Origin of the sequence: Methylocaldum szegediense, from assembly GCF_949769195.1 — a bacterium.
Taxonomy (GTDB): Bacteria; Pseudomonadota; Gammaproteobacteria; order Methylococcales; family Methylococcaceae; genus Methylocaldum; species Methylocaldum szegediense.
Genome location: NZ_OX458333.1, coordinates 1,326,443 through 1,440,890 on the forward strand (window position 1 = coordinate 1,326,443; position 114,448 = coordinate 1,440,890).

Genomic DNA, 114,448 nt, shown 5'->3' on the forward strand with positions numbered 1-114,448 from the left:
CTGTCTGTTATTTTTTGCCGCCGCATTTGCGGTCAGCTACAACTTCGCTGACAAAATCTACTCGTTTCTCTTGCAACCGCTGGAACAGGCGTTCGGAATCGTTGAAAACCGCCGAATGATTTATACCGGTCTGCACGAGGCATTCTTTACTTATTTGAAATTGTCTTGCTTTACGGCGTTTTTTTTCACGATTCCGTTGATCTTGATTCAGGTCTGGCGCTTCTTGGCGCCTGGTCTCTATTCCCATGAGCGGAGGTCGCTCTTTCCGCTGTTCTTGATGACGCCGATTCAATTCGTGGCCGGTGCGACATTGGCTTTTTATGTCGTAATGCCACTGGCCTGGTCGTTTTTTATCAGTTTCGAATCGATCGGCGGCGAATCCTCGCTTGCCGTCGCGCTGGAAGCGCGCTTAAGCGAGTATCTGAACATCGTCATTCAGCTGATCATTGGTTTCGGGCTTTGTTTTGAGTTGCCTATCCTGTTGATGATCTTGGCCAAAGTCGGCCTGATTTCGGCAAGTTCGCTGATTGAACACCGCCGCCACGCAGTAGTCTGCATATTTCTAGTCGCCGCGTTCATTACCCCGCCCGATTTGATATCGCAAATCGCACTCGGCACACCTATCGTGTTGCTCTACGAATTGTCGATAGTACTGATCAAACTGACCCAAGCCGATGCGACCCGCCAGATGCGGAAGCGAGCGATGCAGTAACGACAACGCAAGCGGCCATTTAAGCGGCACCTTTCCTGGCTTGAATGTCGCTCTAGTGCTCTGTCACCCGTCATAAGTGGGGTAGAGTTTGCGAAGTTTGATTCGGGCCTCTTTGGTGGTGAACTGCCATTGGGCTTTCACTTGGGTCTGGTTGCGGCGCTCGGTCCAGGCCTTGAGGTGTTGCTCCAGATCGGCCCGCTCACCCACCCGCTCGGGCAGATCGCGCGCCAGGGCACTTAAACCGATTTCGGCCCTGTCCAGCCAACTGCCGTGCTTGGGCGTGTGATGGATCTCCAGCCGTTCGGCGATCCGGCGGGCTTCCTCGGGCGCAAAGGCCTCGTACAGGCTGGCGGTCGAGTGGGTATTGAGCTGATCCATCACCAGTACGACTTTGTCGGCCTCCCGATACCGGCCATCGACCAGGTCGCGGACGACCTGGGCAAAGTCCTTCCGGGTCCGGCCCTCGGTGATCTGGACTTCGCGCCACCCCGCCAAAGGCTCGAAGGCCAGGAACAGGCTCGCCACGCCATTGCGGACATAGACGCTGTCGTAGCGTTCCACCTGACCCGGTGCGGGCGGAAGCGGCTCCCGGACTTCACCCATCAATTGAGTGAAGGTCTCGTCCAAACAGACCACCGGCCGCTCGGGTTGATAGGGCCGTTGATAGACCTCCAGCACCTCTTCCATGTGGGCGACGAATTCGGCCGAGGCTTCGGGCGGAATCACCCACATCTTGCGCCGATGCGGTTGGAGTTCGTTTTTTTGAGTACGCGCCGGACCGTTTCATGCGAACAGGTTTCCGCGATTTCCAATTCGACCACTCGCTCCGCCAGCAGGCGCAGGGTCCAATGGGTCTTGCCTAAAGGCGGCGCGGAACAGGCCAGCGCGATTAACCGGGCTTCCTGGGCGCCATCCACAAGACGGGGGTACACCCGTTCGCTGGGCTTGGGCGCCAAGGCCGCTTCAAACCCCTGTTCGACGAAGCGTTCCCGGACCCGTTCGACTGTCCGGACGCTCACATTCAGCACCGATGCGACTTCGGCATCCGTGCGCTTGGGGCCGCCTTCGGCTTCGTCCGCCTGCAGTAGAATCCGGGCATGGGCCAGCTTCCGGGCCTCACCCTTGCCTTTGCCAATCAGTCCTTCCAACTCTTGCCGTTCCTCTGGGGTTAGCGTCACACGGTACTTCTTGGCCATCGTCGTCTCCCTGCCGTGGCTCAGCCACCCTGGCTGGCCTCCTTTCCATTTGACTCGTCAATCGAGAAGTGATGCAGCACTAGCCCGAATATTTCATCAACTCCCTCTAGCGGGCTGCAGTAGCAGGGTGGTGGGCTCAAAGGCGTGCGATTAGGAAGACAATAGGGCAAAAAGGAGCGGGTTTCTGAACAATAGACACAATTCCCCCTTACCCCCTGGTTTGTCATCGTGCCGAGGACCGCACTCGGGCCAGGTCAGGTCGCGAGGATACGGGCGGCGGTGAGGAAGGTCTCGCGCAGAGGATGGTGCGAGGCGAAGAGGATAGGAATGCGGCGCGTATTGCGCACCACCGAGGCGCCGATTTTGAGCAGGTTCACCCGAATCGTCGCGGCAGTTGCCCGCGCCAGCTCGGTGCCGGCGAGGGCGATCTCGCGCAGGCGCTGCATCAGCGTATATGCGAGGGCGGCCCACAGCAGGCGCAGCGCGTTCGCGAGAAAGGTGTGGCAACTAGCGCGGTGCCGAAGAGGTCCAGTTGTGTTTCCTTGATCCGATTTTGTTCGCCGCCTCCCTGCGGCTCACCCCTTCGGGGCTTTCGCTCTCGTTCGATCCGATCGAATGGGTCCGCTTCGCCGCGGAGGCAGTAGTGGTGGTCACAGAGGGCATCTGCCGGAAGGTCAAGGTGGGTCACCACGAAGCGGGGATTGGGGGCTTGGCTGCCAAACTCCAGGCGGGTGACGAGGCGCCGTTCGCGGTTCCACGAGTCGGCGGCGTAGCGGAATTCATGAATACGGCGCGGCTTGAGGCCGGTTTCGGTAAAAGCGGCTTTAGTGCCAGTGGCACCTTATTTAGCTCTTCGCATACCACCACTCCAATCCCTGCCGCCGCAACCGTTCTCGCTCGGCTTCGTCGAGTTTGGTCCAGGGTTCCGGTGAGCGGACAGCGCGGTGGAAGAGATCGAACAGGAGGAGATGGCGTCTTAGCGTCCGCCGCACTCGGTGGGGGAGGTGGGGGTTGAAGAAACCATGGGCGGAGAAAGCTTGTGACCAGTTCTTCTTCACCCAAAGCCACGAACCCAGTTCCAGCGTGAACGGAATGTAGTGCCCCTCCGGTTGGACGGCTCGGTATTCCTCGTAGAGATAGTCCCACAAGTCCCCGTGGGCGAGATAATGGCGGGATTGCGGCTCGATGCAGTAGACGTGGTTGGGATGGGTCGTGTCGATCAGACGTTCGCTGCGAGACATGGAGCGAGTGAGCGAGCGAGTCGAGTAGCCCCCGGAAGCCCGAGCGCCGGGTGTGAGACCGAAGGTCGACGCGATAGCGGCGGTCGTAGGTCTTACACAAGGCATCGCGACCGGGCGTCGAGTCATCTGCGAGCGGTGTCCGGACCCCTCGTTGGGTCCGGACCAGACGAGCGGGGACGGCCGGGGCGCCGAAGGCAATCACTCGTCGCCAATTTTTTGCTCCTTTTGGTGACTCGGAAGTCCCAAAAGGTTTTGCAAAAAATGGCGACGCAATCGTCAAAGCGACGGTTTGCGCCAAGGCCGGAAATGGTTCACGGCTTTTCGCGAAGGGAAACCACAGGCGGTCGACCTTGCCGTAGCCGGAGTGTACATCGATGCTGAGGGCGGTGCGTGAGGGAAAGATTTCGCGGCGCACCCAATCGCATAGGGTTTGCGCCTCGACCTCCATGGGCGCGTTTTCCTCACCCTGATACCAAGGCAGACGCGGCGAAATGCGGTGGCCGGCGAATAGATGCCACCGGGAAACGCCTTCAGCGCGCACCGGTGCGTTTCGCATGAGATCGACTCGGTTGCCGTTTGACCGCCGTTTGAGATACATGCCTACCGGGTTGACCAAGGGCATGATGAGGAGCCGGGTGGTGGAGAGCATGTCGCGTGTCACGCGGTCCCAGCGCGCCATTTCCACCAGGGTGTGGAGGTACGAGGTCACGACCTGCGTGCCGATGCGCTCGAGTCCGTGCACCCCGCCGAACAGCGCCAGTGTCGGCAAGACGGGGTGAGGCGGGCCGAAGCGAAAGGCCAGCAGCGGAAACGATTCGCCGTCACGATGGAGTTCTGCCAAGACCTCCACCCGAGCCCAGTCCCAGCCGGCGTTCTCAACGTGCTCCGCCAGGATCGAGAGCTCCCGGAGTTCGGGGAGGGCGCGCATGACGGGCGGGTTTGAAGGGCGTCGGTTTGCTTTCGGAAGAGTCGGGCATGGATATGCTCGGCAAAGTGGCTCGGCCGGCGCCGGTCGAATTCGAATAAGGTTTGGCCGCACTCTCCCGGATCCCGCGGACCGACCTTCAGGTGCCCGCCTGCAACTGCACGGCAACATCCACCGTCGTGTCCCCGCGCCGTACCGAAAGGCGCACCGTCTGGCCGATCCGATAGTCGTCCAGAAGGGCGGAAAGCCTGCCCACACTGTCAACCGGCTTGCCTTCCACGGCGGTGATGATGTCTCCCGGTATCATGCGGCCGTCGGGTAGTATGGTGGCGCCCTTGAGTCCGGCCGCTTGGGCGGCGGAACCCGGGTTCACCTTCAACACGAAAACGCCCTTGATTCCCAAACGGCGACTCGCCATTTGGTTGAGGCTTTCGTCCACGGCGATACCCAGCACCGGCCGTGTGTAATGGCCGCTCGTGATGAGTTGGGGCACGACGCGGTTGACGGTATCGACCGGGACCGCGAAGCCGACCCCGGAAAACGCCCCTGAAGGACTGTAAATCGTGGTATTGATGCCGATCAGCCGGCCGGCGGAATCCAATAGCGGGCCGCCGGAATTGCCGGGATTGATGGCGGCATCGGTCTGGATCAGATGCTCGATGGTAACGCCAGACTCCCCGCTCAGGGAGCGATCCAGCGCCGAGACGATGCCGGTGGTGAGCGTCCAGTCCAAACCGAAAGGATTGCCGATGGCGAACACCTTCTGGCCCACGCGCAGATCGTGATTGGTGCCCACCGGCAACGGCGCCGGCGCATCGGTGCCGGTCGGGATCTTCAATACGGCCAGATCATGGGCTTTACTGGTGCCGACCAGGGCAGCGCTGTATTCGCGCCCGTCGGCCAGTTTCACGGTAGCCCCGCTGGCGCCCTCCACCACGTGAAAATTGGTGACGACATGGCCTCTATGGTCCCAAATGAAGCCGGAACCGGTTCCCCGCGGGATGTTGAACACGTTTCGTGTCCACGGGTCCATGACCCTTTGCTGGGTGGAGATATAGACCACCGAGTTCTTGGTGCGCTCGAACAGGTCGATAGTGGCCTGTTCGTCGAGCGAAAGCGGGCCGCGCGGGGTCACCGGCCTGACGCCGCTTCCTTTGTCCCACGTGCCGGGGCCTTCGGCACGAACGCAGGACAAGAACAGCAAGATGACGAGTAAGCCGGCGCCCTGGGCCGAAATCCGGATCAAGTCGCTGGAGCGGATAATACCCATATACGTCACTCCTTAAAGTGTTGCTCTGATCGCAGCCCTTGAAGCGCCTTTCCAGGGCTGCAGGTCCTTAGTCAGCTCGCGAATCGTGCCTTCGTCCAGGGTTTCTTGTTGCAATAGTTGCTGGGCGCAGCGTTCCAGCACATCGCGGTTGCTTTGAAGTAGACCGTAGGCGCGTTCGAAGCATTCGGCGATGATGTTGCGCACGGTCTGGTCGATCTGTTGAGCGGTGACTTCGCTGATCCGAAAGCCGCCTTGCGGTGCGGCGCCCGGTACGTTCAGGAAGGGCGACTGCGGCGGTTCGTAGGCCACGTTACCCAGGTTTTCGTCCATACCGTAGCGGGTGATCATGTCACGGGCAATATCGGTCGCCTTGGCCAAGTCATCGGCCGCTCCGGTGGAAATTTGCTGAAAGACCAGTTTTTCCGCGGCGCGTCCGCCGAGCAGTACGGCGATTTTGTTCTCCAGCTCGAGGCGGGTCATGAGATAGCGGTCTTCCGTCGGACGCTGGATGGTGTAACCGAGTGCGCCGATGCCGCGAGGAATGATGGACACCTTATGAACCGGGTCGGCGCCCGGCAGAGCCAGGGCGACGAGTGCGTGACCCATCTCGTGGTACGCGACTACCCGGCGTTCCTCGGGATTGAGAATGCGATTCTTCTTTTCGAGGCCGGCGACGATGCGTTCGATCGCACGGGTGAAGTCCTCCTGGTTGATGGCGGTGGCGCGGCGCCGGGTAGCCAGAAGGGCGGCTTCGTTGACCAAATTCGCGAGATCGGCGCCCGAAAAACCGGTGGTGAGCGAAGCGATCTGCTCGAGGTCGACATCCTGCGCCAGCTTCACCTTTTTCACGTGTACCTTGAGTATGGCGGCGCGCCCTGTTTTGTCAGGACGGTCCACCAGGACCTGCCGGTCGAAACGTCCGGCCCTGAGCAAGGCGGGATCGAGGATTTCAGGCCGGTTGGTGGCCGCAAGCAGCACTAGGCCGGTGGAAGGATCGAAGCCGTCCAATTCGGCCAGGAGCTGATTGAGCGTTTGTTCGCGTTCGTCATGTCCGCCCACGCCCGGAAACGCGCCGCGGGCACGACCCAAGGCGTCGATCTCGTCGATGAAGATGATCGCGGGCGCCTTGGCGCGTGCCTGTTCGAACAAGTCTCGAACCCGCGCCGCGCCGACGCCGACGAACATCTCCACGAACTCAGCGCCCGAAATCGAGAAGAAGGCGACGCCCGCTTGTCCGGCAACCGCCTTGGCCAGCAGCGTCTTGCCGGTGCCCGGCGGTCCCACTAAGAGCACGCCTTTCGGCACGCGCGCGCCGAGCCGGCTGTATTCCGCAGGATTCTTCAGGAACTCGACGATTTCCTTCAGTTCTTCCTTGGCCTCGTCGACGCCCGCCACATCGTCGAAGGTAACGCCGGTTTTGGCTTCCACGTAAACCTTGGCGCGGCTCTTGCCGATGGTCATGAAACCACCCATACCCTGCCTCTCGGCCAACTTGCGGAATAACAAGAACCAAACGCCAAAGAAGATCAGCGCAGGAATGACCCAGGACAGGATGTCCTTGAACCAGGTGCTTTCCACGACTCGGGTGTAAGGCACGCCGAAGCGCCCAAGACGTTCGGCCAGATCGGGCTCGACCCGCGATGCAGCGATCGTGTTCTTACCGCTGGAATCACCTTCCTTCAGCTTGCCGGTGATGACTTTGTCGCCGATCATGACCTCCGTGATACGCCCTTGTTCCAACGCTTGTTCGAACTCGCTGTAGGGCACCACCTCCACCTGCGCGGCGACCCACCAGTCGTGAATCATCAGCACGAGCAGGAAGGCGATGATCCAATAGCCGATGTTCCAGTTTGGTTTGCTCAAATCGGGTTTCGTCACGTTTTTGAGATCGATCTTTTTATTTTTCATGGTGTTCTCTCATGGGTTGAATTCATGGAGAAAAGCGCTCGATTGACCCCGACCCTGTTTATCGCAACCGGGGTAAAAAGCCCGGCTACGGCGCTCGGTTCCGGGCCTTGCCCCATTCTATCAGCGGATGCTTGGGTGGAAAGGCGATCGAACTCTTCGGCGAGACCTCTGTCCGCGTGGCAGGCAGCGAGGCGATGGCCTCGCCAGAGGGGAAGCCGCGAGCGATGGTCCCGATGCTCGGGCGGTCGCCTGAATTACCTGCCGACCTGGCTCAGGGTCCAGTGCACGATGTCGCGCGTGCCCATGGCTCCGGTCTGGCGGGCCACTTCCCGGCCGTGGTCGAGCAAGATCAACGTGGGAATGCTGCGAATGCCGAAGCGCGAAGCGAGAACCGGTTCTTCCTCGGTGTTGGCTTTGGCGAGGCGGAAGCGCGGTTCCAATTGGCCCGCCGCTTCTTCGAACGCCGGCGCCATCATGCGGCAGGGACCGCACCAGGGTGCCCAGAAATCAACCAGCAGCGGAATATCGCTGCGTGCGGCAAAGAGGTCGAAATCGGTTGTCGTGAGAGCGACGGGGTGGCCTTCGAACAAGCGCTTTCGACAGCGTCCGCAATTGGGCGCATCGGCGAGGCGCGCCGTCGGCAGGCGGTTGACGGTCCGGCAATGGGGGCAAACAACATGCGTGGTTTCGCTCATGATCTTCTAACGGGTCTCAAAAGCAGAACCCGCTCCAGCGATAGCGGGGGTCTGTAGCAGATGGACCGAATGCGAATACTGTCTCCTAATCCGCCAGAAGCCCGGCCCGCCGAAGTTGTGCGCGTAGCCGCTCGGTTTCTTCCAGCAGATCAAGGATGACGGCCGCTGTTTCCAGGTTGGTCTCGAAATCTCGCATCAGGCGGACGAGCGTGCGGACGCGCCTGACATCGCCTGCGCCGAAACGCCAGGTGGCTTTTTCGGACCCTTTCGGTGAAAGTACGGCCATGTCCACGAGTTCCTGGATCCAATTAGCCTCCACGCCGCAGGCGGCGGCCAGTTCCTCCACGGATAGGATTCCCTCATCCCCGATCCAGACAGTGACACTCGACGTGAGCATGCCTCCGCTCATGACTCAGACTCCCATGGCTCGGCGCGGGTTGAAGGCCAACTCCCGCGCCATGTTCCGATAAAATTCCCGCGCGCGTTCGGTCTCCGCCGGGGGCAGCACGATGTCTAGCACTAGATAAAGGTCTCCAGGTGGATCGGCAGGGATGCCCTTTCCTCTAAGACGCAGTTTGCGTCCGCTCTGGGAGCCCGCGGGAATCCGGACTTCGACCGCGCCGGCCGGGGTCGGTGCTTTGACCGTCGCGCCCAATGCCGCTTCCCACGGCGCCACCGGAAAGGTCAGATAAAGATCGCGACCATCGACACGATAGAGCGGATGTGGTTTGAAGTGTACCTCTAGGTAAAGGTCACCCGCGGGACCGCCGCCCAAACCGGCTGTCCCTTGGCCCGCAAGCCGGATGAGTTGGCCTTCGCGGATGCCCTTGGGAATTTGTACCTGGAGAGTACGTCCGCGTGTCATCAATCGGCCCCGCTCGTCGATCTGGGGCACTTGTAGACTGACGGTGCGGGTGGCGCCGCGAAAGGCGTCCTCCAGGTCGATGAAGATCTTGGCATGATGATCTTCGCCGCGAGTGCGAAAACCGGACGCACGTCGGCCGAAGCCGCCGAAAAGGGTATTGAAGAAATCGCTGAACGCCGATTCGCGGCCGAACGGTCCGTAAGAGAACTCGAAGCCGGCGTCCCAATCGGGCGGAGGCCGAAATTCCTGGCCGCTGCGATATCCGGAACCCAATCGGTCGTAGGCCGCCCGTTTTTGGGGATCGCGCAGGACTTCGTAAGCCTCGTTGATTTCCTGCATTCTGGCTTCCGCGTCTTTGGCCTTGCTGACGTCGGGATGATACTTACGGGCCAGCTTGCGGTACGCCTTCTTGATCTCTTCGTCCGTCGCCGAACGATCGACGCCGAGTATCTGATAATAATCTTTGAATTCCATGGTGTTAGCCTATTTCTTGACGGAAATTGCGGCTGCCAAAAGCTCATTCCAAACTCACGCTTAGCGCCATCATCAGCAGGAATCCCAGCATGATGCCCATGGTAGCGGCGACGGGATGTCCACTGGCCTGAGTTTCCGGAATCACTTCCCGTACTACGACGTACAGCATGGCGCTGGCGGCGAATCCCATGGCGTAGGGCAGTACTGCCCGGGTCGTCAGCGCCGCTGCGGCGCCTATGACAGCGGCCACCGGCTCAACCGCCGCAGAGAGCTGTCCAAACACAAAGCTGCGCAACGACGACCAACCCTCGCGGCGTAGCGGCAGGGCGACGGCCATGCCTTCCGGTAGATTATGGAAGGCGATCCCCCCCATCAAGCCGATGGCTGCGGCAAGGCTGACGGGACTGTGGTCGTTGCCACCGGCGCCGAACACGATGCCCAAGGCGAGCCCCTCCGGAATATTGTGAATCGTGATGGCCAGAATCAGCAGGGTGGTTCGCCGCAAATGGCTGGGCGGTCCTAAGGCCTCTTTCCCCGGCGCCGGAAGCTGCAGGCGGGGCAATACCTCGTCGACGATGTGGAGAAATAGGGTTCCGATCAGAATGCCGGCACTGGCGGGAAACCAGCGCCAAGAACCGTAGTCCGTCGATAGCTCGATAGCCGGGTGTAACAGCGACCAGAAGCTGGCCGCCAGCATGACGCCGCCGGCGAACCCCAGAACCACATCGAGGAATCTTTGGTAGACCCTGGCGGTGAAGAACACGACCGAAGCGCCCAGCGCCGAGCCGCTCCAGGATACCAGCCCCGCGGCGAACGCCCGCTCGATTGGCGTCCAATCGACGAAATAGGAGAGGACCGGGGCCATGTCTGTCATCGGGCTTACGCCTGCCGGGTCCGGTATCGCGCCGGACGCTCACATGCCAGCCGAAGAGCGAGCAGTAGCAGGGGAACATCTTCCGGGTAGCCTATCACGGGAACGAATTTAGGGATCGGTGCGATGGGATCGATAGAATACGACAAGGCGATTCTCTCTTGTTTGATCGGTTGTAATCCGACAGTTCCACGGAGGACCTTGTACGGAGGCGATTCTGAAAGGGTTGAGCCTCCGGCCGCAACGTGTCGAGAAAAAATAGACCATGCCAAGCCGAGTCGGAATAGTCGCGATGAAAAAGCGGTTGTTTACGGTTGGGAGCGGGCTTCGAACCACTTCGTGATCCTCTTGTGCGATCGAATCATCCTAATGAAGTAATCCCCGGTTGGACCGTTCACTCGACGTTTCTCTTTGTCTCTGGTCATCTCTTAGCCTCCTGTCTCCCGATTATAAAGACCAGTCACACGGTTCTTTTTACGGTCTCGATGCGCGAATGGCATCCGTGTGACCAAGGCAGCGGTCCGGTATCGCCCGTTTCACCGGTCCGCGTTCGAGCTCAGGCGAAAGCCGGCGTCGATCCGGCGGAGTATCCATCGTCGTCACGCCCGTGATGAAACCCGCGTCGTGATTCATCCGCGCGTCCGTCTTATTCCAAATCGCTTTCAAGAAGGCATTAATTTTTGTAGGGTGGATTAGGCCGCAAGGCCGTAACCCACCGACCAACCTCGAATTGGTGGGTTACGCGGAGCCTGTCCCGAGCGGAGTCGAGGGGCTAACCCACCCTACGATTAATGTTCACTCGAATGCCGAATGGAATTACGTCTGCGCGGACACCCGATGCGTCCGGTCACGCCGGTGCCTCGCGAGTTTCTAATCCTCGGAAACGGTATCCACCGTACGCATACACTTCAGGCGTGGCGACCTATCTTGGCGTTTTCGTAGACCGATATTCGATCAATGGGATTTCGACCACCACCCCCTCCGAATGCGGCGAACATACGAGGCGCGGGTTAGCGACTGTCGGCTGTCAGGAGGAAGCCTGTTCCTCCGTTTGGGCCGGAATCATCGTCCACTGTTCGCATCACTGTGCTGGGCCGCGAGCTGGACGATCTTGGGGTAGGAAAGGTGATTCCTTCGTTGAGTGTCGGTAACCGGATGCTGAAGGTGGAACCTAGGCCAGTACCCGGGCTCGATGCCGTAATTTCTCCGCCGTGCATTTCCACCAACCGTTTGACCACGGTAAGCCCAATGCCTAGTCCGCCCTGAGACCGATCCAGGGTGCGCGTGCCTTGTTGGAATAGGTCGAAAATTGTCGGCAAGAGCTCCGCTGATATGCCCGTGCCGTTGTCGCGCACCTGGATCTCGCTCTCGGCGCCGACCTGCTGGGCAACGATCTCGATACGACCGCCTTCTGGAGAGTATTTGCTGGCATTGTCGAGCAGGTTGAGCACCACTTGGGCGAGACGTACGGCATCACCTTCCATCCAAATCGGCTGTTCAGGCAGACGGACATCAAGCTGTTGTTGTTTAGCCAGGATGAAGCCGTGCGCCATTTCCGAGACGGATTTAATCACGTCTACGAGGTCGAGCCGTTCTTTCTTCAGGGAGATCTTGCCACGCGCAATCCGAGAAACATCCAGCAAGTCGTCGACCAGGCGGGCGAGATGCTTCACTTGTCGTTTGATGATGTCCTTGGCCCAGTTGAGCCGCGTATCTTCCAGCTTCAACATGTCGAGAATATGGGTTGCATTGCTGATGGGAGCCAAGGGGTTTCGGAGTTCGTGAGCCAGCATGGCTAGGAATTCGTCCTTGTGTTGATCGGCTTTGCGAAGGGCCGCCTCTGCCTCTTTGTGCGAGGAGATGTCACGGCTCACGATGGCGATGCCCACCGGTTCGCCGGTGCTGTCCTTAATGAAGAAGACGTTGTACATCATCCAGATAGCAGCGCCGGTCCTGAAATGACGGAACCGAATCTCCACATCGGCGTGTCCCTCGCGCATGACGCGCGGGAAAAATTCTTCTAGGATGAAGCGCTGGTCTTCTGGGAAGAAGAACTCTTGAATCGGAGTGCGCGCGCACTGATCCAGGTTGTCTAGGCCGATCAGCCGCATGCCGGCTTCGTTGATGTAAAACGGCCTGAGATTCATATCGCATATGCCGATAAAGTCCAGGCTGTTTTCGGCGAGAGAAACGAATTTTTGCCGTTCCAGCTCCATGTGCTTGCGTTCGGTAATATCGCGCAGCGCGATGACATAACCGGGTTGTCCATCCCATTCGATCGGTGCGGAACGCATCTCCGCCCAGGCAAGTCCGTTCGGGCGGATCAGATTGATGTCCTGGTGGCTGCTCTTGTCGGGATTGACCGGGATCGCCAGCGACTGCCCGATCAGCGGGTTACGAGCTAGCAGGGTTTCGGCCGCTTGGTTGGCGTAGAGTACAACGCCCTGGCTATCAACAACCAAAACGCCGTCCGTGATCGTGTCGAGGATCAAGTCGAGTTTGCGAAGCCGGGTGGTCATGGTTGATTAAACTCGCTTAAACGATGATGGTTTGTACGCCGACTCCTTTCGCATGGGTGGTAATGGCTGCCATGATGGAAGGGACCCGCGACAAATCGCCGAGCAGTTTCAGCACCGGCTCCGGCACATCGCGAACCAGCATCGGTGTTGCAAACACGTCTTTTTCCAAGGCTTTTTCCGGCATGCCCAAGACTTCGACCACGTCCAAAACCCATTGTCCCGGATCGTAGAGGCGGGAAAGCGCAGCGGTCATTTCTTCGACCAAACGGCGGGTTTCGCTGTTCAAGGACACCACGTATAGCGTCAGCACCAGTTTGTGCTCTTTTCCGCGCCGTTCATTCTGAGGGGTGATGACCCGAGCGACCTGGGCGAGATCGCGGATCTGCTGAGCGGACAGCGGCTTGGTCGCCAGTTCGAACTGAATACCCTCCTCACTTACATCTCTCAGTTCCTCCATGTATTCAGTGGCAAAAGCGGTGACGATATAGATGTTCAGCGTTTCATCGATGGCTTTCAGGCGGCGCAAGGTTTCAACGCCATCGATGCCGGGCATCCGTAGGTCGAGAAAAATCAGATCGGGACGTTCGGCACGGACCAGCTCGATGCCTTGAAAACCGTTTTCCGCCTCGCGTACCGAGAAATTGTCGGCCTCCAAAATCAGCTTGAAGGCGCTGCGCACGGCGGGATCGTCGTCGATTACGAGGATATTGTTGGACATGTCTTATATCGTGTCTCTCATGTATTCGATCGCTCAAACATGGGGAAATCGCAGCCGCATGCAACAGCCGTTTCCCACTGAACTCTCCACTTGGATATGGCCTCCTACATCCTGGACTAGACGGCGGATGACCGATAAGCCGAGGCCGGTGCCTTTCCCGGGCGGCTTGGTCGTGAAAAACGGATCGAAAATCTTAGTTTGCACTTCTGGCGGGATACCGTGACCGTTGTCCGCCACGCTCATTTCCAGCATGCCGTCGATGGGCTTGACTACGATTTCGATTCGTGGCTGTTGGCTATCGGCTAGCGCGTCACGGGCATTGATGATCAGATTGATCAGGATCTGCTGCAGACTGTCGGCGGCACAGCGAATGGCCGGCAGATCGTCGGCGGCCAGGGCATCGACCTTGATGCCGCTTTTGCTCAACTCTCCTTCCAGCAGCAACAGGCTTTGTCGGATCACCTCCGACATCTGACAGGTGTCGCTTGGAGTCGACCGGGTATGGACGAACACCAGCATGTTGCTGACGATTTTTTTGATGCGATGGATTTGCTGTAGTGCCTGATTGAGGATTTCTTTCGATTTTTCATCCTTGCTTCGTTCCGCGGCGAATTCGACGAAATTCATCACGCCCATCAATGGGTTGTTGATCTCATGCGCCACACCCCCGACCAGCGTTCCCAGGGCGGAGAGTTTTTCCATTTGCAGCATATGTTCCTGGCTTTCTTGTAGCTTGGTGTAGGCTTTGCGGGTTTGTTCGAGGAGGCGAGCGTTTTCCAGCGAGATCGCCGCTTGGGCGGTCAACAACTCGGTCATATCGGTCTTTTCGGCGGTAAAAACCCCGGCCGACAGTCGATTTTCCAAATAGAGCAGGCCGATGAGTTCGGTCTGTTTGATGATCGGTAGGCACAGCACCGAACGCAGTTTCAGCGCCTGCACTTCCGGAGTGTTCTGGAATTCGCCTTCGGCCATGGCATCGTGCAGCAACACTTTCTTGCGTGTGCGCAGCACGTAGTTGACGATGGCTCGGCTGACGCTACCGCGGATCTGATCAAGGCGGAGGTATTGGGGATTAACGATATGTTTTTCGCCGATATGACTTTCCGCGGCAACCAACAGCTCATCCGCCTCCTTGATCAGCAGATAGCCGTGCTGTGCCCCCGAGCTTTCCAGCACGACGCTCATGATCTTTTGCATGAGCCGATTCAGATCGACTTCCGCCGACAAAGCCAGCGCAGATTTGATCAGATAATTGAAGTCGAGATTCGGCAGCGTAGCCGTCGTGTCGAGGGCGACCGTCTTTTCGGCGCGAACGGGGTAGTCCGGTTCGGTATAAGGGACACGTTGCTGCAATAGTGCGTGTTTACGATCCGCCCCGCATGCCCGGTAGATGCGCCGTGCTGCATCGTAATAAAGCTCGGCATCGCCGAGATCGCCGGCGACGACCACATCGGCCAATGCTTCATATAAATGGCCGGTGAGCAGCCCGTAGTTCTGTGCCTGTGCGATCGCGATGGCATCCAAATACAGGTTGCGGGCTTCGCGCAGCTGGTTTTTGGCGCGGGCGATTTCAGCGTGAACAAAGGCCAAGAAAGGCTTTAGCAGCGGGCCGAGGCGGGCCCAGGTTTCGAGCTTGCTCAGCAACGGGGCGATTTCCGCTTCGAGCGTGGGCCAGTCGGTACCTTCGGGCCAGCGCAAGCGATTGACGATGCGGAAGGCATACCAGAGACGCTTCAGCACGTTATCGGTCAAGCCGTGCAGATAACGTTCCACCGTTTGCAAGGAAACGGCGGCAGCGGCGTAATCGCCCAAATAGTGCTGGGCAAATCCCAAGAGCGCGAAATAACTGCCGGAAGCCGCGACATAATTGTTGGTTTCCCAGCGCGCCAGCGTTTCGGTCATGTCGACCGGCTGGTAGTCGGATTTCATCGGTGCTACCCAGCCGGCTAGCACAGCTTCGGCGAGACCGACCGAGAACGACAGCTGGTTCTTGCGGGAAAATTGCAGGCATTCTTCGGCGGCTTCTTCGACCAGATGAAGGTTCTTGCCCTGCACCTGCAAATTCCACATCAAAGGGCCGTAGGACAGACCGGCGTTATACAAGTCCCCGCAATTCTTGCCGCACTGAATGGCTTTGTGACAGTAATTGACGATCTCGGCCGGATGACTGCGCGAATGCATGTTGCACCAGACGATGCCGTTCATGCCGCGGGTCGCGCCGAAGGTATTGGGGTGTCTCTCGCATAGATCGTGGGCCAGATCCTGATAACGGAAGGCCAGTTCGAATTTGCCCTGTTCGCCGAGATTGAGGCCCATGATCGAAAACGAATAAATCACCGATTCGTCCATGCCGCCTTGCAGGCAATGGAGAGTCGATTGCGCCGCCGAAAGATACAGCTGAGGTACCAGGCCGGACATATAGAGATCGGGGATCAGCTCGCTGTAGAACGCCAGCTCGATCTTGCTTTTGCGGTCCTGGGTAAAAGGCATGTGCAAGATAGTCGTCCAGACGTCGCCTTGCCGTTCGATTTCCGCCATCAGGGCTTCCATCCGCTGGTGGGCGATCTCGGCCTCCTCCGGAATCGATTTGTCGAAATAAGCTAGGCCCCGGTTGGCGGTCGCGATCGCCTCGTTGAAATTGCCGAACGAGGACAATGACGTGGTCTGTTCCGCCAGGGCCTCGGCTTTGTCCAAGTCGGAGGCGGCGTATTCGATCAAGTGATTGAGTAGCGCTTCCGATCGTTCATAACGGCCGCACATCAGCTCGGTCTTGGCCAAACGCTGGTAGATGCGAAACGTCAGATCATAAGCCTCGCGCCAGCAATCCTCCGGCAGATAGTCGTGGGCTTTCTGGAAAAAATCGTTGGCGGCATCCCCGGCCAGCGCGTCCAGCGCCTTGTTGCCGGCATGGAAGTTGATATCGACCAGCCGGTATGCCAGAGCGCGGTCTATCTCCGCAGGGCGGCCCAGGTTGAGGTGAGCGGCGATGGTAAACAGGTTATCGATGGTTTCGAGGTCGGTTCCCGCCGGTACTGCTTGCAACAGACGGTTACCGATACGCCAGTGGATCGCGGGCCTGGTCTCGGGGTCGACCTGGCGCAGCACCGCTTCCTGTACCCGGTCGTGGACGAACTGCAAATCGGATTTGTTCTCCAGCAGCATGCCCAGATTCAAGACCGGCTTCAAATCTTCAAACAGCCTTTCGATGGGCATGTCCAATACCAGCGACACGTCTTCGATACTGAAACGGTTGCCCATACAGGCGCAGTGATCGAGGATGTGCAGGGTTTCAGCGGGTAGTTTGCGCACCTTGGAGCTGAACAACTCCACGACCGAAGTCGGCATCTGTGTGTCGCGAATGCGATTGATGTCCCAATGCCAGTGCTGTTCGGCATCGGTTATCAGCAAATTTTCGTTGTAGAGCCAAGCCAAGCTTTCGCTGACGAAGAGAGGGTTGCCTTCGGTGAGGTGGGCGATGAATTCCGCTAGGTTGGCCGTGGCTTCCAGCGAAGAGTCCAGGATATAGGCCACCATCTCATGGCAGTCGGCATCGGTGAGCGGTTCCAGGCGAATTTCGGCGAACGGCTGTTGGTATTCCTGGATATTGCGGATCAGCTTGCTGAGCGGGTGGCTGCCGTCGACTTCGTTGTGCCGATAGGCGCCCATGAAAAACAAATAGGGATGTTCATCATGGTTGTTGAACAGATTCTGCAGAAAATCGAAGGTTGCGCTGTCGCACCATTGCAGATCGTCGATGAACAGCACCAAAGGGTTCTCCTCGCTGGCTAGACAAGCGAGAAATTGGCCGAACAAATTGTTGAAACGGTTGCGGGCTTCGACCGGAGGCAGATGGGGCACTTCCGGCTGCGGGCCGATGATGAATTCCAGTTCGGGCAACACGTCGATGATGACGCTGCCGCTGTTTCCCACGGCGTCGAGTATCTTCTTCCGCCACTCCCGGACTTGTGCGTCGCTTTCCGTCAAGAAGATACGCATTAGGTTGCGTAGGGCTTGAATCAGCGAGCTGTAGGGGATGTTTTTCTGATACTGGTCGAACTTACCGGAAGTAAAGTAACCGCGATTTTGAACCAACGGTTTTTGCAACTCCTGAATCAACCGGGTCTTGCCGATGCCGGACAGACCGGAGATGAAAACCGAGCGAAAATTGCCGCGTACGACTTCGTCGTATTGCCGCCTGATCAGCTCGCTTTCGGCCTGACGGCCGACCATCTTGGAAATAAAGATGACCCGGCGGGTACGATCGTACTGGCCGATGACAAACGCCGATACGCGGCCAGTGGCGGCATATTCCGTCTTGCATCGCATCAGGTCGGCCAATAGCCCCGCTGTGCTCTGATAGCGCTTCTCCGGCTGCTTGACGGTGAGCTTGGCGATGATATCGGCCAAAGCCTCGGGAAGCTCCGGTTTGACTTCATTGACCCTAGGCGTTTCCTCGGCCAGATGCGAATGGATCAGCTCCAAAGGGTCACTGGAAAAAAATGGCAGTCGACCGGTCAGCAACTCAAAGAACACTATTCCCAACGAGTACAAATCGGTCGAGAAATCGACGCGATAGTTGATACGGCCGGTCTGTTCCGGCGAGGTGTAGGCTAAGGTATGGCGCACGAATTCCGGGTCGTAGATGAAATGGCTGACGTCCCGAATGTCGAGCGGTGTGATGAAATCGGTCAGCCGCAGAGTCAATGTTCCCGGTTGAATCAGAATGTTGTGGGGCTTGATGCCGCCGTGGGTGATACCAGCATCATGTACCGCGTGCAGCGTATCGGCCAGGGTACAAGCCAGTGTAAAAAAGTCGTTGAGATCGAGCTTATTTTGGTGTGCCGCCCAACGATTCAGCGTTTGCCCCGCAAACCAGGGCTGAACGATAAACTGAAGGTCACCATACGATTCCAAGGAGAGCGGCGTAAAAACACGGGGATCGTGCAGCACTTTCAAGCGTTCGATTTTCTGGCGCAGATGACGTGACTGGTCGTCCCAGCTCGACAGCTGTTTCAGCAGCTTGATGACCAGCGGCTGATCCGGGACGTGTATGTGGTAGCCCTTGAATACCGAGGCCTGCAAGCTTTCGCCAAGTCTCTCGGTCGCAACGTAATTGCCCAGCTTCGGGAGACTTTGCGGCTGTTGTTTCCTTGCTACATTGTTCGCTTGAGGCGAGTTTTCTGGGATGTGGGATATACCAGGCATGACAGATAGTCTCGGGCTAACGCCAACGGCTTCGTGACCACAAGGCCGTAAGGCTTGACAAGAACGAGGCTGTTATGAGTCTTGATATCACTATGTGGTTATAGACGTGCTCGTTGCCTCGTGGTCCATGTATCACAACATCGATAAACCTTTGCGCATGGAGCTCAGTGAAGCTCAACATCAGGAAATAGCCCGTTATTTGCCGCGCCAGAGCGGCGTTGTACGTCTCCTGAACCTCCAGGCGCTCAGCACGATTCTGTATGTCGTCGAACACGGCTGCGCTTGACGCCGCCACTTGCCGAAACGCTTTGGTCCTTGGCAAGCGGTGTATACCCGGATGATGCGGTAGCCGAAAAACAGGGCGCTCGATGCCCTGTTCAAGCAACTGCAACACCAGCAGATCATTCAGACCAAAGTCCAAGTTTTCAGGCGGAACAACATGGTCGTTGATGTCCAAGTGAAAGGCACCGGTGCAATGAGAAAAACGATCGCCAAAGCGTCGACAAACCGCGTAACGGATGGACCACGAAAATTCATTTGCTTGCCGCGCATGAGTGGCATGTCGTAAATCGCTGCCTCGCTTACCAAGCTCGTTATGCTTGTGGGTTTACTAATTGCTGCAGAGTTTTTGGAGCTTTCGTTGCCTGTATCGCGCATTTGATGTTGATGAGGTCGGTAAGTTCCGATTGGTCCCGGGCGAAAGGGATTGTTTAATCGGATCGGGCGTGATTTCCAGGAACCACAACTTTCACTGTGCCGCCATGACACTGAGACGGAAAGCTGCACGTCGCCTCTAAAGTGTCGCGTCAAACATCCCATATTCTTGCTTTGGTCACGGGAATGTGTGTTGGTAGCATTGGTCGGCTTTGCCGTGAAATTTGGTTCACTCAGATTGTGTAAACAATGAGAGTGTGTTCACGCTGTCGACATGCCGGCATCCAATCAGGGGGAGGAGGACGTAAATCGGTGGGTACCAGCAATTTCGTGAGACCAGCCCAGGCTTTTTGTTGCTTTTTTAGGTAGGCCAGATCCGTCAGCGAGGCGGTGGCGCAGGATATCGGAATGGACCAGGCCACAGGATAACGTCAATAACCGGACCCGGTTTCCGGCGCTGACCAGTATTCCTTCGCGGAGACTAGCGGCGATCCGGAGGCGTTCATAGGGCACAAAGTCATCCTGGGAGGGGAGGTGGCTTGCGCCGAGTTTCGGCCGGCGGTTGCGGAAATCGAAATCTGGCAAAAGCGGTTGGATTCCGGCGATCGTCCCGAAGCGAGTTTCGAGACTTCCCGGACCGCTTTCTGATCCGGTGCACGGGTGCAACCGATACCGCGGAAGACTTCCACGCCCGTCCGATCACCGTTGCCGGGGAGATTCAGGAAGAGGTGGTCCGTGAAGGGGAAGTCCGGCCTCTAGGTCGCTTCCTCTACCTCTGTCCCGCTACCCAATGGTCGACTGCGCCAAATCCACGTGTAGCTCATGCGCTGGAAGATTCCCAACGCCTACGCCCCGACTTGTGATGCCGGTCTTCGCGGGGGGCGAGTGCACGGCTACGGCTATCCCTATCACCATCAACCTTATTAGCTTGGTCTGCCGCCGCAGTAATCGACAACTGGCGGGGATCGGGAGCATGGTTTGGTCGAAGCTATCGCCCTTGCCACTCACACTTGGATCGCGTTCCTATAACGCAACTCGCCGCCCTTTGGTACCCGATTTCAATGTCGCTGAGCTGAGACAGGTTCCACTCTTTTGTCAGCTTTTGATGACATCAAAATCCGCTTTTTCCGACTTGAAGCGGGCGTGCGCTTCGGTGTCCACTACCAGCCCAACAGCGAGGCTCCGTTCGCCTCGACGTCGTCGTTCTCTCAAAAGCCGAAGTCACCATGCGTTTGCCTCGGATTCGACCCTCCACGCTGCGAACCACGCTCGTCCTGAGGCTGTTTGGCCTGGTCCTAAGTGCGCTACTCCTGCCCCGTCTGGGCGAAGCGGCGGAACCGATTGCGTCCGCTCAGTCTCTCTTTCAACGGGCCTTGCCCGAAGCCCTCGTTCCCGTGGGCCGTGCACCGACGGCGGATGAGACGCAGGCGCTCGAATCGGCACTCCGACATTACCAGCACCGCAGCCATCGGGAGGATGTCACTGTCCTCACCGACTATCTCGAGCGCCATCCCGACAGTCCCTGGACCATCGCCTTGCTCACCAACCTGGGCCTTATTTATTACGACACGGCCCAGTTTTCCAAGGCCCTGGCCGCGTTCGACCACGCCTGGCAAGCGGGCAAACGGGTCGACGCCGAAGGCCCGGCGAAGGCATTGATCGATCGGGCTTTGGGCGAACTGGTGCGCATGCATGCCCGGCTCGGTCATAAAGCGGCACTCCGCCGGCTATTGGACGACATCAAGGATCGTCCATTGACCGGGTCCGCGACCGAACGTATTGCCGGTGCCAAAGAAGGGTTGTGGATGATGGAGCACAATCCGGGCGTAGCGTATCTCTGCGGTCCTAAGGCGCTGGAGAGCATCATCGAATCTATACAGCCCTCGGGCATCGACCGCACGGCGGTGGCGCGGGCGCGTTCCGGGCCGAACGGCTATTCGCTCGCGGAGGTCGAGGCACTCGCCCAAAAGGCGCGGTTGCCTTATCGCATGGCCAAACGGCAGCCCGGCGCGGACTGGATCCTGCCGGCGGTGGTGCACTGGAAATCCAACCACTATGCCGCTCTCCTCGAGGAACGGGATGGTCTCCTGCATATCAAGGATCCCACGTTCGGCGGCGACCTCTGGGTCAGCCGGCAAGCTCTGGAGGAGGAAGCGTCTGGTTACGTGCTGGTCCCGGAAGGCCGATTAGCCAAGGGCTATCAGCCGGTGACGCTGGCTGAAGCAGGGCGGGTCTACGGTCGCGGGTACACCAGCAGTTCCGACGAAAACGCCACCCGGCCGGATGATGATCAGGCCAAACCTTGTCCCGACGACAAGGGCCTGTGCCGATACAATTTCCACACGATGCTGGTCAGCCTCCATCTCACCGACACCCCGGTCGGCTATACCCCGCCCAAAGGTCCGGCGGTTAAATTCACCGTCACCTACAACCAACGTGAAGCCAACCAGCCGGCCAATTTTTCACCGGCTGAGTCCGTCAAGGTGGTGTAAATCCGGAGTCGAACTCTGGTTAGGTTGTCGGTTGTTTTAAGCGGGAATGAATGCCACATCGGTGACTCCCGTGTTGCTGTCAGCGAGGGTGTGCTGGGGCAAATAGCGGTGCTGTAGCAGCCAGTCCTCGTTCTGCTCCATCAGCACCGCTCCGATGAGGCGGCGAATACTAGCCTCGTTCGGGAAGATGCCTACCACGTTGGCTGGGGGTGTCAACTTAACTGTGTAACTGGGATTAGTTCATAGGGTGACGCGATCGCCCAGCAGGATCACGAAGTGGTTCAGAGCCCGCTTCCAGTCCTGGATCGGCATGGTCCATTTCTTCTCGATCCGCTGCAGACCAAGGTACAAGACTTTCAGGATCGCCTCATCGTTTGGAAGGGCGGCTTCGGCGCTCCCGGAGACGCCGTTTGCGATTGGAAACGCACCGCGGGTTTTAAGCAACTTACGCAGGCTGAAGTTAAGCGATTCGATCGCGTTGGTGGTGTACAGCACTTTGCGGATCTCCGGTGGATCATCGAAGAACACGGTCAAGCGCGTCCAATCCGCCCGCCAGCTTTGGCTAATAGCCGGGTATTTGGCGTCCCAGGTTTCTCCAAACCGCGCCAGGGCGGCTTCGGCCTCGGTCAAAGTCGCCGCCCCATAGATGGCCCTAAGGTCTTTGGCCACCGCCTTGCGCTCTTTCCAGGTCACATACTGCAGGCTGTGGCGCACTTTATGGACGATACACCGTTGAACCTGGGTTTTTGGAAACACGACTTCCACCGCTTCCGGCAGCCCTTTGAGCCCGTCCACGCAGGCGATGAAACAATCCTGAACGCCCCGGTTCTTCAGCTCGGTAAAGACGGCTAGCCAGAACTTGGCGCCTTCCGTGTCCGCGATCCAAAGGCCCAGCAGTTCCTTCTCGCCCTGCAGGCGTGACCCCCAAAGCGAGATACACCGCCTTGTTCTTGACCGGCCCCGTCTCGCGCGATTTGACGATCAGGGCATCGAAATAGAGGATCGGATAGACCGATGCCAAGGGCCGGCTCTGCCACGCCTTGACCTCCTCTAACACGGATTCGGTCACATTGGAGATCAGCGTGGGCGAGACCTCCACCCCATACAGCTCTTCCAGGTGGCCTTGAATGTCACGCGTGGATAAGCCCCGCGCATAGAGGGCCAGAACCTTGTCATCGAATCCCTCCAGCCGACGCTGGCGCTTGGGCACGAGTTGGGGCTCGAAGGCGCCGTTGCGGTCGCGCGGGACTTCAATCTCGAAGGCCCCCGTTTCGGTTTGAATCGTCTTGGTGTGCTTGCCGTTGCGGGAATTGCCGCTGCCGCGCCCTTCCGGGGCATGCGGCGCATAGCCCACATGGGCCGTCATCTCGGCTTCCAACGCCCGTTCCACCAGGCGTTTGGTCAGCTGCTTGAGCAAGCCGTGCTCACCCAAAATGTCTTTGGGATCCGAATAGCCTTTGAGCAACTCGTCTAACAGGGCGTCTTGTTTGGCTGTGTCACTGGTCATGTTTGAGTCTCTTCTTCTCGCAGATTTTACCGACCAGTTACACAGTTCTTTTTACACCCTCAGCTTTGCGCCATATTAGGATTGAACTGTCTTGAACTATTTGAATTGCCCTGCATTTACTGTAAGGAAGGACAAATTGGGATTGATGATCAATTACCTCGCAACGAGTTGATCAGAAAGAGAAGGGAAGAACTCGGATTCACAGCCAATGAGCTTGCGGACCAAGTGGGATATTACGGGATGTCCATTGAAGCTATCGATGTCAACGCCGACTGAAAAGTGACCCCTTTTGAGGGTTTATCGCCGAAGTAAAATTGACCCCTTGAGGCCCAAAAGTTATTCGACGGCCGCTGTCTGCGGCGGGGTTGTGCCTGCCTTGCGCTTGTCCTTCAATCGGTAACTGTCGCCGGTGATTTGCACGATGTGGGCGTGATGCAGGAGCCGATCCAGCATCGCGGCCGTCAGGGTCTGATCATCGGCAAAGGTGCCCGCCCACTGGGTGAACGGCAGGTTGCTGGTGAGAATCAGGCTGCCGCGCTCGTAGCGCTTGGCGACGACGTTGAAGAAGAGATTCGCTTCGTCACGTCCGAGCGGCAGATAGCCGATCTCATCGATGACCAACAGCCTGGGCGCCATCACGACCCGGTTGAAGTACTCCTTGAGACGCTCCTGGCGGTGTGCGGCGGTGAGTTGCAACATCAGATTGGCGGCGGTGACGAAGCGTGTCTTGAGGCCGGCCATCACCGCGCGGTAGGCCAAGGCGATCGCCAGATGGGTTTTACCAACCCCGCTGGGGCCGAGCAGGACGATGTTCTCGGTGCGCTCGATAAAGCTCAAACCCGCCAGTTCCTGGAGCTGGGCCCGGGGCGCTCCCAAGGAGAAAGCAAAGTCGTACTGCTCCAAAGTCTTCACGACCGGCAAGGTGGCCATCTTGAGCAAGGTCTGCCGGGTGCGTTCGGCGCGGGCCTTGGCCTCGGCGATGAGCAGTTTCTCGAGGAAGTCGGCAAAGCTCTCCTCGCGATCGGCGGCCTGCTGGGCCAGGTGGGGCCAGTCCGACCCGATCCGCTCGAGCTTCAGGCTTTGGCTGAGTTCGGTAATCCGGGCGTGCTGCAGATTCATGCCGTCACCTCCAGCAACTGGTCGTACACCGACAGGGGATGTTGCAGGCTGTCATGGGGCAAGACGCGGCCAACGTGCCGCTGGGGTGCCGGCAAGCCTTGGGGTGCCTGAACCGGCAACGGCCGCAGGGCGAGGCGCTCTTCGGCCAATCGCACCGCGGGCTGTACGCCGGTGGTGCCGTGCACCCGTTGATGCGCCACCTGATCGAGCCAGGGGCCGATCTGGGCATTGGCGGTCTCGACATCGAGTGTCAAGCCGGCGCTCTTGAGCGTGGCCGCCAGTGGCGTGATGAAGCTGGCTTTCAGGTATCCGTTGAAGCGCTCCACCTTGCCCTTGGTTTGGGCCCGGTACGGCCGGCAGACCTTGGGCCGGAAGCCATACGCCCCGGCCAGCGCGTACAGGGCCGGGTGCCAGCGGTGCCGGCCTTCACCGTAGGCGTCCCGTTCGGTGATGATGGCGCCGGCATTGTCGAACAGCACCTCTTCGGGCACCCCGCCGAAGTAGTGGAGGGCCTCGCGCAGCCCCGTCAACCAGGCCGCGCTGTCCTCGCGGTCGGAAAAGCGCACGAACGTGGCGCGACTGAACCCCAGCGTGGCCACGAAGGCTTTGAGCGGATCGCGCCCCCGCCGGATCGTCGTGAAATCGGCCTGCATCTGGCGGCCCGGTGGGGTTTCAAAGCGGACCACCGGTTCTTCCGGTCGCCGTTTGAAGGGGGCGAGATACGCCTTGAGCTGGCTGATGCCGCCTGCATAGCCCCGTTCACGAAGCTCTCGCAGCAGCACCGTGGCCGGAATCCAATGCGGACGTGCCGCCTCGATGCGTTGCTGCAGATAGGCTTTGAAGGGATCCAACTTGCAGGGGCGGGGCGCCCGCAGCCGGTACCGGGGCAACGCGCTTTCGCTGCGCAGGTACTTGCGTACCGTGTTGCGCGAGACGCCCAGCTCCCGCGCGATGGCTTTGATGCCATGGCCCTGTCGGGCCAATACTTTGATCTCCACTGACTGCTCCTGAGTCAACATTTCCGCGGCTCAAAAAAGCCGCCATTTTCCCCCAAGGGGTCAAATTTACTTCGGTGTCAGGGGTCATTTTTACATCGGCGGTGACACGCAGATAAGATCGCGCGAGAAGCCAAAGTCGGCAGGGTATCGCTCACATCCCGCATTTAACAGCAGGTCTTAAAAGATGCAGAATTGCTGAAATTGAGGGTAATCGATGGAATTGAATGGCATTTCTTTCCCGGCAAGAGCGGCGTGGGGCCAACAAAGCCGCTGGAACAATTGCTCAACGAATGCGGGATCACATGCGTGTTTCACAAGCAATGAGTCAAATCGGAATACGCGAATATCCTTTGTTTAAAGTGGCGGATCATTTGGGTGGACGCTCTCGGAAGGAATGGAAACCGAAGGAAGCTGAGCAGTTCTGCGAATGGATTAAGACTGTGGGGATGCAGGAACGGGTTGCTGGCTTTTTAGAGTTTTTCGGTGAGTCTATGGAAGGTACCCCTGAAGAGGTTCTTGAGCGGCTTGGTCGCAAGGCCGCAGAAACGTTAAAGGAGCCTTTATATTGGGAAGAAGGCAGCGATACGTGGAAGGTGTCGCGTCTCGTGTGATTATTTACCGAGAAGGAGTTATGCTCTGTTCGAAGCCCGGAGCCTTCTCCAGGAGATATTCGGTTCGTCCAAGTGAGGTTTCTCTCCATGCAGATTCGTCTTCATAAGAACGCCCGTACCACCCCGGCCGTTCGGCAGGCCATTCAAGCGTCCACGTTGAGCGAGCGCGCCTTGGCCCAAAAGCATGGCATTAGCCGAACGACCGTCCGCAAGTGGAAACACCGATCCTCGGTCGAAGATGCCTCACACCGGCCCCACACCCTCAGAACCACGCTCACGCCCGCCCAGGAAGCCATCGTGGTCTACCTCCGCCAAGCTCTGCTCCTCCCCTTGGATGATCTCCTGGCCGTGACCCGGGAATTTCTCAATCCCGCCGTGTCCCGTTCCGGGCTAGACCGCTGCCTGCGCCGCCACGGGGTGGCGTCCCTCAAGACCCTGCTTCCGCCTACAGAGAAGGCGAAGGTCAAACCCTTCAAGGCCTATGAGCCCGGCTTCCTTCACCTGGATGTTAAGTACTTGCCCGCCATCGACGGCGAACCCCGCCGATACCTGTTCGTCGCCATCGACCGCGCCACCCGCTGGGTCTATGTCGCCCTCAAGCCCAACCGCTCCGCCTTAAGCGCCAAGGACTTCCTCAAAGCGGTGATTCAGGCCGCTCCTTTCCGCATCCAGAAATGCCTGACCGACAACGGCTCGGAGTTTACCGACCGTTTCCTGACCCGAACTCGGCAGCCCTCGGGGACGCATGAGTTTGACCGCCTCTGTACTGAACAAGGCATCGAACATCGCCTGATTCCGCCGGGCCGGCCCCAAACGAATGGCCTGGTGGAACGCTTCAATGGCCGCATCGAGGAGGTGTTGCAAACCCATCACTTCGATTCAACCGCCGATCTGGACACCACCTTGCACCGCTATGTCGAGCTGTACAATCATCACATTCCCCAAAAGGCCTTAGGCCATCTCACCCCGATCCAGGCTCTCAAAAACTGGCAACTGTCCCATCCTCATCTTTTTCGAAAGAAGGTTTACGATCTTGCGGGACTTGACACTTAGGACGTGACATGGGGTTGTTGATTGCCAAATTTTTGCTTGATTTATATCCGCACGTGCATTGGGCCTGGGTGCGTAAGCCCAAAAGTGATGTGGACTATCACCAACCTAAACTGGCGGGCTACGACCCGATACATGGATTTGCCTCAATGCAGATGGGAATGGGATGTGCGGGTGCGATTGTGAACTGCAAGGATGATTTTCTATGTTGCCGTCGCATCTTTGAAAAAATGAACCAGCTTATGGCCAGACATGTATAAACGCGGGTAACCCTCTGTTTGGGTTGCTTGGTATACGGCGGATTACGGCGTGCGTCGATTCCTCGCGTGCCTGGCAAGATGAATGGGGCAGGCTTTTTGTTGTTTTGATTCAGATCTTCTCTGGGAAGTAATAATAGCTACTGAAACCGAAGACGGCGAAGGCCGACAATAATTGTAGCGTGACCTCGTCACTGGTTTTTATATGGCTTCGCTATACCTAAAAGGGGGCACCGGCAATGAAAGCGATTAACAAATTTCAGTAAATCAATATTAGTTTCGCTTTTGTTCCCGTCTCAGCCATAGAGGGTGGGGGAAATGGATATGTCGAGATTGAACAGTCGGCGGCTACGGAAACGGAAGGCTCGTATATTTTTATACGGCCAACCATCTAAATCCGCCGGCATGTTTCACGTTACCCCCGGAACTTCTCGAAATCTCCGCTAAGTGATTGATTCTATGGTGGGCGGTGTAGGGTTCGAACCTACGACCCCTGCCGTGTGAAGGCAGTGCTCTCCCGCTGAGCTAACCGCCCATCGGTGTCTGAAAAAGATCACAGTTTTTGCGGCGTCTGTCAATGCCCGGTTGGATGTGTCTAGAGCGTTTTCATTTTGCTTATACGGCATAACCAGCGTTGCGGAAATCATTGACGCACTCTCCTGGCGTGAACTGGCTCAAGAGCGTTCCCATCGTGGTCTCAACCGCGTCGAGGGTGCGTTGACTCGCCTGGCGAAGCCGTGCTTTGAACTTCGCGAAGACTTGTTCGATGGGATTGAAGTCGGGGCTATGAGACGGCAAAGGCATCACTTTGGCTCCACAGGCTTCAATCGCTTCGCGAACCCCCTTCACCTGATGGGAGGACAGATTGTCCCAGATGACCACATTCCCCGGAACCAACGTCGGACAGATAAATTCCGGCACATACGCCAAGAATAACTCGCCGTTCATAGGCCCTTCGGTGATCATGGGGGCCGTCACCCCCTCCTGGCGTAAAGCCGCCACGAAGGTGATCGTCTGCCGCTGTCCCTGCGGAACCGTTCCAATGACCCGTTCGCCTCGAGGCCCCCAGCCATACCGCCGAGTCATCGCCGTGGTGACAAAGGTTTCATCGATGAACACGAGCTGAGCCGCGTTCAGAGTCCCTTGTTCGGCTTGCCAGTGAGCACGGGCGAGGCGGACATCCTCTCGGTCTTGTTCGCCCGCCCGGAGCGTTTTTTTGAAGGTCAGGCCCAAGCGGTCAAGGTGGTACCAAAGGGTTGAGAGTTGAACCTTCACCTCCAAGACCTCACGCAGTTCCGCTAAGGTGGTGTCGGGTTTAGCGTTCAGGTAGGCGCGTATCGCCTCGTCGTATTCGGCCAAAAGCGGCCGACCGCCGCCCGCATGAGGCTTGGGTGCCAGCGTCCCGCGTTCGCGCCGCTGGCGTTTGAGTTTCTCGATGAACGACACACTCACCGAAAACCGTGCAGCGACGGCTGACGCACTCTGTCCCTCATTACAAGCGCTGATCACGCGCTGGCGAAGGTCGATGGAATAGGCCTGGCTCATCACGGATCTTTCTACCGGGAAAATTTGTAATCAGACGATTTCCCGTTTCCTCAGTTCCTTTCGGTAGAGATGAAAACGCTCTAGATGTGTCTAAATGGACGATGCCTTCTTGAAAGGGTTCAACCGACCCGTTCGGTTTTGATAGACTTCGCGCCTTTTCGTTTCTCTCTATGCGACGTCTTGGCTTACTACCTCTAATCTTTTCCGCGGCGCTTACCGCCTGCACCAGTGTTCCACGTAGCGATATCCCGGCATACTCGGCGCCGCCTACTGCTCGAACGGTTCTCCCGCCGACCGAAACTCAGCCCGAAGGAAACCTTCTCCGTCTGGGATATGAAGGCTTCACGGTGTGGATCGACTGCGAGAAGCGGGGAGCGGTGAAATGGCGTTATAACGCCCAACACGATAACGGCAACGAGCCTCGTTCCAACACCTTCAGACTCGATCCTTACGTCCCCGAAGAGTGCCAGCAAACCAGCACAAAAGGCTACGGCCACGGGTATGATCGAGGTCACCAAGTGCCGGCGAATCACCTCGATCATTCGCCGGCGGCGATTCAGCAAAGCAATTACATGACGAATATCCTGCCGCAGGTTTCGCAGATGAATCGTGGGGCGTGGAAGTTGACCGAGGAGATCATTGAGTGCTATCGAGACATCGATGAGCTGCTCGTGATCGGGGGCGTGATCTGGGGCGACAATCCCGAGGACGATTATTTCGTGGAGAGTCATGGCGTGAGAACCCCGGATGCGTTCTGGAAAGTGATCATGCGCGGGGATGGGCGGGCGATTGCCTGGATCGTGCCGAACTCGAAGGAAGCGACGGCAAGGATGCTCGACCATTATCTCGTGACCGTCACCGATATTGAGCGCCTAACCCAAGAGACATTGCCGGTTACCGGCGATGCCCGGACTACCAAGCCGACGTCTTCCTGGGGCGTGCCGATAGGGTGCGACAAAGGATAGGCTCTCGCTGACAGTTCGGATGCATGCGACCGATTGACGCTCGCCGCTCCATCGATTAAGCTGCGCGCCGCTTCAGGTGTCCTGGTGAGCCATGCGACCGGGATTAAACGGGAAGCCGGTGCGTTCCCCTCTCCGCACGCTTGAGATGAGGAGAGTAGGAACAATGCCGGCGCTGCCCCCGCAACGGTAAGCGAGTCAAGGAGCAGCACGATGCCACTGCGTTTTGTAACGTGGGAAGGCGCTGTTCCAGGGTCAACCCCGCTCGCGAGCCCGGAGACCGGCCTGAAGCCAAGTCGGCATCGCGGAGGGCGAGGTCCGGACAGACGTCAGGCATTAACCATTCTCGGTTTTCACCCCTGCAGACTCTTCCGGCCGTTCGAACAGCGTTTGGACCATAGATCCTGCGGTTCTCCTCCGCGTGCTTTGCGTAACCCTATCCCGCGCGGGTGTGCACGGGGGAGTCATGAACATGAGAACCGAAACACGCTGTCTTCAAACGGCTTTACTGTACCTTTATCTACCGTTGGCTCATGGCGATGAAGCCAACGTGTCCCGACTCGATACCATTACGGTCACCGCTACTCGAACCGAGCGTAGCGTCGAAGAGTCCCTGGCTTCGGTTACGGTTATCGACCGCGACGAGATCGAGCGTCGACAGGCGCAGTCCGTCCAGGATGTCCTACGCGGCGTGCCGGGGCTGTCCGTCACCAATAACGGCGGCCTAGGAAAGAACACATCGGTACACCTGCGCGGAACCGAATCCGGGCATGTGCTGGTCTTGATTGACGGTGTACGCGCCGGTTCGGCTACCAGCGGAGCGATGGCCTTCCAGGACATTCCGATCGATCAGATCGAGCGCATCGAGATCGTTCGAGGACCGCGTTCGAGCTTGTACGGTTCGGAAACAATTGGCGGCGTGATCCAGATCTTTACTCGCAAGGGTGGTAAAGGCCTAAGGCCCTATGTGAGCTTCGGCGCCGGCAGTCATTCGATGTACAAAGCGACCGGCGGCATATCCGGCGGCGATGACCGGGTGTGGTACAGCCTGAACGGTTCCCGTTTGGAAACGCGGGGCTTCAATGCCTGCGCCGGGCGGCCTTTCAACTTGGGCGGCGGGGGTTGCTTCACCCGTCAGCCCGACGACGACGGCTATCGCAACACCTCCGGCAGCGCTCGCGCCGGCTACCGCTTCGACAATGGCCTGGAAATCGAGGGCAATCTGTTGCACGCGGAAGGCGACAACGAGTTCGACGGCACCACGCAGAACCGTTCGACCTTCGTGCAGCAAATGGTGGGAGGCAGCCTGAGATACTCGCCGCTCGAATTCTGGACCACGAGCCTACGGGCCGGCCGAACCTTGGACGAATCGGACAATTTTTTTGATCGGCAATTCAGCAGTTCCTTCAACACGCAGCGGGTCAACGTCACCTGGCAGAACGATTTCGCTCTCGCGGAGGGGCATCTTTTTACCTTGGGGCTGGATTACTACAACGATCAGGTCAGCGGCACGACCGATTATGCCGTGGACTCGCGCGACGACAAGGCGGGTTTCGCCCAGTACCAGCTGACCATGGGCGGATTCGATGCAGTTGCGGGGGTGCGTGTGGACGATAATGAACAGTTCGGTGTTCAGCCGACCGGGAACGTCGCCTTGGGCTATGGCTTCGAAAACGGCATCCGGCTGACCGGGTCCTGGGGCAGCGCCTTCAAAGCGCCGTCTTTCAACGAACTCTACTTCCCGGGATTCGGCAATCCCGAGCTCGCCCCGGAAAATTCGGAGAGCTGGGAAATCGGAGCGAGCGGTGAGATCTGGAACGTCGCCTGGGCGCTCAACGGCTACCATACCGAGATCGAAGACTTGATTGCCACCATATGCGGGCCGGCAAGGTGTTTCCCCGAAAACCTGAACCGGGCGCGCATACTCGGTCTCGAAGCACAGGCCTCTACCCGTATCTGGGGATTCGACATCGCGGCCAACGTCAGCCTGATCGATCCGGAAAATCTATCGGAAGGTCCGGACAAAGGGAACCGGCTGCCGCGCAGGGCACAGACTATGTTTCGGTTCGATCTCGACCGCGCGATCGGTCCGGTTCGGGTTGGAACCACCGTGTACGGCGAGGGCCGGCGTTTCGACGATGCCGCCAACACTCAGCGGCTGGCCGGCTACGTGACGGTCGATCTCCGCGCCAGCGTCGATCTTTATCGGGGCTTGTCTGTGGAGGGGCGGGTAGCTAATCTGTTGAACAAGCATTATCAGACCGCCCGTTTTTACAATCAGGACGACTTGAATTTCTTTGTAACTGTGCGCTATGCGCCGGAGTTTCTGTGAGTCCGGCCAGACCGCGGACGAATCTGCGTTTCGCTTGCCGATCGGCACGGCTAGCCGAAATCGATTCCTCGATTCCACTCTGAACCAACCATAGGAAGACTTAACATGAATGACACGACATCGAAGAACTTTTGGCCTATCGCTCTGGGCTTGGCTGTGCTCATGGCGGCCACCCGCAGCCACCATTTCGCGAGCGTCACTCATTTGCCCGACGCGTCGTGGACGGTCTTCTTCCTGGCCGGCTTTTATCTCCGCCCGATCTGGGCTTTTCCGGCACTGCTCGGGTTGGCCGCGGTCAGCGATTACGTGGGCATCGCCTGGTTCGGCGTGAGCGATTTCTGCGTCAGCCCGGCCTATGTCTTTCTCTTGCCGGCATATGGTGCATTGTGGCTGGCCGGGCGCTGGTACGCGCGGCATTATCAGTTCCGTGCGTCCACCCTGCCGATACTCGCCCTGGCTCTGCTTGCCGGCGCCACGGTGTGCGAACTCCTGACGAGCGGCGGCTTTTATTTCTTTTCCGGGCGTTTCGAGGAAACCAGCTTCGCCGAGTTCGGCGCGCGGCTCGTGAAATATTTCCCGCATGCACTCGAAGGGATCGCGTTGTACATTGTGGCCGCTATCCTAGTTCATGTGGTCTTCGGCCTGGCAAAATCCGGTCGGTCCGTCGAAGATCACGGGCGTCAGGCGCACTGACCTAGGCTCGTGTCGGATTTATCGCGAGCAGAACGTCACCGCCGGCGCATGGTGCGCAAGAAGGCGGTAGTGGACAGCGCCATTGCCCACGCCACGCAGGACAAGGGTCTGCTACTGGTCCTCACCGGCAACGGCAAGGGCAAGTCCTCTTCCGCCTTCGGCATGGTCGCTCGCGCGCTGGGGCACGGCATGAAAGTGGGCGTGTGTCAGTTCATCAAGGGCCGTTCGGATACCGGGGAAGAGGCTTTTTTCCGCCGGCATTCGGGCGTCGATTGGCGAGTGCTGGGCGAGGGCTTCACCTGGGAGACGCAGGACCTCGAACGGGACACCGCCGTCGCCCGCGAGGGCTGGGAAACGGCCCGTGCGATGCTGACCGATCCGGCTTATGGACTCGTGATCCTGGACGAACTCACCTATCCCCTGAAATTCGGTTATCTCGACGCCGGAACGGTGCTCGCGGACATTGCCGCGCGCCCGTCCATGCAGCACGTGGTGGTCACCGGACGCGGCGCGCCGCAAAGCCTGATCGATGCGGCCGATACCGTGACCGAGATGCGTGACGTGAAGCATGCTTACGCCGCCGGCGTGCGGGCGCAGCCGGGCATCGATCTCTAATGACCCAACACCGCTATCCTGACGGCGACCGTGCCGCGGTCTACCGGGTGATCCGGGAACGCCGCGACATGCGCCATTTTCGGCGCGGAGCGATCGATCCCGCGGTCTTGCGGCGCTTGCTCGACGCCGCGCATTGGGCTCCCTCTGTAGGTTATATGCAGCCCTGGCGTTTCATACGCATCACCGACCCGGCGCTTCGCCGCGCCATCCATGCGCAGGTCAGGGCGGAATGCGAAGCGACCGCCGAGGCCTGCGGTTCGCGAGCGGACGAAGTCCGGCGCTTGAAGCTCGAAGGCATTCTCGAATGCGGCGAGCTGCTCGTTGCGGCGCTGGCCGACGGCCGCGAAAACTATGTCCTGGGCCGGCGCACGCTGCCGGAGATGGACCTGTGTTCGGTCGCCTGCGCTATCCAGAACCTGTGGCTCGCGGCCCGTGCCGAAGGATTGGGCATGGGCTGGGTATCGCTGTTCGAGCCCGACGAGTTGTCCCGATTGCTGAATCTGCCGGAAGGCGCCCGCCCGGTCGCGGTTCTTTGCCTCGGACATGTCGACACGTTCTATCCCGAGCCTATGCTCGAAACCGTAGGCTGGGACACGCGCCGCGCAATGGATGAGACCGTGTTCGAGAACGTCTGGGGTCAGCCGCTCGATCTGCCGACCCCATGAACCACTGTCCGGCTCTGCTGATCGCCGCGCCCGCTTCGGGCCAGGGCAAGACCACCGTCACCGCCGGCCTCGCTCGCCTGCACGCGCGGCGAGGACGAAGGGTGCGGGTATTCAAGACCGGACCCGATTTTCTCGACCCTATGGTGTTGGAGAAGGCGAGCGGCGCCCCGGTTTATAACCTGGATCTCTGGATGGGCGGTGAGTCGCATTGCCGCCGCTTGCTGCACGCTGCCGCCGGCGAAGCCGATCTGATCCTAGTCGAAGGCGTGATGGGGCTCTACGACGGCGAGCCGTCCAGCGCCGATCTCGCGGTTCTGTATGGCATTCCTGTCCTAGCGGTTGTCGACGCTTCCGCCATGGCCCAGACCTTCGCTGCTGTCGCGCACGGCCTTGCCACGTTTCGTGACGAGCTGCGCTTCTTTGGCGTGCTGGCCAACCGGGTCGGCAGCGCTGGACATGCCGAGATGCTTCGTACCGCTTTGCCGGATCGGGGTATCTGGCGCGGGGCCTTGCCGCGCGAAGCGGATTTCGAGCTCCCGGAACGCCATCTGGGCCTCTACCCCGCGGAAGAGATCGCCGATCTCGACGCCCGAATCGAAGCCGTGGCGGACGCCTTGGAACGAACGCCCTTAGCCGAGTCGCCGCCACCGGTGGATTTTCCATCAATCGGACTGGAGGAAACCGCGACTTTGCCGCTGTCAGGCGTGACCATTGCCGTGGCACGCGATTCGGCTTTCTGCTTTCTCTATCGGGCCAACCTCGATACTCTGCGGGCCTTGGGTGCGGAGCTGGTGTTCTTTTCTCCTCTAGCGGACAAAGGGTTGCCTCAGGCAGATGCCGTGTGGCTGCCGGGTGGCTATCCGGAACTGCACCTTGACCAGCTAGCCGCCAATCACGCCTTGAAAGACGCGCTGCGCCGCCATCAGGCCGCCGGCAAGCCGATACTCGCCGAATGCGGAGGATTCTTGTATCTCCTGGAAACGCTCGCGGATACCCGAGGCCACCATGCGGAAATGGTTGGTCTGCTGCCCGGCCGCGCCGTCGTGCAGGCGCGGCTCGCCAATTTGGGGCTGCAGAGCGTGGAGCTGCCCGAAGGCAGGTTGCGAGGGCATACTTTCCACCATGCCCGAGCCGAGACGCACCTCGCACCGGTAACCCATACCTGCACGGAGAAGAGCAGCGGCCGGCCGGAGGCGGTTTACCGCGACAGGCGTTTGCTGGCTTCGTTCTTGCATCTTTATTTTTCGTCGAACCCCGCCGCCACGGCGGCTCTCTTTGCTCCATGAACCGAAGACTCTTGCCGGACCGTATCGTTTGTCTCACCGAAGAGACCACGGAAACGCTTTATTTACTGGGCGAGGAAGAGCGCATCGTCGGCATTTCCGGGTTCACCGTACGGCCACCGCGGGCGCGCAAGGAAAAACCGAAGGTCTCCGCGTTCACCAGCGCCAAAATCGACAAAATCCTGGACTTACGGCCCGATTTGGTGCTGGGTTTTTCGAATCTCCAGGCGGACATCGCGCGCGATCTGATCAAGGCAGGCATAGCGGTGTACGTGTTCAACCAGCGCTCGGTGGACGGTATTCTCGCGATGATCCGTACCTTGGGCGCTCTTGTCGGAGCGGAAGACAAGGCTCGAAGCCTGATCGACCGTCTCCGTGAACACATGGAGACGGTACGCCGTAGCGCCGAAGCGCTGCCTCGCCGTCCGCGCGTCTATTTCGAGGAATGGGACCAACCCCTGATCTCGGGAATTTTTTGGGTGTCCGAACTCATCGAACTGGCCGGCGGAGAAAACGTGTTCGCCGATGTTGCCGGTGAGCCGCTTGCCGGCAATCGCATCATTCACGATTCACACGAGGTCGTCCGGCGCGCGCCCGACATCATTATCGGTTCCTGGTGCGGAAAGAAATTCCGGCCCGAACAGCTCGCGGCCCGGCCGGGTTGGGAGACGATTCCAGCGGTACGTGACGGCGAGCTTCACGAAATCAAATCCTGCGACATCCTTCAGCCCGGTCCCGCGGCATTGACCGACGGGCTGGATCAGCTGGCCGCTATTATCCACCGCTGGTCGGAGCGCCGGGCATGAGCGCGATCCTAGCCATGACCGCCGTGGTGCTGGACAACCTTTTCGGTGAGCCCCGCCGTTTTCATCCACTGGTCGGGTTCGGTCGATTGGCTAACGCGCTGGAAACCCGCTGGAATTCCTCACAAACGCGGCAAGGCACGGGGGCGCGATTCCAGGGCGCCTTGGCGGTTTTGCTGTTGACGGTCCCGCCAACGGCGTTGGCCGCTTGCTTGGCGTCCATTCCAACACTCGGTCCCGCGTTCGCGGTTTTGGCGCTGTACGCCGCCTTGGGACTCAGGAGCCTAGGTGAACACGCACAAGCGGTGCAGGATGCGCTCGCGGCCGGCGATCTCGTAGAGGCGCGGCGTAGGGTAGGGTACATGGTGAGCCGCGATACTGGTGACATGAATGCGGGGGATGTCGCGCGCGCAGCCGTCGAGTCGGTGCTGGAGAACGGTAACGACGCCGTGTTTGGCACGCTGTTCTGGTTCATGGTGGCGGGCGCCCCCGGCGCGGTCCTGTACCGGCTGGCAAATACCTTGGACGCGATGTGGGGTTATAAGAGCGAACGATTTTTTCATTTCGGCTGGGCGGCAGCCCGGCTGGACGACGTGCTGAATTACGTTCCCGCGCGACTCACCGCGCTCACTTACGTGGTCCTGGGCAATGCCAGGACCGCTTGGTCGTGCTGGTGCAGCCAGGCGGGAGGCTGGGAAAGCCCGAACGCCGGGCCGGTCATGGCCGCAGGTGCCGGTGCCTTGCGGCTTTCGCTCGGCGGCCCGGCGCGCTACCGAGGCGAGTGGCACGCGCGTCCGGCCTTGGGATTGGGGCCACGGCCTGGTGACGAAGATATTGCGCGCGCGGTAGCCCTGGTGCGGCGGGGGGGCTGGCTATGGCTGGCGTTATGGTTTGCGGGAGGGGTGCTCGATGCTTGAACACGGTGGCCGTTTGCGGATCGCGGCGAAACGCTACGAAATTCCTCTGACCGACTGGTTGGATCTATCAACCGGCATCAATCCTGGCGGATGGCCCGTGCCCGCCCTACCAGCGGAAGTCTGGGCGCGCCTTCCGGAAGACGGAGACGGTCTCGAAAACGCCGCTGCCTCGTATTACGGTTGCGACAGGCTTCTGCCGGTTGCGGGCTCTCAGGCGGCGATACAAGCGTTGCCGACGCTGCTGCCTGCGCGACAGGTAGGCATCATCCGGCCGGGTTACGCCGAGCATGCCCACGCCTGGCGGCGTGCCGGCCACAAAGTGATCGGGGTCGCGCCTGAAGTTCTGGCTCGCGGTCCCGGTCCCGTGCCATGGGACGTTCTAGTGGCGATCAACCCCAATAATCCCACCGGACATCGTTTCGCTCCAGAGGTGTTGCTCGCATGGCATGAACGCTTGGCCGAGCGCGGCGGCTGGCTGGTGGTGGACGAAGCCTACATGGACCCCACGCCGGAATTCAGTCTCGCCCCCTACTGTCCGCGTCCCGGGCTGATCGTGCTGCGTTCGCTCGGGAAATTTTTCGGACTGGCCGGCGCGCGGGTCGGCTTCCTTCTGGCGGAACCGGATCTGCTCGAACGCTTGGCGGCACTGCTCGGGCCTTGGACCGTACCTGGACCATCGCGTTGGGTGGCGCGGGAAGCGCTGAGCGATCTCCGCTGGCAAGAAGCTGCCCGGGAGTCACTGCCCGAGGCGAGCCGCCGCTTGGCGGAACTGCTGGCGGACGCTGGCCTCCAGCCGGCCGGCGGCTGCGCCTTGTTTCAGTGGTGTTCCGGCGCGAAGGCGGCGCAAAGACACGAAGCACTGGCTCGACAAGGCATTCTAACCCGGCGTTTCGCCGATCCTCCCGGCCTGCGTTTGGGGCTGCCGGGGAGCGACGCGGCCTGGGAGCGATTGGCAACCGCCTTGCGAGCGTGATGGGCGAAATGCACGGGGAAACAAGCCGACGGGGAGCTTTCGTCGACAGGGCCGTACCTCCCACGCTGGGGCGACATGGTTACGATGGTCGCTCTTGGCCGTGTTTGATTTGGCGCATGGACGGCGGACGCTTGGCGATTTCCTCGGCGGTGTCCGGAGGGGGGCTCGGGATCGTGGAGTGGATACTGAATGCGCAGGTGCCGTCGGATTACCGCCGTACCGATCCCGCCGCCCATGTCGCCGAGATCGCCGCTGCCTGTGGGCTAGCCCGAACCGGTGCGGGACTCCTCACCGCCTGCGATGTGCGCGGCTATCGGCGAGCGAGCGATGGCGGGGTCGTCGCCGATGCTACGGTGGGCATCGGCCAGCCGATCTGGGCCGCAGACGATGCGCCATCGCGTGACTACCGGCCGGGCACCATCAATCTAGTGGTTCAAATACCGGTTCGCTTGAGCGAAGCGGCCTTGGTCAATGCGGTCGCCACGGCGACGGAAGCGAAGACCCAGGCACTGTGGCGGGCCGGCGTGTCCGGGACCGGAACGGCCACCGACGCGGTCTGCGTGCTCTGTCCACAGGACGGCCGAGCCGAACCTTTCGCAGGACCACGCTCGGTGTGGGGTGCCAGGCTGGCGCGCGCGGTATACGCGGCCGTGTCGGAGGGGCTCGGAGCGGGCGAATGACCGCACGCACGCTGATGGTGCAAGGCACGACATCCGACGCCGGCAAGAGCACGCTGGTGACGGCACTATGCCGTTTATTGGCGAGGAGAGGCGTAAAAGTGGCGCCGTTCAAGCCTCAGAACATGGCGTTGAACAGTGCGGTGACCGAAGACGGCGGGGAGATCGGCCGGGCTCAGGCGGTACAAGCCCGCGCGGCGGGACTGCCACCCCACACCGATATGAACCCGGTACTGCTGAAACCGAATACCGACACGGGCGCCCAAGTCATCGTCCAAGGCAAGGCCATCGGTAATCTGAACGCCCGTGAGTACCATGACTACAAGCGCATCGTGCGCCGCGCCGTGCTGGAGTCCTATGAGCGCCTCGCCGCCCGTTTCGATGCCATCGTCGTAGAAGGCGCGGGGTCGCCGGCGGAAATCAATTTGCGCGAAGGCGACATCGCTAACATGGGCTTCGCCGAAGCGGTGGACTGCCCGGTCGTCCTGATCGCCGACATCGACCGAGGCGGTGTGTTCGCCCATTTGGTCGGCACCCTCGCCCTGTTGTCCGAAAGCGAGCGGGCGCGGGTGATAGGCTTCGTCATCAACCGTTTCCGCGGCGACATCGCCCTGCTGCAGTCAGGGTTAGATTGGCTGGAAAGGGAAACCGGTAAGCCGGTTTTGGGCGTGTTGCCTTATCTTCACGGCTTGCACCTGGAGGCGGAGGACGCCTTGCCCTCATCCGGAGGGAGAGGGTTTACTTCCGGTGAAATAAGGAACGAGAACGAAAAGTTGCGGGTCGTGGTGCCGGTCACGCCGCGTATCAGCAATCACACCGATTTCGATCCCTTGCGTCTCCATCCGCAGGTCGAGTTCCACTTCGTGTATCCCGGCGAGACGCCGCCTCCCGCGGACCTCGTCATTCTCCCCGGTTCCAAAAGCGTGCGTGCCGATCTTGCTTTTTTGCGGGCGAACGGCTGGGAAGCTTATCTTCTGCGTCATCTCCGCTATGGCGGTAAACTGATCGGCATTTGCGGAGGTTTTCAGATGTTGGGACGAGAGATTCACGATTCTGCTGGTCTAGAAGGCAAAGCAGGCACGTCTTCGGGTTTCGGTTGGCTGGACATGGTCACGGTGTTGGAACCTGAAAAACAGCTCCGTAATGTTCGTGGGCGGCTGGTATTGGACGACGCGCCGGTCACGGGTTACGAAATTCACTCGGGTTTGACGGAAGGACCTGCGCTGGTCCGTCCTTTTGTTCGGCTCGAGGACCGCAACGACGGTGCGTGCTCGGCAGACGGGCAAATCATGGGGACCTATCTGCACGGACTCTTCGAGTCGAGCGCGGCGACCGATGCCATTCTTCGCTGGGCTGGGCTGACCGAACCGGAAACGCCGGATTACGTGGCGACCCGTGAAGCCGAAATCGACCGTCTGGCGGATGCCGTGGCCGCCCATCTGGACATGCCGGCCATCGAACGCTTGTTAGGGATCGCCCCTCGAGAAGCCTGCGCATGAAAGAACTGATTTTAGGCGGAGTCCGCTCGGGCAAGAGCCGATTGGCGGAACGAAGAGCCTTGGATAGTGATCTCGCCGTGACCTATATCGCGACGGCGCGAGTCAGGGATGAGGGTATGCGCAGGCGGGTGGAAGAACATCGGCGGCGGCGACCGTCCGATTGGGACCTGGTGGAGGAGCCGCTGGAACTCGCTGCAGCTTTGCGCGCTCGCGCGGATGAAAAGCGCTGCCTGATTGTCGATTGTCTCACCCTCTGGCTGACCCAGCTCTTGTGCGAGACCGACTCGACAAGGCTCGCGCGTGAGCGGGAGGCATTGATCGAAGCGCTGCCCCACCTTCCCGGCCACATCATTCTGATCGGCAACGAAACCAACATGGGCGTGCTGCCAGCAGGGGAACTCAGCCGCCGCTATTGCGACGAAGCCGGGCTTTTGCATCAAGCCTTGGCCGAGGTCTGCGACCGGGTGATTCTGACCGTGGCCGGGCTTCCGTGGGTGTTGAAAGGGGAAAAACTGTGAACTCTGATCTTGCGTGGCTGAAGGAGCCGGTAGCGCGTCCGGATGAAAACGCGGCGCGCCTTGCGGCGGAACGGCAGGCGATGCTGATCAAACCGCCGGGCGCGCTGGGACGGCTGGAAGCGCTGGCGATCCGGCTCGCCGCCTGGCAAAGAACGCCGAAACCTACCGCCGACCGGGTGCGAATCGTTGTGTTCGCCGGCGATCATGGCGTGACAGAGGAGGGCGTATCCGCTTTTCCCCAGTCGGTCACGGCGGCCATGGTGAACCAGTTCGCCCGAGGCGGTGCAGCGATCAGCGTGCTCGCTCGGACGCTGGGTGCGGAGCTGGAAGTGATCAACTTAGGTACGGTCGAGGAGACCGGTTCCGTACCCGGCGTGCTCGATCTCAGACTCGGACTCGGCACGGCCAATTTCCTGCGCGGGCCGGCCATGACCGAACGCCAATTGGCAGAGGCTCTCCGCGCGGGGCGTGACGCCGCAGCGCGGGCCAGTTCAGCCGGGATCCGAATCTTTATCGGCGGCGAGATGGGGATAGGCAATACCACGGCCGCCGCGGCGCTAGGCGCGGCTCTGTTGGGCGAGACGCCGGAAGCCCTGGCGGGACCCGGAGCCGGTTTGGACACGGAAGGCGTCCGGCGCAAGGCCGAGATCATTCGCCGGGCGCTAGATCGGCATGGCTCGTACTTGGCCGATCCACTCGAAGTCTTGCGTCGGCTCGGCGGTTTCGAAATCGCCGCTCTCGCCGGGGCTTTCGTCACCTGTGCGCAACGAGGTCTGCCGGTCCTTGTGGACGGGTTCATCTGCACGGCGGCGGCTCTAGCGGCGGAACGGCTATGTCCGCGAGTCTCCGGCTGGTTCCTTTACGCCCACGCCTCGGCGGAACCGGGGCATGCACGCATGCTGGCGGCGCTCGACGGGAAGCCTTTGCTCGATTTGGGCATGCGCCTTGGCGAAGGCAGCGGAGCCGCTGTTGCGCTGCCTTTGCTGAGATTGGTCTGTACCCTGCACGCCGGCATGGCGACTTTCGAAGAGGCGGGGATTGCAGGCAAGTCATCATGAGCGAAAAGCGTGTCCGTATCGATCTGCTGCGTCATGGCGAAACCGTAGGCGGTACCCGGTTTCGCGGCAGCCTGGACGATCCGCTTACGGAAGAGGGGTTCCGGCAGATGGAGCACGCCGTGGCTGAACGCGGGCCTTGGGATACGATCGTCACCTCGCCTTTGTCGCGCTGCGCCGTATTTGCCGAAAGCCTGGCCCAGCGACTGAGCATCCCCCTGCAAGTCGACGAACGGCTAAAGGAAATCCATTTCGGTGACTGGGAGGGGCTCACCTATGCCGAGGTGATGGCCACGGCGCCGCTCGCGCTGACCCGTTTCATGGACGATCCCCTGCGGTATCCGCCGCCTGGTGGAGAGTCATTGGAAGCGTTTCGCGGGCGTATCCTAGCTGCGCTGCAGGACCACTTGGAGTCGATCAATCTGGGGCGTCGGCTGTTGTTCGTCACTCACGGCGGCGTGATCCGAGTGTTGCTCTGCCGTGCCCGGAACTGGCCGTTTTCTCGATTGTTCGAGTTCGACGTGCCGCATGCTTCGTTCTTTCGCCTCTGCGGGAACGGACAGCATTGCGAGGAGCTGCCTCCGTGAGCGGGCTCAGGCCCTTTTTGATTGCTCTACAGTTCCTGACCCGACTGCCGGTTCGTCTGGAATCGCCGCCGGATGGGGCGGCGTTGGGCCGGTCGCTGCTGTTTTATCCCCTTGTCGGCTTGGGGTTGGGGCTGACGCTTGCGATGCTGGCCGAGCTTTTGGCCGAGACCGGGGGCTGGCTGCCGGCGGCCATCGTGCTGACAGTCTGGGTGGTTTTGACCGGAGCCCTGCATCTGGACGGACTCGCGGATAGCGCCGACGCCTGGGTAGGGGGATTGGGTGACCAGGAGCGCACCCTCGCCATCATGAAAGATCCACGCAGCGGCCCAGTCGCCGTCGTCGTGGTAGTGCTGGTGCTGCTTCTCAAAATCGCCGCGCTGGAACAGGTGATTGCCCGGCAGGACTGGACCGCGCTCGTACTCGCGCCGGTGCTGGGCCGTGCCGCGCCGCTGCTGCTGTTCCTAACCATGCCCTATGTACGTCCCGGCGGTCTCGGCTCCGAGCTGGCCCGGCATTTGCCGTGCCGAGGTGGTATAGCCGTTCTGTCCGCAACCTTTGCCGGCACTCTGGCCGCTGCGGGTATACGTGGCTTTTGGCCTCTCCTCGCGACCGCTGCTCTGTTTTTCTGGCTACGGTTGTCCATGATCCGGCGTATCGGCGGAACCACGGGGGACACCGCGGGCGCAACGATCGAGCTTATCGAGTGCGCGGTTCTGGTCGGGTTTGCCTTGGCCGGCGCTTAGGGGCTCTAATTCGAGCGTACCTCAGCGGTGAAGACGCTCAATTCGGTCACCGTACTTTGACCCTGACGATGGTGGAGAGTCCGGGCCTTAACAGGCTCACGTCGGTACCGGGTCGGAATCGGATTTTTACCGGCACGCGCCGTACGATCTTGGTGAAATTGCCGGTGGCGTTCTCCGGCGGCAGCAGGCTGAACTCGGAACCGGAAGCCGGCGCGAAACTGTCCACGATCCCTTCGAACCGGAGATCGGGGTAGGCGTCGACCCGAATGTCCGCGGGTTGTCCGGGCCGCATCCGTCCGATCTGGGTTTCCTTGAAATTGGCTTCGACGAAGAGCCCATCAAGCGGAACCAGATAGGCGAGCACGCTGCCGGGCTTCACGAGTTGTCCGACCTGCACGCTGCGATTGCCGATGATTCCGGCGAAAGGCGCTGTGATGCGGGTGTTGGAAAGATCGATGCGGGCCAAGTCCAGAGCGGCCCGGGCCGCTTGCAATCTGGCCCGGCTTTCGTCGATCTGGGCTTCCAGGGCGGTCAGGCGAGTTTCCGCTTCCTGTCGCGACGAGCGATACTTTTCCCGTTGAGCTACGGCTTGCTTGTAGGCGGCCGCGGCGACATCGCGGGTTTGGGCCGAGACCGCGCCGTCCGCCGCCAAGTGATCGAAGCGCTTCAGGTCCTTCGCCGTCCGTTCCAGGTCGGCCTGGGCGACCGCGATATTGGCGTCTTCCTGATGGATTTTCGCCTCTTGGGCACGTTTTTCGGTTTCCAGGGTCTGGATACGTGCGGTTTCCATCCTGACTTGCGCTTCCGCCTGCGCGACCCTGGCGCGGAAATCGTGGTCGTCGATGACGACGAGAAGATCACCCGGCATGACCTTTTGGTTGTCCTCGAACAGGACTTCCTTGACGTAGCCCGTCTCTTTGGAACTGATCAAGCTAATGTGCGCTTTCAGGTAGGTATTGTCGGTCGTCTCGAAAGGGCGGATCGCCTTGTACCAGTACGCGATACCGGCTCCCGCGACGATTGTCAGCGCGAGAAGGACCAGGAGGGTTCTCGGAGAAACAGAGAGATGCATGATCTGTGGTTTTCTTACTAAACGGTTTAGTTTAGTCTAATCACCAACCCCACTGGAAAGCAACGAACACCATACGGACGGTCCCATGACTAAAGTCCCCACATCCAAACGGCAGGCCATACTTGATGCGGCGAAGCGCGTCTTTCTTGCGAACGGCTACACAGGAGCCAGCATGGACGCGATCGCCGAAGCCGCTCCGGTGTCCAAGCCGACGCTTTACAGCCATTTCCACAGCAAGCCGGAGTTGTTCGCCGCCGTGATCGCGGAGCAATGCGAGGTCTTGCTGGTTACGCTTTCGCGTGTGCAGACCGAGCAACCGAACCCGGTTGCGGGCCTGAAGGCCATCGCCCGCGCCTTCGTCGACCTCATCTACGCAAAAGAGTCCTTGGACCTATATCGTCTGATCATCGCCGAGCAGCAGAACTTTCCAGACTTGGGCGAGCTGGTCTACCGCTCGGGGCCGGAGCCAGTGCTAAACCGGCTGTCGGCCTATCTCGGCGAACTGGATCGTTGCGGCGCTTTGCGAACATCCGATGTCGATACGTCGAGCCGCTTGCTCTTAGGCATGCTGCAGGGCGCTCAACACTTCCGTTGTCTTCTGGGCTTGCAGCCGGGTTTGAGCGAGGCGGAAAAGGACCACCTGGTCGACGCCGCGGTTTCGCTGTTTCTCAAAGGACACGCCTATGTGGGCTAAGGTCGGTTGCCTGGCCGTGGTGATCGGCTTGGTCGGGTGCACCGTGGGACCGGATTACCGGAAGCCCGTGCCGGTGACTCCGGCTCGGTGGCAGGCCGGAAAAGATCAGGACGCTGATCTCACGCCTATCGATCCGGAAGGACTGAAGACCTGGTGGAAAAGTTTCGGTGATTCCGTGCTGGACCGCTTGATGGACCAGGCTTTGACAGGCAACCTGGATCTCAAGCTGGCGCTGGCCCGCATCGATCAGGCACGCGCCCAGCGCCGGGGCACCCGCGCCGAGTTGTTCCCGAGCGTCGACGCAATGGCGGGCGCGCAGCGCACTGAGAATCCGTTTCCGGGACTCGCACCCGGCATCCGCTACAATCTGTTCGAACTCGGATTCGACGCGCTATGGGAAATCGATCTGTTCGGACGTCAACGGCGGCGATTGGAAGCGGCGACCGCCGATCTGGAAGCGGCGAAGGAGGAATACGCTCAATCGCTGGTGACGCTGACCTCGGACCTCGCGCGCGCCTACATCGAATATCGCAGTCTTCAGAACCAGTTGCGTATCACGCGCTGGAACCTGGAGACGCAAAGACACACGCTGAAACTGACCGAGCGGCTGTTCGAGGAAGGGGTCGGCACCCGCCACGATCTGGTGCGGGCGCGCGCTCAAACCGAGACCACGGCGGCCCAGATTCCCGCGCTGGAGGCGGAACTGACGGCCGTTTTGCGTCAATTGGAAGTTCTGACGGGCAAGCGCCCCGGCGCTCTGAAATACGAGCTTGAGACACCTCGCGCTGTGCCCATGGCGCCTGGGCAGGCGATCCTGGCCTCGCCGGCGGCAGTCATTCGCCATCGCCCGGATCTTCGCGCCGCCGAACGCCGGCTCGCCTCTGCCACCGCCATGCAGGGTGCCGCGATCGCCGAGCTGTTCCCGAGGATATCCTTGTCCGCTTTTTTAGGCTTGCGCAATACCGATGTCGAGAATCTGTTCAAATCGGCTGCTTTTTCCTACAGCGCGGGCGCCAGTCTGTTGCAGCCGCTGGTGAATTTTGGCCGTATCCGCGCCGGTATCGATCTGGCCGATGCCCAGCAGAGGGAAGCCTACGTGGCTTTCGAAAGGGCCGTGCTGGAAGCGCTTCGGGAAATGGAAACCGCGTTGACCCGCTACTTCAAAGAAGAGGCACGGAGGCAGACCCTGGCCCGTGCGGTGGAGGATCAGCGGGAATCCGTTCGGCTCTCCCAGCTACGCTATCAGGAAGGCGTCATTTCCTTTCTGGACGTCTTGGAAGCCCAGCGCGCGCTGTATCTCGCCGATATGGAGCTGGCCCGATCCGAGGCGAAAGCGTCCACGGAGCTGATTGCCGTGTACAAGGCCTTAGGTGGCGGCGCGAACGCGCAGCTGGCGCAGCTCGAGACGGCAAAGGGGAAACTATGAGCGGACGGGGCAAATGGGGTTTGAGTTTGATCGGCGTCGCCATTGTCGCCGTCGCGTTATGGTGGAGTTTGCGTCCTTCCGGGCTGCCCAAGGGCATCGCGGCCGGCAATGGGCGCATTGAAGCCACCGAAATCGATATCGCCACCAAGATGCCGGGTCGCGTCGTCGAAATCCTGAAGCGCGAGGGTGATTTCGTGGAAGCCGGCGAAGTGCTCGCGCGGATGGACACCGAGGTGTTGCGTGCACAATTGGCGGAAGCTCAGGCTCAGGTTCGCCAGGCCGAGAACGCCTACCGGACGGCGCAATCGGTCGTGGTTCAGCGCAGCAACGAATTGTCCGCCGCCGAAGCCGTCGTCGCTCAACGCCGTGCCGAACTCGACGCTGCCGAGAAGCGTCTGCGGCGCTCGCTGGCACTGGTAGGGGAGGGCGCTGCTTCACGCCAGCAGCTTGACGACGAACGCGCCCAAATGCTGAGCGCCAGGGCGGCGGTCAGCGCGGCACAGGCGCAGGTCGCGGCAGCACGGGCCGCGATCGAGGCGGCCAAATCGCAGGTGGTGGAGGCGCAATCGGTGATCGCCGCGGCCGAGGCGACGGTTGCTCGCTTGCAAGCCGATATCGACGATGCAGAACTCCGGGCACCGCGAGCCGGCAGGGTACAGTACCGGGTGGCGGAACCCGGCGAAGTCCTTAGCGCCGGCGGGCGCGTGCTCAACATGGTGGATCTTTCCGATGTCTATATGACGTTCTTCCTGCCGACCGAGGCGGCCGGCCGGGTCGCCATCGGGAGCGAAGTCCGTCTGGTACTCGACGCGGTGCCGAACTATGTGATCCCGGCCAGAGCCACTTTTGTCTCCAGCGTCGCCCAATTCACCCCGAAAACGGTGGAAACCGAGAGCGAGCGTCTGAAACTGATGTTTCGGGTGCGCGCGCATATCGATCAGGACCTTTTGAAGCGGCATCTGGAACAGGTTAAGACCGGTTTGCCCGGCATGGCTTACGTCAAGATCGACCCCAATGCCGAATGGCCCTCGGAACTCGAGATCAGAGTACCGCCATGAGCACTGCTGCCCTTGGGGAGCCCGTCGCCCGAATCGAGCATGTCACCCTGCGCTACGGCGACAGAATCGCCCTCGATGATTTGAGTCTGGAGATTCCGGGCAACCGGATGGTCGGTCTGATCGGCCCGGACGGCGTTGGGAAATCCAGCCTGATCTCGCTAATAACCGGGGCGCGAGCGATACGGCAGGGCCGGATCCAAGTGCTAGGCGGCGATATTGCGGACAAGCGGCATCGGCGCGCGCTGTATCCGCGCATCGCCTATATGCCGCAAGGATTGGGCAAGAATCTTTACCCAACCTTGTCGGTATTCGAGAACGTCGATTTCTTCGGCCGGCTGTTCGGGCAGGGGGAAGCGGAACGTCGGGAGCGTATAGCCGAATTGTTGGAAAGCACCGGTCTCGCACCGTTCCGAGATCGCCCCGCGGGAAAGCTTTCGGGCGGCATGAAACAGAAACTCGGGCTTTGTTGCGCGCTGATTCACGACCCCGACCTTTTGGTGCTGGACGAGCCGACCACCGGGGTCGATCCCTTGTCGAGGGCGCAGTTCTGGGAACTGATCGACCGGTTACGCGCACGCCACACAGGCATGAGCATCCTGGTTTCGACCGCTTACATGGAAGAGGCGGAGCGTTTCGACTGGCTGGTGGCCATGGATGCGGGCCGGGTTCTCGCAACCGGCAATGCGGCCGAGCTCCGCGCCCGCACCGGTGCGGACACGCTAGAGGCGGCGTTCATACGGCTGATGCCGGAGGAAAAGCGCAAGCGCCATCGGCCCGTGGTGATTCCGCCGCGCGAAACCGGCGGCGCAAGAGAAATCGCGATCGAGGCTCAGGGGCTGACCATGCGCTTCGGCGATTTCGTCGCGGTCGATCAGGTCGACCTCAGCATCGAGCGTGGTGAGATTTTCGGGTTTCTGGGCTCGAACGGCTGCGGTAAGACGACCACGATGAAAATGCTCACCGGACTTCTGCCGCCCAGCGAAGGCGAGGCGCGACTGTTCGGCCGGGTGGTCGACGCCCGCAATCTGGAAACCCGCAAGCGCGTCGGCTACATGTCCCAGGCCTTTTCCCTGTATTCCGAGCTGACCGTGCGGCAGAACCTGGAATTGCACGCCAAGCTGTTCCACTTGCCTGATGCCGAAATTCCCGCTCGCGTCGCCGAAGTGGCCGAGCGTTTCCTGCTGACGACGGTCATGGACGCCCTACCGGACGCACTGCCGCTGGGGCTACGCCAGCGTTTGTCCTTGGCGGTGGCGGTCATCCATAAGCCGGACCTCCTGATCCTGGACGAGCCGACCTCGGGCGTCGATCCGATCGCGCGTGACATGTTTTGGCAGCTGATGATCGATCTCGCACGCCGTGACCGCGTCACCATTTTCATCTCAACCCACTTTATGAACGAGGCCGAGCGCTGCGACCGCGTATCGCTGATGCACGCGGGCAAAGTGCTGGCCAGCGACGCACCTGCCGTGCTCGTCGAACGCAGCGGGCGCGCCACGCTGGAGGAGGCGTTCATCGATTATCTGAAACGAGCGAGCGGGGATGACGACCCGCCGGCCGCGCCGCTGCCGCCTCCCGCACCCCGGAACGCCGCTCCGGCACACACGGCTGCCGCCCGTTTCAGCCCGTTGCGCTTATTCAGCTATAGCTGGCGCGAAATGCTGGAATTGCGCCGCGATCCGCTGCGCGGGGCGATTTCGCTGTTCGGCACCGTGCTCCTGATGTTCATCATGGGCTACGGTATCAGCATGGACGTGGAGGACCTGAACTTTGCCGTGCTGGATCGCGATCAGACGACGCTCAGTAGCAATTACATACTCAACCTCGCCGGCTCGCGTTATTTCATCGAGCGGCCGCCGATCGCCGATTATGACGAACTCGACCGGCGCATGCGCAGCGGCGAACTGAGCCTGGCCCTGGAAATTCCGCCCAATTTCGCCCGCGACGTGGCGCGCGGCGATACCGTCAGAATCGGTACCTGGATCGACGGTGCCATGCCCTCACGTGCCGAAAACGTGCACGGCTATGTACAGGCCATGCACCAGGGCTGGCTGATGGAGCAGGCACGCCTCCGCGATACGGGTCGACTGCCGCCCGGTTTGATCTCGATCGAAGCGCGCTATCGCTATAACCCGGACGTCAAGAGTCTGCCGGCCATGGTTCCGGCAGTGATTCCGATCTTGCTGATGCTGATCCCGGCCATGCTTACCGCCCTCAGCGTGGTGCGCGAAAAAGAACTCGGCTCCATACTCAATTTGTACGTCACGCCGGTGACCAAGTTGGAGTTTTTGGTCGGCAAGCAACTGCCGTACATCGCCATGGCCATGGTCAACTTTCTTTTACTGTGCGTCTTGGCCGTTTACGTTTTCGATGTACCGCTCAAAGGCGACTTTCTGCTCCTTACCGTGGGCGCGCTGTTCTACGTGACGGCGGCCACCGGGCTCGGTCTTCTGATCTCGGCTTTTACCCGCACTCAGATCGCTGCCATTTTCGCCACCACCATCGCTACGATCATTCCGGCCTCGCAATTTTCCGGCATGCTCGATCCCGTGTCGTCGCTGACAGGCGGGGCTCGCCTGATCGGTGAGGTCTATCCCACCACCTATTTCCTAATCATCAGCCGCGGCACGTTTTCCAAGGCCTTGGGTTTTGCCGATCTTGGTTTCTCTCTGCTGCCGCTCGCCTTGGCCATTCCGGTGATCCTGATCTTGAGCATCGCACTGCTGAAAAAACAGGAACGTTAGCCATGCGCACTCTGCTCAACATCTTTCATCTCGGAATCAAGGAGCTGCGGGGGCTCGGACGAGACACCCTGATGCTGGTGCTGATCGTGTATTCCTTCTCGTTCCAGGTGTATGTCGCCGCGACGGGACTTCCCGAGGCGATGCACAAGGCGCCCATCGCGATCGTCGACGAAGACCATTCGCAATTGTCGACCCGTATCATCAACGCCTTTTACCCGCCTCATTTTCTGCCGCCCGCGATCATCGACTACCAGGCCATGGATCCGGGCATGGACGCGGGCCTCTACACCTTCGTCCTCGACATTCCACCCAATTTCCAGCGCGACGTGCTGGCGGGGCGCCAGCCGGCGATCCAGCTCAACATCGACGCCACGCGGATGTCACAGGCCTTCATCGGCAATAGTTATATCCAGAACATCATCAACGGCGAGGTTGCCGATTTCGTCGAAGGCCAGCGTACTGTCGCCACGCTGCCGGTCGAACTCGAAGTGCGCATGCGTTTCAATCCAAATCTGACCTCCACCTGGTTCGGCTCGGTGATGCAGGTCATCAACAGCGTCACCATGCTGTCCATCATCCTGACCGGCGCGGCCCTGATCCGAGAGCGCGAACACGGTACCCTCGAACATCTCCTGGTGATGCCGCTGACGCCTTTCGAAATCATGATGAGCAAGGTGTGGTCCATGGGGCTGGTCGTGGTCGTGGTGGCGACGGCTTCGGTCATTTTCGTGGTGCAGAGGGCGCTGGGCGTGCCGATCGAGGGTTCGATCGTGTTGTTCGTCTTGGGGACCGCGCTGCACTTGTTCGCTACGACCTCCATGGGCATTTTTCTCGGTACGGTGGCACGCTCAATGCCGCAGATGGGCTTGTTGATGATCATCGTCCTGCTGCCCTTGCAGATGCTCTCGGGCAGCACCACCCCTCGGGAAAGCATGCCGCAACTGGTGCAGACCATCATGCTGGCGGCGCCGACCACTCATTTCGTCGCGCTCGCCCAAGCCATTCTCTATCGCGGGGCAGGTTTCGGCATCGTCTGGCCGCAATTCCTTGCCTTGCTCGGGATCGGGGGTGTTTTCTTCGCCCTGGCTCTAGCTCGGTTCCGCCGAGCGATCGGCTCGATGGCGTGAGCGGTTCCTCACGCATGCGGAGGTATCCTCGGCGCAGCTTTCGGATGTACCATGTGAAACGGGCCCTGATCCTGGTCTTGTCCATGTTGTGTGGTTGCGCTCATCAACAGTTCGTCACCCAGCCCTATCCCCGATGGGGACAGGAGATCTGGTTATCCCGAGGCGACCGCGAACCCTTGTTGCCGATGCGCGTCCAGATGCCGCCGCAACCTGCCGCCGCCCCGGCCTGCCTCATGATCGTCCATGGCATGAACGAATATATCGGCCGCTATGGCGAAATCGCAGCTCATTTCGCGAAACGTTTCATCGTCGCGGGTTTCGATTTGTACGCGCACGGCCTATCCAATCCCACCCTGCTGGCAGCCGATCGCGCCATCGCTGCCGGCGAGACCTCGTTCGATGTCGGCAACGCCTATCTAGCACAGACCGGTTTGCGCAACTTGGGGCCGATGCGGCGGGATTTGGATCAGGCGCTACGGCAAACGATCGAGATCTGCGACCGGAACGCAAAACCCGACCTTCCGATATTCATCGTTTCGCACAGCCTGGGCTCCTTGATTTCCGCATCTTATCTGCTCGAAAAAACTTCAACACCCGACCCACGGGACCGAATACGGGGTATCGTGTTCTTGGGCCCGGCATTCGCAGTGACCGAGGTTCCGGGTTGGCGCGGCTATTTCCAAACGCCCGTCGTGAAACTGTCGTTTTATGCCGAGGAACATTTTCTTCGCTCCCATGGGGAGCCGCTTCCGCTGCTGATCGCCAATCAAGCGCTGTCGCTGGTGACGGTTCCCGTGCTCGACGGACTGTTCGAGGTGCTGTCCTGGCCGGGATTACGGCGCGTTTTTTCGCCCACGACGCCGAGCTGGGTGCCGGAGTACCTGAGCGACTCGGAGGAGGAGAGGGCACGTCACCGGGCCGACGGTTATATCATCCGCCGCAGCATCCTGCGCTACGTCAAGGGCGTCGAGGCCGAGATCGTTCGCTTCAGGAGGGACATGGCGGAATTTGCGACGCCGTATTTCCTCGTTTACTCCGTCGGGGATCCGATCACCCCGGCCTGGGGCAACCACGATTTTGCCGCCAAAACCCTCGACAAGCATCGGGACAATCAAGTCCTGCCGCTCGTCGACAAGGTTCACCACGAGCATCTGTTCTCCGCCCCGCCTTTGCGTGACGAACTGCTCGGAAAGATCGAGCGATGGCTGGACCGCCGTCTGAGATCTTTGCACGAAGTCGCGGCGGAGCGAGCAAAGGAGCGATGATCGAATAAGCTCATCTCAGCAGGCGGTTCGTCATGCGCTCTTCGACTTCGCTCGGGACGGGTCTACCGAAGGGTTTTGGGAACTTATTCCATTTCTCAACAACGGATGGAATTATGCCGCCCCATCTGCATCAGACCTGAAAACGCCGGTCCGCCGCGCAGCGATTTGTTCCCGGAGTGCGCGCTGCCGAACGCGATCGATCGGAAAATTCCACATGAGCGGGAGCCCCGATGCGATGATGAGGCAGGGCAGCCAGCCGTAGATGATCAACAGCCATTTTTTCGCGTCCGGGTCCTGAGCCGGGGCGGACGGCTCGAAACCGAAGGCGGCGGGCAGGGCGGTGCCCAAGAGAACGCCCAGGGCGACGGCCAGTTTGATGGCGATGCCCCACACCGCGAAGAAGAGTCCCGTGCGCTGCCGGCCGGATGCGACGATGTCGTGATCCACCACGTCGGCCGCGATCGAATTCGCCAGCATGAACAGCGAAGCGAGGCTCGAACCCCGCAAGACGATCAGTGTCGCGTAGAAGCCGGTGTCGCCCCGATCCACCCAGGGAAATCCCAGGCTGGACACGCCGATCCAGAGCGCCGCCAGACAAATCGCCCGATGCTTGCCGATGCGATTCGCGATATTCATCCACACCGGCACCATGGCGAGGGAAATGAGATTCTCGGCGAGAATCATCGTGGCGAAGATCTCGGGGCGTCCGACCACATGAGTCAGTACCAGTCTGTGGAGCGTGGCTTGAATCAGTACGGCCGTGCCCAGAAGCAGCAAAGTGACCAGGGTCCGCACGAAAGCCCAATTGTGCAGTACCAGCCGGAGCCCGGCCCAGCCCTCGTGGCGCTCGCCCGCCAGTTCCTCGGAGGGAAATTCCGGCACCTTGACCAGGGCCAAGGTCACCAGCGGCGGCAAGCTGAAAACGATGATCAGGGCGATAACCCGGAGTTGTTCCCGGTTATCCACATAGCCAAGAAAATCCATGGCTGAAAGCACGACCAGGAACAGGATCTGCCCCAGGGCGCCCGATCCCTCGCGCCAAGCGGCCACGTGCGTACGCTCGGTGTAGTCCGTGGAAAGTTCGGCTCCCCAGGCTTTGTGCGGCAAATCCACCAGGGTGAAGCCGAGAAAGAGCAGGCTCGCCCAGACGAACAGGTAGAGCAACGAAACCTGTCCGGCCGGTGCGAAGACCATCCAGGCGGACAGCATCAGGAGCGGTGTTCCGAGAGCGATCCAGGGCTTGCGGCGGCCCCAGGATGTCTTGAAGCGGTCGCTCAGAATGCCGACCAGCGGATCGGTCACCATGTCCGTCGCCCGCGACGCGGCGATCGCCAAGCCTACACCAGCGAGCGGCAAGCCTAGGTCGTCGGCATAGAAAGCCGGGACGAACAAGGCTACCGGCAAGGTCGCTACCGCATGTGTGAGGTGCGGCGCCGCGTAGTACAGCATGAGCTTTTGAGAAAGCGGCGGTCTATCCATGGTCTTGCGGAAAGACAATAATCCTGGAGTGTACGCGCCTTGCCGGCCATTGCAACGCCTGTATCCGGCCTGGGTTTCGGACGCGTTCCGGAATCGAACAGCGGCGTCTTGTTTTCCGGTAGTCACAGCCGAAGCGGTGAACGATGCGGTCCATGGGGCGAGGACAGGAGGAAAGCTTTGCGGATTCTCGTGATTAGCGATGCCTGGCATCCTCAGATCAACGGTGTCGTCACGACCTTGACCAACACCCGGCGCGCTCTGGAAAACTCGGGACACACGGTCGAGATCATCACGCCCGACCGGTTTCGAACCTGGCCGTGTCCGGGCTACCCGGCGGTGCGCCTGGCCTTCTTGTGCGGACCTTGCCTAAGACCTCTGATCGAAGCCTTTCGGCCGGATGCGATTCACATCGTGACCGAAGGGCCGGTCGGCTTCGCCGCCCGACGTTACTGCCGCGAGAAAGGCTACGCGTATACGACCTCATACCACAGCCATTTCCACGAATACTTGAAGCTCCGCGCCGGCATTCCCTTGAGCGTGAGCTGGACCTATCTGCGCTGGTTCCACTGCCGCAGCCACAGGATCATGGTCGCAACGGACTCGCTCGAGCAAGAACTGGCGTCCAAGGGTTTTCGCAGGCTGGTGCGCTGGTCGCGGGGTGTCGATACCGAACTTTTCCGGCCGTGGGGTAAAACGTTTCTCGATGATCAACGTCCGATTTTCTTGTACGCCGGGCGCGTCGCCGTCGAGAAGAACGTAGAGGACTTTCTCCGGCTCGATTTGCCTGGAACGCGATATGTCGTCGGCGACGGACCGCAACGAAGGGAGTTGGAAACCAAGTATCCAAACGTGCGTTTCGTGGGTTATCAAACGGGCGAGGCTCTGGCGCGCCACATGGCGGCGGCGGGCGTGATGGTGTTTCCGAGCCGCACCGATACCTTTGGTTTGGTGATGTTGGAAGCTCTGGCCTGCGGCGTACCGGTCGCTGCCTATCCGGTGAGGGCGACACGAGACGTGATCATTGACGGGCGCGTGGGGATTCTGGACAACGATCTCCGCCAAGCCGCCCTAAAGGCCTTGTCGCTTGATCCCCAGGAGTGCCGGCAGTATGCACAGCAATTTTCCTGGGAAGCGTGTTCCAGGCAGTTCGTGGAAAATTTGGTTCCAATGAGAATGAGAACCGACTGATGCTGCTCCTGAAGTGAACGATCCAGGCTGGTGCAACCGTGCGATTTTCGACGGCCACATCTACCGGCTACCGTCGGGCAGCAGAAAAATGACGGTTCCTCGATAGGCTGGGTGTTTTTGGACCATAGCGAGGGCATCCCGATCGTAATTCCCGTGTTCGACCAAGCCGAGCTTGAAGGGTACGGACAGTGTTCTGGTCGACAAGCGCTCGAAGTAGCGCCGGTGCTCCTTTATCGGCTGCCTTCCCTGGTAGGCTTGGAACACGATTTCGTCCACCACGCCTTCCAAAGCGTTCAGATCCTCGAGCTTTCCCTGGCTCGCCCAATCCATCAGGCCGGTGACGCTCAGGCGATAGCGGGTCGGCAGGGCGGCTCTGATTCGTCTAAGCAGTTCGCCATAACGATCCAGATGTCGGGTGCGGGCATCGAAGTCGATTTGGATTCCCCATACCGGATTACGTTTCGCCTCAAACGCCTGAAGATCCCGTCCCGCCTGGCGTTGTAGCGAGGTCGGCCAATCCATGGTTTCGAGCCGGTAAACCAGAATGAGGGGATTAGCCGAAGCGGTTGGAGGAGGGAAGCCGCGACGCTGAAAAACGGCATTACCACCACGTATCAGAAGTTCCCCTTGGAGTAGATAAAGCGTGCCGGCTTCACCCGATACCCGACCGGGGTGAACCTTGGGGTGCCAGGCCCAATAATCGTAACCTGCCCGGGCGTCGCCAAGCCATGTACACCCGGCGAGGAAAAGTGCGATTACGGCGTATAAAGACAACGAAGCCCCGTTAGAATCGTTCAAACCTTCAACGTTTTCGAAAGGAACGGGTCGCAGTCTCGAAACGAAGGTTAGCGACGAAAGAGAAATCGGACGTGTAACGGCCCGCCATAGTGGGATCGGATCGCCACCGGACTCGCTCGGCGCAGCACTTCGTTGTCGTTCCAGCGGGTGCGGCGATCCGTTTGACCGTGGGTCATCCGGCGGCATTCCGGGCTATGCCGAGTCGTACGCCGAACATGACAGCGCCTGTGGTGATAACAGCGGAGAAGACGTTCATCAAAACGGAGAGTTGGACGTTTTCCATCCATAGACCGACTGCGATAGATATCGCCGCCACCACGCCGCCGAGCTTGTATTCGGCGTGTTTTGCGACTCGAGCGCAAACGAACCCGCCAAGTACGGAAAACAAGATGCAGACTGCGGCGCCGGCGACGGACGGCCACGAGTTCGGAGAAACATTCTGTAGGGTAACGGCGACGTAATCCTCGCTTGTGCCGGACGAGATGAGACTGATCGCATAGATCATGCCTATCAACACGGCAGATAACAAAGTACCCCCGAAGTCGACGGCCAAGGCGAGAAGTATCGCTTTGAGGGGCGATCCGCGTTCGACCGTGAAGTCGTCGAAGTAAATTGTTGGAGGCGCGAAAGAATTGGACATCGAATACTCCCACGAAGGTGTCAAACTTGAAATCGACGAAAAATGCCGCCTTTTACAACGTCAAAACGAGCCCGGCCGATTGCTCTGAATGGCAGGTGACGTGCCGAGATCGAACCGATACGGAATGAAGTCTAGTGCATTTTCGTCTCGCGCTGACGGCTCGGTTTCTTCGGGTTCGTGCTTAGTTTGTACGCCCGAATTGGAGCCTGGCCGTCGGCGCTTTGTCGGTGTCGCGGGTTTGCAGGAACTGCTTCAGCCCTGTATGCCACCTTTCGCCAGCTTCGCGGGATCTAAAAGGACTTCCAGTTCCGCGCGCGGAATCCCTGTCATTTCGGTGGCGACGTCGATGATCGGCCGTTGCTGCCGGTATGCCACCTTGGCGATCTCGGCCGCCTTGAGGTAGCCGATGACGGGATTCAACGCAGTAACCAGGATGGGGTTGAGTGCCAAGGCCTTTTTCAGATTGTCTTCGCGAACGACAAAGTCTGCGATGGCTTTGTCCGCCAGTTGATGAGAGACGTTTGCCAGCAAGTCGATGCTTTGCAGCAAGTTATAAGCGATTACCGGCAGCATGACGTTCAATTGGAATGATCCGGACTGGCCGGCAACCGTAATGGTAGCGTCGTTGCCGATGACCTGCGCCGCGACCATGCATGCGGCCTCGGGAATCACCGGGTTGACCTTGCCCGGCATGATGGAACTGCCGGGCTGCAGCGCAGGCAGTTCGATTTCCCCAAGTCCTGCGAGAGGGCCGGAGTTCATCCAGCGGAGATCGTTGGCGATTTTCATGAGGCTGACTGCGATAGTTTTCAGTTGGCCCGACAATTCGACGGCTGCGTCCTGGCAACTCAGGCTCTCGAAGAACGAGTCGTTCGGCGCGAATGGCAGACCTGTGGCATCGGCGAGGGCTTCCGCTATCCTCGCCGCAAATTCCGGATGGGCGTTGATACCCGTACCGACAGCGGTGCCGCCCAACGCGAGTTTGTAGATGCGCGGCAAGGCGGCGCGTAGACGCTCCACGCCGTTTTGGACTTGCAAGGCCCAGGCAGAAAGTTCTTGGCCCAGGGTGATGGGCATGGCGTCCATAAGATGGGTGCGCCCGGTCTTGACGACGTCCTTGAGCGACTGCGCCTTGTACGCGATGGCCGCTTGCAAATGCTCCAGCGCGGGAATGAGCCGGACGTTGACGGCCAGCGCAGCACTGACGTGGATCGCCGCGGGAATGACGTCATTGCTGCTTTGCCCCATGTTGACATGATCGTTGGCGCTCACGCTCCGCCCGCAACTACGCGAGGCGAGCGTTGCGATCACTTCGTTGACGTTCATGTTTGTGCTCGTCCCGGAGCCCGTCTGAAACACATCAACCGGAAATTGATCGGCGTGGCGTCCATCGATGATGTCCTGCGCAGCTTGCTCGATTGCTTCGGCCATGCTGGCGTCCAAAAGACCTAGATTTTTGTTTACGCGAGCGGCGCAACGCTTGATCAGCGCTACCGCGGCGATGAACGCCGGTGGCATTTTCAGCCCGCTGATCGGGAAGTTTTCGACCGCGCGTTGGGTCTGGGCGGCGTAAAGGGCAGCGGCTGGTACCTGCAATTCGCCCATGCTGTCTTTTTCGATGCGGAAAGCGTTTTCGTTCATGGCGTTGAGAGTCGATTGAGCGTGTTGATGGATGACGTAGCGGGGTATCTGTCTGGTCGGGTTTTAGGACAAGCTGTGAAGAAATTCCATGAGCCGTTCTTCGTCGAAAGGCCAGTCGAGTTCGGCGCCCGAAGTGGCATCGTGCAGGACCGGAATCCTTATCCCGTAGCGGTCTTCCAATTTGTGCTGTCCGGCGATGTCCACGATCTCGAAGGAAACGTTGTCACGCCGCGCTTGAATTACCTTAGACAGCATAATTTCGGCGTCCTCGCACAAATGGCAACCGGAGGTACCGTAGAGAATCAGTTGCATCGATCGTGTTCGTCCTCGCTCGATTAGGCTGGCAACGGGGGTTATGTGATCTCGTTCAAGGGCGCGGCACCAGGCTCGGAGGGCGGAGAAATCCACCCTGGGGATCGGCGGGAAACCTTTCGCAAAACGACCCGATTCGTCCGAATATGGACTCGACTAAACGCCGCGCGGGCGGCAAAGCTTACCAGATTCGACGGGTATGATGCACAACGGGGATCATGCGATCGGCGGTCGAGCGGGTGATTCTATCGGGTGGGCGGACGCAAACCGACGGCAAATCGGTTTTCAGCGGTGGAGAAAAACAGGAAAATGCCGATTTTGCGTTACAAATGATCATATGTGCGCCCCGTGGAGTGAACGCACGTTTTGACGGGCTTGATGGAATGCCCGAGGGGGTTTCTGAGATGACGTCTTTGTTCCGGGTCGCGCGTCGTATCGGCGCATTTCTGTTATCGCGCCCTAATCGTCACATACCGAGATTCGAATGTCGTCAGAAAACGGTCGGGTTTAGGTCGACATTGGTTTACTCGACCGGCCGAGCATGACGGAGCCCACGACCATGGATACTCACAAGCAATTGATATTTGGCCCCTTTCGGCTAGACGCGGCGAATGCGGTCTTGTGGCGAGGGGCAGAGACGGTGAGCTTGCCGCCCAAGGTCTTCGCGCTATTGCACTATCTGGCATCGAATCCAGGGCGATTATTGACTAAGGATCATTTGCTCGATGCCGTTTGGCGTCGCCGCTTCGTGAGCGAATCGGTCCTCAAAGGGTGCGTCAACGAACTACGCAAAGCCTTAGCGGATGATCCTAAATCGCCGATTTACATCGAAACGGTTGCGAAGCACGGCTATCGTTTTATCGCAGAGGTGAAGCAGGTAGACGGCGCGGAGACGTTCGTTTCGGGGCCGCTGTTACCGGCTACCGGTACGATCAGCCACGGCGCGTGCCCGATGCCCTGGGTAGGTCGGCGAAGCGAACTCGCCTGGCTGGAAGCTCGGTTTGAACGGGCCTGCCAAGGCGAGCGCCAGATCGTGTTTTTTACCGGCGAAGCGGGAATCGGCAAGACAACCTTGATCGATATGTTTCTGAGCACGGTCAAGCACCCGCATCTCGGACTCTTGCGCGCCCGCTGTGTTGAACAGTGCGGTGCGGGCGAGGCGTTCATGCCCTTGCTGGAAGCTTTGGAGGCAAGGTGCCGTGAGTCCGGCGGAAAGCGGCTAATCGACCATTTGCGTCGCTGTGCACCGACTTGGCTGATGCAGATGACATCGGTTTTGGCAGCCGAGGAGAGGGAAAAGCTCGGCGACGAGGTCCTCGGTGCGACGAGCGGTAGAATGCTCAGGGAAGCGGCGGAGTTGATCGAGAGCCTCAGCGCCGAAAATCCCTTGATCCTGGTGATCGACGATTTGCACTGGAGCGATCATGCCACGGTCGACTTGATTTCGTTGTTGGGACGCAGGAACACACCTGCCCAGCTTTTCGTGATCGCGACCTATCGACCAGTCGATGTCGACCTGACACGACACCCGATCAAGCGAATCAGGCAGGAGCTTCAGGCGCGCAGTTTGTGCGCGGAGCTGAGGCTGTCCGGCTTGGCCGAGGACGAAATCAAGGAATATTTGGCGGTACGCTATCCCGAAGAGGCCGGACACGAGGCTTTATCGTCCTCGCTCTACCGGTGGACCGAAGGTCATCCCTTTTTTATGGTCAACCTGGCTGCCCATCTGGTTGATTTGGGGCGATTGTCGGCGGATGCCGGCCATTTCGGTTCGAATCTGACGATTCCCGACAATCTTCTGGAAATGCTGGATGCGCAGATCGATCGGTTGAGCGATGCCGAGCGGCACCGGCTGGAAGTGGCAAGCGTGTTCGGCGAAGAGTGGTCTGCAGCACTGTTGGCGGCCGTAGCCGGCGAAGATCTGGCGACGGTCGAAGGGTGCTGTGACGAACTCAGCCGGCGCGGTCAGATGTTGAAATCGTGCGGCGTCGACGAATGGGAGGAAGGGGTGGTGGCGGGGCGCTACGGCTTCCGGCATTCGCTTTATCGCGAAGTCCTTTATCGCAGGCTCTCGCCCGGACGTCGAATGCAGTTGCATCGGGCTACCGGGGAGAGGCTTGAACGCGGTTACGGCGAAAAGTCACGATTCATCGCGGCGGAACTGGCGATGCACTTCGAACGAGGCCGACTGTTGTCGAAGGCCATCGCCTACCTGCGTTCAGCGGCGGAAAATGCCGTCCGCCGGTATGCCAATCGCGAAGCCATCGGCTACCTCACTCATGCGCTAGAACTGTCGGACTCGCTTCCGGAGACGGAACGGCACACCTTAGCCATCGAATTGTTAATCGAGCGGGGCGCTGTCAAGCGTTCGATGAACGATTCCGATGCTGCCGTCGCCGATTTTTCCGCTGCCCGGGAGCGCGCCTCTGGCGCGGGACTTCAGTTCTTGGAGCTTAAGGCCATCGTCGAAGAGAGCCGGGTTCATTACTGGAAGGACCGGCCACGCTGCCTGGCCTTGATGAGCGAGGCGGTGGAACGCGCCAAGGCGCTGAACGACGAGATGATCGAGATTCGAGTAAGAGGCTCCTATGCCGGATGGCATTTGTCTCTGCAGGACTGGAGCGAGCACCACATCCGGGATTTTCAGCGAGCTCTCGACTTGGCTCAGACAACGCGGAACCCAGAACTGTTACACGCCTCTTTGACCCTCCATTCCAGTTTCGAATACGCCAGGGCGGGCTACCGGTCGACGATCGCCGTCGCCGAGGAAGGAATGGCGGTCGCGCAAACTGTGGGAGACGCACTACGATACATGATTTGCAAGGCCTTATGCATCCGGTCGCTAATATACCTGGGCGAGTGGGGAGAGGCTCGGCGCCACATCGACAGTGGGTTGCAAATGGCGGAGAAGAACGACAATGTCTTTGCGATCATCCATTTCACTTTGCTCCTGAGCTGGCTACATGAGCAGGCGTTCGATTACCGGGGAGCGCTAAACCTTTGTCAAGCCGCCATGGAAAGGATGCGCGACCAGCGAGACTTGTCGAACGCATTCCTGGGCGTGATCCGCTTAGGCTGGGCCCACCTGGGTTTGAGGCAAAACTCAGAGGCCTTCGACTCCTTTCGTAAGGGTTACCACATTTTGGAAGCCTGCCAGGGCTTGATGGATCAGTACTTGATGCCGCTCTTTCATTTGGGGCTCGGCGAATACTGGTTTACCCAGAGTGAATGGAAAAAGGCGGAAGAGCATGCCGAGAAGGTTTGCGCTCTCTCCGCTCTCCCTCCCGATCCGACGCACCGGGCGTTGGGGCATCGTCTGTTGGCCGAAACGGCAATAGCGCGAAAGGAGATGGACAGGGCTCGTACGGAAATTGGACACGCATTGTCCTGGCTCGGCAAAACCGAGGCCCCGGTCGCCGCATGGCGCGTCTATGCGACTGCAGCGCAAGTAGAGAGTGTCTGCGGGAACTCTCAGGTGGCGGCAACGTACCGCCATCGAAGTGCGGAGATACTCGGACGCGTCGTGCAGTCCATGGATAAGACTGATCGCTTACGCCAGTCGCTGTTGGAACACCCGCTGTTGGCCGATCTTGCTGCGTGAGCCGCCACACCTCCGTTCCGCCACGCGGCTCGCCTCAGAATGCCAAGTGAATTCCTCCGAATACCGTGATGCCTGGGGTGTAGCGCGCGTAAAAACCGCCGGTTCGATTGTTGGTGATATTTTCGCCGCGCACATAAAGATCCAATTTCGGTAACGCGCGATAAGTGGCGATGGCATCGACGCGAACGGTGTCGTCGGTTGCCAAGGTCGCGGCGCTGTTGTTCCACTGCGAGCCTTGATAAATGCCATTAACGCGCAGGGTCAACGGCAGGGAGTTCAAAGTCCATTGCGTCCAGAGGCGGCCAGCTTTTTCGGGGTGCACCGGCAAAGGCCGGTCAGTATCTAGATTGCGACTGTATTGATATGTGAAATCCAAACCGCTTTGGATTCGTTCCGACCAAAGGACTTCGATCGAAGCCTCCGCTCCGGCGATGCGCGCCCGCGGTGTGTTGCTGAGCCCGACAAAACGCCCCACGGCGACTTGTGAAGTCAACAGGGGAACGCGAATACTGGCGTCTGGCGATCCTCGAAACACCGACAAAACGCCCCACGGCGACTTGTGAAGTCAACAGGTCGTTATAACGACCGTAATAGCCGGTCAGGGAGAAGCGCAAGTCGCGAGTAGGTGTCCAATCGAACCCGATATCGGCCGTTAGTCCTTTCTCCGGTTCGAGCGCGGGATTGCTCAAGAGTGGTATTAGCAGTTCGCCGTAGCTCGGGGCGCGAAATCCGGTTCCCGCCTTCGCTCTTAGACTTAAAGCCGGTGAAGGATCCCAACGCGATCCGAAGTGCAGCAATGTGTGCGAGCCGTAGTCGTCGTGGTGTTCAAACCGGATGCCGGCTTCGTGATGCCATCTTCCGAGATCGGCTTGCAATTCGGCGAATCCGGTAACGGTCTTTCGCTCATCGAGAGAAGGCGACGGCAGTAGGATGTGATTGTTTTCGCCGCGCTCATAACGCGCCTGTCCGCCCCACACCAGTCGCCAGTACTGCTGGCGCAACGGATCGTCGGACAGGATTTGCACATTGCGCCAGTCGGCGAACATCAATTGGCTGCGAAAGCTGACTGACAGACGGCCTGCTCGAGCGGCGATGTCGTTCTCGGTATAGGCCAACTGCAGTTGGGTGGTCCAGTTCTCGGTCAGGCGCGCGGAAGCGGTGTGCTGCGTCAGCCACAGTCGTTCATGAAACTCCGTCGTCGCACTGTCGACAAACGTAGGAAGGCCGGTTGGGGTCACGCTCGGGAGGTCCGCGTCCTGCCAGGAATCTTTGTAGAGCAGACTGCCGTTCACGGACAGATCCGGCGTAAGCCGCGCACCGTACCGTGCAATCCCCAGGGTGCTGCCGAACGGATCCCGCTCCGGATTCCCCCGGTTCGGTATGGCGTCATAGGCTCCGTCGAACTGATTCACCCGGCTTCCCGTAACGGAAAGATCGGCGCGCGTAGTCTTCAAGCCTCCGCTCAGCGTCGTGCGGAAGGTTCCGAAGCTGCCTCCTTCGACGTGCGCCAAGCCGTAATTTTCCAAGGCCCGTTTTGAGTTCAAGTGGATGCTGCCAGCAATGCCTTGGCCGCTATAGTAGGCGTGACCGGAACCGAGAACCACGCTGACGCTGCCCAACGCTTCGGCGGGAATGGTATCCAGCCAACTCAGACCTGGAAGCGCCGTCAACAAGGGCACGCCGTCAAAAGTCACCACGCCTTGCGCGGCAGACACGCCCCTCACCCTCAATCCCACACCGCGGCCCTCGCTGCCGCGGAAAACCGAAATGCCCGGTGTCCCACGCAGGAAATTGTTGATGTTGCTGTATTGTGAGCTTTCCAATTCGCTCCGAGTTCGGAAGGTGACGTTGTTCGCGAGCGCTTGCGAGAACTCATCGGTGGTCTGACGTTGTTCCGACCCGGCGATTATGGTTAGTTGAGGGAGTTCTATTACGTCCGTCTGCGGCGACGTGAACGGTGTTCGGAAGACCAGCAAGGCCGCCAGGGGGCCGATCAGTTTCCACGCACTGGCCTGAATCCTGAGTTCCGTCATTGGAATTCAGTTGAGCCCGAATAGGCGAGGGCGCGGAAATTGGAAGGGGAGACCGATCCGACCGCGTTCGAGCCGGCCGGGAACGGGATCGAGGTGACGAAAGTCAGTTGTAGCAACGGATACTCAAGTCATAATGGGGTTGGAGACCCGTTAAACGTCGAGCGAAAGTATAGGTAGCAGATCGAGACGGATCATTTCGCCCTCGGAAAGTGCGAGGCGTGTTTTCAGCCGTCTCGGACTTCGATTCTCTGATTTTCTGAATCGGTACTTCAATCTGGTTCGTAGGCCAACAGCGATGCCAGCCACCGTTCGGTTTCCCGAACCATCATGCCTTTCCGCTCCGCATAGTCTTCTACCTGATCGCGGCCGATCTTGCCGATATTGAAATACCGCGCCGCCGGATGGGCGAAATACCAGCCGCTGACGGAAGAGGCAGGATACATCGCAAAGGAATCCGTCAAGCGGATACCAGCGTTCTTTTCCGCCTCCAACAACCGGAATAGCGTGGCTTTCTCGGTGTGATCGGGACAAGCGGGATAGCCTGGAGCTGGGCGGATACCCCGATAGGCTTCGGCAATCAGCTGCTCATTGCTGAAGCGCTCGTCCGGTGCATAGCCCCAGAACTCACGTCGGACCCGAAGGTGCATCAGTTCAGCAAAGGCTTCGGCCAAACGATCGGCCAGGGCTTTGAGCATGATGGCGCTGTAGTCGTCGTGACGCGCGGCGAAACGGTCGAGATGTTCTTCGATACCGTGGCCCGCCGTCACGGCGAAGGCGCCGATATAATCCGGCACGCCGCTTTCGATCGGTGCCACGAAATCGGCTAGACAATAATTGGGCTGGCCAGGCGGTTTCGCTGCCTGCTGGCGCAAGTGGTGTAGAACCGCAAGAGTTTCCTTCCGCGTATCATCGGTATAGAGCAGGATGTCGTCGCCCGATGCATTCGCCGGGAAGAATCCGATGACCGCCCGGGCGGTCAGCCATTCTTCCTCGACTAGGGTCGCGAGCATGCTCTTGGCATCCCTGAGCAGCGTGCGCGCATGTTCCCCGACCACGTCGTCATCAAGAATCTTCGGGTAGCTGCCGGACAACTCCCAGGTGTGGAAAAACGGCGACCAATCGATATAGTCGACGAGCTTCCGCAAAGGATAGCGGTCGAATACCCGAATACCCAAGAACGTCGGGTGCGGCGGCACGTAATGCTGCCAATCGCCGTGAAAGGCGTTGGCGCGCGCGTTGGCGATCCCGTGCATTGGCTGCTGTGTCTTACGCCCCGCGTGACGTTGGCGCACCTCTTCGTATTCGCGCCGGGTCTGCGCGATGAAATTATCCCGCAAGTCCTCGCTCAGAAGGCTTCCGGCGACCCCAACGCTGCGCGATGCGTCCGAGACGTAAACCGTGGGACCGCTGTAATTCGGTTCGATCTTAACCGCGGTATGGGCGCGCGAGGTGGTCGCGCCTCCGATCAGAAGAGGCAGGGTGAATCCCTGCCGCTCCATTTCTTTGGCCACATGGACCATTTCATCTAGGGAAGGAGTGATCAGGCCGGACAGCCCGATGATATCAACCTCGTTCTCACGTGCGGCTTCCAGGATCTTCTCGCAAGGCACCATGACCCCCAGATCGATCACCTCGAAGCCGTTGCATTGCAGCACGACACCGACGATATTCTTGCCGATGTCGTGCACGTCGCCCTTGACCGTGGCCAAGAGAATCCTGCCGTTCGATTGAGCCGCGCCGGAGACTTTTTCCGCTTCCATGAACGGCGTTAGATAAGCCACCGACTTCTTCATGACCCTGGCGGATTTGACCACCTGCGGCAGAAACATCTTGCCGGCGCCGAAAAGTTCGCCGACCACATTCATGCCCTGCATGAGCGGACCTTCGATGACGTGCAACGGTCGCCCATATTGACGACGGGCCTCCTCGGTATCCACTTCGATGAATTCGTCGATACCCTTGACCAGAGCGTGTTCCAGGCGTTTCTCGACAGGCCACTCTCGCCAGGCGAGATCCTCTTTCTTTTCCTGGTTTCCTCCTTCATCCCGGTATTTCTCGGCGATGGCAAGCAGCCTTTCCGTCGCTTCCGGATGGCGCGCCAGAATCACGTCCTCGATCGCGTCCCGAAGTTCCGTCGGAATCTCCTCGTAGATGGCAAGTTGGCCGGCATTAACGATGCCCATATCCATGCCGGCGCGGATCGCGTGATAAAGAAACACGGCATGGATGGCTTCCCGCACCACATTGTTCCCCCGAAAGGAGAATGACACGTTGGAAACACCACCCGACACCAAGGCATGGGGCAGGGTCTCCTTGATCCGGCGCACGGCTTCGATGTAGTCGAGGCCATACCGGTTATGCTCCTCAATGCCGGTAGCGACGGCAAAGATATTGGGATCGAAGATGATGTCCTCGGCCGGGAATCCGACTTGTTCGGTGAGAATCTTGTAGGCGCGGGTACAGATCGCCACCTTACGCTCGCAAGTGTCCGCCTGGCCCTGCTCGTCGAAGGCCATGACGATGATGGCGGCGCCGTAGCGCCGTGCCAGCTTGGCCTGACGGATGAAGGCCTCTTCGCCTTCCTTGAGCGAAATCGAGTTGACGATGCCTTTTCCTTGCAGGCATTTGAGACCCGCTTCCAGGATTTCCCATTTGGACGAATCCAGCATCACCGGCACGCGGGCGATATCGGGTTCGGCGGCGATCAGGTTCAGGAAACGGACCATGGCGCTCTTTGAGTCGAGCATGCCTTCGTCCATGTTGACGTCGATGATTTGCGCGCCGTTCTCGACTTGTTGGCGGGCGATGTCGATGGCTTGCTCGTATTTCTCCTCACGGATCAGGCGCCGAAAGAGCGCGGAGCCGGTGACATTGGTGCGCTCGCCCACGTTGACGAACAGGGATTCCGGCCCAATGTTCAGAGGCTCGAGCCCAGACAAGCGGCACTTCGGCTCGATGGTCGGGATACGCCGCGGCGGGAAATGCTCTACGGCGTCGTGGATAGCCTTGATGTGAGGCGGCCGGGTGCCGCAGCAGCCGCCCACGATGTTCAAGAATCCCTGTTCGGCCCACTCGGCGATCTCCTTCGCCATGGCTTCGGGCGATTCGTCGTATTCGCCGAATTCATTGGGCAGCCCGGCGTTGGGGTGGGCCGAAACATGGCTGTCGGCGATGTGCGAAAGCTCTTCGATGTACTGCCTGAGTTGTTTGGCGCCCAGCGCGCAGTTGAAGCCTATGGAAATGGGCTGGGCGTGGCGCAGCGAATTCCAGAACGCTTCTACGGTCTGTCCGGACAGGGTGCGCCCCGAGGCGTCGGTGATCGTGCCGGAGATCATCACCGGCAGACGCAGCCCGTGGTCGTCGCAGTACTGTTCCACGGCAAACACGGCGGCTTTCGCGTTCAAGGTATCGAAGATTGTTTCGATAAGGATGATGTCCGCTCCGCCGTCGACCAAACCTTTGGTGGCCTCGTAGTAAGCGGCAACCAGATCGTCGAAGCTGACGGCGCGAAAGCCGGGATCGTTGACGTTCGGAGAGATCGATGCGGTGCGGTTCGTCGGCCCCAAGACACCCGCGACAAAGCGCGGGCGATCGGGCGTTTTCCGGGCCATGTCATCGGCCGACTCGCGAGCGAGTCGGGTCGCCGCTACGTTGAGCTCGTAGACGAGTTCCTCCATGCCGTAATCAGCCAGGCTGACACGGTTGGCATTGAAGGTGTTGGTCTCGATGATGTCCGCACCGGCTTCCAGATAAGCATCGTGGATCGACCGGATGATCTGCGGCTGAGTGAGGCAGAGCAGATCGTTGTTGCCTTTGAGATCTTTAGGCCAGTCGGCGAATCGGTCGCCTCGATAATCGCTCTCGGCAAGCTGATAGCTTTGGATCATGGTGCCCATCGCACCGTCCAAAAACAGAATCCTTTCCGAAAGGAGTTGTCTGAGTAGTGCGGTGCGGGCTTTCAAATCGCTCATCGTGGATTAATCTGAGGTCGGGAAAAGTCGGGCCGATGTATCGACGGAAAATGATTTCTATTGTAGTGGCAGACGACCGGACGATAAACCGGTCGATGGCCGATAAACCGGCGAATTCCTTGCTTTAGGGAAATGAAAGATGTCAAAATTCCGCTCGTTTTCAAGAATAGCAAGCTGTTCCGCCCACGGCTGCCTCCGTTATTATGCGGGGACGGCAACCGCTATTTTTACTCTTTCCGGGGAGAGATCTATGAATTTTCGAACTTTTGGCGCAGCCGGCCTGATCTGGCTTGTTGGGGCCATGGGAACCACTGCTTTCGGGGAAATCCAGTTGAAAGACAACAGCGAGATCGTGGGTACGTGGCGCCTCGAGTCGGTAGCTCCTGCACTCGATAAACCCAAGATCGAGGAGAACAGAATCTGGGAATTCAAACCTGACGGTACTATCGTCACTTCGGGCTACAACCGGCATTTCAAAACGCATGACCGGCACGAATGGTCATATAGGATCGTGGACGGCAAGATTGTCGCGGACGATCCCGGGCGGCCGGGAAAAACCATTGATTATGTTGTCTATGAAAAGACACCCGATCAAATGATCCTGAAAGGCGGTATCGAAGGGTTTTATTTCTTCAAAAAACAATAATGGGGAAACCGGATATGAATAACTTCATTCAGTTCAGCAAAGTCGATCGAACCATGTGGCTGGGTATTCTCGGATTCAGCGCTATTTTCATCGTGCTGATGTCCGTGTTCACCACCACATCGCCTTTTTACTATGCAAAGCGTGTTATCATCTCGATTTTGATCATGTTTATCCCGGGGTACTCGATCACCAAGCTGTTTTTCGACCACTTGGAGTTCACCGAGTACAAGGCTCTGGATAAGTTCCTGGTCTCTTTCTTCTTTTCCATAGCCACGGTACAGACCTTGTACTTCATTGCGACCTATATTCGAACTTACGCCATGAACGTGGACGAAGACGTCATCAGCAGCAATTCAATCGCGATTACCATCGCCACTTTGGTTACCGCGGCGGCCTTCGGGGTCAAGTTTTATCTGAACAAGAAGAAAGCGGCCACGTCTTGAACATTTGTCCAGCACCTTGTCGACAGCAGCTATGAGTTCCGGTGAACCAGATCCCAATAAACCTAGTGTGTTCCAAGTGATCGCCAGTGTGATCGCGGCCGCTTTTGGCGTCCAAAGCTCGGCCAATCGGGAGCGCGATTTCGCAGCCGGTTCGGCCAAGTCTTACATCATTGGTGGCGTCATTTTTACAGTACTGTTCGTGGCGGCCATCATTTTCATAGTCAACATGGTAATCAAGTCCGCCGGGACCTAGCAACGCGGTAGGCACACACCGTCATGAACCCCGTGTGATGAATCGGTCCACGGGGTTTTTTATGGTTTACGCCGGGAAGAGGTCTACTCGTAAAGAGGACTATCCGCAAAACAGACCAGCACCACAAACGCCCCCTGCGTAAGTCCAATCGTTTACGGACGGCGGAATGGTCTGCTCGTCGAAGCAATCGGTTGACGGACCCAGTAGCCCATGATTATTCTTTTCTGATACGCTCTGCCGCTTTTGTTTGTCCGCTCAACCCGCGTTCGGTGAAGCGGCCCGGCAGGCATTCCGAAGGACCGGACGGAGGCAAGGATGGCCGATATTCCCACTCAGCATGTTTCGTACTGGATCGATTCCACGCCGGAAACCGGCTATTCGGCGCTTCTGGGCGATCTTGAGGTCGATGTCGCCGTTGTCGGTGCCGGCATCGTCGGCCTCACAACCGCGTTACTGCTCAAGCGGGCCGGGCGCAGCGTGGCGGTGCTTGAATCGCGGAAAATCGTCGACCAAGTCACCGGTCGAACCACCGCTAAACTCACTTCGCTCCACGGCCTCATCTATACGCATCTGATCAAATATTTCGGTGAAGCCGGTGCTCGCGCTTACGCGGAGTCGAATCAGGCCGCGATCGAGATCGTCGACACGATACGGACGCAGCTTCACTGCGAATGCGATTTCGAACGCCTTCCGGCGTACACAGTTACGGAATCCAAGGAGTGGGTGCCAGCACTGGAGACCGAGGCGGAAACGGCTGCAAAGCTAGGGTTGCCGGTCGATTTCGTCACCGAAACCAGCTTGCCGTTTCCTGTCGTCGGCGCGGTACGCTTCGACCATCAGGCGCGCTTCCACCCGCGCAAGTATCTGCTGTCGGTTGCGGAGGCCGTAAACGGCGACGGCTGTGGGGTTTACGAGAACACCCGGGTACTGGACGTCGAAGAGGGCACCCCTTGTCGCGTTCTGACCGATAGAGGGAAAGTCACCGCGCGCGACGTGGTCATCGCAACCAACATCCCGATCTTGGACAAAGGCGCGTTTTTCGCCAAGGTGTTTCCAAGACAGCATGTCGTCCTCGGCATTCGGGTCGCTCCGGAACAAGTCCCCGACGGCATGTTTCTGTCGGTAGGGGAGCCGCGATATTCGGTTCGCGTTCATCCGACCGCTGAAGGACCGCTGTTGATCGTTTCGGGGCAGGGCTACCGGACCGGTCACGCGGATACCGCACAGAAGTCGAGGGAGCTTCGGTGGTTCGTCCAAAACCGGTTTCGAGTCACGTCCGTCAACTACGAATGGATCAATCAAGACTACGATTCGGCCGACCGTGTTCCTTATATCGGCCGGCTCACACCCGGCTCGAGCCATCTTTACACGGCGACAGGGTTCAATGCCTGGGGCTTGTCGAATGGCACTGTGGCCGCAACGATCATTTCCGACCAGATCATCGGCAACCACAATCGCTGGGCAGATCTATACCGGGCCGCGCGCGTGAACGTCAAAGCGTCAGGCAGAAGGTTGCTCAAGGAAAACGCCCAAGTCGCCGAAATGTGGCTGAAGGACAAGTTGACGTCCGACTACAGAAAAACCGTGGAGACCATACCCCCGGGAGAGGGCGAGACCGTCGATCTCCATGGCAAGAAAAGCGCCGTATATCGGGACGAAGATGGCCGAGTGCACGCCGTATCTGCCGTCTGTACGCATCTGGGTTGTACCCTCCGCTGGAACAGGGTGGATAAGTCCTGGGATTGCCCCTGCCATGGCTCGCGTTTCGATACCGAAGGAGTGGTGATATCTGGCCCCGCGAGAAAGAATCTGGAACCCGAATCATGGTGATCGATTAATTGCGCTCGAATTCAGCCGCGGTGGCAGACTCTAGTTTGGGTCCCGCCAGAAGAGTGCGCTTGACGAACAGGATAGCCCCCATCGGCATCGCCAGCCCGACGATAGTGACAGTGATGAACAGCGCGCCGAGTTGGGTGTAATCGGCGGGAACCTGAACTGCTCCGGTGCTCGGATCGATAACTTCGCGTGTAACGGTGAACACTTGATTGAGGTACTTGGTGCCCAATTGCGAGAGAGATAGCGCGAGGTTGGTAAAAGCGGCCATGACGGCGAAATAGGTAGCCTTGAGTCTTTCCGGTGCCGAGTTGGCGATCCATGCCAACATTGGGATCATAGCAATCTGGCCCAGGGGTGACTCGAGCGCGGTGTCGATAAGCGCGATGAACCGGGCATCGACGACTCCGCCGGTATGAGCGGCGGTCCAATGGTGGAACCCGTAGAACATCGCGATGTTCGGCAAAAACAGGACGGCGCCGGCGATAGTCAGGACAGCGATGATATAGGTGATCGAGCGTTCCGCCATGAACCGACGGAAGATGAACATGCCGGCCAGCGTCAAGATGCTAGCGATCAGCGAGAGTTCCGAAAGGAATTGCTGATCGAAGCCCAGTTCATCGATCATCCACCAGGTCGAGCCGGCACCCGTCGTCGGGATCGCGCGGAAGGCGAAGATCACGATTGCCGTGGCGTAGAGCTCGCGTCGGGCGCGATCCGGTAGATCTTTGGTCAATTGCCACATCAGGAATACCACGATCGCGAGCGAGCCAGCGAACACGATTTCCTCGTTCATCGGCACCGCGGCGAGCCCCATGCTGGCTGAGAACAGGACGAAAGCCAGGCTGCCGCCCAGAATCCACCAATTAGGCGACGGCAATTCGTCCATAGATCGCCCCAAGAAACGTTCAATCTGGTCCATCTCGAAGCCTTGGGCGGCGAGCCGCTGCGCGTCGCGCCAACGCAATACGGCTGCAAGGGCCACACCGAGAACGGAAACGGCCGGAATGATCAGGGCAAGTCGGTAGATCTGAAGATAGACCGCGGCTTTCTCCGGTTCGGCGAGCTTCTCGACGCCGCTGAAAAGATACACATTAACTGCCGCTACCAACACGCTGCCGCCGATGATTGCGACGCGGCCCAGGGTCTGCATCGTGGTGTGAGCTAGGCGAAGCTGTTCCTCTCCGACCGGGCGGCCGTTCTCGTCCACGCGCGGAACGGCCTCGACGGTCATGGCGTCCGCCACCGTATCCTGCAACACATAACCGATCGGCGCCAGCAAGGAGGAAAGGACATACCAGGTTTCGATCGGCAGCAACTCGCGCATCGCTTCCGGGTTGGCGAGCAGGCCAATCATGATCAAGAGGCTGGCGGCAATCAGTCCGGCACCGAGCATGATGAGACCGGACTTGTGGCGCCAGATCAGGTCGACCAGATGCCCGAGCGGCATCTTCAAGGTCCACGGGAGCATCATCCAAAAGCTCAAGGAAGCCAGAAACTCCGCCGAGAGACCCAGATATTCCTTGACGAAAAAAGTGCCGACGATACCGGTCAGTCCCGAGATACCGGCCGCCATGTATACCATGAGAGGCGGAAGATAGCTCAGCCGCATCTGGCGGCCGAGATCGAAAACATTGCGATCGAGCCACTCTCTCCAATGCATGGGAATCTCTCTGTAGTCGAATTTATAGCGCGATTGTAGAACAAGCGATGAAGCGCTCGGAGTTTTTCCGCGCGATTGTGTCCGTCAGGGATATCGAAAATGTTCGACATGCCCGTGAATCATGTCCTAGGCACTCTCTTTTCAGCCGCCGCGGTTTACCTGCCCTCGCGATTTTGGTAGAACCGGCGGGTCCGGCTCGGACTCGGCGCGTTTGGCTTCGCGCCGACGGAAAGTAAAGTATCAAAGAATCGCTGACAAACGGAGACCAGCATGAAATTGCATTCTTTGCTGCAGGTATTCACGATGATTTTGTTGGGTGTGCTGATCAGCGGACTCGTCCCGAAGCCAGCCGTCGCCGGGAACACCACACTTGATCAAGCGCTGGACCTGGCCCTTCAAGGCGATCATCGTGATCCCGGAAATCGTGAGCGGGACAAATACCGGCACCCCAAGGAAACCCTGCAATTTTTCGGACTGCGGCCGGATATGACGGTTGTCGAAATCTCGCCAGGCCGCGGCTGGTATACGGAGATTCTGGCCCCCGTCCTCCGCGCCCAGGGAAAACTCTATGCGGTCGGCTTCGGTCCTGCCCGGCCGGGTATGCCCGACTATGCCATCAAAATTCAGGAAGCCTTCGAATCCAAACTCAAGGCACGCCCCGACATCTATGACCAGGTCGTGCTGACGTCCATGCAGAATCCGAAAGAGGCCGATTTTGCACCGCCTGGCACGGCAGACCTGGTGTTGACTTTCCGGAACGTGCACAACTGGATCGCGGACGGGACGGCGGACGATATGTTCAAAGCTATGTACCGAGCCTTGAAACCGGGCGGCACGCTAGGAGTGGTCGAACATCGGGCGAAACCGGGCACGTCGCTCGAGGAGATGAAGAAAACCGGCTACGTGACCGAGGATTACGTCATCGCTTTGGCGGAAAAAGCAGGGTTTAAGCTGGTCGACAAGTCCGAAAGCAACGCTAATCCAAAAGACACCAAGGACCATCCAGAAGGCGTGTGGACGCTGCCCCCAAGCTTGCGCCTTGGCGAAAAGGATCGGCAACGCTATCTCGACATCGGGGAAAGCGACCGGATGACCCTGAAGTTCAGCAAATAAGCGCCGGCGTGACACCTCCGAACCTGGCGCTAACCTCGCCGGGCGTGGTTATTCCCCTGCTTGAGTTGAAGCCAGCGTGCGATGAGCAACGCGGTCAATATCAGCCAACCGTAAGGGTAGGGAATGGCCCCGATGAAAAACGCCACGAGAACAGCTACGAGGATTGCTCCGAGCGTCAGAAGGTACATATCCATAGCGGCAATCTCCGAGTGTCGGGAAATGGTCTATTTTAGACCGCGCCGAATATAGCCGAGTCAGCCGCTCGATGAAAACGACGAAGACGGGAGCAATTGGGCGTCGACCCGAGCTACATGGAGAAATCGGAAATCCTTTCCCGACCGTAATGTGCAAATGCGTCAGTCAGCGATGGCCGAGCGATAGCACCTCGTCCTTTCGGCGGAAAACGGAAATCAAAAGGACTCCTTGAAGGGACGCAGGTCCAGTTCGTAGGTCCAGGCGCTTCGGTGCTGGTTGTGCAAGGCCCAATACGTGTCGGCGATGGCGTCGAGATCAAGTAGCCCATCGTCGCCTTTCTGAGCAACGAATTCTGGAAAGGCATTGCGAGCGCGGTCGCCATCGATGACGCCGTCGATGACGACATGTACGACGTGGATGCCCAGCGGCCCGAACTCCCGAGCCATGCCTTGAGCCAATGCGCGCAGCGCACTCTTCGCGGCCGCGAAAGCCGTGAACGGCGGGCGGGCGCGCAAGGAAGCGCTGGCGCCCGTGAAGAACAAAGTCCCGTGCCCTTGATTCACCATTAACCGCGCAGCCTCGCGGCCAACCAAGAAGCCGGCGTAAGCGTTCTGCAACCAAAGTTCCCTGAACATATCGCCGCTGGTTTCGAGCAGCGGTGCCCGTCGATTGCTGTCCACGGTGCAGGCGACGATATCCAGCTCGCCGGGATCGCGCGAAACCGTTTCGAACAACGATATGACCTCGCTTTCGACGGTCGCGTCGGCCGCAAAAGGAATCGCCCGGCCGCCAGCCGCTCGGATTTCCGAAGCGACGCGCTCCAATTTCTCGGCGGTACGGCCAGCAACGTAGACCGTGAGTCCCTCGCGCGCGAAGCGGCGGGCGAGGGCGGCCCCCAACCCTTTGCTGGGTCCAACCCCGATGACGACAGCTTTACGCTCGTTCATGTCACGGTGCTCGCCACATCGGTCAAGCGCGGGTGAAAATTAGGCCGAAATTGTTGGCCGGCATGTTGATCTTTTCGCTCAAACCGAGCGCATTGGACCGTGCCGCTTTTTCCAGGTCGGCGATATCCTTCAGGCCCCACTCGGGAACCCCGGCCGATTGGATCATCCGGTCGAACTCCTGGTTCGATTCGGTGGTGTATCGGCCGTGGTCTTTGAACGGACCGTAGATGAACAGAAAACCGTCCTTATTCAGCAATTGCGAGGCGCATTTCATCATGCCGTCGGCGACCGAAATCGGGGCCACTTGGAAGATATTGATTACGAAAATCACGTCGTAGCGTCTGTCTTCCGGATTAGGCCAGGTCTCGTCGCGCGTCAAATCGAGCTGACTCGGCCGTGCGACGTTCTGTACACGGTTTTCCCAAGTAATGCGCATGATGTTTTCCAAGGCATGCTCGTTCAAGTCCGTGGGATGAAAGGTCAAATGCGGGAAATGAGGCGCGAAATAATTGATGTGCATGCCACTCCCGCTGGCAAATTCCAGGACGTTGCCCGGCATCCCCGGAAATTTTTGCTTGAAGACCTCCAGGATCGGATCTCGGTTGCGATGCCCTGCCCAGGAGACATACGGACTTAGGGGATGCGGATCGAGCGGCGGCCGTTCTTCAAACTCAAACATCTGCAGATCCTCTGGAATAGTTGTTTTTGTAATGTGCGAATCGGGGTAATCGGTATCCGAAAGCTGGACGCATATCATTATGCAGTTTATGTGCCAGCTTTTGTTCTGAAAAAAATTAAAAACATTCAGTCATTTAGAGATAATTTGCCGGTTCTTTCTGAAATGTCCTCTGAAATCCGGCTTCAAGTAGTGAAATTTTATTTCTTTACTCAAGAATTCGGGTTAGGCTAATGAGCCCATGACGTAGCAGATGTGCCGCTTATGAATCAGGTAAGGTTTTCTCAGCTGACCCCGGTCGGGTTTCTTCAAACCTTCGTCATCGAATTGATGAATCTGTGCGAGGAAGCGGGCACCGCCCAGGCAGAGCAGATCATCGAGCGGATCGCCCACAGCGCCGGCCGCTTTTTCGAGGAGACATTCCGCGCCGAGTACGGCCTCGACCAAGCGCTCGACCGCGAACGCTACGCCGATTTGATCATCGGGCTCAAAAACAGGATCGGAGGCCGTTTTTCTTTGGTTTCGAGCGATGCGGAGTGCATTCGGGTGGCGAGCACGTGCTGTCCGTTCGGCGAGGGCGTGACGAACTCCCCGGAGTTGTGTCGGATGACGTCTAGCGTGTTCGGTGCCATCGCGGCACGCAACTTCGGCTACGCCAAGGTGGTTCTGGAACGCCGTATCGCGCTCGGCGATGCCGGCTGTCAGGTCGGGATTTATCTGAGTCCCGAGACGGCCGCCGGATTGCCGGGGGTCGAATATCGCAGGCGACAGGAGTCTACGTCCGATCCAAAACGCGACAACGACCTGCAAGCACGCATCGAAGAACGCCTGCACCGCATCTGGCGCCAAATGAGCGCCCGTTGTAAAACGTTCGACGCCAGCGAGCGACCGGCCATCGTGGCGCAGTCGCCGGCCATGCAGAACGTGTTGCGGGCGATCGAAACCGTGGCGCCGACGCCGGCCACGGTGTTGATCCGGGGTGAGACCGGGGTCGGCAAAGAATTGGTCGCACGAGCCATTCATGCCATGAGCGAGCGCAGTGAAAAGCCGTTTATCGCTGTGAACTGCGGGGCGATTCCCGAGGGGCTGGTGGAAAGCGTGCTGTTCGGTCACGAGAAGGGGGCATTTACCGGCGCCATCGAGGTTCATCGCGGCTACTTCGAGCGGGCCGATGGCGGGACCTTGTTCCTGGACGAGATCGACTCGCTTACGCCGAACATTCAGACCAAACTGCTCCGGGTCTTGCAGGAAGGGGAGCTGGAGCGGGTGGGAGGCCATCGTACTTTACACGTCGACACCCGGATCGTCGCCGCCACCAACTGCGATCTGGAAAAGGCGGTGGCCGACGGACATTTCCGCAAAGACCTGTACTATCGTATCAACGTCGTGAAATTGGCAATCCCGCCTCTGTCCGAACGGCCGGATGACATTCCTCATCTGGTCGACCTGATCTTGAAGCGGCTGGCCGCGCGCTATCGGAAGCCGATTCACGGGGTAACGGCGGACCTCATGGCGAGGCTGCGGGCGTACTCCTGGCCCGGCAACGTTCGGGAGCTGGAAAACGTCCTGGAGCGTGCGGTACTGTTCACAAAAGGTCCGGTCATCGAGGATGCCGAACTCGGCGCGCATCGCGGCTGCGTCCTGGACAGCGGTTGGAAGGCGGTCCGCAAGCAGGTGTTGGACCGCGCGGAACGAGAGTACCTGGAGCAGGCTCTAACCCGGTCTCAGGGAGACGTTAACCGTGTCGCGGAATGGATGGAGCTGACACCGAGGGCGGTATATCTGAAGCTAAGCGAACTCGGCATCGATCCCGCGACGTTTCGCCAGCAAAAGTCCAAGTCTGCAAGAACAGCTAAGTAGCGAGTTTCTCGCTGAATCCGGTCGATAACGCGAATCCCATAACCCTATCCGAGGGAGTCCGATCATGAGCGTATCCTATCCCTGGCATCTCGAAGGCAGTTACTTCGAGGCGTGCAACTGTGAAACGGCCTGTCCATGCGTGTGGTTCAATCCGCCTAGCGAAGGAAACTGTAAGCTGCTCGTCGCCTGGCACATCGAGCGCGGACATTCGGAAGGCCTGACGCTCGACGGACTCAACGCCGTTCTGGCGTGTTACGCGCCGGGACACATGCAGGAGGGCAACTGGCAAGCGGCGCTTTACCTCGACGAGCGGGCGAACGCCGAGCAGTCGGATGCTTTGGTCCGCATTTTTTCCGGGCAGGCCGGCGGACATCCCGCGGTACTCGCCGGATTCGTCGGCCAGATGCTGGGCGTGAAGCACGCCCCGATAACTTATGAGGCGAACGGTAAGGAGCGGCGTCTGTTGATAGCCGATCTTGCGGAAATGAAGGTCCACGCCATTGACGGTATCGCAGGCGGCGAGGCCACGATCAACAACCCGCCGTTGTGCGTGGTGCCCTCCCATCCGTCCGTAGTGGCGAAATCGGAGGTTTACCGCTTCCGGGACTATGGTTTCGAGTGGGAATTTTCCGGACGGAACGCCTATTTCTCGCCCTTCGTCTATCATCCCTGATTGATGGGTCTTCCGGCGAGACTCTCGAGGAGCGCGATCCAGGGGCTGTTGATTGCCGCAGGACTCGGCGCCGCTACGATCGCCGCTTGGTGGGCACTGTATCGCCAGCAATCGGTAATGGACGCTCTACCCATGGACCGCATGTGGATGCCCCCGACCGGCACTTGGCGTTGGTCTCTAACCGATTTCGCACTGACCGCGTCGATGTGGTGGATCATGATGCTGGCCATGATGCTTCCGGTAGTGACGCCGATGGCTTTGCTGATCGCAAGGACCGACCGTGGACGAAGCTCCGAAGCGCGCATCAGGCTGCCGGCGTTTCTGCTGGGCTACCTCGTGCTGTGGTTGGGATTCGGGCTTGTCGCCACCTTGCTCCAGTGGCAGTTTCACCGGTTCGAGTGGCTGACGCCGATGATGAATAGCCGGGTTTCCGCAGTGTCCGCAGCGATTTTGATAGCAGCCGGCTGTTATCAGTTCACGCCTTGGAAAATCGCTTGCCTGAATCACTGCCGTGCACCTTTGGGCTTTCTGCTTGCCCACGGAAGGCCGGGCTGGGTCGGCGGGTTGCACTTGGGGTTGCATCACGGATTTTATTGCATCGGCTGCTGCTGGGCCGAAATGCTAGTGATGTTCGCTGTCGGGGTGATGAACGTGTTATGGATGGCGCTGATTACGCTCGCGATTTTGTCCGAGCGTTATCTTCCCGGAGCGCACGCAAAAATCCGGAAAGCGATAGGGGTCGGGCTAATCGCATGGGGCGGAACCATAGCCCTGATCTGAGCCAGCAGGTGAAGTTTCAGATTGTTTCACGTTACGCCGCCATGTTTCATATCCGTTTCAACTGAAACGCCAATTACGTAGCGGGACAGGGTTTGTGCCACTGTGCCGGGCTTTGACGGGACTGGCCGGCGTGGCATGGATATTGCTTGTACGCCGACGGAGTATGTCGCAGGGTCTGTTTCCTCGGCAACGGCAGTGAGCCGCATCTCCCACCCCGATTGATCGACAGGGGATCAGTCCCTAGGACACCACCTCGGCAGACCGTTCACCCCGAGTTGAATCGAAGGGCTTGTCTTTTGCCTGTCAAAGCGTCCCGGAACGTGTCGGGATGGGCTCTGAGCACCAGCGTTTTCCCCCGAGGCCAGGGATGGCTTTTTTCACGAGACCGGATCACGTATGGGAAGTGTCGCACCGTGGCCGGCGATTCAAGAACATTCGGAAATTCGATAAGACGGAAAAGACTCATTTTGTGGCCAAGGTGCCTTACGTTCTCGGGCTCATTGCTACCCGTTCTATCGATGAGCAGGCAGGTAAAAGGTCTCAACGATCTCCGTGCGGAAAGCGTGGAGCGCATCCGAAGCGGCAAGATCGATTACGCCGGTTGCAGAAGATACGGGCAGGGGATAGGAGTTCTGCATGTCGCCGAGTTTGGCTATGGCCTTTACTGAAGAAATATACCGACGATCCGGCGCGCTCCCCAGACGAATTAACTCAATAGGCGGGTGAGGGGATATTAAGGTTCCATGACGGTTCCTGCGGATAAATTAACCCGGAGACGCCAATTGGGTCAGCTTCCGGTAATCGATGGCCAGTTTCAATCCTACGAAGCGGCTGGACATTCTGATCAAGTCATCCGTAACCGGATTGAAATAAAGCTTGGCCACGGCGACCCGTCTTTTCTCGTAGTCTTGGCCAACCTCAACCGGAGCGGCTTCGGCTTCGAAACGATAGGTGTAAACCTTCATGCCGTCCTTCGTCGATTCTTCGGCGGGAGGCCCCAAGACCTCCAAGATTCTTTTCCGGTTCGGAGGGGCCGCCGCTAACTTGGGTAAGTCACCCGCGGCGACTTTTAATTGGCGACGGCCCTCGTCTACCTTCCCTTTGCCGAGGGATCTTATCGAGGCCTCGAGAAATGTTGCGGGCGCTAGTTCCAAGAAAACCGGAGAAAAGTCCCAACCGGACAGCTTGTTTTCCTGGTTGAATGTCATTCGAAAAATGATTGTTCGACCCGGGCGGTCACCGGTATCCATTTGCCGGAAGTCGACGGACCATCTGTACCCCGCAGGCAATTTTTCGATCCGGCTAGGATGAAGTTTGGTCAGATAGCGGAAGTCCTCGCTCAGCAATACTGGATTCAGAAAATCAAGATGAAAGTATCCCTCATCAATGCTGACGCGTACGTTCCGATCGAAGTCGGCCAGCTGGTTCTTCGCCTCCAGTAGCCGTAACCAGACACATCCGCTAAGGGCAAAAAGAAGAACGGCCAAAATTGGCACATTGAAAAGAATTTTCGTAAATCTCATGGGTGGGCGCATTTTGGTTACCGCTGTCATCGCCGATCACCGCGCTCGTTAGCGCCGCGACCGGAAAAGACCCTCTGCACTTTATTAGTTTGGCAGACCTAGGAATTATCGGGTGGGTTAGGATAACCGATTGTTGCGCCCATATGGATCGCAGGCCGCCGCTCGTGTTCCGATGCGGGCCATAGCTCCGGGTAGCCTAGCGGCGAAAATCACGCTGCGGGCACGCCCGTCCGAAAAGGAGCGGGGATATTCCATGGACGGCTTTCGGGGTTCTACTTTCGATTCTACCGTCGATCGTTCGCGTCCTTTGCCTGCTGGATGTGGTCTGCCCTCAGTCCGTCGAAGGGCTTTGGGACGTCCTTGTGGTTAATTTTTGTGTGAGAAAGGAAGTATTAATGGGCTTGAAGACCGTGGAAGCAATCTTTATAATTTCGACTTCTTTGGGCCGTTAGCTCAGTCGGTAGAGCATTGCACTTTTAATGCAGTGGTCGCTGGTTCGAATCCAGCACGGCCCATCAGTCTTTTCAATTATCCAGGCCGGTTTTTACGGCTTTTCTTTTGTGGTCAATTTACCTAGCTGGGTAAATTATATGACCACTCGTAGTATCGCCACATTCAAAATCTTTCCATCGCGTTCACCAATTCCTTGATTTCGGTGTAAATTGCGAGCCGGATCAAGGTCTCCTCAAGATTGTCGTATCCATGCCGATACGAGCCGGCCCGGACTCGACGGGTGTTTGTTTTCGAAATCCCGGATGCTTGAATCCCGGCGCGAACGGGACAGCCGGGTAAAGTGGAAAGTTCCAGTAAGCTGGATAAACCGGTTCGGGCGCCGAGGTATAGGTGACGACAGGGCGCTGTGATCTCGCTTGTCGGGCCGCGGCGCGCAACTCGATGTCGCGGAGGTAATGTTCGCGCCATTGAGCCATGCTTTGCTCATAGGCTTCCCGGTTGCGCCGCGCCCGGAGCAAGGCTTCAGGATCGGCAGGCTCGTCGCGAATAGCTACGGAGGCGCAACCTTTGGATGGTTGATCCGTGTACGTTGTTCGGCCGCCGATTTCGCATCGGAAAACGTCCGCCTGAGCCGTAAACGACAAGGCCATGAGAACTGCACTGAGCTTAAGCATGGCATGCTTGCATTTCATCTGTTGTTCCTTGTACCAACCACCTCCGGTTCGTAGTCGCTAATTTACCACCAACAGCTTGTCCGCGGCGATTGCCAATGGACTTGTCGCGTTTCACCAGAGAATTTTGGTCGATGGATCGGTGTCCGTTCAGTCGTTTCGTTACTCGGTTGAGCTACACCGCAGCGCTAGATCTGGAGTTGCTGGCTGCCTCAACATCGGGAGGCGTTCGTTGACGGCAAGCCAGAGGGATTTTTCGGGCGCATTACCACTTACCGGTTTTCGCGGATCTTTCTAGGCGCCACCGCTTCTGTTTCCGCTGCTATCTCGGCGGTTGCGCTTCCCGATACTGATGCTCCCTATTCACCGCTCAGGTTTGGCTGTGTTTAGCCGCGGGCAGAAACCTTGCTTCCTCACGACTTCAATGTCGATATTGGGCATCGTGGACTGTCTCGATCCGATGGATCAAGTTTCAACCTGCGATCTATATCGATTTGCGTTCGGTGGCGTCATATGGCGCACCGCGAGCGGTGGATTTATCCGCCGAGACCGCTTAATGTCGCGTCAAGATATCCGACCGACTCTTTTGCTCGTGCGGTTGCCTTCTCGACATCACCTGCTTGGCCTTGGCTGATAGCGTCTTCCAAGCTTTGGGCTGCCTTGTCCAGATCCGGAAGAGACTTCCTCTTCTGAGCCGCTCTGATGTGGTCCAAGCCCGTCTGAGCATGTTGTACGAGCGCCGTCGCATCGCTCTTTTCGCCTTCCGCAACAGCCATTGTTACGTGGTGACGTGCTTCTTGGATGTGTTTGACGTACTCCGCCTCGATTTGAGCAAAGCCTAAGCCGGCCCAAGCCAAGATGATCGTAAGGAATACAGCAATAGCAATTCGGTTCATCCTTCACCTCATCATCTCAAATTTCCAACTTGATATTAATTTCGACATACGAAAGACAATCTAGCTTCACTGTTTCCCGCGGAATCTTTACAGATATGACGAAAGACCGGGCCGCCACGGCCGACTGAGTAAAAACCGCCCGTCAACGCGAAGGGGAGTTATGCTTTCCTGGCACCAAGGTCTTTAAGGTATTCGGTTTCTAAGGTTTTGTTTCGCCGTTCATTTCGGTGTCAATGAGCTGTTTTTCTGGATGATACCCCGAGGGACAACCTGGCCACGGTCACTATGCGCCATCGCGTGTAAGCTAACGCGTTTCGAGGTATCGAGGGACTGGTATTCAAGGACAAGGTACGGGACTAAACGCGATAAAATCGCCATTTCGATTCATCCCTGATACGTAACATTTGCGCATTACTTTCCAGCCCGTTGTGGGTAGACTGGATATTCGCTAATCTCATAGCGCCGTTACCGTGACGGAGATTTACATTATGGCCTCGACAAAATGTCCTCACTGCAGTGCTGAGATTCTCGATCAAGCCGATACCTGTTCCAACTGCGGCCAGCCTGCGAAAACAACCCCAATACACACCTTGAGCGGCAAGCTCCAAGCAATAGGTATCGTTATCATTGCGATCAGCGTGGTTGCAATGACCGCTGGTACCTGGTGGGGGGCTGCCTTACTGTTTCCAGGCGCGGCATTTTTTGTCGTCGGACGGGTCACGTAAGTCACCAAATTTCGACGCTCCCCCGCCCCACGGCCATCGCGACGGCGTCAACGAATCGCCTCGACGAATTGAACTAAGCGTTGCGGCTTACATCGCTTGGTAATTACGAAGGCTGGGTGTTGGTATGACTATCGTCTACAGGACGAGAGGAGCGTTTTGGGCTGAAGGACTGTAGAACGCCGATGCGGCTCCCGCTAGTGAACATTGAAAAACGTTGACGGCGACATGTATCTTGACAAGCGCCGGCCGGGTTCGGTCGCACGTTACGCTATATTAAGAAGATTCAAGCCCATCACTCGACACCGGCTTCTTCCGCTATAGCCTGACAGGCATCGGCGCAGCTTCGGCAGGTTTGCGCACATGCCTGCATATGCGGATCGTTTTCGAATTGCTCACAGCTATCGCCGCATTGCTCGCACGTTTCCGTGCAGACTTCACAGGTCAAGGTGTAAAGATCCGAGCCGCGGAGCATGAAATTCGCACTGGTTTGACAAATTTCGGCGCAATCCAGGAGAAGCCGAATATGGTCGGGCTCAGCGTGCGGCCCTCCTTTTTCCAGACAGTGCATGACCGTCTCCAAGCATATCGAATGGCAATCTAGGCATTGCTCGATACACGACTGCAACTGGCCTGTTGAAGAGGTTTGTTGGTTCAACATATTGGCACCTCCCAAACTTCAAGTTGACGGCATAGTTAAAAATAGCATGATGCTGAGAGATTGACTTTTGAATAGGTAGGAGTACGCAAGCCGCTACGTTTTTTCGTGGCTCGAAGTCGATCTCAGACACGGTATATGATATGAAGAGTTTTCGTAAAGCCTGAACTAGCGATTTTTTGCGAACTCTAAATGACAACAACGCCTTTCTGCCATTTGCGGCATGAAATACAGGAATATGTCGCTTAGCCTCTCAAAAGCGACATTTTCATAGCCGGAAAATCAATAAGGTAGGAGGTGTTTAATCCGAATATGATAGGAGATGTGTCATGGTTCAGACGTTCGCGAAAGTATTCGGCATTGTATATCTGATAATTGGCATTCTCGGGTTCATTCCGGGCCTAGTGCAGCCTATGGCCGGTGGTCCTGGGTTAGCTGTAGAAGCTGGCTACGGTAGATTACTCGGAATGTTTCCCGTTAATTTGATTCATAACTTGATCCATATCGCTGTCGGCGTTTGGGGTATTTTCGCTGCTCGGAGTATCCCGAGAGCCGTGACTTTTGCCCGGGCCAATGCAGTGTTGTTCGCGGTGTTGTTCCTGCTAGGGATCATTCCGGCGACAAACACACTGTTCGGATTGGCTCCGTTGTTCGGGCTTGATATTTGGTTGCATCTATTGAGCGCAGCAGTCGCCGGGTATTTTGGGTTTGCCGCGGCAGCACGCGTGCACGCCTGGCATACCTGAGCATATCGCGATTTTTAGGTAAGTCGTCATCGATCGAATGGCCGCGAATTTCGCGGCCATTCACTTTGTGGAAAAGGGCTCGGCTCAGTCCTTTGGACTGGGTTGCTCAAACCAAGACCACAGGGCAGGGGACAGTCTCCGAGATCGCTTTGTTGAACCCACCATTTTGGCGCTTTACCACCAGCAAGCGGCAACCCGTATGCCGCATCGAACGTAATAAGTTCGATGCGTCGAAAGGGTAAACAGAAACGAAACGCACGGCTCCGCTAGGAGCGCAACATTCCAATGCCTGCCGTCTCAATGCTTCGGCCTCGCGATCGGTCGCCGCCGGAAGGGCAACACATAGGCCAGTGGATTCCAGAAGGGCCAGATCGACCGCCATTCGCAAGGCTCGCTCGCTTTCCGCCGAACCGTCGAATACGACCCAAAGGGGGTAGTGAGCGGCTCTCTTGGCGGCGTGGCTCTTATGAGGCTCAGTTCGCCTGGAGAGGAAAACGACATCGACTTGCTCTATCTCCGACATCACCGCCGAAACAAAATGTCCACGTAGGGTTCGGAAGCTGGTGTCGATATGCAGACGTTCATTCAGCTGGTAAAGCGTTTTCTGGATTTGTTCGGTACTGGTACGGAGCGTCCGCATCATGCGTGGCAAATCGATTTTGCGCTCTGCCGCGCTAAATCGATCGATCTCCATGGCAAAGGGAAGTCCAGCAAGATGGATGAGGTTCGTCTCCTCCACATAATACGCGACCAGCCGAGCGCGCTTTCGCGCTGCTAGATGCGCCGCCAGTTCGAGGACGTCGATGTCGTGGCGAAGCACGTTCAAAGCAACGACGACACGCTCGCTCATAGGGGTATCCTCAGTCATGATTTCGATTATCTCCGGCTTTTTCTTGGCTCCTGAACTCCCTTTGGAGGTCGGTCCACTCCTGGAGGCGTCTCTCGATACGGCCATTGATGCTGTCAATCGGGAACTTGCCTGTCTCGTCGCGTTCCCCGGCCGGCATACCCATGAGCAGTTCCAGGGCTTGATCTACCGTGTCGACGGCGTAGATATGAAACTTACCGGCTTTCGCGGCTTCGACCACATCCTGACGAAGCATGAGGTGTTTGACATTCGCTGACGGTATGATAACCCCATGCTGCCCGTTTAGACCGATCGCGGCGCAGACATCGAAAAAGCCTTCTATCTTTTCGTTGACCCCGCCGATAGGCTGGACCTGTCCGTGCTGATTGACTGAACCGGTTATCGCGAGAGATTGACGGATAGGCAGGTCGGCCAGTGACGATAAAATTGCGCTGAGCTCCGCTACTGATGCGCTGTCACCTTCGATCGGCCCGTACGACTGCTCGAACACCAGGCTGGCGCTCACTGAAAACGGCCGGGTCTTGGCATACCGCTGCGCCAGGAAACCCGACAAAATCATGACGCCCTTACTGTGAATGGCTCCTCCAAGTTCGCTTTCGCGCTCGATATCCAAAATTTTACCGTTACCCAGCCGAGTCGTGGCGGTGATGCGGGAAGGCTGACCGAACGTGAAATCACCCAAACCGATAACAGATAGGCCGTTGATCTGGCCGACTACCGCTCCGTCAGTATCGATGAAAATCGTTCCCCGCCGGATGTTTTCATACACGCGCTCGCGGATCCGATCCACTCTGCGAATCTGATGGTCGATGGCTGCCTGGATATCGTCCCGTGTGATGATATTGCGCGGCACTTGCGCCGCCCAGTGATCCGCCTCCTTGAGAAGGTCGTCCAGGCTGCGCAGATGGGTCGATAATTTCTCCGAATCGCCCACCAAACGCGCGGCATGTTCCACCACTCGGATAACGGCTTCCTTGTCGAGCGGGCGTAACTGGTTCTTGCGAGCCAAGCTGGCAATGAGCCGAGCGTACATCGCATAACCATCCGCATCTCGGTCGATCATTTCTTCGAAATCCGCCGACACTTTGAAGAGCTCGCGAAATTCCGGATCATAAATACTAAGCAGGTAATAGAGGAGGCGATCCCCGATCAAAATAACCTTGATGTCCAGAGGAATCGGTTCCGGCTCGAGGCTCGCAGTGCTGATTACGCTCAGCGCACGCTCCAAGGATTCGATACGGATTTCGCCCGCTTCGAGGACGCGTTTCAGACTGTCCCAGGCAAAAGGCTGCATGAGTACTTTGCGAGCATCCAGGATCAAATACCCGCCGTTGGCAATATGCAGAGCACCGGGCTTGATCATCGTGAAATCGGTGACCAGAGCCCCCATATAGGCTTGGTATTCGACGCGACCGACCAGGTTGTTGTGGCTCGGCAAGCTTTCGAAGATGACCGGAGCGCATTTGCGTTCGCCATTGTCGACCAGCAGATTGACCTTGTAGCGCATGAAAGGACTTGGCCTCGGTGCGATTTGCCCCATCAACGATGCAATGCCACCGTCCTGTTTGGGGAAAAAATCTTCCGCGTGATCGATGATTTCTCTTCGTGCCTCATCCAAATACTGAACGACTCCCGGAATCGCGGCATAACGGGTTTTTAGCTCGTCGACCAAATGGTTGACGGCAAACTCGGCAATCTCCCGATTCAACGTTTTCAGCTTTTCTTTGGCCTCCTTGCGCCATACGGGAAATTGCTTCAACACCTTTTGCAACTGTTGGCGTAAAGCCGTTACGGCCTCCTGAATCTGTTCCTGCTGACGCTCGGAAAGCTTTTGAAATTGCTCCGGACCGAGCACCTCGCCTTTCTCGTCCACCGGAGCAAAGGCAAAACCAGTAGGTGTTTCTATGAGCGCGATGCCTTGCTGCAGGGATTTCCGGCGTAACTCATTGATCGCGTTGATCTCGCGTTCCTTCGCTTCTTCCTCGATCTCTTCCGCGCGACTACGGTATTCTTCCCCCTCGAATGCCGCCGGAATAACGGTGCTTAGTTCCTCGATGAGCTGTTCTATGTCTCGGGCGAAACGACGTCCGTAGCCCGCAGGCAATCTCAAGGCTCTCGGCTTTGAGCTCTCGGCGAAATTATTCACGTAGCACCAATCGTCAGGTACCGGCCGATTTTCAGCTTCACGACCGACGATTTCCTTGACCGCCGCCAGCTTTCCGATCCCGCTTGGACCTAGAGCAAATATGTTGTATCCCTTTCGACCGATGGAAATGCCGAACTGAATAGCATCCAGCGCTCGTTCCTGGCCTATTACGACCCCGATATCGGCCAACTCGTCGGTAGTCGAGAAATCGAATTCCCGTGGATCGCAGGCTTTGTAGAGAACACTCGCTGGAAGAGGCTGTCGGTGGTTGCCCATAGAATTACTCAACTCTTCAAAAAGGTGGTTAAAACAGGTTGGATCTTTCCCACAACGGCAGCGGATCTCTTCTCGCGGGTCCGCGGACGTTGAAATTTCGTGATGAGCTGTCTTGTCAGCTCATCTCCGAAAGCCAAAGTTCTCGAACGAAGGTCAGCATCAGCATAGGACTCGAAAATAATTAAGACCGAGTAACGTCGATGAATTCTCGTTTCTCGGCAAGCTAAGAAAAGCTCTGCAAGTTGATTCTGCCGCTCACCACAAATCCTATTCATATGCTGGCGCTCGACTGAGCCTGTCGAGCGATTCGCTCAGAGCGCCACTATATGCCGTGGAATGCCTGCAGACCACGGCGCGTCACTCGTTAGAGGTGGCCTACGCGTAGGACCATCGCATCAAATCGGCCGTTGCATCCTTATGCTCCAGTTATGACGAATATACTCCATTCACGCTTTTTGTTTGGGTTGAAAAGCAGTTAAGCGGTATTGATGACAACGAGCGCGCCAATCGCCATAATTCGCCCCTTTTGGTCATCGTTTCCGAATTATGTGGTTTAAAAACCTCTCTCTATTACGTTTTACCGAGCCCTTTGATCTGGATCCAGTAGAATTCGCACAGAAGCTCGACGCGCGCCGCTTTCGTCCATGTGGTAGTCTCGAACCCATTAGTTACGGCTGGTGTGCGCCTCTCGGCAAGGACACGTTTCCGTTAGCGCACGTCGCGAACGGGTTTGTCATGGTATGTGCTCAAAAAGAAGAAAAGATCGTTCCCGCCTCAGTAGTGAACGAGATTTTGTCGGAGCAGGTGGCAGAGATCGAAGACCGACAAGGCCGCCCTGTACGGCGGAAAGAGAGGGAGGCTCTGCGCGATGAAGTATTGCAGGATTTACTGCCGCGAGCGTTTAGTCACAGCCGGCGCACATATGCTTATATCGATCCTAAAGGCGGGTGGCTCGTCGCGGATTGTGCCAGCGCGAAGAAAACCGAGGAAATCGCTTCGCTATTGCGGCAGTGCCTCGAGTCTTTACCGGTGGTTCCTCCAACGACCCGTGAACGGCCCAGTGCTATCATGACCCGGTGGGTCATGGGCAACGACTTGCCGCCCGATATCACTCTGGAAAGCGAATGCGAACTACGATCTCCGGAAGAGGACGGGGGCATCGTCCGCTGCCGTCGCCATGACCTTAACGCGCCGGAGATTCAAAATCACATCGAAGCCGGTAAGGAGGTCATTAAATTGGCGGTCACGTGGAATGATCGTCTAAGCTTCGTGATCGACGAAACGTTGAGCATCAAGAAACTCCGTTTTCTGGATTTGGTTCAGGACGAGGCCGCACAGGTCGAGACGTCCGACCCGGTCGAGCGCTTCGACGCGGATTTTGCCGTTATGAGTCTCGAGATTGCGGCATTCTTGCCGCGTTTGATCGAACTCTTCGGCGGCGAAGATCTTCAAACGAAACAACCTGTGGTGTAGGAATTACGCGATGTTGCAAAAAACAACAAAATTGCCGTGCATCAAGAAACGGATACCGCTTTGGTTGGGGGTTGTCTTCATGCTTGCCGCTCCGCTCGGGGTTAAGGCGGAAGCATTCGCGTTACCTGACGATGGAAGCGACTTGGTCGGCGAAATTCAATATACCAAGGCGAAGCATGAAGACACGCTCATCGATATCGCCCGTGATTTCAGCATCGGCCAGGACGAGATCGTCATGGCCAACCCGACGGTCGATCGCTGGTTGCCCGGAGAAGGCACGGAGGTCTTGATTCCCCGGCAATTTATTCTTCCCGACGCGCCGCGCTCCGGTATCGTCGTCAATATCCCAGAAATGCGCCTTTACTATTATCCGACGCAGCCGAAAGCCAAGGCGACACAAGTGATAACCTATCCGGTCAGCATAGGTCGTATGGATTGGCGTACGCCTCTGGGTACCACCAAGGTTGCCCAGAAAGTGAAGGATCCGGCGTGGAGGCCACCGGAATCCATCAAACAAGAGCATGCGCGAGAAGGGGATATCCTGCCGGATGTGGTTCCGCCCGGGCCTTTGAATCCGCTCGGCCGCTTCGCCTTGCGGTTAGGCGTTCCGGGCTATCTGATCCACGGCACGGGCATCGATAAAGCATATGGTATCGGCATGCGAGTGACCCACGGGTGCATTCGGATGTATCCGGAGGATATCGAGCGTCTTTATCCTCTTGTCAATGTCGGCACCCCGGTCCATTTGGTCAATCAGCCGGTCAAGCTGGGCTGGTCGGCGGGGACTTTATACATGGAAGTGCATCAGCCCCTGGATGAAGACCGCATGAGCTATGAGCAGTTGCTCAACCTGGCCATGGATTTGCTCGAAAAGAAGACAAAAGGCAAGGAAATCACCATCGACGGCGCAGCGATGAGGCAAGCGCTGCAGAAACCGACCGGCATTCCGGTGGCGATTTCTAAGCCTTCCGAGCCCCTCCCAGAAACGATTCAGTCCTTGGGGGGGACGTAGCCCTCCGGCATTTCCGCTCCGCCACCGAAAAGAAATTTCTCGCGCTCTTTCGCGAGAAATTTTCGCGCTTCCGGCTCAAAAGGCGTGAGCCGGTGTTCGTTGATGAGCATGGTCTGGAGTTTGAGCCAATCCTGCCATGCCTGAGCGGAAATATGTTCGAAAATCCGCTGCCCTTCCGGGCCGGGGAAGGGCGGTTTCTCCAATCCTTCGGCTTCAATGCCTAAACGTGCACATTTGACTCGTCGCGTCATTCGTTACCTCTTGTCGACTAACCCTTGAGTAACCGTTTCGCCCCATCCGTCGCATCTTTTCGGTAAATCCGCCGCTATCGGACTTCGAGGTTAATCCCGGAAGTTCGAGAACCCCGTTCGACGGGCCTGTCATGAGCCTTCGGCTTCGCTCGGGATAGGTCCGCCGAAAGGCTCAGATTGAACGGCCTCCGAAATACGTCTTTTAGTCAGCGATCTCCGTCAGCAGTTTCAGAATCGGCGCTGGCAGTCCGATCGTTTCGTTCGGTATTAACCATGAACCCAGCGACGGTTCGCCGATCTGACAGTGATCTGAGCCGGTGCGGACCACCAAGGGAACAAAATCCAGGTGATAGTGAGAAAAAGTATGCCGTCGCTGAGGGAGGCGCTCAAGGTTGGAACAATCGATATGTTGTTTCCCACACCACGCATAGACATCCTCTTCGCAATCGAATTCCGGCAAACTCCAAAGCCCCCCCCAAACTCCGACGTTCTGGCGTTTTTCCAAGTAGAACGCGCCATGGCCGTTTGTCAGTGCCAGCATGAAACATCGCTTGACAGGCAAGGTTCGTCTCGGTTTCGTTGCCGGGATGGCATCGATTCGTCCCGACCGGAATGCTTCGCAATCTCGGCCGACAGGGCAGGTAGAACAGCCCGGATTTCGCTTGGTGCACACGGTCGCACCAAGATCCATCATGGCCTGGTTATAATCCGCGACACGAATGGAAGGCGTCAACGCCTCGCTGAGCTCCCATAACTTTTCCAGAATTCGAGGATTCCCGGGCCAGCCTTCGATTCCTCGGTGACGACACAAGACCCGCTTGACGTTGCCGTCCAGGATCGGTGCCCGAATCCCCGATCCAAGGCTCAGGATCGCCCCGGCCGTGGAACGCCCGATGCCGGGCAACGCGCTCAATTCTTCGAGAGAGGTGGGCAATTGTCCTCGATGTCGCTCTACGATGATTCGCGCCGCTCTGTGCAGATTGCGAGCACGGGCGTAATAGCCAAGCCCGGCCCACAATGCAATAACCTCATCGAAGGAAGATTCCGCTAGAGATTCAACATCCGGAAACCGGGCCAGAAAGCGTTCGAAATATGGGATTACTGTCCCGACTTGGGTCTGCTGAAGCATGATTTCCGAAATCCAAACCCGATACGGTGTTCGCTCTTTCTGCCAGGGTAGATGCGTGCGCCCGTACTGATCGAACCAGCCGAGAACAGCCCTTTGGAAATTTTCATGTTGCATATGAAACAGAAGAAGAGACTGAAGTCACGGATTTGGCCGACCCGGTTTTTCCTTTAGAATAAGCTCATTTATCGCCGACACGACACCGCAAACCGAAAAATCATGTCGCTTCCACGTCGAAATCTCGTCTCGCTCATTTTACTCACTCTTGTCCTCTCGGGATGCGGCCAAAAAGGGCCGCTTTATCTTCCCAGTGAAGAACCAGCGTCAAACGAAGAGCCCGCATCGAAAGAACGCTGATGGATTATTTCAATTATCAGGGCGGCGTACTGTGCGCCGAGGACGTGCCCCTATCTGCCATCGCGGAACGTTACGGCACGCCGTGCTATGTCTATTCGCGTGCCACGATCGAACGCCATTGGCGAGCGTTCGACGACGCTTTCGCCGGTAGGCCCCACCTCGTTTGCTACGCGGTCAAGGCCAATTCCAACCTGGCGCTGCTAAATCTCTTGGCACGCATGGGCTCGGGTTTCGATATCGTGTCCGTAGGCGAGTTGGAACGCGTTTTGGCGGCAGGCGGCGATCCTGCAAAGGTCGTTTTTTCCGGCGTAGGAAAGCGTGAAGACGAATTGCGGCGTGCGCTCGAAGTCGGTATCCGCTGCTTCAACGTCGAAGTTCCGTCCGAGCTGGACCGGTTGAACCGAATCGCTGGCGAACTTGGTGTCACAGCACCGGTGTCGCTGCGCGTGAATCCGGACGTGGATGCACTCACCCATCCGTACATATCCACGGGACTCCGGGAGAATAAATTCGGAATCGATGTTTCCGAGGCCTTGCAGCAGTACCGGCGTGCCGCCGATATGCCGTATCTTCAGGTAACCGGCATCGACTGCCACATCGGCTCCCAACTGACAGCGATCCAGCCTTTCCTGGACGCTCTCGATCGTATCCTGGTGCTTGTCGAAACCTTGAAAGCACAAGGAATCAAGCTCCATCATCTGGATTTGGGAGGGGGGCTCGGCATACGCTATAAAGATGAGCAGCCGCCGGAACCTTGGGAATACGCAACGGCGCTGTTGGATAGGCTTGAGCACACGGATTATGAGATTCTCATCGAACCCGGCCGCGCCATCGTGGGCAATGCCGGCGTTCTACTGACCCGCGTGGAATACCTGAAATCGAATCAGGACAAGAATTTTGCAATCGTCGACGCGGCCATGAACGACCTCGTTCGGCCCGCTCTCTACGATTCTTGGCAGGAGATTCTGCCGGTCCAAGCCGCAGCCAGCGCGGCACATCGCGTTTACGATATCGTCGGGCCTGTCTGTGAAACCGGTGATTTTCTCGGCAAAGGACGCGAGCTTGCGATCGCGCCAGGGGATCTGCTGGCGATTCGGTCCGCGGGTGCTTACGGCTTCAGCATGAGTTCCAATTACAACTCACGTCCCCGTTGCGCCGAGGTTATGGTCGACGGATCGCGCGCTCACTTGATTCGAAAGCGCGAAACGATCGCGCAACTTTTCCAAGGCGAACGGATAATCGACTGATGGCGCTGAAGTTCACCAAAATGCATGGACTCGGCAACGACTTCGTTGTGTTCGACGGTGTACGTCAGAACGTTTCTTTAACACCCGAGAACGTTCGCCGTATTGCAGACCGGCACTTTGGCATCGGCTGTGACCAAGTTCTGATCGTCGAACCGCCTATCAGCTGGAACGCCGACTTTCGCTATCGTATTTTCAATGCAGATGGCGGAGAAGTTGCGCAATGCGGAAACGGTGCTCGTTGCTTCGCGCGTTTCGTTCGCGATCAAGGCTTATGCGACAAAGACGAAATCGTGGTCGATACCGATGCCGGCCAATTGCGTTTAGTCCATAGAAGCGACGGTCTGGTTACGGTTAATATGGGGATTCCTAAGCATGCGCCTGCGGAAATCCCGCTGGATATAGCCGACGAGGCGGTGTCTTATGAGGTTGTCCTGGACGGAAACGCTTGGTCTTTCGGCGCGGTTTCGATGGGCAACCCGCACGCCGTGCTCAGGGTCGATGACATCGACCATGCGCCGGTCGAACGATTGGGTCCGCTTTTGGAACGGCATCCGATCTTCCCAGAGAGGGCGAACATCGGTTTTGCCCAGGTCGTGGACCGACACCGTATCAAGCTTCGCGTTTTCGAGCGGGGTTCAGGCGAGACCCTAGCCTGCGGTAGCGGAGCCTGTGCCGCGACCGTCGTCGGCATAGAACAGGATGAGATCGAGAGTCCGGTACAAGTGGACCTTCCCGGCGGTTCTCTTTACATAGCCTGGGAAGGGAGGGGGAGGCCGGTGTTTATGACCGGGCCGGCCGTTTGCGTGTTCGAGGGCGAAATCGAATTATGAGCCTGATTAATCCAAAAACACCCAAGCATCGTGAAGAAACGACAGTGTCCGCTGCCGAAGTAGAGCGTTACTTGCGTCAGCACCCCGATTTCTTCGAAAACCAGCTGGATTTGCTGAAAATCCTGAAGATTCCGCATCCCTGCGGAGAGGCCGTGTCCCTCGTAACACGGCAAATTTCCCTTTTGCGGGATAGTAACCGCCAGCTTGAATCGCAGTTGAACGATATTCTGCAGATCGCGCGCGACAACGATGCTTTACATCAGCGCATCCACCAATTGACACTGACCTTGCTAGACGCGACGACACTGGAGGACGCGCTCGGTGGCTTAACGTGGAGTCTCCACGAATATTTTCAAGCCGATTTCGTTACGATTAAGATTATCCAACCCGCCATTGAGAGTCCGATCGCTGGACTTTGTGTAACACCAAGCGACGCAGAGCTTGCGCTCTTCGCCTCGACTCTCGATAGCGGTTCTCCTTATTGCGGGAAACCGGACCACAGCCAAGCCAAGTACTTGTTCGGCGGCAGTGCTTCGAACGTCCTTTCACATGCGCTGATACCTCTGCAACATGCGGGATTCAAGGGATTGCTCGCGATCGGTAGCCGCGATGGAAATCGATTCCGAGCGGGCATGGGATTGCACTTCTTGGGACAATTGGGGGAAGTCGTTGCCGCCCGGTTTGCGTCCTTGCTCGCTGGTCGCACCTGAGTCATGCACCAAACCGCGGAACAACAGGTCGCCGAGTTTCTCGATGTACTGCGGTTTCAACAGAGGGTTTCTCCGCATACCTTAGCCAGTTATTCTCGTGATCTCGCGCAACTGAAACGATACTGCGAGCTTCACGGCATTTCGTCCTGGGAAGAGCTAGTGCCGGCTCACATTCGAGACCATATCGCGTCCCGTCATCGCGATGGAGTCGGCAGCCGTAGCCTGCAACGAGAACTATCTGCCATACGCAGCTTTCTTAATTTTCTGGTCAATCGGCGCCGGATTGCAGATAACGTGGCGCGCGGGGTACGTTCGCCCAAGACGTCTCGAAAATTGCCCTCACTCTTGGACGCCGACCAAATGAACGGGCTTTTGGAAGGGCTACCGGAAGACGAACTCGAGATTCGCGATGTCGCCATGTGGGAGCTGTTCTATTCCTCGGGTCTGCGACTGAGCGAATTGGTTTCGCTTGACACGCAGGATCTCGACTTGGATTCCGGGACCGTACTCGTACGGCATGGTAAAGGACAAAAGTCCCGCGTTGTGCCGGTAGGGCGTTGCGCCCGCCAAGCCATCCAACGTTGGTTGGAACTTCGTCCTGGCTATGCGTGCTCCAGCGAAAAGGCGCTATTTGTGAGCCGCAGAGGAAAGCGTATCGCCTGCAGAACGGTACAACTGCGATTGGAACGATGGCAGGTCAAACTGGGATTGCCGCAGCATGTGCATCCTCACATGCTCAGACATTCCTTCGCCAGTCACATATTGGAATCTAGCGGGGATTTGCGTGCCGTCCAGGAATTGCTCGGCCATGCCAATCTGAGCACCACGCAGATTTATACCCATCTTGACTTCCAACATTTGGCGACCGTATACGATCAATCCCATCCGCGTGCCAAGAAGCGGGGGCCGGGCTCGCCTGTGACCTAGATAGACCCTTTACGCTATAATGACCTATTCGGGGAACCGTCAATAAGGCTTAATTCATGTCAGCGCCAGAACAAACCGAACGTCCGTCGGCATCGCTCGGCTCGCGGATAAAAAGCGCACTCGCCCCTAAAACGAAGACGGAAAAAAGACTCGTTTGGGTAATCGGTGCTTCAGTGGCTATGATCGCTCTGATTACCTTTGCCATTTCTTGGTACTGGGGTAGAGAACCTGAAAAGTTCGACGTTCTAGAAGTCGCCGCACGCGCGGGAAATGTCAAGAATCCTAAGGAGTTACCACTTGGATACACGTATACAACGGCTCTGATCGAGATCGGGAATACGCTGCTGAATAAGCCGGGCGGGCTTCTCGTCAACGACGTTTTCCCTCCCGGGGTTCTGATGGACAATATTCCGTCTTGGGAATACGGCGCCCTTATCGCCTTGCGCGACGCGACCACGGCATTGCGCAACCATATTTCGCGAGCACAAACCCAGTCCCAAGAAGATCCGGATTTGGCAAGGGCCGAGCCGTTTTTCTATTTCGATCACAAGTCGTGGCAATTGCCTTCGTCCGAGTCCGAATATCAAAAGGGAATCGAGGCTCTCGAGCGTTATCGAGCGCGTTTGCTGAAACGTGAAGCCAATTTTTATTCTCGTGCCGACAATCTACGCCAATATCTGGAAGTGTTGGAAAAGCGCTTGGGTGATCTGTCCAACCGCTTGAGCGCGAGCGCCGGGGACACCCAACAAATGGGCACGGAAACCCGCCGTGCTGGGATATCGAAGACACCGTGGCTGCTGATCGATGACGTCTTTTTCGAAGCGCGCGGCTATACCTGGGCCGCCATGCATGTTCTGAAAGCGATCGAGTTTGATTTCAGGGATATTCTCGGCAACAAGACCGCATTGGTCTCGCTGGAGCAAGTGATCCATGAACTGGAGGACGGTCAGGCTCCGTTCTTGAGCCCGGTGATCCTGAACGGAGGCGGTTTTGGCTTATTTGCCAACTATTCGCTGACCTTAGCGAACTATATCGCCAGAGCGAATGCCGCTACGATCGACTTGCGCAGCCTCCTGCAGCAAGGATGACCGGATTTGAGGCGTCCCAGTGCCGTGGCCGTCAGGCTCTTTGGGTTAGGGAAGCGCTGAACAAAGGGAGTCGGTTTCATGCCCTTCGACAGGCCAGAAAAGCGTTCGACAAGCTCAGGACGGGCCTGTCGAAGGGCTTTATGAGACCTTTCTTTAATAGGTTCTTTGCGAGGGCGGGAGCTTCTCGATCAGTTTTAAATAGCGCTGATAGCGGGCGTAGGGCAGGGCACCGGTTTCCGCGGCTTCGCGTACGGCACAACCTTTATCGTTGATGTGCTTACAATCGCCGAAACGGCACCGGGGAATCCAGGGTTGAAACTCGCGAAAGCCGGCTGCCAAGTCACGAGTGCTCATTTCGGCCAAACCAAAAATCGAAACGCCGGGACTATCGATGAGATCGCCTCCGTCAGGCAGATGGTAAAGCGTGGCCGTAGTCGTAGTATGCCGTCCCAAGCCCGTTTTTTCGGAAAGGGTTTGTGTGAGCAGCTGTTTATCTGGCAATAGGGCATTCGTGAGCGACGATTTTCCGACACCCGACTGTCCGGCTAGCATACTGCATTGCCCGATCAGTTCTTTTCGCAACGCGGACAACCCTTCACCGGTTCTCACGCTGATGAGAAAGCACGCATAACCGATTCGGCGATAGTCGGCCAGCAAGTGTTCCGCTATGTCTCGGCTCGCGAGCAGATCCACTTTGTTGAAAATGATATCCGCCCCAAGCTGGCGGTGCTCACACGCCGCTAAGTATTGATCGACCAATAACCAATCGGGTTCCGGTTCGGGAGCCACGACCACGAAAACTCGATCCAAGTTGGCCGCCACGAGACGCACGGCCTCGTTATGGCCCGGACGAGTCAATACACTGCGGCGGGGTAAAATCTCTACAACCCGCCCCATATTCCCGTCACATCGCTCCCACAATACACGATCACCCACCGTCACCAAACCCACGCGCCGTTTAGTCTGACAAAGGATTGTTTCGCCCGATGTATCTTCTACGGCTAGCCCTTGGCCGAGATGAGCAATCACGAGACCTTCGCGCAGATGAGATGCTGATGAGCCGGATTTTGACCTCGCGACGGGCGATTCTCTCCCTCTCTTCACCATCTGTCTTATGCAGATTTAGCCGAGAGATTGGCGATACGAATCGACGCGGGGGGGTGACTGTAATGGAAGGCAGAATAAAGCGGATCTGGCGTCAATGTGCTGGCATTATCGCGATAGAGCTTAACGAGTGCGCTGATGAGATGGCCCGGATTGGTGTAAGCCGCCGCAAAATCGTCCGCTTCAAATTCGTGCCGGCGTTGGAAATACGCGATGATCGGCTGGAGAAACGTAGCAAACACCGGCGCGACCAACATGAATAAAAGAAGCGCAAGAGCATCCGATTGGCTGCTCACCCCAAGACCACTGTAAAACCATTCTTGTCCACTTAGCCAGCCGAGCAAGGCAAAGCCAATCAGCGTTATCACTGCGCTTGCCACAAGCATCTTTAAAACATGCCTGCGTCGAAAATGACCGAGTTCGTGCGCCAAGACCGCTTCCAATTCATCGTGATTTAAGGAATTCATCAGGGTATCGAAAAAAACGATACGCTTGCTGTCCCCGATTCCAGTGAAATAAGCATTTCCATGTCCGGATCGACGCGAGCCGTCCATTACAAATATGCCTTTGCTCTGAAAGCCGCAGCGATCTAGCAGTGTCTCTATGCGTTTCTTCAGGGTCTCGTCTTGCAACGGCGTGAATTTATTGAACAACGGCGCGATAAAAGTGGGAAAAGCCCAACTCATGAGAATAGAGAACACCATCACGATAGACCATGCCACCAACCACCAATAGGTTCCGACGCTTTGCATGATCCACAGTATCAAGGCGAGCAAAGGCCCGCCGATAAGTAGGCTGAGACCGGTTTGAAGAAGCAGATCGATTGCAAATTGCTTAGGCGTGTTGCGGTTAAACCCGTAACGCTCTTCTATGACAAATGTCTGGTAAATGCTGATGGGAAGTTCGAGCAGGTTGATCAAAAGCATTGTCGAGAGAATTACCGCGACTCCCGTGATCAAGGGCGAGAGTTCAAATTCGGTCCAAAAACGATTCACAACATCGATACCGCCGCCAAATGTAAACAGCAATAGGATCAATACGCTGACGATACGGTCGATATTGCCCAAGTGCACTTTATCCGTCGTATAATCCGCTGCTTTCTGATGTGCCTCTAGCGAGATGGTTTCTTTGAATGCGTCGGGAACCGCATTCCTATGCGCACGAACATAAGCCACCTGCCGATGGGACAACCACAACTCGACCGCAAAAGAAACGGCTAGGGCTGCGAGAAATAGGAAACTAAACATACTCATCGGATTAAAGGCTTAGTTTTGCTGGGTTTTACAGCTTAGCCTTTGGTAAAATCCCTGACAAGATTTCTTGGATATTTGGGACAATAGTTCTCTTGCAGGCTTGGCACTTCGATAGACCATCAGTGCGCTGAGTCCTTCACTTTCACTCCTTCCCCGCAAAGGAACCTCCATGGCGCTAGATTCACAGAACCTCATCTGGATAGACTTGGAGATGACCGGTCTCGACACGCAGACCGACCATATTATCGAAATCGCTACTATAGTGACCGACAAAGACTTGAATATCCTGGCTGAAGGACCTGTGTTGGCAATTTATCAAAGCGATGAAACGCTCGCCCGCATGGACGACTGGAATAAGAAGCATCACGGGGAATCCGGATTGATCGATCGAGTCCGGGAAAGTCACATCGTCGAGTCGGAGGCCGAAAAGCTTACGCTCTCATTTCTTCAGCAGTGGGTACCGGCCGGAGCTTCGCCAATGTGCGGCAACAGCATTTGCCAGGATAGGAGGTTCTTGGCGCGATGGATGCCGACGTTGGAGGCCTATTTTCATTATCGCAACCTCGACGTGTCTACACTCAAGGAGTTAGCAGGACGTTGGGCACCACACCTCAAAGAAGGCTTTAAGAAAAAGAACTCCCATCGAGCGCTAGACGACATTCGGGAATCCATCGCCGAACTTCGATACTATCGCGAGTGCCTCTTCAAAATTTGAAGACGGAGTGCTGTCCTCAATTCATAGGGATCGGGAAAGCGTGGGTTCTATCTTCTGACGCCTGTAGTGGGCAAAGCTCATTCTGAGCGATCCAACACCGCAACGAAAGCGTTCGCTTTAGAAAGAAACGCTTGGATCTCGCTTGCTATCGCTTGAAATCGATCCCGCAAAGTGTCTTTTGGCGACTCTCTCATTAGAGCGGTTTCCAACTCGTTCGCGGCTTTTCTAACTCCTGACAGACCGCAGAAGCTTGCCGACCCGTTGATCTTGTGCGTGATTTCTCTCGCTACCTGATAGTCGTCCCTTTCCAGAGCCTTTTCCACATTGGATAACGCCTCCGGCAGTTCCAAAGCCATTTTCGCCACGAGCATTCCGGCGACTTTTCGATTACCGCCAGTTTGCTCGAGAATTGACTGGAGACTACTAAGTTCAACCGCATCGGAAGTGCAGGGCAGGGAAGCACAAGATGAGTAGTGCCTCTTGGGACACAGCCAGGTTTCGAGCACTCTCAATAGTTGGTCTTCCAGAATCGGTTTAATCAGGCAATCGTGAAATCCCGCGTCGAGGATCTGCTTCCGCTGCTGAGGCAGTGCGTGAGCGGTGACGGCAATCACCGGGGTCTCGCCGTTCGCAGCATGCCCGCCTCGGTGAAAGGCCCGAATCACGTCGAAGCCGGATACAACGGGCATACGGAGGTCCAGAAAAATCAAATCGAAAGAACCTTTTCGGGCCAGTTCGACAGCCTCGACGCCATTCGCGGCTTCGGTCACTTGTGCGCCTAACTCGGAAAGCTGTGTCTTTAAGAGAATTCGGTTAATGTCATTGTCATCGACAACCAGGAAGTTCTTATTGCGGAACATCCCAAGGTCCTTATACGTGAATTTCTTACGAAACCGTCAATGCAGCGTTTGAAAACAGTTTAGGATGCTTCCAGAAGGCTATCCCGCCAGGCATAAAACTCGTGTGGTTCAACTGCTCGCGGCGGCCCTGCAGGTCATAACGAACGCCGGTCCAAGAAATGAAAAAGGGATGAAGGAATCGGCCGGTGACGCTTGAAACAAGAGCTGGGGGATCAGTTCTGCGTCGATTACAAGCCAAGGATGATCGCTGCCATAAGGAGGCTCATGAGCACCCCTAGCGTCGTGAGAACCGCTCCCTGAACCTTTTTTGCTTCATCTCTAAGGCCAAAGATTCCAGCGACAAGCCCGACCGGGGGCACGAACAAGGTGATAGCTACCAATCCAGCCATCACTAACAAGCTCCAGGGATCTCCTGCTAGAGCCTTACCCTCCGTATTTTCGACGGGCTGGCCACACCCGGTACAAACAACGGCTTTATCGTTAATTTCTTTTCCGCAAAATCGACAATACATAACCGCCCCGAGAATGTATCGCTGTTTTCTATTTTCGTCGTTTCTATGCCAAACTGTCGGCGACAGGACTGAGCCGAACTCTCTTACATGTATCGAGAGCATAGCGCAATGGCCAAAGACTGACTACATCGTTCCCGCCGCTTTATTTCGGAGAGTACTCCGAGCCTTACGGAACAAAGAGCCACGGACTGCCTGCTGGAGTGCACAATTTTCGGTGATTGTGTGAAAATAATATATTTAACAGTGCGTATCGTGGAAATAACTTCCCGGTATTTGTAATCCTGGCTAACGACCTGCAGCTTTGTTGAATCCTTAGGTCTCTGGGTCCGCGCGCGTAGCGCATACAATTTGCAATCGCTTGAATAGGAAAAACAGCCAATGAAGAAAAAAGTACTGAAATCCGTTGTAGGGGCCGCCGTTGTAACGTCTCTTTCCGCTGCTGCCAATGCGTCTGAAAATCCTTTCAAACTTAATGACTTGGCAAGTGGCTATCTGCAAGTGGCGGAAGCCGGCAAAGAACAGAAAGAAATGGTCTGTGGTGAAGGGAAGTGCGGTGCACAAATGATGAAGTCGCCAGAAATGAACTGCGGTGCTATGCAAAAACAAAGCGAGGAACAGATGAAAAAAGCCATGGAAGGAAAATGCGCGGGCATGAAAACCGATCAAACGCAACAACCCAGCACGGAGCAGCAAGCACAATAAGCGGGTTCGCGTGCTCGGCGACATGAAGCAGTACGCCGTTCAAGGGGCGGGACTTGGTCTCAGGCGGGCCTTTATCGGCTCGCTCACCGATCAAGTCCCGGATTCCGTCAATTTTTTCGAAATCGCACCGGAAAACTGGATAAGAATCGGCGGGAAGCTCGGAAAACAGCTGCGCAGCTTGACCGAGCGATTCCCGTTCGTCTGCCATGGACTGTCTCTGTCGCTGGGTAGCCCCGCACCGCTTGACGAAGCGTTTCTCGTCGAGCTCAAAGCTTTTCTTGATCGACATTGCATCCGCCTGTACAGCGAACACTTGAGTTATTGTGGCGATGACGGCCATCTGTACGATCTCATGCCGATTCCGTTTACGACGGACGCGGTCAAGTATGTTGCTCAGCGTATCATCAGGACGCAGGAAATTCTCGAACGGCGGATCGCGATAGAAAACATTTCCTATTACGCCGCACCGGGCAAGGAAATCGAAGAGATCGACTTTCTCAATGCAGTTCTGGAAGAAGCCGATTGCGACCTGTTGCTCGATATCAACAATATTTACGTCAACAGCGTCAATCATGGCTACGATGCGCAAGCTTTCCTGAACTCAATTCCCGCGCATCGGATCGCGTATGCCCATGTAGCAGGCCATTACGTCGAGTCAGCCGATTTTCTTGTCGACACGCACGGGGCAACAGTAGTCGACCCGGTTTGGAACCTGCTGGAGCTTGCTTACGAGAAATTCGGCGTTTTTCCGACGCTTCTAGAGAGAGATTTCAACATTCCGCCGCTATCCGAACTTCTAACCGAAGTTCAACGGATTCGGGCACTCCAGCTGCGGGTAGCGCAGCCCGCCCGCCGTTATGCCTGAAAAGACCGTATCTTTCCAACAGATACAGTATGCGTTTGCCGCATACATCCGCGACCCGAATCGCAATCCGCCCCCGCACGGAACCGCGTTAGCGCGAATGAGGGTGTATCGCGAACTTTTCTTCAACAACATCGAAAACTTTTTGGCGAACGGCTTTCCGGTAATCAAGAGTATCTTGAGCAAATCCGACTGGTTCGCTCTGGTTCAGGATTTCTACGCCAAGCATCGAAGCAAGACACCGTACTTCGCGGAAATAGCCGAGGAATTCCTCGATTATTTGCAAAACGAGCGCGACCCTTGTTTCAATGACCCGCCGTATTTGCTGGAGCTTGCGCATTACGAATGGACAGAACTGGCTTTGGCCATCGCTGAGGGTGAAGCGCCGCAGGAAAGCGCGGCGTTGATGAGTGCTCCCCTCGAGCAAACGATCTACATCTCCGAAGTCGCCTGGCCTATGGCCTATCGGTTTCCGGTACACAAAATCGGTCCGGGACACGAACCGACCGATCCCTCGGAACAACCCACCTGTTTGGTCGTATATCGCAACCGTGAAGATACGGTGAAGTTCTTGGAAATTAGTCCGGTGACTTACCGGCTTCTGCAGATTCTGGAGGAGGAGGGCTCAATATCCGCAAAGGATTGTATGTTGAGGGTGGCAAAGGAACTCGGGTATTCGGACCCCGAGGGGCTGGCGAGCCATGGCGCCGAAACCCTACGGGCGCTAGGAAAACGCGGCATCATCGGCGCTATCGATCCGCCGGCCTGCTCAGTGTAGCTTGCGGGTTCATCTTCACGGCTGTCTCCATTTTCTCGTTTTGGTACTTCGGAAACCGCCCCGCGCGAACGTGAAGAAACGGCTGCTATGTTATTAACCTACGCCCAAAAAAGTTTGAACGAGACGTTTGCAGGATGACCAGCGGATCAAGGAACGAATCACGCGGCAATCACCGAAGCATTTCAGCAAGTTTTACCAAGGAATGTCACCCTACAGGAAAATTGCCTTACGCGGCGATCGCCTGTTTGTCGAATCGGAATCTCGGGCGGCATGCTGTCCAGGCGCTGGCCGAATTAGATAATAGCGCATAATGTATATTATGTTAAATAAGAAATTGACTCAGCCCATCCCTCATCCCTTACGATAACGACCGCTACATACCGTCGTTTCAAGCAAAATCCGGGAGAACCCGCACTCCAGTTGACAGTTGATACCGATGCCCGCTTGGTGAGTGCAATTCGACTTCGACCAGATAGGCAAGATATTTGTCGGCGGGCGCGTGCACAAGTGTTGCCACGCCGTCGCGCTCTGGGTTCAACTCCAAATTTCGACTCGACCACGCATCGTCACGAAAATCACGGTCAGACGATTCGGCGCTCCAAAGGCGTATCGCTATTGGCTTCGCATCAGTCTCGACACGTATCGTCGCGCTGGTGTCGGTCTGTTGTATGTGCGTCCATGCGAACTTCGGCAGCGGATGATTTGCTGCAACCATTTCGAAAAAGCTTGCAAGGGTTTGCTTTGCTTCGAGCGTACTGCCTGCGCCATGACCAGCGTTAGGCGCCTGAAATAAGAGCTTCGGTTCCGGTAAGTCATGCCAGTAATGGCGCAGCGAATCCACGGTCCAATAAGGGTCGTTGGTCCCCAGCACGAGTAACTTCGGCATTCCGTAACGTTCTCGGTAAGCGTAAGGGTCCACCCAAACCCGCAATCGCTGCAGTGGGCCATCGTTCAGTTCGCGATGCAGCCCTAGATCGGTGTAATCATGGATATATTCGCTCTGCCGCCCGTAAACCTTCTCGCTCCATTGCAGCTGCGTCTTGATGTTGAGCATGTCGAAAACCATTGGGGCGATGGCTTTGACCCTACTATCGACGGCCGCCGTCAGCCATGCCGTCCAGCCGCGCTTGGATGCGCCAGCGACCACGAAATTTTCGATGCGAAGCTCCATTGTACGGCTGAAAAACTCCTGTACCGCGTCCATACCGCGCACTGCGCTTTTAACCATTGGGAAAAGTAATGGCCAAGTCTTGTCCCTGGTCGCTGCATAACGATCGAACGTATATGCGACAAGCGCATCTTCGCTCCGTCCATACAGTGGTTGATTCGGAACACCGGTTATCGCGACCGCTACAGCACCGGCACGCTCCGCTACCGTTCTCAAGAGTTCGACGCTGCTTGGGCCATCGTGAGTGATCAAAAAGAAAGCGGTCTCAGAATTGCGAAGTTTGCTCGGCCTAACAATCACAAGACTATGGTTCCATGTCTCACCCCGCCACTTTTGTGATACCAGTTCCAAGCGGACCAATGTTCCCCAGGATTCCCTGGACTCCGAGTGGTACCGCCAACGGTAGGCCGCATCCGACGCATACACGTAGTCCTCAAGCGCTCCGGTCATTCCCCTTCCACTCCACAAAGACACAAACCACATTACGCCAAGAACAACATCGTTCCCGCTAACCTTGGTATTTGACGAGGCGACAATTTGTCACTCGTCAGGCTCGATCCAGAGCCGTTCGGATGATGACCTATAGACTGATAAGCGAAGCAAAAATGCTTTACACCGTCGTGAGAGTGGCACCGGATCCAAACACGGAGAGGCACGAGGTTACCCGCACAAATCGCGGCAACTCTTTGTATTTGCGAAATTTTTGTTTGATATTCAGGGAACTTTCGCAGCCAATTTTTGTTTAATAGTCTACACAGAATTAATTGTTACAGTGTCTTTTGTAGTATCGGAACCGCGTTGCCGTATTCCGCGCCCACATAGTGGGACACCAACACTATGAATTGTGGGGGGCTATCCCAGGCAGCAAAATGACCTTTCTTCGCCCGGATATTCCGGTTTCTTTTGCTTTCTAACCCATTCCCAGACGAGCAGTACAAACCCATCTGGCAAGCAAACGCCTGCCAAAAAAGTCAAGGTTTATTTGTACGGCAGGAGCAAACAAGATATGAATCACACCAACGAGCACGAAAACACAGTCGAAGGCGCAACGGCTACGGTGACGCCAACGGCTTATCTCGAACATGATGCGACGGCCACCACGGGTGACGATAAACGCGCACCGGCAACCGTGCGGCAGGCGCGAAAAGGCGCACGAAAAACGGCGAAGGGCGAAATCCGTAGTGTTTCTCCCCTGGATTTGCCGAGCGATGTATTCGAAGCCGGACTGGAGCGGCGTAAACAAAATCGTGCAGCCATACTCAATTGGATACGTGAAGCACTGGTGGAAGGCACGGACTACGGACGGATTCATATTTTCAACCGGGAAAAGTGCGCGTTTGCAAAACGCGGGGAAGCGGAACGGTGCCCAATCAATAGTCACTGGAGCAAACCCAGTCTGTTCAAGCCCGGTGCTGAAAAAATTTGCGGCATGCTCGGGGTCACGGTGCATTACCCGAATCTGACCGCCTATGAACAGGCGGCTCTGTCTGGGCAACCTCTCGACACAATCATTTTGCGCTGTGAACTACGCGACAGCCATGAACGGACGGTAGCCGAAGGCATAGGTGCGCGCAGCGTGCAGCAGGACAGCGGGGACTTGAACAAAGCTCTCAAGATGGCTGGAAAATCTGCGCATATCGATGCCACGCTACGTATGGCAGGCTTAAGCGAAGTATTCACGCAGGATTTGGAGGACATGCAGCTAGGACCGACTTCTAAGCTGCAATCCCCTACTCCGTCAGTCGAATCCAACCGAGCGCAAAGTGAGGAGCTCGGGTCGGAGCCGGCCCCTTCTCCGGAAACCTCCAGCCGAGGTTACAGGTTCAGCAGCGTATCGCTCACTCAGATCAAGCAATTGGAAGCACGCATCGAGGAGCTTGGCCTAGATCGCGAGCGCGTGCTGCGTTGGATTAAAGCCGCGAGTAAGAACAAGCTGAGTGCTTTCGAGGATCTGACGCCGGAAGTCTATGACAGGCTTGTGAAAAAATTGGCAGAGTGGGCGAAGCCGAGCGCGAGTGAAAGGAGGTAAACCGCGTGGAAACAAAACTGTATGAGATTGCCGCGCAATACCAGGAAGCATTGAACGACCTCACGAATCTGGATTTGCCGCCAGACGTGGTCAATGACACTTTGGAAGCGCTGAGGGGTGAGCTTTCGCTGAAAGCCTGGAACGTCGCCGCTGCGATCCTCCACATGGAAGGCGAAGCGGAATTGATCCGTCAGGCCGAAGAGCGGATGAGCCGGCGGCGAAGAGCATTAGAAATGCGTGCGGCCAGATTGAGAGACTATCTCAGGATTCAGATGGAACGCAGCGATATGCGCGAAATTCGAAGTCCTCAATTCGTCATTAAAATCAAGCAAAACCCGCCAAAAGTCATCCTCGATGACGCATCCGCCATTCCGGAGGCCTTTAAACGTGAGGAAATCGTCGTTCATATCGACAAGAACGGAATCAAGCAGGCGCTCTTGTCCGGACAGGCGATCCGAGGCGCTCACCTAGAACAGGAAACCCGGCTCGATATCGGCTAACGATCAACATGGTTTTACGACAGAGTTGAACCCGGAACATTCGATCGAAGTCGACCTCGAAGAACAGCGTTCCGAGTGGTTTTTTCTTCACACGTCCAAGCGTTATTTTGGGTTTTCTTTACGCTTTCGACCAATTACGGCAGTTGATTGCCTGAGGCCTGTAAAAGCGCTACGAGGATCCCGACTGTTGTCCATTTTTTCCGCCGATTTCGCGGCTTAGAGTCGGCTAGACTGAGTTTGGATGGCAGGTGGTACCCGTGCCCCTTCCGCCACATTCCCCGGCCGCCCGCAACCCGCCCCTGGAACTCTCCGTTTCGGCTCAACGGCAGCTGGAAACCTTCGTTTTCTGCTTCGATCTTTGGGCGGGTTCGGTCGGCTGGTGGCGTCGAGAGTTGCTCGGCAAAGCCGGGATAATCACAAGTAAATTACATACTTGCACAGGCTTTCGTACGACGCGCCGTCCCCGTCACGGTGGCAAGCCTACCTGGAGACGGTATCGGTGCGCCTACCGAAGACCACATTGGCGCACCTAAATTCGAACCATGTCTCAAGATCAGGATACTCCTGATCCGGATTGTCATAAGCGGTCAGGTCGATCAAAGCAGTTAGAGCAGTCACCAAGAGGCTGTTGAGGCTCGAACCTCTCCTGCCCCCTCGTTATCAGTATTCGTTGGGCCTGTCAGCAGGGCGAAGCGATGTTGGTTGTGAATCGCTGCGTGGAGCAGACTACTAGTCCGGTACAGTAGTGAAGCACTCGTCTTCAATCGCTCAGGCCACTGACCCATCCGATTCCGCATCGATTCTTCGTCACGAATTTGTCGTCCGGACATTGATACACCACATAGTTGTCAACGCCGACTGAAAAGTGACCCCTTTTGAGGGTTTATCGCCGAAGTAAAATTGACCCCTTGAGGCCCAAAAGTTATTCGACGGCCGCTGTCTGCGGCGGGGTTGTTCCTGCCTTGCGCTTGTCCTTCAATCGGTAACTGTCGCCGGTGATTTGCACGATGTGGGCGTGATGCAGGAGCCGATCCAGCATCGCGGCCGTCAGGGTCTGATCATCGGCAAAGGTGCCCGCCCACTGGGTGAACGGCAGGTTGCTGGTGAGAATCAGGCTGCCGCGCTCGTAGCGCTTGGCGACGACGTTGAAGAAGAGATTCGCTTCGTCACGTCCGAGCGGCAGATAGCCGATCTCATCGATGACCAACAGCCTGGGCGCCATCACGACCCGGTTGAAGTACTCCTTGAGACGCTCCTGGCGGTGTGCGGCGGTGAGTTGCAACATCAGATCGGCGGCGGTGACGAAGCGTGTCTTGAGGCCGGCCATCACCGCGCGGTAGGCCAAGGCGATCGCCAGATGGGTTTTACCAACCCCGCTGGGGCCGAGCAGGACGATGTTCTCGGTGCGCTCGATAAAGCTCAAACCCGCCAGTTCCTGGAGCTGGGCCCGGGGCGCTCCCAAGGAGAAAGCAAAGTCGTACTGCTCCAAAGTCTTCACGACCGGCAAGGTGGCCATCTTGAGCAAGGTCTGCCGGGTGCGTTCGGCGCGGGCCTTGGCCTCGGCGATGAGCAGTTTCTCGAGGAAGTCGGCAAAGCTCTCCTCGCGATCGGCGGCCTGCTGGGCCAGGTGGGGCCAGTCCGACCCGATCCGCTCGAGCTTCAGGCTTTGGCTGAGTTCGGTAATCCGGGCGTGCTGCAGATTCATGCCGTCACCTCCAGCAACTGGTCGTACACCGACAGGGGATGTTGCAGGCTGTCATGGGGCAAGACGCGGCCAACGTGCCGCTGGGGTGCCGGCAAGCCTTGGGGTGCCTGAACCGGCAACGGCCGCAGGGCGAGGCGCTCTTCGGCCAATCGCACCGCGGGCTGTACGCCGGTGGTGCCGTGCACCCGTTGATGCGCCACCTGATCGAGCCAGGGGCCGATCTGGGCATTGGCGGTCTCGACATCGAGTGTCAAGCCGGCGCTCTTGAGCGTGGCCGCCAGTGGCGTGATGAAGCTGGCTTTCAGGTATCCGTTGAAGCGCTCCACCTTGCCCTTGGTTTGGGCCCGGTACGGCCGGCAGACCTTGGGCCGGAAGCCATACGCCCCGGCCAGCGCGTACAGGGCCGGGTGCCAGCGGTGCCGGCCTTCACCGTAGGCGTCCCGTTCGGTGATGATGGCGCCGGCATTGTCGAACAGCACCTCTTCGGGCACCCCGCCGAAGTAGTGGAGGGCCTCGCGCAGCCCCGTCAACCAGGCCGCGCTGTCCTCGCGGTCGGAAAAGCGCACGAACGTGGCGCGACTGAACCCCAGCGTGGCCACGAAGGCTTTGAGCGGATCGCGCCCCCGCCGGATCGTCGTGAAATCGGCCTGCATCTGGCGGCCCGGTGGGGTTTCAAAGCGGACCACCGGTTCTTCCGGTCGCCGTTTGAAGGGGGCGAGATACGCCTTGAGCTGGCTGATGCCGCCTGCATAGCCCCGTTCACGAAGCTCTCGCAGCAGCACCGTGGCCGGAATCCAATGCGGACGTGCCGCCTCGATGCGTTGCTGCAGATAGGCTTTGAAGGGATCCAACTTGCAGGGGCGGGGCGCCCGCAGCCGGTACCGGGGCAACGCGCTTTCGCTGCGCAGGTACTTGCGTACCGTGTTGCGCGAGACGCCCAGCTCCCGCGCGATGGCTTTGATGCCATGGCCCTGTCGGGCCAATACTTTGATCTCCACTGACTGCTCCTGAGTCAACATTTCCGCGGCTCAAAAAAGCCGCCATTTTCCCCCAAGGGGTCAAATTTACTTCGGTGTCAGGGGTCATTTTTACATCGGCGGTGACACATAGTTTGTATAGCAGCCTATCTTTGGACTTTTGAGTGATCTATTTTACCCCCTTACTTAAAGCACGCCTCGAACTTGGTTGGCTTTTGGATTAAGCGGCGACGTACCCGATTGCACAGCAGGCCACCACGCGGCGCTGTTCCTTTCTTGCAAGAAACTTTCTTCCGGCAGCGTCACCATTGCTTACTTGACAGTGGATCCGGGCAGCCAACCTGCCCGCTGTACACTCGAGTACGGTCAACTAGCTCTTCTTGGTTCTCCCGCCTACGTGTCAAGTCCCGCAAGATCGTAAACCTTCTTTCGAAAAAGATGAGGATGGGACAGTTGCCAGTTTTTGAGAGCCTGGATCGGGGTGAGATGGCCTAAGGCCTTTTGGGGAATGTGATGATTGTACAGCTCGACATAGCGGTGCAGGGTGGTGTCCAGATCGGCGGTTGAATCGAAGTGATGGGTTTGCAACACCTCCTCGATGCGGCCATTGAAGCGTTCCACCAGGCCATTCGTTTGGGGCCGGCCCGGCGGAATCAGGCGATGTTCGATGCCTTGTTCAGTACAGAGGCGGTCAAACTCATGCGTCCCCGAGGGCTGCCGAGTTCGGGTCAGGAAACGGTCGGTAAACTCCGAGCCGTTGTCGGTCAGGCATTTCTGGATGCGGAAAGGCGCGGCCTGAATCACCGCTTTGAGGAAGTCCTTTGCGCTTAAGGCGGTGCGGTTGGGCTTGAGGGCGACATAGACCCAGCGGGTGGCGCGGTCGATGGCGACGAACAGGTATCGGCGGGGTTCGCCGTCGATGGCGGGCAAGTACTTAACATCCAGGTGAAGGAAGCCGGGCTCATAGGCCTTGAAGGGTTTGACCTTCGCCTTCTCTGTAGGCGGAAGCAGGGTCTTGAGGGACGCCACCCCGTGGCGGCGCAGGCAGCGGTCTAGCCCGGAACGGGACACGGCGGGATTGAGAAATTCCCGGGTCACGGCCAGGAGATCATCCAAGGGGAGGAGCAGAGCTTGGCGGAGGTAGACCACGATGGCTTCCTGGGCGGGCGTGAGCGTGGTTCTGAGGGTGTGGGGCCGGTGTGAGGCATCTTCGACCGAGGAGCGGTGTTTCCACTTGCGGACGGTCGTTCGGCTAATGCCATGCTTTTGGGCCAAGGCGCGCTCGCTCAACGTGGACGCTTGAATGGCCTGCCGAACGGCCGGGGTGGTACGGGCGTTCTTATGAAGGCGAATCGGCATGGAGAGAAACCTCACTTGGACGAACCGAATATCTCCTGGAGAAGGCTCCGGGCTTCGAACAGAGCATAACTCCTTCTCGGTAAATAATCACACGAGACGCGACACCTACGCAGCTGGAAACCAGGGGCGCCCCGTCCCAAAAAAGAAGATTTCCGAAGTGCGCCAAATATCAAATATATTTCGTTTTCTTTACAGAATCGTGCGACATGTTCCGAACGTGATATACCCTAACGGGAATGATTTTCGTTACCTCATTTTGGAATATCGTTCGCTACGCGCGATTACTTATGGAAATAACGGCGCAAAAATAGTTTTATTGGTTTCTCCATGGAGTGGAATATGGCCTTTTTTGATGGATATCCGTTTAGCCTCGGTGACACGTGTCACTCGAGTGGGTATTGAGGAGTTATCTAGTGAACAGGAAATTGTATGTAGGAAATCTGAATTACAGTCTTGGGAACGAAGACCTGCACCAGCTTTTCGCGCCGCATGGAACGGTATACTCGGCCCACGTGATCCTGGATCGGGAAACAGGGCGCTCCAAGGGTTTCGGATTCGTGGAAATGGGCAGCGCTCAGGAAGCCCAAGCGGCAATTGCTGCCTTGAACGGCAAGGAGGTCAGCGGCCGTAGCCTTACGGTAAACGAAGCCCGTCCTCCGCAAGATAGAGGCGAACGCAACGGCAATGCCAACCCTTTCGTTACGGCATCAAGGCGTAATGGAGGCTATAGCGACCGTCGCAATTGAGAAGCTCATTCAACACATTCGACTTCGAGCGCCGACCGGTTCGCGGTGACCGGTCGGCAGCCTTATAGGTCTCCTCCTTTCTCAGATTCTTCGCGCCAGCAAAGGACTGCTTTTTGGCTCAGGTGAAGGACCTATTGAATCGAGCTCAAGTCAGCTGTTTCGTTCCATCCAATCGCTCCCTAAACCCGCCATTGTGCTCGACCTAAAGCGCCTTCAACGCTGCAGCGATATCTCGCGCCAACGCGTCTAACGCGCGGCCCTGGGCGGTCGCTAAACTGGCATAGTCGTCGTCGGCCGAAGGGACCTCCAAATTGGTGCGCCCGCGACGCCCCTCCTTTGCACTGTCACTCGGTTTGATCATCCATAGCGCGTCTAGAACAACCCCCTTTTTCGGCCGTAGTTCGAATCGAGAGACGTCCACTAAAACCCGCACATTCGGATTCAGGGCTGCCGACTGGCCGTAGGCAGTCACCGTTGCATTGCTGACCAGACCTGAAAGGCGAGCGGCCAGTGCGCTCGTGATTTCATCCTTCAAAGGCGCTGCCCAACGGTGTTCTTCCAAAACCTCGACTTCATGTCCACCGACTGAGACGACCAGTTGAGGTTGATCCAAGGCCGCCGGAATCGTCACCGGTCCCACCGCGATAACCTTGGCGCTCTCACCTAGAGGGGCCTGTGTCGCAACCGGCTTGTTCGTCGGCATCAGAGTGTAAAAACGTGCTGGCGCCGAGGCTATGCACCCGGCAAAAAAAGCGGTCGATATCGCTATCCACAGAAAGCGAGTCATCACTGTCTCTCTTTGCCCATGATGAGCGATTCCGGGTGGCGCTCCAGATAATCCAACAACACGCGGAGAGACCGCGCGGCACGGGAAACCTCGTTCAACGCGTCGCGCGCATCGTGCTGCAGTGGACTATCGGCGGCCAGCGTGTTCTGGGCTTCGTTTAGAGTGCGTCTCGCGTCAACTATCGTGGTCTTCATTTCCGGTATCAGTTCGTGATCCAGGTTCGACGCCAAGCGCTCCACGCTATTCAGCGCCTGGTTCAGCGAGCCCAATGCTTGCCTCAAATCCGCGGCGATCTGATCGAGTGGGAGGTTTTCCAGTTTTTTCACGATATTTTCGGCTCGCTCGGAAAGCGACTGTAAAGTACCCGGTACAGTCGGAAACTCGGGCGGATCTTGTGACCAATCCAAATGTGCCGGCGCTGCCTTAGGGAAGAAATCGAGCGCGACGTAGAGTTGTCCGGCGAGGAGATTACCGGTTCGTAATTGCGCCCTTAGCCCCCTCTCCACCATACGGCTCAACTGCGCTTCCACCGCTTCGGGTGTGGTGGCGATAAGCTCGCCTTTTCGATCTCGTATCACCCCGGCCCAGCGAAGGTTCACATCAACGGCGATGCGAAAGCGGCGGTTGTCAGCATCCCATTCGCCCCGAATTCCAGTGACTTCCCCGGCGGGCAGCCCTCTGAACTCCAGCGGGGCTCCAACCGATAGGCCGCGTACTGTTTCGTCAAAATAAAGAACCATGGCCCGCTGCTCGGTCTTTGGTGGCGCAAACGCGGCGGACCGATTGGCATAAAGGGTAAACGTCGTGTTCTCCGGCACAGGTTCGGAACTTCCCTTGCCAGGAGGCAAGGAAAACGCGATTCCACCGAGCATGATGGTCATCAACGATTCGGTGTCGAGTTTAATGCCATTGGCATCCAGCGTCAGATCGAGGCCGCTGGCGTGCCAAAATCGGGTGTCGGCCGTGACGAACCGATCATATGGCGCCTCTACGAAGATCTCGATGGTCACCCCGGTCCCGCCCGGATCCATTTCGAACCCCAACACCCTGCCCACGGCAATATGTCGGAAATAAATGGGAGACCCCACGTCCAACGATCCCAAATCTTCGCCTTTGAGAGTGAACT

99 protein-coding genes, 2 tRNA genes, 5 pseudogenes and 1 riboswitch (2 of these 107 cut by a window edge) are annotated in these 114,448 nt (G+C 57.9%); of the genes and pseudogenes, 57 read left to right on the plus strand and 49 right to left on the minus strand.

The genetic code is table 11. The features are described from left to right. On the plus strand, positions 1 to 712 hold the 3' portion of the coding sequence (gene tatC / locus QEN43_RS05565; protein ID WP_317963798.1) for a twin-arginine translocase subunit TatC. Its footprint begins 74 nt before the window's first position; the window shows 712 of its 786 coding nt (coding positions 75–786); its start codon lies off the left edge, out of view; its stop codon occupies positions 710 to 712. 63 nt (positions 713 to 775) lie between these two features. On the opposite strand, the gene QEN43_RS05570 is transcribed toward tatC, so the two are convergent. The 13 genes and pseudogenes from QEN43_RS05570 to QEN43_RS05630 form a co-directional block, all read right to left on the minus strand. Continuing rightward, a protein-coding gene (locus QEN43_RS05570; RefSeq protein WP_156912635.1) for an IS630 family transposase occupies positions 776 to 1,908 on the minus strand; the annotation gives its coding sequence in 2 pieces (ribosomal slippage) (positions 776 to 1,476 and positions 1,476 to 1,908; 1,134 coding nt in all). Between the two features lie 254 nt (positions 1,909 to 2,162). After that, positions 2,163 to 2,725, minus strand: a pseudogene (locus tag QEN43_RS05575) (transposase); the annotation flags it as partial. 28 nt (positions 2,726 to 2,753) lie between these two features. Next, on the minus strand, positions 2,754 to 3,149 hold the full coding sequence (locus tag QEN43_RS05580; RefSeq protein ID WP_026609051.1) for a M14 family metallopeptidase: 396 nt from the start codon (positions 3,147 to 3,149) through the stop codon (positions 2,754 to 2,756). Positions 3,150 to 3,474: 325 nt separating this feature from the next. Next, positions 3,475 to 4,245: pseudogene (locus QEN43_RS05585) on the minus strand (M14 family zinc carboxypeptidase); the annotation flags it as partial. Then, on the minus strand, positions 4,214 to 5,344 hold the full coding sequence (locus QEN43_RS05590; RefSeq protein WP_317963799.1) for a S1C family serine protease: 1,131 nt from the start codon (positions 5,342 to 5,344) through the stop codon (positions 4,214 to 4,216). The pseudogene QEN43_RS05585 and the gene QEN43_RS05590, both read right to left, overlap by 32 nt. Positions 5,345 to 5,356: 12 nt before the next feature. Beyond that, a complete protein-coding gene (gene ftsH / locus QEN43_RS05595) occupies positions 5,357 to 7,252 on the minus strand; it encodes an ATP-dependent zinc metalloprotease FtsH (RefSeq protein ID WP_051331406.1) in 1,896 nt (631 codons plus the stop codon). Between the two features lie 254 nt (positions 7,253 to 7,506). Then, positions 7,507 to 7,947, minus strand: a complete 441-nt coding sequence (trxC, locus tag QEN43_RS05600) for a thioredoxin TrxC (RefSeq protein WP_026609055.1) — start codon at positions 7,945 to 7,947, stop codon at positions 7,507 to 7,509. Positions 7,948 to 8,032: 85 nt separating this feature from the next. Further along, positions 8,033 to 8,356, minus strand: a complete 324-nt coding sequence (locus tag QEN43_RS05605) for a chaperone modulator CbpM (RefSeq protein ID WP_026609056.1) — start codon at positions 8,354 to 8,356, stop codon at positions 8,033 to 8,035. A 3-nt stretch (positions 8,357 to 8,359) separates the two neighbouring features. Next, the gene (locus QEN43_RS05610; protein ID WP_026609057.1) at positions 8,360 to 9,286 is read right to left on the minus strand and encodes a DnaJ C-terminal domain-containing protein; all 927 of its coding nucleotides are present in this window, start codon (positions 9,284 to 9,286) and stop codon (positions 8,360 to 8,362) included. Between the two features lie 43 nt (positions 9,287 to 9,329). Beyond that, positions 9,330 to 10,160 carry a ZIP family metal transporter gene (locus QEN43_RS05615; RefSeq protein ID WP_026609058.1) on the minus strand — a complete coding sequence of 277 codons (831 nt, stop codon included), beginning with the start codon at positions 10,158 to 10,160 and terminating at the stop codon, positions 9,330 to 9,332. A gap of 1,007 nt (positions 10,161 to 11,167) precedes the next feature. Next, positions 11,168 to 12,676 carry a PAS domain-containing sensor histidine kinase gene (locus QEN43_RS05620; protein WP_235726510.1) on the minus strand — a complete coding sequence of 503 codons (1,509 nt, stop codon included), beginning with the start codon at positions 12,674 to 12,676 and terminating at the stop codon, positions 11,168 to 11,170. A 16-nt stretch (positions 12,677 to 12,692) separates the two neighbouring features. Then, the gene (locus tag QEN43_RS05625) at positions 12,693 to 13,394 is read right to left on the minus strand and encodes a response regulator (protein ID WP_026609059.1); all 702 of its coding nucleotides are present in this window, start codon (positions 13,392 to 13,394) and stop codon (positions 12,693 to 12,695) included. Positions 13,395 to 13,427: 33 nt separating this feature from the next. Continuing rightward, positions 13,428 to 18,599: an AAA family ATPase gene (locus QEN43_RS05630; protein WP_317963800.1), complete on the minus strand. Its 5,172-nt coding sequence runs from the start codon at positions 18,597 to 18,599 to the stop codon at positions 13,428 to 13,430. Between the two features lie 127 nt (positions 18,600 to 18,726). Between QEN43_RS05630 and QEN43_RS05635 the strand changes: the two genes are divergently transcribed. The 3 genes and pseudogenes from QEN43_RS05635 (at position 18,727) to QEN43_RS05640 (ending at position 21,745) form a co-directional block, all read left to right on the plus strand. Then, positions 18,727 to 18,885 carry a hypothetical protein gene (locus QEN43_RS05635; protein WP_156912636.1) on the plus strand — a complete coding sequence of 53 codons (159 nt, stop codon included), beginning with the start codon at positions 18,727 to 18,729 and terminating at the stop codon, positions 18,883 to 18,885. 839 nt (positions 18,886 to 19,724) lie between these two features. Next, positions 19,725 to 19,901 (plus strand): annotated as a pseudogene (locus QEN43_RS21700) (Slp family lipoprotein); the annotation flags it as partial. Between the two features lie 578 nt (positions 19,902 to 20,479). Next, on the plus strand, positions 20,480 to 21,745 hold the full coding sequence (locus QEN43_RS05640) for a cysteine peptidase family C39 domain-containing protein (protein ID WP_026609063.1): 1,266 nt from the start codon (positions 20,480 to 20,482) through the stop codon (positions 21,743 to 21,745). Between the two features lie 36 nt (positions 21,746 to 21,781). Here the strand turns inward: QEN43_RS05640 and QEN43_RS05645 are convergent. The 4 genes and pseudogenes from QEN43_RS05645 to istA (QEN43_RS05660) all read right to left on the minus strand — a co-directional run. Further along, positions 21,782 to 21,949: pseudogene (locus QEN43_RS05645) on the minus strand (transposase); the annotation flags it as partial. A 36-nt stretch (positions 21,950 to 21,985) separates the two neighbouring features. Then, positions 21,986 to 23,252, minus strand: a pseudogene (locus QEN43_RS05650) (IS256 family transposase). A gap of 336 nt (positions 23,253 to 23,588) precedes the next feature. Next, positions 23,589 to 24,371, minus strand: coding sequence for an IS21-like element helper ATPase IstB (gene istB, locus QEN43_RS05655; protein WP_317963303.1), 783 nt, complete (start codon positions 24,369 to 24,371; stop codon positions 23,589 to 23,591). Next, positions 24,368 to 25,390 carry an IS21 family transposase gene (istA, locus tag QEN43_RS05660; protein ID WP_026609734.1) on the minus strand — a complete coding sequence of 341 codons (1,023 nt, stop codon included), beginning with the start codon at positions 25,388 to 25,390 and terminating at the stop codon, positions 24,368 to 24,370. The genes istB (QEN43_RS05655) and istA (QEN43_RS05660) overlap by 4 nt, the downstream gene beginning before the upstream one ends. 203 nt (positions 25,391 to 25,593) lie before the next feature. On the opposite strand from istA (QEN43_RS05660), the gene QEN43_RS05665 reads away from it, so the two are divergent. From QEN43_RS05665 to QEN43_RS05675, 3 genes are all read left to right on the plus strand, one after another. Beyond that, a complete protein-coding gene (locus QEN43_RS05665; protein ID WP_317963801.1) occupies positions 25,594 to 25,980 on the plus strand; it encodes a hypothetical protein in 387 nt (128 codons plus the stop codon). Between the two features lie 87 nt (positions 25,981 to 26,067). Beyond that, entirely contained in the window at positions 26,068 to 27,033 is a 966-nt protein-coding gene (locus QEN43_RS05670) for an IS481 family transposase (RefSeq protein ID WP_317963439.1), read from the plus strand. Positions 27,034 to 27,041: 8 nt separating this feature from the next. After that, complete coding sequence (locus QEN43_RS05675; RefSeq protein ID WP_026608921.1) at positions 27,042 to 27,290, plus strand: hypothetical protein; 249 nt, start codon at positions 27,042 to 27,044, stop codon at positions 27,288 to 27,290. Positions 27,291 to 27,747: 457 nt separating this feature from the next. Here the strand turns inward: QEN43_RS05675 and QEN43_RS05680 are convergent. Continuing rightward, positions 27,748 to 27,822 (minus strand) — tRNA-Val (locus tag QEN43_RS05680). Positions 27,823 to 27,902: 80 nt separating this feature from the next. Then, a complete protein-coding gene (locus QEN43_RS05685) occupies positions 27,903 to 28,832 on the minus strand; it encodes an IS630 family transposase (RefSeq protein ID WP_317963802.1) in 930 nt (309 codons plus the stop codon). Between the two features lie 170 nt (positions 28,833 to 29,002). On the opposite strand from QEN43_RS05685, the gene QEN43_RS05690 reads away from it, so the two are divergent. The 15 genes from QEN43_RS05690 to QEN43_RS05760 all read left to right on the plus strand — a co-directional run bounded on the left by QEN43_RS05690 (position 29,003) and on the right by QEN43_RS05760 (position 43,154). Next, positions 29,003 to 29,797: a DNA/RNA non-specific endonuclease gene (locus QEN43_RS05690; RefSeq protein WP_317963803.1), complete on the plus strand. Its 795-nt coding sequence runs from the start codon at positions 29,003 to 29,005 to the stop codon at positions 29,795 to 29,797. A gap of 57 nt (positions 29,798 to 29,854) precedes the next feature. Then, positions 29,855 to 30,097: riboswitch (cobalamin riboswitch) on the plus strand. A 169-nt stretch (positions 30,098 to 30,266) separates the two neighbouring features. Beyond that, the gene (gene btuB / locus QEN43_RS05695; protein WP_317963804.1) at positions 30,267 to 32,126 is read left to right on the plus strand and encodes a TonB-dependent vitamin B12 receptor; all 1,860 of its coding nucleotides are present in this window, start codon (positions 30,267 to 30,269) and stop codon (positions 32,124 to 32,126) included. Positions 32,127 to 32,231: 105 nt separating this feature from the next. Continuing rightward, complete coding sequence (locus tag QEN43_RS05700) at positions 32,232 to 32,819, plus strand: hypothetical protein (protein WP_026609065.1); 588 nt, start codon at positions 32,232 to 32,234, stop codon at positions 32,817 to 32,819. Positions 32,820 to 32,828: 9 nt separating this feature from the next. Beyond that, positions 32,829 to 33,434, plus strand: a complete 606-nt coding sequence (gene cobO / locus QEN43_RS05705) for a cob(I)yrinic acid a,c-diamide adenosyltransferase (RefSeq protein ID WP_317963805.1) — start codon at positions 32,829 to 32,831, stop codon at positions 33,432 to 33,434. Then, positions 33,434 to 34,099: a 5,6-dimethylbenzimidazole synthase gene (bluB, locus tag QEN43_RS05710; RefSeq protein WP_317963806.1), complete on the plus strand. Its 666-nt coding sequence runs from the start codon at positions 33,434 to 33,436 to the stop codon at positions 34,097 to 34,099. Before cobO ends, bluB begins: the two co-directional genes overlap by 1 nt. After that, positions 34,096 to 35,385, plus strand: coding sequence for a cobyrinate a,c-diamide synthase (locus QEN43_RS05715; protein WP_317963807.1), 1,290 nt, complete (start codon positions 34,096 to 34,098; stop codon positions 35,383 to 35,385). Before bluB ends, QEN43_RS05715 begins: the two co-directional genes overlap by 4 nt. Beyond that, positions 35,382 to 36,188 carry a cobalamin-binding protein gene (locus QEN43_RS05720; RefSeq protein ID WP_317963808.1) on the plus strand — a complete coding sequence of 269 codons (807 nt, stop codon included), beginning with the start codon at positions 35,382 to 35,384 and terminating at the stop codon, positions 36,186 to 36,188. The genes QEN43_RS05715 and QEN43_RS05720 overlap by 4 nt, the downstream gene beginning before the upstream one ends. Continuing rightward, positions 36,185 to 37,102, plus strand: a complete 918-nt coding sequence (cbiB, locus tag QEN43_RS05725; RefSeq protein WP_317963809.1) for an adenosylcobinamide-phosphate synthase CbiB — start codon at positions 36,185 to 36,187, stop codon at positions 37,100 to 37,102. Before QEN43_RS05720 ends, cbiB begins: the two co-directional genes overlap by 4 nt. Further along, positions 37,095 to 38,075 (plus strand): threonine-phosphate decarboxylase CobD, encoded by a 981-nt coding sequence (gene cobD / locus QEN43_RS05730; RefSeq protein ID WP_317963810.1) that lies wholly within the window; start codon positions 37,095 to 37,097, stop codon positions 38,073 to 38,075. The genes cbiB and cobD overlap by 8 nt, the downstream gene beginning before the upstream one ends. 116 nt (positions 38,076 to 38,191) lie before the next feature. After that, a complete protein-coding gene (locus QEN43_RS05735) occupies positions 38,192 to 38,755 on the plus strand; it encodes an adenosylcobinamide amidohydrolase (RefSeq protein ID WP_317963811.1) in 564 nt (187 codons plus the stop codon). Further along, positions 38,752 to 40,251: a cobyric acid synthase gene (locus tag QEN43_RS05740; protein WP_317963812.1), complete on the plus strand. Its 1,500-nt coding sequence runs from the start codon at positions 38,752 to 38,754 to the stop codon at positions 40,249 to 40,251. The genes QEN43_RS05735 and QEN43_RS05740 overlap by 4 nt, the downstream gene beginning before the upstream one ends. Continuing rightward, positions 40,248 to 40,769 (plus strand): bifunctional adenosylcobinamide kinase/adenosylcobinamide-phosphate guanylyltransferase, encoded by a 522-nt coding sequence (gene cobU / locus QEN43_RS05745; protein WP_317963813.1) that lies wholly within the window; start codon positions 40,248 to 40,250, stop codon positions 40,767 to 40,769. Before QEN43_RS05740 ends, cobU begins: the two co-directional genes overlap by 4 nt. Next, positions 40,766 to 41,827, plus strand: a complete 1,062-nt coding sequence (cobT, locus tag QEN43_RS05750) for a nicotinate-nucleotide--dimethylbenzimidazole phosphoribosyltransferase (RefSeq protein WP_026609074.1) — start codon at positions 40,766 to 40,768, stop codon at positions 41,825 to 41,827. Before cobU ends, cobT begins: the two co-directional genes overlap by 4 nt. Then, positions 41,824 to 42,411, plus strand: coding sequence for a histidine phosphatase family protein (locus tag QEN43_RS05755; RefSeq protein WP_036267760.1), 588 nt, complete (start codon positions 41,824 to 41,826; stop codon positions 42,409 to 42,411). Before cobT ends, QEN43_RS05755 begins: the two co-directional genes overlap by 4 nt. After that, positions 42,408 to 43,154 carry an adenosylcobinamide-GDP ribazoletransferase gene (locus QEN43_RS05760; protein ID WP_317963814.1) on the plus strand — a complete coding sequence of 249 codons (747 nt, stop codon included), beginning with the start codon at positions 42,408 to 42,410 and terminating at the stop codon, positions 43,152 to 43,154. The genes QEN43_RS05755 and QEN43_RS05760 overlap by 4 nt, the downstream gene beginning before the upstream one ends. 46 nt (positions 43,155 to 43,200) lie before the next feature. On the opposite strand, the gene QEN43_RS05765 is transcribed toward QEN43_RS05760, so the two are convergent. Beyond that, positions 43,201 to 44,226: an HlyD family secretion protein gene (locus QEN43_RS05765; protein WP_317963815.1), complete on the minus strand. Its 1,026-nt coding sequence runs from the start codon at positions 44,224 to 44,226 to the stop codon at positions 43,201 to 43,203. 85 nt (positions 44,227 to 44,311) lie between these two features. Between QEN43_RS05765 and QEN43_RS05770 the strand changes: the two genes are divergently transcribed. From QEN43_RS05770 to QEN43_RS05795, 6 genes are read left to right on the plus strand one after another with little or no spacing between them, the layout of a single operon-like run. Beyond that, complete coding sequence (locus QEN43_RS05770) at positions 44,312 to 44,920, plus strand: TetR/AcrR family transcriptional regulator (RefSeq protein WP_317963816.1); 609 nt, start codon at positions 44,312 to 44,314, stop codon at positions 44,918 to 44,920. Next, entirely contained in the window at positions 44,910 to 46,346 is a 1,437-nt protein-coding gene (locus QEN43_RS05775) for an efflux transporter outer membrane subunit (RefSeq protein ID WP_317963817.1), read from the plus strand. The genes QEN43_RS05770 and QEN43_RS05775 overlap by 11 nt, the downstream gene beginning before the upstream one ends. Next, on the plus strand, positions 46,343 to 47,404 hold the full coding sequence (locus QEN43_RS05780) for an HlyD family secretion protein (RefSeq protein ID WP_317963818.1): 1,062 nt from the start codon (positions 46,343 to 46,345) through the stop codon (positions 47,402 to 47,404). The genes QEN43_RS05775 and QEN43_RS05780 overlap by 4 nt, the downstream gene beginning before the upstream one ends. Next, positions 47,401 to 50,148, plus strand: coding sequence for a ribosome-associated ATPase/putative transporter RbbA (gene rbbA, locus QEN43_RS05785; RefSeq protein ID WP_317963819.1), 2,748 nt, complete (start codon positions 47,401 to 47,403; stop codon positions 50,146 to 50,148). The genes QEN43_RS05780 and rbbA overlap by 4 nt, the downstream gene beginning before the upstream one ends. Before the next feature lie 2 nt (positions 50,149 to 50,150). Next, positions 50,151 to 51,275 carry an ABC transporter permease gene (locus QEN43_RS05790; protein ID WP_317963820.1) on the plus strand — a complete coding sequence of 375 codons (1,125 nt, stop codon included), beginning with the start codon at positions 50,151 to 50,153 and terminating at the stop codon, positions 51,273 to 51,275. A gap of 53 nt (positions 51,276 to 51,328) precedes the next feature. Further along, entirely contained in the window at positions 51,329 to 52,540 is a 1,212-nt protein-coding gene (locus QEN43_RS05795; protein ID WP_317963821.1) for an alpha/beta fold hydrolase, read from the plus strand. Positions 52,541 to 52,651: 111 nt separating this feature from the next. Here QEN43_RS05795 and QEN43_RS05800 read toward each other — a convergent pair whose 3' ends face one another. Continuing rightward, positions 52,652 to 54,019 carry an MFS transporter gene (locus QEN43_RS05800; RefSeq protein WP_051331412.1) on the minus strand — a complete coding sequence of 456 codons (1,368 nt, stop codon included), beginning with the start codon at positions 54,017 to 54,019 and terminating at the stop codon, positions 52,652 to 52,654. Positions 54,020 to 54,196: 177 nt separating this feature from the next. On the opposite strand from QEN43_RS05800, the gene QEN43_RS05805 reads away from it, so the two are divergent. Next, positions 54,197 to 55,207, plus strand: a complete 1,011-nt coding sequence (locus tag QEN43_RS05805; RefSeq protein ID WP_317963822.1) for a glycosyltransferase family 4 protein — start codon at positions 54,197 to 54,199, stop codon at positions 55,205 to 55,207. Between the two features lie 60 nt (positions 55,208 to 55,267). Here QEN43_RS05805 and QEN43_RS05810 read toward each other — a convergent pair whose 3' ends face one another. The 4 genes from QEN43_RS05810 to QEN43_RS05825 form a co-directional block, all read right to left on the minus strand. Next, entirely contained in the window at positions 55,268 to 55,981 is a 714-nt protein-coding gene (locus QEN43_RS05810) for a DUF3142 domain-containing protein (protein ID WP_162144255.1), read from the minus strand. A 196-nt stretch (positions 55,982 to 56,177) separates the two neighbouring features. Then, complete coding sequence (locus QEN43_RS05815; protein ID WP_026609084.1) at positions 56,178 to 56,645, minus strand: hypothetical protein; 468 nt, start codon at positions 56,643 to 56,645, stop codon at positions 56,178 to 56,180. A gap of 252 nt (positions 56,646 to 56,897) precedes the next feature. Beyond that, positions 56,898 to 58,286 (minus strand): class II fumarate hydratase, encoded by a 1,389-nt coding sequence (locus tag QEN43_RS05820; RefSeq protein ID WP_317963823.1) that lies wholly within the window; start codon positions 58,284 to 58,286, stop codon positions 56,898 to 56,900. A gap of 63 nt (positions 58,287 to 58,349) precedes the next feature. Next, positions 58,350 to 58,598: a glutaredoxin family protein gene (locus QEN43_RS05825; protein ID WP_026609086.1), complete on the minus strand. Its 249-nt coding sequence runs from the start codon at positions 58,596 to 58,598 to the stop codon at positions 58,350 to 58,352. 559 nt (positions 58,599 to 59,157) lie between these two features. Here QEN43_RS05825 and QEN43_RS05830 point away from each other — a divergent pair. Continuing rightward, positions 59,158 to 62,199 (plus strand): ATP-binding protein, encoded by a 3,042-nt coding sequence (locus QEN43_RS05830; protein ID WP_317963824.1) that lies wholly within the window; start codon positions 59,158 to 59,160, stop codon positions 62,197 to 62,199. Between the two features lie 34 nt (positions 62,200 to 62,233). On the opposite strand, the gene QEN43_RS05835 is transcribed toward QEN43_RS05830, so the two are convergent. The 3 genes from QEN43_RS05835 to metH form a co-directional block, all read right to left on the minus strand. Next, positions 62,234 to 62,632 carry a TonB-dependent receptor domain-containing protein gene (locus QEN43_RS05835; protein WP_235726583.1) on the minus strand — a complete coding sequence of 133 codons (399 nt, stop codon included), beginning with the start codon at positions 62,630 to 62,632 and terminating at the stop codon, positions 62,234 to 62,236. Next, on the minus strand, positions 62,535 to 64,232 hold the full coding sequence (locus QEN43_RS05840; protein ID WP_026609089.1) for a TonB-dependent receptor plug domain-containing protein: 1,698 nt from the start codon (positions 64,230 to 64,232) through the stop codon (positions 62,535 to 62,537). The genes QEN43_RS05835 and QEN43_RS05840 overlap by 98 nt, the downstream gene beginning before the upstream one ends. Positions 64,233 to 64,501: 269 nt before the next feature. Then, a complete protein-coding gene (gene metH, locus QEN43_RS05845; protein ID WP_317963825.1) occupies positions 64,502 to 68,203 on the minus strand; it encodes a methionine synthase in 3,702 nt (1,233 codons plus the stop codon). Positions 68,204 to 68,342: 139 nt separating this feature from the next. Here metH and QEN43_RS05850 point away from each other — a divergent pair, with 139 nt between their 5' ends. The 4 genes from QEN43_RS05850 (at position 68,343) to QEN43_RS05865 (ending at position 71,375) form a co-directional block, all read left to right on the plus strand. Beyond that, positions 68,343 to 68,849 (plus strand): hypothetical protein, encoded by a 507-nt coding sequence (locus QEN43_RS05850; RefSeq protein WP_317963826.1) that lies wholly within the window; start codon positions 68,343 to 68,345, stop codon positions 68,847 to 68,849. Positions 68,850 to 68,863: 14 nt separating this feature from the next. Next, the gene (locus QEN43_RS05855; RefSeq protein ID WP_156912638.1) at positions 68,864 to 69,292 is read left to right on the plus strand and encodes a hypothetical protein; all 429 of its coding nucleotides are present in this window, start codon (positions 68,864 to 68,866) and stop codon (positions 69,290 to 69,292) included. A gap of 31 nt (positions 69,293 to 69,323) precedes the next feature. Continuing rightward, positions 69,324 to 69,545, plus strand: coding sequence for a DUF2970 domain-containing protein (locus QEN43_RS05860; protein WP_026609092.1), 222 nt, complete (start codon positions 69,324 to 69,326; stop codon positions 69,543 to 69,545). A 315-nt stretch (positions 69,546 to 69,860) separates the two neighbouring features. Continuing rightward, positions 69,861 to 71,375: an FAD-dependent oxidoreductase gene (locus tag QEN43_RS05865; RefSeq protein ID WP_026609093.1), complete on the plus strand. Its 1,515-nt coding sequence runs from the start codon at positions 69,861 to 69,863 to the stop codon at positions 71,373 to 71,375. Between the two features lie 4 nt (positions 71,376 to 71,379). Here the strand turns inward: QEN43_RS05865 and QEN43_RS05870 are convergent, their stop codons facing one another. Beyond that, positions 71,380 to 73,041 carry an MFS transporter gene (locus QEN43_RS05870; RefSeq protein WP_051331414.1) on the minus strand — a complete coding sequence of 554 codons (1,662 nt, stop codon included), beginning with the start codon at positions 73,039 to 73,041 and terminating at the stop codon, positions 71,380 to 71,382. A 270-nt stretch (positions 73,042 to 73,311) separates the two neighbouring features. Between QEN43_RS05870 and QEN43_RS05875 the strand changes: the two genes are divergently transcribed. Next, a complete protein-coding gene (locus QEN43_RS05875; RefSeq protein ID WP_202901152.1) occupies positions 73,312 to 74,154 on the plus strand; it encodes a class I SAM-dependent methyltransferase in 843 nt (280 codons plus the stop codon). Between the two features lie 29 nt (positions 74,155 to 74,183). On the opposite strand, the gene QEN43_RS05880 is transcribed toward QEN43_RS05875, so the two are convergent. The 3 genes from QEN43_RS05880 to QEN43_RS05890 form a co-directional block, all read right to left on the minus strand. After that, entirely contained in the window at positions 74,184 to 74,348 is a 165-nt protein-coding gene (locus tag QEN43_RS05880; RefSeq protein ID WP_202901151.1) for a hypothetical protein, read from the minus strand. Positions 74,349 to 74,564: 216 nt separating this feature from the next. Then, positions 74,565 to 75,296, minus strand: coding sequence for an SDR family NAD(P)-dependent oxidoreductase (locus QEN43_RS05885; RefSeq protein WP_026610882.1), 732 nt, complete (start codon positions 75,294 to 75,296; stop codon positions 74,565 to 74,567). 22 nt (positions 75,297 to 75,318) lie between these two features. After that, on the minus strand, positions 75,319 to 75,975 hold the full coding sequence (locus QEN43_RS05890) for a DUF938 domain-containing protein (RefSeq protein ID WP_317963827.1): 657 nt from the start codon (positions 75,973 to 75,975) through the stop codon (positions 75,319 to 75,321). Positions 75,976 to 76,236: 261 nt separating this feature from the next. On the opposite strand from QEN43_RS05890, the gene QEN43_RS05895 reads away from it, so the two are divergent. From QEN43_RS05895 to QEN43_RS05910, 4 genes are all read left to right on the plus strand, one after another. Continuing rightward, positions 76,237 to 77,832 (plus strand): sigma 54-interacting transcriptional regulator, encoded by a 1,596-nt coding sequence (locus tag QEN43_RS05895; RefSeq protein WP_317963828.1) that lies wholly within the window; start codon positions 76,237 to 76,239, stop codon positions 77,830 to 77,832. A gap of 64 nt (positions 77,833 to 77,896) precedes the next feature. Next, a complete protein-coding gene (locus QEN43_RS05900) occupies positions 77,897 to 78,505 on the plus strand; it encodes a DUF1326 domain-containing protein (protein WP_026610879.1) in 609 nt (202 codons plus the stop codon). A gap of 3 nt (positions 78,506 to 78,508) precedes the next feature. Next, on the plus strand, positions 78,509 to 79,285 hold the full coding sequence (locus QEN43_RS05905) for a DUF2182 domain-containing protein (RefSeq protein ID WP_317963829.1): 777 nt from the start codon (positions 78,509 to 78,511) through the stop codon (positions 79,283 to 79,285). A gap of 518 nt (positions 79,286 to 79,803) precedes the next feature. Next, positions 79,804 to 79,953, plus strand: coding sequence for a hypothetical protein (locus QEN43_RS05910; RefSeq protein ID WP_156912820.1), 150 nt, complete (start codon positions 79,804 to 79,806; stop codon positions 79,951 to 79,953). 96 nt (positions 79,954 to 80,049) lie between these two features. Here the strand turns inward: QEN43_RS05910 and QEN43_RS05915 are convergent, their stop codons facing one another. Continuing rightward, positions 80,050 to 80,808 carry a hypothetical protein gene (locus QEN43_RS05915; RefSeq protein WP_156912819.1) on the minus strand — a complete coding sequence of 253 codons (759 nt, stop codon included), beginning with the start codon at positions 80,806 to 80,808 and terminating at the stop codon, positions 80,050 to 80,052. Positions 80,809 to 81,250: 442 nt separating this feature from the next. Between QEN43_RS05915 and QEN43_RS05920 the strand changes: the two genes are divergently transcribed. Further along, positions 81,251 to 81,323 (plus strand) — tRNA-Lys (locus QEN43_RS05920). A gap of 159 nt (positions 81,324 to 81,482) precedes the next feature. Here QEN43_RS05920 and QEN43_RS05925 read toward each other — a convergent pair. Beyond that, the gene (locus QEN43_RS05925) at positions 81,483 to 81,953 is read right to left on the minus strand and encodes a hypothetical protein (RefSeq protein WP_026610877.1); all 471 of its coding nucleotides are present in this window, start codon (positions 81,951 to 81,953) and stop codon (positions 81,483 to 81,485) included. Positions 81,954 to 82,468: 515 nt separating this feature from the next. After that, a complete protein-coding gene (gene smbP / locus QEN43_RS05930; protein ID WP_026610876.1) occupies positions 82,469 to 82,828 on the minus strand; it encodes a small metal-binding protein SmbP in 360 nt (119 codons plus the stop codon). Positions 82,829 to 83,316: 488 nt separating this feature from the next. On the opposite strand from smbP, the gene QEN43_RS05935 reads away from it, so the two are divergent. Further along, complete coding sequence (locus tag QEN43_RS05935; RefSeq protein ID WP_026610875.1) at positions 83,317 to 83,553, plus strand: zinc ribbon domain-containing protein; 237 nt, start codon at positions 83,317 to 83,319, stop codon at positions 83,551 to 83,553. Between the two features lie 292 nt (positions 83,554 to 83,845). Here QEN43_RS05935 and QEN43_RS05940 read toward each other — a convergent pair whose 3' ends face one another. Further along, positions 83,846 to 84,121: a four-helix bundle copper-binding protein gene (locus QEN43_RS05940; protein ID WP_317963830.1), complete on the minus strand. Its 276-nt coding sequence runs from the start codon at positions 84,119 to 84,121 to the stop codon at positions 83,846 to 83,848. A gap of 416 nt (positions 84,122 to 84,537) precedes the next feature. Between QEN43_RS05940 and QEN43_RS05945 the strand changes: the two genes are divergently transcribed. Beyond that, on the plus strand, positions 84,538 to 84,954 hold the full coding sequence (locus QEN43_RS05945) for a DUF4383 domain-containing protein (RefSeq protein ID WP_026610873.1): 417 nt from the start codon (positions 84,538 to 84,540) through the stop codon (positions 84,952 to 84,954). 106 nt (positions 84,955 to 85,060) lie between these two features. Here QEN43_RS05945 and QEN43_RS05950 read toward each other — a convergent pair whose 3' ends face one another. After that, positions 85,061 to 85,804 (minus strand): adenine nucleotide alpha hydrolase family protein, encoded by a 744-nt coding sequence (locus QEN43_RS05950; RefSeq protein WP_026610872.1) that lies wholly within the window; start codon positions 85,802 to 85,804, stop codon positions 85,061 to 85,063. 10 nt (positions 85,805 to 85,814) lie between these two features. Beyond that, positions 85,815 to 88,244 carry a Lon protease family protein gene (locus tag QEN43_RS05955; RefSeq protein WP_036269036.1) on the minus strand — a complete coding sequence of 810 codons (2,430 nt, stop codon included), beginning with the start codon at positions 88,242 to 88,244 and terminating at the stop codon, positions 85,815 to 85,817. A 546-nt stretch (positions 88,245 to 88,790) separates the two neighbouring features. Here QEN43_RS05955 and rdgC point away from each other — a divergent pair. Further along, positions 88,791 to 89,717 carry a recombination-associated protein RdgC gene (gene rdgC / locus QEN43_RS05960; protein WP_026610870.1) on the plus strand — a complete coding sequence of 309 codons (927 nt, stop codon included), beginning with the start codon at positions 88,791 to 88,793 and terminating at the stop codon, positions 89,715 to 89,717. Positions 89,718 to 89,727: 10 nt separating this feature from the next. Continuing rightward, positions 89,728 to 90,729 carry a L,D-transpeptidase family protein gene (locus QEN43_RS05965; protein WP_235726633.1) on the plus strand — a complete coding sequence of 334 codons (1,002 nt, stop codon included), beginning with the start codon at positions 89,728 to 89,730 and terminating at the stop codon, positions 90,727 to 90,729. On the opposite strand, the gene QEN43_RS05970 is transcribed toward QEN43_RS05965, so the two are convergent. Continuing rightward, positions 90,708 to 90,980: an oxidative damage protection protein gene (locus QEN43_RS05970; RefSeq protein ID WP_026610869.1), complete on the minus strand. Its 273-nt coding sequence runs from the start codon at positions 90,978 to 90,980 to the stop codon at positions 90,708 to 90,710. The two genes, QEN43_RS05965 and QEN43_RS05970, sit on opposite strands and share 22 nt — an antisense overlap. A 202-nt stretch (positions 90,981 to 91,182) precedes the next feature. After that, entirely contained in the window at positions 91,183 to 92,223 is a 1,041-nt protein-coding gene (mutY, locus tag QEN43_RS05975; RefSeq protein ID WP_026610868.1) for an A/G-specific adenine glycosylase, read from the minus strand. A 102-nt stretch (positions 92,224 to 92,325) separates the two neighbouring features. Here mutY and lptM point away from each other — a divergent pair, with 102 nt between their 5' ends. Genes lptM through QEN43_RS06005 form a run of 6 tightly spaced genes read left to right on the plus strand, consistent with a single transcriptional unit; the run spans position 92,326 to position 97,265 of the window. After that, positions 92,326 to 92,463 (plus strand): LPS translocon maturation chaperone LptM, encoded by a 138-nt coding sequence (lptM, locus tag QEN43_RS05980; protein WP_084162158.1) that lies wholly within the window; start codon positions 92,326 to 92,328, stop codon positions 92,461 to 92,463. Beyond that, entirely contained in the window at positions 92,463 to 93,710 is a 1,248-nt protein-coding gene (gene lysA / locus QEN43_RS05985; protein ID WP_026610867.1) for a diaminopimelate decarboxylase, read from the plus strand. Before lptM ends, lysA begins: the two co-directional genes overlap by 1 nt. Then, a complete protein-coding gene (dapF, locus tag QEN43_RS05990) occupies positions 93,710 to 94,540 on the plus strand; it encodes a diaminopimelate epimerase (protein ID WP_026610866.1) in 831 nt (276 codons plus the stop codon). The genes lysA and dapF overlap by 1 nt, the downstream gene beginning before the upstream one ends. Next, positions 94,537 to 95,250, plus strand: coding sequence for a DUF484 family protein (locus QEN43_RS05995; protein WP_051331813.1), 714 nt, complete (start codon positions 94,537 to 94,539; stop codon positions 95,248 to 95,250). The genes dapF and QEN43_RS05995 overlap by 4 nt, the downstream gene beginning before the upstream one ends. A gap of 3 nt (positions 95,251 to 95,253) precedes the next feature. Beyond that, entirely contained in the window at positions 95,254 to 96,177 is a 924-nt protein-coding gene (gene xerC, locus QEN43_RS06000) for a tyrosine recombinase XerC (protein ID WP_026610864.1), read from the plus strand. A 56-nt stretch (positions 96,178 to 96,233) separates the two neighbouring features. Then, complete coding sequence (locus tag QEN43_RS06005) at positions 96,234 to 97,265, plus strand: DUF2333 family protein (RefSeq protein WP_084162156.1); 1,032 nt, start codon at positions 96,234 to 96,236, stop codon at positions 97,263 to 97,265. A 153-nt stretch (positions 97,266 to 97,418) separates the two neighbouring features. Here the strand turns inward: QEN43_RS06005 and rsgA are convergent, their stop codons facing one another. Continuing rightward, positions 97,419 to 98,294 carry a ribosome small subunit-dependent GTPase A gene (gene rsgA / locus QEN43_RS06010; RefSeq protein ID WP_235726632.1) on the minus strand — a complete coding sequence of 292 codons (876 nt, stop codon included), beginning with the start codon at positions 98,292 to 98,294 and terminating at the stop codon, positions 97,419 to 97,421. An 83-nt stretch (positions 98,295 to 98,377) separates the two neighbouring features. Continuing rightward, a complete protein-coding gene (locus QEN43_RS06015) occupies positions 98,378 to 99,616 on the minus strand; it encodes a M48 family metallopeptidase (RefSeq protein ID WP_317963831.1) in 1,239 nt (412 codons plus the stop codon). Between the two features lie 175 nt (positions 99,617 to 99,791). Between QEN43_RS06015 and orn the strand changes: the two genes are divergently transcribed. Beyond that, positions 99,792 to 100,337 (plus strand): oligoribonuclease, encoded by a 546-nt coding sequence (gene orn, locus QEN43_RS06020; RefSeq protein WP_026610861.1) that lies wholly within the window; start codon positions 99,792 to 99,794, stop codon positions 100,335 to 100,337. A 77-nt stretch (positions 100,338 to 100,414) separates the two neighbouring features. Here the strand turns inward: orn and QEN43_RS06025 are convergent, their stop codons facing one another. Further along, positions 100,415 to 101,197 carry a response regulator gene (locus QEN43_RS06025; protein ID WP_026610860.1) on the minus strand — a complete coding sequence of 261 codons (783 nt, stop codon included), beginning with the start codon at positions 101,195 to 101,197 and terminating at the stop codon, positions 100,415 to 100,417. 890 nt (positions 101,198 to 102,087) lie between these two features. Between QEN43_RS06025 and QEN43_RS06030 the strand changes: the two genes are divergently transcribed. Genes QEN43_RS06030 through QEN43_RS06040 form a run of 3 tightly spaced genes read left to right on the plus strand, consistent with a single transcriptional unit; the run spans position 102,088 to position 104,051 of the window. Continuing rightward, positions 102,088 to 102,411, plus strand: a complete 324-nt coding sequence (locus QEN43_RS06030; RefSeq protein WP_051331812.1) for an HvfA family oxazolone/thioamide-modified RiPP metallophore — start codon at positions 102,088 to 102,090, stop codon at positions 102,409 to 102,411. Between the two features lie 22 nt (positions 102,412 to 102,433). Further along, a complete protein-coding gene (locus QEN43_RS06035; protein WP_026610858.1) occupies positions 102,434 to 103,276 on the plus strand; it encodes an HvfB family MNIO-type RiPP peptide maturase in 843 nt (280 codons plus the stop codon). After that, a complete protein-coding gene (locus QEN43_RS06040; RefSeq protein ID WP_026610857.1) occupies positions 103,269 to 104,051 on the plus strand; it encodes an HvfC family RiPP maturation protein in 783 nt (260 codons plus the stop codon). The genes QEN43_RS06035 and QEN43_RS06040 overlap by 8 nt, the downstream gene beginning before the upstream one ends. 388 nt (positions 104,052 to 104,439) lie before the next feature. On the opposite strand, the gene QEN43_RS06045 is transcribed toward QEN43_RS06040, so the two are convergent. Next, positions 104,440 to 105,702: a PhoPQ-activated pathogenicity-related family protein gene (locus QEN43_RS06045; RefSeq protein ID WP_051331811.1), complete on the minus strand. Its 1,263-nt coding sequence runs from the start codon at positions 105,700 to 105,702 to the stop codon at positions 104,440 to 104,442. Positions 105,703 to 106,225: 523 nt separating this feature from the next. On the opposite strand from QEN43_RS06045, the gene QEN43_RS06050 reads away from it, so the two are divergent. Together QEN43_RS06050 and QEN43_RS06055 are read left to right on the plus strand one after the other, a co-directional pair. Then, positions 106,226 to 107,248: a hypothetical protein gene (locus tag QEN43_RS06050; protein ID WP_235726631.1), complete on the plus strand. Its 1,023-nt coding sequence runs from the start codon at positions 106,226 to 106,228 to the stop codon at positions 107,246 to 107,248. Between the two features lie 5 nt (positions 107,249 to 107,253). After that, positions 107,254 to 107,748, plus strand: coding sequence for a siphovirus Gp157 family protein (locus QEN43_RS06055; protein ID WP_026610855.1), 495 nt, complete (start codon positions 107,254 to 107,256; stop codon positions 107,746 to 107,748). 922 nt (positions 107,749 to 108,670) lie between these two features. Here the strand turns inward: QEN43_RS06055 and istB (QEN43_RS06060) are convergent. The 3 genes from istB (QEN43_RS06060) to QEN43_RS06070 form a co-directional block, all read right to left on the minus strand. Continuing rightward, the gene (gene istB, locus QEN43_RS06060) at positions 108,671 to 109,453 is read right to left on the minus strand and encodes an IS21-like element helper ATPase IstB (RefSeq protein WP_026609733.1); all 783 of its coding nucleotides are present in this window, start codon (positions 109,451 to 109,453) and stop codon (positions 108,671 to 108,673) included. Continuing rightward, complete coding sequence (gene istA / locus QEN43_RS06065; RefSeq protein WP_026609734.1) at positions 109,450 to 110,472, minus strand: IS21 family transposase; 1,023 nt, start codon at positions 110,470 to 110,472, stop codon at positions 109,450 to 109,452. Before istA (QEN43_RS06065) ends, istB (QEN43_RS06060) begins: the two co-directional genes overlap by 4 nt. 351 nt (positions 110,473 to 110,823) lie before the next feature. Continuing rightward, positions 110,824 to 111,789 carry an IS481 family transposase gene (locus tag QEN43_RS06070; RefSeq protein ID WP_317963832.1) on the minus strand — a complete coding sequence of 322 codons (966 nt, stop codon included), beginning with the start codon at positions 111,787 to 111,789 and terminating at the stop codon, positions 110,824 to 110,826. A gap of 413 nt (positions 111,790 to 112,202) precedes the next feature. On the opposite strand from QEN43_RS06070, the gene QEN43_RS06075 reads away from it, so the two are divergent. Beyond that, positions 112,203 to 112,535 (plus strand): RNA recognition motif domain-containing protein, encoded by a 333-nt coding sequence (locus QEN43_RS06075; protein WP_084162152.1) that lies wholly within the window; start codon positions 112,203 to 112,205, stop codon positions 112,533 to 112,535. 202 nt (positions 112,536 to 112,737) lie between these two features. Here the strand turns inward: QEN43_RS06075 and QEN43_RS06080 are convergent, their stop codons facing one another. Both QEN43_RS06080 and QEN43_RS06085 read right to left on the minus strand, forming a co-directional pair. After that, on the minus strand, positions 112,738 to 113,322 hold the full coding sequence (locus QEN43_RS06080; protein WP_036269028.1) for a PqiC family protein: 585 nt from the start codon (positions 113,320 to 113,322) through the stop codon (positions 112,738 to 112,740). Beyond that, positions 113,322 to 114,448, minus strand: partial view of a PqiB family protein gene (locus QEN43_RS06085; protein ID WP_317963833.1) — the 3' portion only. It continues 526 nt past the right edge of the window; the window shows 1,127 of its 1,653 coding nt (coding positions 527–1,653); its start codon lies off the right edge, out of view; the stop codon is at positions 113,322 to 113,324. The genes QEN43_RS06080 and QEN43_RS06085 overlap by 1 nt, the downstream gene beginning before the upstream one ends.

What these genes read in the sequence shown, in the direction of transcription:
- QEN43_RS05580 (WP_026609051.1), bottom strand. Translation starts at nt 3,149, where the DNA reads ATGTCTCGCAGCGAACGTCTGATCGACACGACCCATCCCAACCACGTC.
- QEN43_RS05590 (WP_317963799.1), bottom strand. Translation starts at nt 5,344, where the DNA reads ATGGGTATTATCCGCTCCAGCGACTTGATCCGGATTTCGGCCCAGGGC.
- ftsH (WP_051331406.1), bottom strand. Translation starts at nt 7,252, where the DNA reads ATGAAAAATAAAAAGATCGATCTCAAAAACGTGACGAAACCCGATTTG.
- trxC (WP_026609055.1), bottom strand. Translation starts at nt 7,947, where the DNA reads ATGAGCGAAACCACGCATGTTGTTTGCCCCCATTGCCGGACCGTCAAC.
- QEN43_RS05605 (WP_026609056.1), bottom strand. Translation starts at nt 8,356, where the DNA reads ATGAGCGGAGGCATGCTCACGTCGAGTGTCACTGTCTGGATCGGGGAT.
- QEN43_RS05610 (WP_026609057.1), bottom strand. Translation starts at nt 9,286, where the DNA reads ATGGAATTCAAAGATTATTATCAGATACTCGGCGTCGATCGTTCGGCG.
- QEN43_RS05615 (WP_026609058.1), bottom strand. Translation starts at nt 10,160, where the DNA reads ATGACAGACATGGCCCCGGTCCTCTCCTATTTCGTCGATTGGACGCCA.
- QEN43_RS05620 (WP_235726510.1), bottom strand. Translation starts at nt 12,676, where the DNA reads ATGACCACCCGGCTTCGCAAACTCGACTTGATCCTCGACACGATCACG.
- QEN43_RS05625 (WP_026609059.1), bottom strand. Translation starts at nt 13,394, where the DNA reads ATGTCCAACAATATCCTCGTAATCGACGACGATCCCGCCGTGCGCAGC.
- QEN43_RS05630 (WP_317963800.1), bottom strand. Translation starts at nt 18,599, where the DNA reads ATGCCTGGTATATCCCACATCCCAGAAAACTCGCCTCAAGCGAACAAT.
- QEN43_RS05635 (WP_156912636.1), top strand. Translation starts at nt 18,727, where the DNA reads ATGTATCACAACATCGATAAACCTTTGCGCATGGAGCTCAGTGAAGCT.
- QEN43_RS05640 (WP_026609063.1), top strand. Translation starts at nt 20,480, where the DNA reads ATGCGTTTGCCTCGGATTCGACCCTCCACGCTGCGAACCACGCTCGTC.
- istB (WP_317963303.1), bottom strand. Translation starts at nt 24,371, where the DNA reads ATGAATCTGCAGCACGCCCGGATTACCGAACTCAGCCAAAGCCTGAAG.
- istA (WP_026609734.1), bottom strand. Translation starts at nt 25,390, where the DNA reads ATGTTGACTCAGGAGCAGTCAGTGGAGATCAAAGTATTGGCCCGACAG.
- QEN43_RS05665 (WP_317963801.1), top strand. Translation starts at nt 25,594, where the DNA reads ATGGCATTTCTTTCCCGGCAAGAGCGGCGTGGGGCCAACAAAGCCGCT.
- QEN43_RS05670 (WP_317963439.1), top strand. Translation starts at nt 26,068, where the DNA reads ATGCAGATTCGTCTTCATAAGAACGCCCGTACCACCCCGGCCGTTCGG.
- QEN43_RS05675 (WP_026608921.1), top strand. Translation starts at nt 27,042, where the DNA reads ATGGGGTTGTTGATTGCCAAATTTTTGCTTGATTTATATCCGCACGTG.
- QEN43_RS05685 (WP_317963802.1), bottom strand. Translation starts at nt 28,832, where the DNA reads ATGAGCCAGGCCTATTCCATCGACCTTCGCCAGCGCGTGATCAGCGCT.
- QEN43_RS05690 (WP_317963803.1), top strand. Translation starts at nt 29,003, where the DNA reads ATGCGACGTCTTGGCTTACTACCTCTAATCTTTTCCGCGGCGCTTACC.
- btuB (WP_317963804.1), top strand. Translation starts at nt 30,267, where the DNA reads ATGAGAACCGAAACACGCTGTCTTCAAACGGCTTTACTGTACCTTTAT.
- QEN43_RS05700 (WP_026609065.1), top strand. Translation starts at nt 32,232, where the DNA reads ATGAATGACACGACATCGAAGAACTTTTGGCCTATCGCTCTGGGCTTG.
- bluB (WP_317963806.1), top strand. Translation starts at nt 33,434, where the DNA reads ATGACCCAACACCGCTATCCTGACGGCGACCGTGCCGCGGTCTACCGG.
- QEN43_RS05715 (WP_317963807.1), top strand. Translation starts at nt 34,096, where the DNA reads ATGAACCACTGTCCGGCTCTGCTGATCGCCGCGCCCGCTTCGGGCCAG.
- QEN43_RS05720 (WP_317963808.1), top strand. Translation starts at nt 35,382, where the DNA reads ATGAACCGAAGACTCTTGCCGGACCGTATCGTTTGTCTCACCGAAGAG.
- cbiB (WP_317963809.1), top strand. Translation starts at nt 36,185, where the DNA reads ATGAGCGCGATCCTAGCCATGACCGCCGTGGTGCTGGACAACCTTTTC.
- cobD (WP_317963810.1), top strand. Translation starts at nt 37,095, where the DNA reads ATGCTTGAACACGGTGGCCGTTTGCGGATCGCGGCGAAACGCTACGAA.
- QEN43_RS05735 (WP_317963811.1), top strand. Translation starts at nt 38,192, where the DNA reads ATGGACGGCGGACGCTTGGCGATTTCCTCGGCGGTGTCCGGAGGGGGG.
- QEN43_RS05740 (WP_317963812.1), top strand. Translation starts at nt 38,752, where the DNA reads ATGACCGCACGCACGCTGATGGTGCAAGGCACGACATCCGACGCCGGC.
- cobU (WP_317963813.1), top strand. Translation starts at nt 40,248, where the DNA reads ATGAAAGAACTGATTTTAGGCGGAGTCCGCTCGGGCAAGAGCCGATTG.
- QEN43_RS05755 (WP_036267760.1), top strand. Translation starts at nt 41,824, where the DNA reads ATGAGCGAAAAGCGTGTCCGTATCGATCTGCTGCGTCATGGCGAAACC.
- QEN43_RS05765 (WP_317963815.1), bottom strand. Translation starts at nt 44,226, where the DNA reads ATGCATCTCTCTGTTTCTCCGAGAACCCTCCTGGTCCTTCTCGCGCTG.
- QEN43_RS05770 (WP_317963816.1), top strand. Translation starts at nt 44,312, where the DNA reads ATGACTAAAGTCCCCACATCCAAACGGCAGGCCATACTTGATGCGGCG.
- QEN43_RS05775 (WP_317963817.1), top strand. Translation starts at nt 44,910, where the DNA reads ATGTGGGCTAAGGTCGGTTGCCTGGCCGTGGTGATCGGCTTGGTCGGG.
- QEN43_RS05780 (WP_317963818.1), top strand. Translation starts at nt 46,343, where the DNA reads ATGAGCGGACGGGGCAAATGGGGTTTGAGTTTGATCGGCGTCGCCATT.
- rbbA (WP_317963819.1), top strand. Translation starts at nt 47,401, where the DNA reads ATGAGCACTGCTGCCCTTGGGGAGCCCGTCGCCCGAATCGAGCATGTC.
- QEN43_RS05790 (WP_317963820.1), top strand. Translation starts at nt 50,151, where the DNA reads ATGCGCACTCTGCTCAACATCTTTCATCTCGGAATCAAGGAGCTGCGG.
- QEN43_RS05800 (WP_051331412.1), bottom strand. Translation starts at nt 54,019, where the DNA reads ATGGATAGACCGCCGCTTTCTCAAAAGCTCATGCTGTACTACGCGGCG.
- QEN43_RS05815 (WP_026609084.1), bottom strand. Translation starts at nt 56,645, where the DNA reads ATGTCCAATTCTTTCGCGCCTCCAACAATTTACTTCGACGACTTCACG.
- QEN43_RS05820 (WP_317963823.1), bottom strand. Translation starts at nt 58,286, where the DNA reads ATGAACGAAAACGCTTTCCGCATCGAAAAAGACAGCATGGGCGAATTG.
- QEN43_RS05825 (WP_026609086.1), bottom strand. Translation starts at nt 58,598, where the DNA reads ATGCAACTGATTCTCTACGGTACCTCCGGTTGCCATTTGTGCGAGGAC.
- QEN43_RS05830 (WP_317963824.1), top strand. Translation starts at nt 59,158, where the DNA reads ATGGATACTCACAAGCAATTGATATTTGGCCCCTTTCGGCTAGACGCG.
- QEN43_RS05840 (WP_026609089.1), bottom strand. Translation starts at nt 64,232, where the DNA reads ATGACGGAACTCAGGATTCAGGCCAGTGCGTGGAAACTGATCGGCCCC.
- metH (WP_317963825.1), bottom strand. Translation starts at nt 68,203, where the DNA reads ATGAGCGATTTGAAAGCCCGCACCGCACTACTCAGACAACTCCTTTCG.
- QEN43_RS05850 (WP_317963826.1), top strand. Translation starts at nt 68,343, where the DNA reads ATGTCAAAATTCCGCTCGTTTTCAAGAATAGCAAGCTGTTCCGCCCAC.
- QEN43_RS05855 (WP_156912638.1), top strand. Translation starts at nt 68,864, where the DNA reads ATGAATAACTTCATTCAGTTCAGCAAAGTCGATCGAACCATGTGGCTG.
- QEN43_RS05860 (WP_026609092.1), top strand. Translation starts at nt 69,324, where the DNA reads ATGAGTTCCGGTGAACCAGATCCCAATAAACCTAGTGTGTTCCAAGTG.
- QEN43_RS05865 (WP_026609093.1), top strand. Translation starts at nt 69,861, where the DNA reads ATGGCCGATATTCCCACTCAGCATGTTTCGTACTGGATCGATTCCACG.
- QEN43_RS05870 (WP_051331414.1), bottom strand. Translation starts at nt 73,041, where the DNA reads ATGCATTGGAGAGAGTGGCTCGATCGCAATGTTTTCGATCTCGGCCGC.
- QEN43_RS05875 (WP_202901152.1), top strand. Translation starts at nt 73,312, where the DNA reads ATGAAATTGCATTCTTTGCTGCAGGTATTCACGATGATTTTGTTGGGT.
- QEN43_RS05880 (WP_202901151.1), bottom strand. Translation starts at nt 74,348, where the DNA reads ATGGATATGTACCTTCTGACGCTCGGAGCAATCCTCGTAGCTGTTCTC.
- QEN43_RS05885 (WP_026610882.1), bottom strand. Translation starts at nt 75,296, where the DNA reads ATGAACGAGCGTAAAGCTGTCGTCATCGGGGTTGGACCCAGCAAAGGG.
- QEN43_RS05890 (WP_317963827.1), bottom strand. Translation starts at nt 75,975, where the DNA reads ATGTTTGAGTTTGAAGAACGGCCGCCGCTCGATCCGCATCCCCTAAGT.
- QEN43_RS05895 (WP_317963828.1), top strand. Translation starts at nt 76,237, where the DNA reads ATGAATCAGGTAAGGTTTTCTCAGCTGACCCCGGTCGGGTTTCTTCAA.
- QEN43_RS05900 (WP_026610879.1), top strand. Translation starts at nt 77,897, where the DNA reads ATGAGCGTATCCTATCCCTGGCATCTCGAAGGCAGTTACTTCGAGGCG.
- QEN43_RS05905 (WP_317963829.1), top strand. Translation starts at nt 78,509, where the DNA reads ATGGGTCTTCCGGCGAGACTCTCGAGGAGCGCGATCCAGGGGCTGTTG.
- QEN43_RS05910 (WP_156912820.1), top strand. Translation starts at nt 79,804, where the DNA reads ATGAGCAGGCAGGTAAAAGGTCTCAACGATCTCCGTGCGGAAAGCGTG.
- QEN43_RS05915 (WP_156912819.1), bottom strand. Translation starts at nt 80,808, where the DNA reads ATGAGATTTACGAAAATTCTTTTCAATGTGCCAATTTTGGCCGTTCTT.
- QEN43_RS05925 (WP_026610877.1), bottom strand. Translation starts at nt 81,953, where the DNA reads ATGAAATGCAAGCATGCCATGCTTAAGCTCAGTGCAGTTCTCATGGCC.
- smbP (WP_026610876.1), bottom strand. Translation starts at nt 82,828, where the DNA reads ATGAACCGAATTGCTATTGCTGTATTCCTTACGATCATCTTGGCTTGG.
- QEN43_RS05935 (WP_026610875.1), top strand. Translation starts at nt 83,317, where the DNA reads ATGGCCTCGACAAAATGTCCTCACTGCAGTGCTGAGATTCTCGATCAA.
- QEN43_RS05940 (WP_317963830.1), bottom strand. Translation starts at nt 84,121, where the DNA reads ATGCACTGTCTGGAAAAAGGAGGGCCGCACGCTGAGCCCGACCATATT.
- QEN43_RS05945 (WP_026610873.1), top strand. Translation starts at nt 84,538, where the DNA reads ATGGTTCAGACGTTCGCGAAAGTATTCGGCATTGTATATCTGATAATT.
- QEN43_RS05950 (WP_026610872.1), bottom strand. Translation starts at nt 85,804, where the DNA reads ATGAGCGAGCGTGTCGTCGTTGCTTTGAACGTGCTTCGCCACGACATC.
- QEN43_RS05955 (WP_036269036.1), bottom strand. Translation starts at nt 88,244, where the DNA reads ATGGGCAACCACCGACAGCCTCTTCCAGCGAGTGTTCTCTACAAAGCC.
- rdgC (WP_026610870.1), top strand. Translation starts at nt 88,791, where the DNA reads ATGTGGTTTAAAAACCTCTCTCTATTACGTTTTACCGAGCCCTTTGAT.
- QEN43_RS05965 (WP_235726633.1), top strand. Translation starts at nt 89,728, where the DNA reads ATGTTGCAAAAAACAACAAAATTGCCGTGCATCAAGAAACGGATACCG.
- QEN43_RS05970 (WP_026610869.1), bottom strand. Translation starts at nt 90,980, where the DNA reads ATGACGCGACGAGTCAAATGTGCACGTTTAGGCATTGAAGCCGAAGGA.
- mutY (WP_026610868.1), bottom strand. Translation starts at nt 92,223, where the DNA reads ATGCAACATGAAAATTTCCAAAGGGCTGTTCTCGGCTGGTTCGATCAG.
- lptM (WP_084162158.1), top strand. Translation starts at nt 92,326, where the DNA reads ATGTCGCTTCCACGTCGAAATCTCGTCTCGCTCATTTTACTCACTCTT.
- lysA (WP_026610867.1), top strand. Translation starts at nt 92,463, where the DNA reads ATGGATTATTTCAATTATCAGGGCGGCGTACTGTGCGCCGAGGACGTG.
- dapF (WP_026610866.1), top strand. Translation starts at nt 93,710, where the DNA reads ATGGCGCTGAAGTTCACCAAAATGCATGGACTCGGCAACGACTTCGTT.
- QEN43_RS05995 (WP_051331813.1), top strand. Translation starts at nt 94,537, where the DNA reads ATGAGCCTGATTAATCCAAAAACACCCAAGCATCGTGAAGAAACGACA.
- xerC (WP_026610864.1), top strand. Translation starts at nt 95,254, where the DNA reads ATGCACCAAACCGCGGAACAACAGGTCGCCGAGTTTCTCGATGTACTG.
- QEN43_RS06005 (WP_084162156.1), top strand. Translation starts at nt 96,234, where the DNA reads ATGTCAGCGCCAGAACAAACCGAACGTCCGTCGGCATCGCTCGGCTCG.
- QEN43_RS06015 (WP_317963831.1), bottom strand. Translation starts at nt 99,616, where the DNA reads ATGTTTAGTTTCCTATTTCTCGCAGCCCTAGCCGTTTCTTTTGCGGTC.
- orn (WP_026610861.1), top strand. Translation starts at nt 99,792, where the DNA reads ATGGCGCTAGATTCACAGAACCTCATCTGGATAGACTTGGAGATGACC.
- QEN43_RS06025 (WP_026610860.1), bottom strand. Translation starts at nt 101,197, where the DNA reads ATGTTCCGCAATAAGAACTTCCTGGTTGTCGATGACAATGACATTAAC.
- QEN43_RS06030 (WP_051331812.1), top strand. Translation starts at nt 102,088, where the DNA reads ATGAAGAAAAAAGTACTGAAATCCGTTGTAGGGGCCGCCGTTGTAACG.
- QEN43_RS06035 (WP_026610858.1), top strand. Translation starts at nt 102,434, where the DNA reads ATGAAGCAGTACGCCGTTCAAGGGGCGGGACTTGGTCTCAGGCGGGCC.
- QEN43_RS06040 (WP_026610857.1), top strand. Translation starts at nt 103,269, where the DNA reads ATGCCTGAAAAGACCGTATCTTTCCAACAGATACAGTATGCGTTTGCC.
- QEN43_RS06045 (WP_051331811.1), bottom strand. Translation starts at nt 105,702, where the DNA reads ATGTGGTTTGTGTCTTTGTGGAGTGGAAGGGGAATGACCGGAGCGCTT.
- QEN43_RS06050 (WP_235726631.1), top strand. Translation starts at nt 106,226, where the DNA reads ATGAATCACACCAACGAGCACGAAAACACAGTCGAAGGCGCAACGGCT.
- istB (WP_026609733.1), bottom strand. Translation starts at nt 109,453, where the DNA reads ATGAATCTGCAGCACGCCCGGATTACCGAACTCAGCCAAAGCCTGAAG.
- istA (WP_026609734.1), bottom strand. Translation starts at nt 110,472, where the DNA reads ATGTTGACTCAGGAGCAGTCAGTGGAGATCAAAGTATTGGCCCGACAG.
- QEN43_RS06070 (WP_317963832.1), bottom strand. Translation starts at nt 111,789, where the DNA reads ATGCCGATTCGCCTTCATAAGAACGCCCGTACCACCCCGGCCGTTCGG.
- QEN43_RS06080 (WP_036269028.1), bottom strand. Translation starts at nt 113,322, where the DNA reads ATGACTCGCTTTCTGTGGATAGCGATATCGACCGCTTTTTTTGCCGGG.